This is a genomic window from Pseudomonas sp. MAG733B, assembly GCF_036884845.1.
Lineage (GTDB): Bacteria > Pseudomonadota > Gammaproteobacteria > Pseudomonadales > Pseudomonadaceae > Aquipseudomonas.
On the sequence record NZ_CP145732.1, the window covers coordinates 1,780,661 to 1,893,747 of the forward strand.

113 protein-coding genes (2 of these 113 running past the window's edge) are annotated in these 113,087 nt (G+C 59.0%); 81 read left to right on the top strand and 32 right to left on the bottom strand.

Annotation, left to right across the window (positions count from 1 at the left end; translation table 11 throughout):
* The 8 genes from V6Z53_RS07990 to V6Z53_RS08025 all read left to right on the top strand — a co-directional run.
* On the top strand, positions 1-251 hold the final stretch of the coding sequence (locus tag V6Z53_RS07990) for a PleD family two-component system response regulator (RefSeq protein WP_338584993.1). It extends 751 nt beyond the left edge of the window; 251 of the gene's 1,002 nt are visible here — the last part of the coding sequence; its start codon lies beyond the left edge, outside the window; it ends in the stop codon at positions 249-251.
* 245 nt (positions 252-496) lie between these two features.
* A protein-coding gene (gene prfB / locus V6Z53_RS07995; protein ID WP_338584994.1) for a peptide chain release factor 2 occupies positions 497-1,592 on the top strand; the annotation gives its coding sequence in 2 pieces (ribosomal slippage) (positions 497-568 and positions 570-1,592; 1,095 coding nt in all).
* Between the two features lie 114 nt (positions 1,593-1,706).
* Entirely contained in the window at positions 1,707-3,209 is a 1,503-nt protein-coding gene (lysS, locus tag V6Z53_RS08000; RefSeq protein ID WP_008051377.1) for a lysine--tRNA ligase, read from the top strand.
* A gap of 111 nt (positions 3,210-3,320) precedes the next feature.
* On the top strand, positions 3,321-4,025 hold the full coding sequence (locus V6Z53_RS08005) for a TetR family transcriptional regulator (protein ID WP_338584995.1): 705 nt from the start codon (positions 3,321-3,323) through the stop codon (positions 4,023-4,025).
* A 43-nt stretch (positions 4,026-4,068) separates the two neighbouring features.
* Positions 4,069-4,623 carry a hypothetical protein gene (locus V6Z53_RS08010; RefSeq protein ID WP_338584996.1) on the top strand — a complete coding sequence of 185 codons (555 nt, stop codon included), beginning with the start codon at positions 4,069-4,071 and terminating at the stop codon, positions 4,621-4,623.
* Positions 4,624-4,657: 34 nt separating this feature from the next.
* Positions 4,658-5,935: a flavohemoglobin expression-modulating QEGLA motif protein gene (locus V6Z53_RS08015; protein ID WP_338584997.1), complete on the top strand. Its 1,278-nt coding sequence runs from the start codon at positions 4,658-4,660 to the stop codon at positions 5,933-5,935.
* 146 nt (positions 5,936-6,081) lie between these two features.
* The gene (locus V6Z53_RS08020; RefSeq protein WP_338584998.1) at positions 6,082-6,993 is read left to right on the top strand and encodes an alpha/beta hydrolase; all 912 of its coding nucleotides are present in this window, start codon (positions 6,082-6,084) and stop codon (positions 6,991-6,993) included.
* Positions 6,990-7,319, top strand: coding sequence for a hypothetical protein (locus V6Z53_RS08025; RefSeq protein WP_338584999.1), 330 nt, complete (start codon positions 6,990-6,992; stop codon positions 7,317-7,319). Before V6Z53_RS08020 ends, V6Z53_RS08025 begins: the two co-directional genes overlap by 4 nt.
* Before the next feature lie 140 nt (positions 7,320-7,459).
* On the opposite strand, the gene V6Z53_RS08030 is transcribed toward V6Z53_RS08025, so the two are convergent.
* The 3 genes from V6Z53_RS08030 to V6Z53_RS08040 form a co-directional block, all read right to left on the bottom strand.
* The gene (locus V6Z53_RS08030; protein ID WP_338585000.1) at positions 7,460-8,257 is read right to left on the bottom strand and encodes an OmpA family protein; all 798 of its coding nucleotides are present in this window, start codon (positions 8,255-8,257) and stop codon (positions 7,460-7,462) included.
* Between the two features lie 46 nt (positions 8,258-8,303).
* Positions 8,304-8,717 (bottom strand): DUF4398 domain-containing protein, encoded by a 414-nt coding sequence (locus V6Z53_RS08035; protein WP_338585001.1) that lies wholly within the window; start codon positions 8,715-8,717, stop codon positions 8,304-8,306.
* A 371-nt stretch (positions 8,718-9,088) separates the two neighbouring features.
* Positions 9,089-9,433 (bottom strand): hypothetical protein, encoded by a 345-nt coding sequence (locus V6Z53_RS08040; RefSeq protein WP_056856277.1) that lies wholly within the window; start codon positions 9,431-9,433, stop codon positions 9,089-9,091.
* Positions 9,434-9,635: 202 nt separating this feature from the next.
* On the opposite strand from V6Z53_RS08040, the gene ppc reads away from it, so the two are divergent.
* The 7 genes from ppc (at position 9,636) to V6Z53_RS08075 (ending at position 16,962) form a co-directional block, all read left to right on the top strand.
* Positions 9,636-12,266, top strand: a complete 2,631-nt coding sequence (ppc, locus tag V6Z53_RS08045) for a phosphoenolpyruvate carboxylase (RefSeq protein WP_338585002.1) — start codon at positions 9,636-9,638, stop codon at positions 12,264-12,266.
* Between the two features lie 288 nt (positions 12,267-12,554).
* Positions 12,555-13,202 carry an adenylate kinase gene (gene adk / locus V6Z53_RS08050; RefSeq protein ID WP_338585003.1) on the top strand — a complete coding sequence of 216 codons (648 nt, stop codon included), beginning with the start codon at positions 12,555-12,557 and terminating at the stop codon, positions 13,200-13,202.
* Between the two features lie 88 nt (positions 13,203-13,290).
* A complete protein-coding gene (tsaB, locus tag V6Z53_RS08055) occupies positions 13,291-13,965 on the top strand; it encodes a tRNA (adenosine(37)-N6)-threonylcarbamoyltransferase complex dimerization subunit type 1 TsaB (RefSeq protein ID WP_338585004.1) in 675 nt (224 codons plus the stop codon).
* 277 nt (positions 13,966-14,242) lie between these two features.
* Positions 14,243-14,548: a hypothetical protein gene (locus V6Z53_RS08060; protein WP_338585005.1), complete on the top strand. Its 306-nt coding sequence runs from the start codon at positions 14,243-14,245 to the stop codon at positions 14,546-14,548.
* The gene (locus tag V6Z53_RS08065; RefSeq protein ID WP_338585006.1) at positions 14,548-15,408 is read left to right on the top strand and encodes a DUF72 domain-containing protein; all 861 of its coding nucleotides are present in this window, start codon (positions 14,548-14,550) and stop codon (positions 15,406-15,408) included. Before V6Z53_RS08060 ends, V6Z53_RS08065 begins: the two co-directional genes overlap by 1 nt.
* Positions 15,409-15,442: 34 nt before the next feature.
* Positions 15,443-16,264, top strand: a complete 822-nt coding sequence (locus V6Z53_RS08070; protein WP_338585007.1) for an isocitrate lyase/phosphoenolpyruvate mutase family protein — start codon at positions 15,443-15,445, stop codon at positions 16,262-16,264.
* A gap of 2 nt (positions 16,265-16,266) precedes the next feature.
* Positions 16,267-16,962 (top strand): extensin family protein, encoded by a 696-nt coding sequence (locus V6Z53_RS08075; RefSeq protein ID WP_338585008.1) that lies wholly within the window; start codon positions 16,267-16,269, stop codon positions 16,960-16,962.
* 15 nt (positions 16,963-16,977) lie between these two features.
* Here the strand turns inward: V6Z53_RS08075 and V6Z53_RS08080 are convergent, their stop codons facing one another.
* On the bottom strand, positions 16,978-17,598 hold the full coding sequence (locus V6Z53_RS08080) for an energy transducer TonB (protein ID WP_338585009.1): 621 nt from the start codon (positions 17,596-17,598) through the stop codon (positions 16,978-16,980).
* Between the two features lie 96 nt (positions 17,599-17,694).
* Between V6Z53_RS08080 and V6Z53_RS08085 the strand changes: the two genes are divergently transcribed.
* A complete protein-coding gene (locus tag V6Z53_RS08085) occupies positions 17,695-18,474 on the top strand; it encodes a class I SAM-dependent methyltransferase (RefSeq protein WP_338586463.1) in 780 nt (259 codons plus the stop codon).
* Between the two features lie 139 nt (positions 18,475-18,613).
* On the opposite strand, the gene V6Z53_RS08090 is transcribed toward V6Z53_RS08085, so the two are convergent.
* A complete protein-coding gene (locus V6Z53_RS08090; RefSeq protein ID WP_338585010.1) occupies positions 18,614-19,249 on the bottom strand; it encodes a TetR/AcrR family transcriptional regulator in 636 nt (211 codons plus the stop codon).
* Between the two features lie 93 nt (positions 19,250-19,342).
* Between V6Z53_RS08090 and V6Z53_RS08095 the strand changes: the two genes are divergently transcribed.
* The 4 genes from V6Z53_RS08095 (at position 19,343) to V6Z53_RS08110 (ending at position 26,010) form a co-directional block, all read left to right on the top strand.
* Positions 19,343-20,443: an efflux RND transporter periplasmic adaptor subunit gene (locus tag V6Z53_RS08095; RefSeq protein ID WP_338585011.1), complete on the top strand. Its 1,101-nt coding sequence runs from the start codon at positions 19,343-19,345 to the stop codon at positions 20,441-20,443.
* A gap of 6 nt (positions 20,444-20,449) precedes the next feature.
* A complete protein-coding gene (locus tag V6Z53_RS08100; RefSeq protein WP_338585012.1) occupies positions 20,450-23,515 on the top strand; it encodes an efflux RND transporter permease subunit in 3,066 nt (1,021 codons plus the stop codon).
* A 723-nt stretch (positions 23,516-24,238) separates the two neighbouring features.
* The gene (locus V6Z53_RS08105; RefSeq protein WP_338585013.1) at positions 24,239-24,520 is read left to right on the top strand and encodes a DUF6124 family protein; all 282 of its coding nucleotides are present in this window, start codon (positions 24,239-24,241) and stop codon (positions 24,518-24,520) included.
* 143 nt (positions 24,521-24,663) lie between these two features.
* Positions 24,664-26,010, top strand: coding sequence for a Fic family protein (locus V6Z53_RS08110; protein WP_338585014.1), 1,347 nt, complete (start codon positions 24,664-24,666; stop codon positions 26,008-26,010).
* 110 nt (positions 26,011-26,120) lie between these two features.
* Here V6Z53_RS08110 and V6Z53_RS08115 read toward each other — a convergent pair whose 3' ends face one another.
* From V6Z53_RS08115 to plsB, 4 genes are all read right to left on the bottom strand, one after another.
* Positions 26,121-26,810, bottom strand: coding sequence for a DUF4197 domain-containing protein (locus V6Z53_RS08115; protein ID WP_338585015.1), 690 nt, complete (start codon positions 26,808-26,810; stop codon positions 26,121-26,123).
* Positions 26,811-26,836: 26 nt separating this feature from the next.
* Complete coding sequence (locus V6Z53_RS08120) at positions 26,837-27,235, bottom strand: YbaY family lipoprotein (RefSeq protein ID WP_338585016.1); 399 nt, start codon at positions 27,233-27,235, stop codon at positions 26,837-26,839.
* A gap of 94 nt (positions 27,236-27,329) precedes the next feature.
* The gene (locus V6Z53_RS08125) at positions 27,330-27,710 is read right to left on the bottom strand and encodes a YbaY family lipoprotein (protein WP_338585017.1); all 381 of its coding nucleotides are present in this window, start codon (positions 27,708-27,710) and stop codon (positions 27,330-27,332) included.
* A gap of 169 nt (positions 27,711-27,879) precedes the next feature.
* Positions 27,880-30,372 carry a glycerol-3-phosphate 1-O-acyltransferase PlsB gene (gene plsB, locus V6Z53_RS08130; RefSeq protein ID WP_338585018.1) on the bottom strand — a complete coding sequence of 831 codons (2,493 nt, stop codon included), beginning with the start codon at positions 30,370-30,372 and terminating at the stop codon, positions 27,880-27,882.
* A 234-nt stretch (positions 30,373-30,606) separates the two neighbouring features.
* On the opposite strand from plsB, the gene V6Z53_RS08135 reads away from it, so the two are divergent.
* Positions 30,607-30,816 (top strand): cold-shock protein, encoded by a 210-nt coding sequence (locus tag V6Z53_RS08135; protein ID WP_007964248.1) that lies wholly within the window; start codon positions 30,607-30,609, stop codon positions 30,814-30,816.
* 138 nt (positions 30,817-30,954) lie between these two features.
* Here V6Z53_RS08135 and V6Z53_RS08140 read toward each other — a convergent pair whose 3' ends face one another.
* The 4 genes from V6Z53_RS08140 to V6Z53_RS08155 all read right to left on the bottom strand — a co-directional run bounded on the left by V6Z53_RS08140 (position 30,955) and on the right by V6Z53_RS08155 (position 36,180).
* A complete protein-coding gene (locus tag V6Z53_RS08140) occupies positions 30,955-31,332 on the bottom strand; it encodes a hypothetical protein (protein WP_046041100.1) in 378 nt (125 codons plus the stop codon).
* Between the two features lie 75 nt (positions 31,333-31,407).
* Positions 31,408-32,217 (bottom strand): putative RNA methyltransferase, encoded by an 810-nt coding sequence (locus V6Z53_RS08145; protein WP_338585019.1) that lies wholly within the window; start codon positions 32,215-32,217, stop codon positions 31,408-31,410.
* Entirely contained in the window at positions 32,217-33,368 is a 1,152-nt protein-coding gene (gene dapE, locus V6Z53_RS08150) for a succinyl-diaminopimelate desuccinylase (RefSeq protein WP_338585020.1), read from the bottom strand. Before dapE ends, V6Z53_RS08145 begins: the two co-directional genes overlap by 1 nt.
* Positions 33,369-33,588: 220 nt before the next feature.
* Complete coding sequence (locus tag V6Z53_RS08155; protein ID WP_338585021.1) at positions 33,589-36,180, bottom strand: glycosyltransferase; 2,592 nt, start codon at positions 36,178-36,180, stop codon at positions 33,589-33,591.
* A gap of 264 nt (positions 36,181-36,444) precedes the next feature.
* On the opposite strand from V6Z53_RS08155, the gene tcdA reads away from it, so the two are divergent.
* Positions 36,445-37,263, top strand: coding sequence for a tRNA cyclic N6-threonylcarbamoyladenosine(37) synthase TcdA (gene tcdA, locus V6Z53_RS08160; RefSeq protein WP_338585022.1), 819 nt, complete (start codon positions 36,445-36,447; stop codon positions 37,261-37,263).
* 87 nt (positions 37,264-37,350) lie between these two features.
* Here tcdA and V6Z53_RS08165 read toward each other — a convergent pair whose 3' ends face one another.
* From V6Z53_RS08165 to V6Z53_RS08180, 4 genes are all read right to left on the bottom strand, one after another.
* Positions 37,351-37,761: a SufE family protein gene (locus V6Z53_RS08165; RefSeq protein ID WP_338585023.1), complete on the bottom strand. Its 411-nt coding sequence runs from the start codon at positions 37,759-37,761 to the stop codon at positions 37,351-37,353.
* Complete coding sequence (locus V6Z53_RS08170; protein ID WP_338585024.1) at positions 37,758-38,963, bottom strand: cysteine desulfurase; 1,206 nt, start codon at positions 38,961-38,963, stop codon at positions 37,758-37,760. Before V6Z53_RS08170 ends, V6Z53_RS08165 begins: the two co-directional genes overlap by 4 nt.
* A gap of 136 nt (positions 38,964-39,099) precedes the next feature.
* Complete coding sequence (gene dapD / locus V6Z53_RS08175; RefSeq protein WP_338585025.1) at positions 39,100-40,134, bottom strand: 2,3,4,5-tetrahydropyridine-2,6-dicarboxylate N-succinyltransferase; 1,035 nt, start codon at positions 40,132-40,134, stop codon at positions 39,100-39,102.
* Positions 40,135-40,166: 32 nt separating this feature from the next.
* Entirely contained in the window at positions 40,167-40,475 is a 309-nt protein-coding gene (locus V6Z53_RS08180) for an arsenate reductase (protein WP_020799871.1), read from the bottom strand.
* 326 nt (positions 40,476-40,801) lie between these two features.
* Between V6Z53_RS08180 and V6Z53_RS08185 the strand changes: the two genes are divergently transcribed.
* The gene (locus tag V6Z53_RS08185) at positions 40,802-42,433 is read left to right on the top strand and encodes a Na+/H+ antiporter (protein WP_338585026.1); all 1,632 of its coding nucleotides are present in this window, start codon (positions 40,802-40,804) and stop codon (positions 42,431-42,433) included.
* 19 nt (positions 42,434-42,452) lie between these two features.
* On the opposite strand, the gene V6Z53_RS08190 is transcribed toward V6Z53_RS08185, so the two are convergent.
* The 5 genes from V6Z53_RS08190 to map form a co-directional block, all read right to left on the bottom strand.
* Positions 42,453-43,202 (bottom strand): peptidase M12, encoded by a 750-nt coding sequence (locus V6Z53_RS08190; RefSeq protein ID WP_338585027.1) that lies wholly within the window; start codon positions 43,200-43,202, stop codon positions 42,453-42,455.
* Between the two features lie 86 nt (positions 43,203-43,288).
* A complete protein-coding gene (locus V6Z53_RS08195; protein ID WP_338585028.1) occupies positions 43,289-44,014 on the bottom strand; it encodes a M12 family metallopeptidase in 726 nt (241 codons plus the stop codon).
* 157 nt (positions 44,015-44,171) lie between these two features.
* Positions 44,172-45,368 (bottom strand): succinyldiaminopimelate transaminase, encoded by a 1,197-nt coding sequence (dapC, locus tag V6Z53_RS08200; protein ID WP_338585029.1) that lies wholly within the window; start codon positions 45,366-45,368, stop codon positions 44,172-44,174.
* Positions 45,369-45,456: 88 nt separating this feature from the next.
* Entirely contained in the window at positions 45,457-48,159 is a 2,703-nt protein-coding gene (locus V6Z53_RS08205) for a [protein-PII] uridylyltransferase (RefSeq protein WP_338585030.1), read from the bottom strand.
* A 44-nt stretch (positions 48,160-48,203) separates the two neighbouring features.
* A complete protein-coding gene (gene map / locus V6Z53_RS08210) occupies positions 48,204-48,986 on the bottom strand; it encodes a type I methionyl aminopeptidase (protein WP_338585031.1) in 783 nt (260 codons plus the stop codon).
* A gap of 373 nt (positions 48,987-49,359) precedes the next feature.
* On the opposite strand from map, the gene rpsB reads away from it, so the two are divergent.
* From rpsB to ispD, 23 genes are all read left to right on the top strand, one after another.
* Positions 49,360-50,097: a 30S ribosomal protein S2 gene (gene rpsB / locus V6Z53_RS08215; protein ID WP_150704235.1), complete on the top strand. Its 738-nt coding sequence runs from the start codon at positions 49,360-49,362 to the stop codon at positions 50,095-50,097.
* 192 nt (positions 50,098-50,289) lie between these two features.
* The gene (gene tsf, locus V6Z53_RS08220) at positions 50,290-51,153 is read left to right on the top strand and encodes a translation elongation factor Ts (RefSeq protein WP_338585032.1); all 864 of its coding nucleotides are present in this window, start codon (positions 50,290-50,292) and stop codon (positions 51,151-51,153) included.
* Between the two features lie 210 nt (positions 51,154-51,363).
* Positions 51,364-52,107, top strand: a complete 744-nt coding sequence (gene pyrH, locus V6Z53_RS08225) for a UMP kinase (RefSeq protein ID WP_003172271.1) — start codon at positions 51,364-51,366, stop codon at positions 52,105-52,107.
* A complete protein-coding gene (frr, locus tag V6Z53_RS08230; protein WP_338585033.1) occupies positions 52,104-52,661 on the top strand; it encodes a ribosome recycling factor in 558 nt (185 codons plus the stop codon). Before pyrH ends, frr begins: the two co-directional genes overlap by 4 nt.
* Positions 52,662-52,674: 13 nt before the next feature.
* Positions 52,675-53,430 (top strand): polyprenyl diphosphate synthase, encoded by a 756-nt coding sequence (gene uppS, locus V6Z53_RS08235; RefSeq protein ID WP_338585034.1) that lies wholly within the window; start codon positions 52,675-52,677, stop codon positions 53,428-53,430.
* Positions 53,430-54,236 (top strand): phosphatidate cytidylyltransferase, encoded by an 807-nt coding sequence (locus V6Z53_RS08240; RefSeq protein WP_338585035.1) that lies wholly within the window; start codon positions 53,430-53,432, stop codon positions 54,234-54,236. The genes uppS and V6Z53_RS08240 overlap by 1 nt, the downstream gene beginning before the upstream one ends.
* Complete coding sequence (gene ispC, locus V6Z53_RS08245) at positions 54,233-55,423, top strand: 1-deoxy-D-xylulose-5-phosphate reductoisomerase (RefSeq protein ID WP_338585036.1); 1,191 nt, start codon at positions 54,233-54,235, stop codon at positions 55,421-55,423. The genes V6Z53_RS08240 and ispC overlap by 4 nt, the downstream gene beginning before the upstream one ends.
* A 53-nt stretch (positions 55,424-55,476) precedes the next feature.
* On the top strand, positions 55,477-56,829 hold the full coding sequence (rseP, locus tag V6Z53_RS08250) for a sigma E protease regulator RseP (RefSeq protein ID WP_338585037.1): 1,353 nt from the start codon (positions 55,477-55,479) through the stop codon (positions 56,827-56,829).
* A 74-nt stretch (positions 56,830-56,903) separates the two neighbouring features.
* Positions 56,904-59,279, top strand: a complete 2,376-nt coding sequence (gene bamA / locus V6Z53_RS08255; protein WP_338585038.1) for an outer membrane protein assembly factor BamA — start codon at positions 56,904-56,906, stop codon at positions 59,277-59,279.
* Positions 59,280-59,323: 44 nt separating this feature from the next.
* Complete coding sequence (locus V6Z53_RS08260) at positions 59,324-59,827, top strand: OmpH family outer membrane protein (protein WP_007990260.1); 504 nt, start codon at positions 59,324-59,326, stop codon at positions 59,825-59,827.
* Between the two features lie 3 nt (positions 59,828-59,830).
* On the top strand, positions 59,831-60,886 hold the full coding sequence (lpxD, locus tag V6Z53_RS08265) for a UDP-3-O-(3-hydroxymyristoyl)glucosamine N-acyltransferase (RefSeq protein ID WP_338585039.1): 1,056 nt from the start codon (positions 59,831-59,833) through the stop codon (positions 60,884-60,886).
* Between the two features lie 106 nt (positions 60,887-60,992).
* A complete protein-coding gene (gene fabZ / locus V6Z53_RS08270; protein WP_007907157.1) occupies positions 60,993-61,433 on the top strand; it encodes a 3-hydroxyacyl-ACP dehydratase FabZ in 441 nt (146 codons plus the stop codon).
* Complete coding sequence (gene lpxA / locus V6Z53_RS08275) at positions 61,430-62,206, top strand: acyl-ACP--UDP-N-acetylglucosamine O-acyltransferase (RefSeq protein WP_338585040.1); 777 nt, start codon at positions 61,430-61,432, stop codon at positions 62,204-62,206. The genes fabZ and lpxA overlap by 4 nt, the downstream gene beginning before the upstream one ends.
* A 2-nt stretch (positions 62,207-62,208) precedes the next feature.
* Positions 62,209-63,339 (top strand): lipid-A-disaccharide synthase, encoded by a 1,131-nt coding sequence (lpxB, locus tag V6Z53_RS08280; RefSeq protein ID WP_338585041.1) that lies wholly within the window; start codon positions 62,209-62,211, stop codon positions 63,337-63,339.
* Between the two features lie 11 nt (positions 63,340-63,350).
* The gene (rnhB, locus tag V6Z53_RS08285) at positions 63,351-63,977 is read left to right on the top strand and encodes a ribonuclease HII (RefSeq protein WP_338586464.1); all 627 of its coding nucleotides are present in this window, start codon (positions 63,351-63,353) and stop codon (positions 63,975-63,977) included.
* A 77-nt stretch (positions 63,978-64,054) separates the two neighbouring features.
* Positions 64,055-67,576: a DNA polymerase III subunit alpha gene (gene dnaE, locus V6Z53_RS08290; RefSeq protein ID WP_338585042.1), complete on the top strand. Its 3,522-nt coding sequence runs from the start codon at positions 64,055-64,057 to the stop codon at positions 67,574-67,576.
* 140 nt (positions 67,577-67,716) lie between these two features.
* A complete protein-coding gene (locus V6Z53_RS08295) occupies positions 67,717-68,664 on the top strand; it encodes an acetyl-CoA carboxylase carboxyltransferase subunit alpha (RefSeq protein WP_338585043.1) in 948 nt (315 codons plus the stop codon).
* 133 nt (positions 68,665-68,797) lie between these two features.
* Positions 68,798-70,126, top strand: coding sequence for a tRNA lysidine(34) synthetase TilS (gene tilS / locus V6Z53_RS08300; protein WP_338585044.1), 1,329 nt, complete (start codon positions 68,798-68,800; stop codon positions 70,124-70,126).
* Positions 70,127-70,400: 274 nt separating this feature from the next.
* Positions 70,401-72,032 (top strand): CTP synthase, encoded by a 1,632-nt coding sequence (locus V6Z53_RS08305; RefSeq protein ID WP_338585045.1) that lies wholly within the window; start codon positions 70,401-70,403, stop codon positions 72,030-72,032.
* Between the two features lie 5 nt (positions 72,033-72,037).
* Positions 72,038-72,883, top strand: coding sequence for a 3-deoxy-8-phosphooctulonate synthase (kdsA, locus tag V6Z53_RS08310; protein WP_084322286.1), 846 nt, complete (start codon positions 72,038-72,040; stop codon positions 72,881-72,883).
* A gap of 156 nt (positions 72,884-73,039) precedes the next feature.
* Complete coding sequence (gene eno, locus V6Z53_RS08315) at positions 73,040-74,329, top strand: phosphopyruvate hydratase (RefSeq protein ID WP_338585046.1); 1,290 nt, start codon at positions 73,040-73,042, stop codon at positions 74,327-74,329.
* A 172-nt stretch (positions 74,330-74,501) separates the two neighbouring features.
* Entirely contained in the window at positions 74,502-74,780 is a 279-nt protein-coding gene (gene ftsB / locus V6Z53_RS08320; RefSeq protein WP_338585047.1) for a cell division protein FtsB, read from the top strand.
* Positions 74,777-75,484: a 2-C-methyl-D-erythritol 4-phosphate cytidylyltransferase gene (ispD, locus tag V6Z53_RS08325; RefSeq protein ID WP_338585048.1), complete on the top strand. Its 708-nt coding sequence runs from the start codon at positions 74,777-74,779 to the stop codon at positions 75,482-75,484. The genes ftsB and ispD overlap by 4 nt, the downstream gene beginning before the upstream one ends.
* A 96-nt stretch (positions 75,485-75,580) precedes the next feature.
* Here the strand turns inward: ispD and V6Z53_RS08330 are convergent, their stop codons facing one another.
* Positions 75,581-76,477 carry a LysR substrate-binding domain-containing protein gene (locus tag V6Z53_RS08330; RefSeq protein ID WP_338585049.1) on the bottom strand — a complete coding sequence of 299 codons (897 nt, stop codon included), beginning with the start codon at positions 76,475-76,477 and terminating at the stop codon, positions 75,581-75,583.
* 107 nt (positions 76,478-76,584) lie between these two features.
* Between V6Z53_RS08330 and V6Z53_RS08335 the strand changes: the two genes are divergently transcribed.
* The 8 genes from V6Z53_RS08335 to rpoS all read left to right on the top strand — a co-directional run bounded on the left by V6Z53_RS08335 (position 76,585) and on the right by rpoS (position 83,799).
* The gene (locus tag V6Z53_RS08335) at positions 76,585-77,697 is read left to right on the top strand and encodes an S-(hydroxymethyl)glutathione dehydrogenase/class III alcohol dehydrogenase (RefSeq protein ID WP_008054058.1); all 1,113 of its coding nucleotides are present in this window, start codon (positions 76,585-76,587) and stop codon (positions 77,695-77,697) included.
* Between the two features lie 88 nt (positions 77,698-77,785).
* Entirely contained in the window at positions 77,786-78,634 is an 849-nt protein-coding gene (fghA, locus tag V6Z53_RS08340; protein WP_338585050.1) for an S-formylglutathione hydrolase, read from the top strand.
* Between the two features lie 41 nt (positions 78,635-78,675).
* The gene (gene ispF, locus V6Z53_RS08345; protein ID WP_034149878.1) at positions 78,676-79,149 is read left to right on the top strand and encodes a 2-C-methyl-D-erythritol 2,4-cyclodiphosphate synthase; all 474 of its coding nucleotides are present in this window, start codon (positions 78,676-78,678) and stop codon (positions 79,147-79,149) included.
* Positions 79,146-80,204, top strand: a complete 1,059-nt coding sequence (gene truD, locus V6Z53_RS08350) for a tRNA pseudouridine(13) synthase TruD (RefSeq protein ID WP_338585051.1) — start codon at positions 79,146-79,148, stop codon at positions 80,202-80,204. Before ispF ends, truD begins: the two co-directional genes overlap by 4 nt.
* On the top strand, positions 80,192-80,941 hold the full coding sequence (gene surE, locus V6Z53_RS08355) for a 5'/3'-nucleotidase SurE (protein ID WP_338585052.1): 750 nt from the start codon (positions 80,192-80,194) through the stop codon (positions 80,939-80,941). Before truD ends, surE begins: the two co-directional genes overlap by 13 nt.
* 41 nt (positions 80,942-80,982) lie before the next feature.
* Positions 80,983-81,618 (top strand): protein-L-isoaspartate(D-aspartate) O-methyltransferase, encoded by a 636-nt coding sequence (locus tag V6Z53_RS08360; RefSeq protein WP_338586465.1) that lies wholly within the window; start codon positions 80,983-80,985, stop codon positions 81,616-81,618.
* 211 nt (positions 81,619-81,829) lie between these two features.
* Positions 81,830-82,687 carry a peptidoglycan DD-metalloendopeptidase family protein gene (locus tag V6Z53_RS08365; RefSeq protein WP_338585053.1) on the top strand — a complete coding sequence of 286 codons (858 nt, stop codon included), beginning with the start codon at positions 81,830-81,832 and terminating at the stop codon, positions 82,685-82,687.
* A gap of 104 nt (positions 82,688-82,791) precedes the next feature.
* Positions 82,792-83,799, top strand: coding sequence for an RNA polymerase sigma factor RpoS (gene rpoS / locus V6Z53_RS08370; protein ID WP_059407844.1), 1,008 nt, complete (start codon positions 82,792-82,794; stop codon positions 83,797-83,799).
* Positions 83,800-84,285: 486 nt separating this feature from the next.
* On the opposite strand, the gene fdxA is transcribed toward rpoS, so the two are convergent.
* Together fdxA and mutS are read right to left on the bottom strand one after the other, a co-directional pair.
* The gene (gene fdxA / locus V6Z53_RS08375) at positions 84,286-84,627 is read right to left on the bottom strand and encodes a ferredoxin FdxA (protein WP_338585054.1); all 342 of its coding nucleotides are present in this window, start codon (positions 84,625-84,627) and stop codon (positions 84,286-84,288) included.
* Positions 84,628-84,768: 141 nt separating this feature from the next.
* Positions 84,769-87,336, bottom strand: a complete 2,568-nt coding sequence (mutS, locus tag V6Z53_RS08380) for a DNA mismatch repair protein MutS (RefSeq protein WP_338586466.1) — start codon at positions 87,334-87,336, stop codon at positions 84,769-84,771.
* Between the two features lie 211 nt (positions 87,337-87,547).
* Between mutS and V6Z53_RS08385 the strand changes: the two genes are divergently transcribed.
* The 22 genes from V6Z53_RS08385 (at position 87,548) to recX (ending at position 104,157) form a co-directional block, all read left to right on the top strand.
* Positions 87,548-88,282, top strand: a complete 735-nt coding sequence (locus V6Z53_RS08385) for a S24 family peptidase (RefSeq protein ID WP_338586467.1) — start codon at positions 87,548-87,550, stop codon at positions 88,280-88,282.
* Positions 88,283-88,787: 505 nt separating this feature from the next.
* Positions 88,788-89,138, top strand: coding sequence for a phage holin family protein (locus tag V6Z53_RS08390; RefSeq protein ID WP_338586468.1), 351 nt, complete (start codon positions 88,788-88,790; stop codon positions 89,136-89,138).
* Between the two features lie 29 nt (positions 89,139-89,167).
* Positions 89,168-89,692: a hypothetical protein gene (locus tag V6Z53_RS08395; protein WP_338585055.1), complete on the top strand. Its 525-nt coding sequence runs from the start codon at positions 89,168-89,170 to the stop codon at positions 89,690-89,692.
* A gap of 3 nt (positions 89,693-89,695) precedes the next feature.
* A complete protein-coding gene (locus V6Z53_RS08400) occupies positions 89,696-90,307 on the top strand; it encodes a phage baseplate assembly protein V (RefSeq protein ID WP_338585056.1) in 612 nt (203 codons plus the stop codon).
* An 11-nt stretch (positions 90,308-90,318) separates the two neighbouring features.
* Complete coding sequence (locus tag V6Z53_RS08405; protein ID WP_338585057.1) at positions 90,319-90,651, top strand: phage baseplate protein; 333 nt, start codon at positions 90,319-90,321, stop codon at positions 90,649-90,651.
* Entirely contained in the window at positions 90,648-91,643 is a 996-nt protein-coding gene (locus V6Z53_RS08410; protein ID WP_338585058.1) for a baseplate J/gp47 family protein, read from the top strand. The genes V6Z53_RS08405 and V6Z53_RS08410 overlap by 4 nt, the downstream gene beginning before the upstream one ends.
* Positions 91,640-92,275, top strand: coding sequence for a phage tail protein I (locus V6Z53_RS08415; protein WP_338585059.1), 636 nt, complete (start codon positions 91,640-91,642; stop codon positions 92,273-92,275). Before V6Z53_RS08410 ends, V6Z53_RS08415 begins: the two co-directional genes overlap by 4 nt.
* The gene (locus tag V6Z53_RS08420) at positions 92,276-93,832 is read left to right on the top strand and encodes a phage tail protein (RefSeq protein WP_338585060.1); all 1,557 of its coding nucleotides are present in this window, start codon (positions 92,276-92,278) and stop codon (positions 93,830-93,832) included.
* 8 nt (positions 93,833-93,840) lie between these two features.
* On the top strand, positions 93,841-94,266 hold the full coding sequence (locus V6Z53_RS08425; RefSeq protein WP_338585061.1) for a phage tail assembly chaperone: 426 nt from the start codon (positions 93,841-93,843) through the stop codon (positions 94,264-94,266).
* Between the two features lie 99 nt (positions 94,267-94,365).
* Entirely contained in the window at positions 94,366-94,575 is a 210-nt protein-coding gene (locus V6Z53_RS08430; protein WP_338585062.1) for a hypothetical protein, read from the top strand.
* 2 nt (positions 94,576-94,577) lie between these two features.
* On the top strand, positions 94,578-95,744 hold the full coding sequence (locus V6Z53_RS08435; RefSeq protein WP_338585063.1) for a phage tail protein: 1,167 nt from the start codon (positions 94,578-94,580) through the stop codon (positions 95,742-95,744).
* The gene (locus tag V6Z53_RS08440; RefSeq protein WP_338585064.1) at positions 95,744-96,250 is read left to right on the top strand and encodes a phage major tail tube protein; all 507 of its coding nucleotides are present in this window, start codon (positions 95,744-95,746) and stop codon (positions 96,248-96,250) included. The genes V6Z53_RS08435 and V6Z53_RS08440 overlap by 1 nt, the downstream gene beginning before the upstream one ends.
* A gap of 164 nt (positions 96,251-96,414) precedes the next feature.
* Positions 96,415-96,999: a phage tail assembly protein gene (locus tag V6Z53_RS08445; protein WP_338585065.1), complete on the top strand. Its 585-nt coding sequence runs from the start codon at positions 96,415-96,417 to the stop codon at positions 96,997-96,999.
* Positions 97,000-97,127: 128 nt separating this feature from the next.
* Positions 97,128-99,260 carry a phage tail tape measure protein gene (locus tag V6Z53_RS08450; protein WP_338585066.1) on the top strand — a complete coding sequence of 711 codons (2,133 nt, stop codon included), beginning with the start codon at positions 97,128-97,130 and terminating at the stop codon, positions 99,258-99,260.
* Complete coding sequence (locus V6Z53_RS08455; RefSeq protein ID WP_338585067.1) at positions 99,260-99,643, top strand: phage tail protein; 384 nt, start codon at positions 99,260-99,262, stop codon at positions 99,641-99,643. The genes V6Z53_RS08450 and V6Z53_RS08455 overlap by 1 nt, the downstream gene beginning before the upstream one ends.
* The gene (locus V6Z53_RS08460) at positions 99,636-99,848 is read left to right on the top strand and encodes a tail protein X (RefSeq protein ID WP_338585068.1); all 213 of its coding nucleotides are present in this window, start codon (positions 99,636-99,638) and stop codon (positions 99,846-99,848) included. The genes V6Z53_RS08455 and V6Z53_RS08460 overlap by 8 nt, the downstream gene beginning before the upstream one ends.
* A gap of 9 nt (positions 99,849-99,857) precedes the next feature.
* Positions 99,858-100,874: a phage late control D family protein gene (locus V6Z53_RS08465; protein WP_338585069.1), complete on the top strand. Its 1,017-nt coding sequence runs from the start codon at positions 99,858-99,860 to the stop codon at positions 100,872-100,874.
* Positions 100,875-100,894: 20 nt separating this feature from the next.
* A complete protein-coding gene (locus V6Z53_RS08470; RefSeq protein ID WP_338585070.1) occupies positions 100,895-101,458 on the top strand; it encodes a glycoside hydrolase family 19 protein in 564 nt (187 codons plus the stop codon).
* Positions 101,440-101,958: a lysis system i-spanin subunit Rz gene (locus tag V6Z53_RS08475; RefSeq protein WP_338585071.1), complete on the top strand. Its 519-nt coding sequence runs from the start codon at positions 101,440-101,442 to the stop codon at positions 101,956-101,958. The genes V6Z53_RS08470 and V6Z53_RS08475 overlap by 19 nt, the downstream gene beginning before the upstream one ends.
* A gap of 80 nt (positions 101,959-102,038) precedes the next feature.
* Positions 102,039-102,539 (top strand): CinA family protein, encoded by a 501-nt coding sequence (locus V6Z53_RS08480; protein ID WP_338585072.1) that lies wholly within the window; start codon positions 102,039-102,041, stop codon positions 102,537-102,539.
* 83 nt (positions 102,540-102,622) lie between these two features.
* Positions 102,623-103,681 carry a recombinase RecA gene (recA, locus tag V6Z53_RS08485; RefSeq protein WP_060541059.1) on the top strand — a complete coding sequence of 353 codons (1,059 nt, stop codon included), beginning with the start codon at positions 102,623-102,625 and terminating at the stop codon, positions 103,679-103,681.
* 8 nt (positions 103,682-103,689) lie between these two features.
* Positions 103,690-104,157 carry a recombination regulator RecX gene (gene recX, locus V6Z53_RS08490; RefSeq protein ID WP_338585073.1) on the top strand — a complete coding sequence of 156 codons (468 nt, stop codon included), beginning with the start codon at positions 103,690-103,692 and terminating at the stop codon, positions 104,155-104,157.
* A 44-nt stretch (positions 104,158-104,201) separates the two neighbouring features.
* Here recX and V6Z53_RS08495 read toward each other — a convergent pair whose 3' ends face one another.
* Positions 104,202-105,320, bottom strand: a complete 1,119-nt coding sequence (locus V6Z53_RS08495) for an LOG family protein (RefSeq protein ID WP_338585074.1) — start codon at positions 105,318-105,320, stop codon at positions 104,202-104,204.
* Between the two features lie 485 nt (positions 105,321-105,805).
* On the opposite strand from V6Z53_RS08495, the gene V6Z53_RS08500 reads away from it, so the two are divergent.
* Complete coding sequence (locus V6Z53_RS08500; RefSeq protein WP_338585075.1) at positions 105,806-106,000, top strand: hypothetical protein; 195 nt, start codon at positions 105,806-105,808, stop codon at positions 105,998-106,000.
* Here V6Z53_RS08500 and V6Z53_RS08505 read toward each other — a convergent pair whose 3' ends face one another.
* The gene (locus V6Z53_RS08505) at positions 106,001-106,423 is read right to left on the bottom strand and encodes a PA3611 family quorum-sensing-regulated virulence factor (RefSeq protein WP_338585076.1); all 423 of its coding nucleotides are present in this window, start codon (positions 106,421-106,423) and stop codon (positions 106,001-106,003) included.
* Positions 106,424-106,612: 189 nt separating this feature from the next.
* Here V6Z53_RS08505 and V6Z53_RS08510 point away from each other — a divergent pair, with 189 nt between their 5' ends.
* The 3 genes from V6Z53_RS08510 to V6Z53_RS08520 all read left to right on the top strand — a co-directional run bounded on the left by V6Z53_RS08510 (position 106,613) and on the right by V6Z53_RS08520 (position 108,665).
* Positions 106,613-107,356, top strand: coding sequence for a tRNA-uridine aminocarboxypropyltransferase (locus V6Z53_RS08510; protein ID WP_338585077.1), 744 nt, complete (start codon positions 106,613-106,615; stop codon positions 107,354-107,356).
* Between the two features lie 219 nt (positions 107,357-107,575).
* The gene (gene erdR / locus V6Z53_RS08515) at positions 107,576-108,226 is read left to right on the top strand and encodes a response regulator transcription factor ErdR (RefSeq protein WP_175389034.1); all 651 of its coding nucleotides are present in this window, start codon (positions 107,576-107,578) and stop codon (positions 108,224-108,226) included.
* A gap of 76 nt (positions 108,227-108,302) precedes the next feature.
* Positions 108,303-108,665: a diacylglycerol kinase gene (locus V6Z53_RS08520; protein WP_338585078.1), complete on the top strand. Its 363-nt coding sequence runs from the start codon at positions 108,303-108,305 to the stop codon at positions 108,663-108,665.
* Here V6Z53_RS08520 and V6Z53_RS08525 read toward each other — a convergent pair.
* Positions 108,662-109,588, bottom strand: a complete 927-nt coding sequence (locus V6Z53_RS08525) for a LysR family transcriptional regulator (RefSeq protein WP_033047456.1) — start codon at positions 109,586-109,588, stop codon at positions 108,662-108,664. The genes V6Z53_RS08520 and V6Z53_RS08525 overlap by 4 nt on opposite strands.
* A gap of 133 nt (positions 109,589-109,721) precedes the next feature.
* Here V6Z53_RS08525 and fpr point away from each other — a divergent pair, with 133 nt between their 5' ends.
* Positions 109,722-110,501: a ferredoxin-NADP reductase gene (fpr, locus tag V6Z53_RS08530; RefSeq protein ID WP_008054100.1), complete on the top strand. Its 780-nt coding sequence runs from the start codon at positions 109,722-109,724 to the stop codon at positions 110,499-110,501.
* Between the two features lie 132 nt (positions 110,502-110,633).
* Here the strand turns inward: fpr and tsaA are convergent, their stop codons facing one another.
* From tsaA to V6Z53_RS08550, 4 genes are all read right to left on the bottom strand, one after another.
* Positions 110,634-111,335, bottom strand: coding sequence for a tRNA (N6-threonylcarbamoyladenosine(37)-N6)-methyltransferase TrmO (gene tsaA / locus V6Z53_RS08535; RefSeq protein ID WP_338585079.1), 702 nt, complete (start codon positions 111,333-111,335; stop codon positions 110,634-110,636).
* A gap of 183 nt (positions 111,336-111,518) precedes the next feature.
* The gene (locus V6Z53_RS08540; protein WP_338585080.1) at positions 111,519-112,289 is read right to left on the bottom strand and encodes an SDR family oxidoreductase; all 771 of its coding nucleotides are present in this window, start codon (positions 112,287-112,289) and stop codon (positions 111,519-111,521) included.
* A 137-nt stretch (positions 112,290-112,426) separates the two neighbouring features.
* Positions 112,427-112,897, bottom strand: coding sequence for a DUF1456 family protein (locus V6Z53_RS08545; protein WP_338585081.1), 471 nt, complete (start codon positions 112,895-112,897; stop codon positions 112,427-112,429).
* A 75-nt stretch (positions 112,898-112,972) separates the two neighbouring features.
* A protein-coding gene (locus V6Z53_RS08550; RefSeq protein ID WP_338585082.1) for an rRNA pseudouridine synthase crosses the window boundary here: on the bottom strand, positions 112,973-113,087 show its final stretch. 596 nt of this gene lie beyond the right edge of the window; only the last 115 of its 711 coding nucleotides appear in the window; its start codon lies beyond the right edge, outside the window; its stop codon occupies positions 112,973-112,975.

Genomic DNA, 113,087 nt, shown 5'->3' on the forward strand with positions numbered 1-113,087 from the left:
AATTCGCCCTGGTACTGCCCAACACCTCCCAGGGCGGTGCGCGACTGATGGCCGAAAAACTGCGCATGACCGTGGAAGCCTTGAAGATCCCGCACATTTCCCCGGCGGAGGGCGCGAGCCTGACCATCAGCATCGGCCTGTCGACCATCACCCCGCAAACGGGCAGCAATTGCCGCGAACTGATCTCGGCGGCGGACAAGGGGCTGTATCTGGCGAAGAACAATGGGCGAAATCAGGTGGGTATTGGCTGATCTGCAATTTCTACCAGGCGACGCAGAACCTGTGGGAGCCGAGCTTGCTCGCGATGAGGGCCTGACAAGCGATACTTTCATCGACTGACATACCGTCATCGCGGGCAAGCCCGGCTCCCACAGGTTTCGCATCGTTGCAAAGATCGCCTGCAAACCTGCCTTTTCAGCCAAGCGGACTGCCGTTTCAAGCTGTTTGCCGTTATACTCGCCGGCTTTCAAAAGTTCGCCAACGAGTGCTGCCCGCCATGGAAATCAACCCGATCCTTAACACCATCAAGGACCTGTCCGAGCGCTCCGAAACTATTCGGGGGTATCTTTGACTACGATCAAAAGCATGAGCGTCTGACTGAAGTCAATCGCGAGCTTGAAGATCCGAGTGTCTGGAACAAACCTGAATACGCCCAGGAGCTGGGCCGCGAGCGCTCTGCGCTGGCGCAGATCGTCGATACCCTCGATGAGCTGAATACCGGTCTGGCCGATTGCCGCGACCTGCTGGACATGGCCGTCGAAGAAAACGACGAAGGCGCAGTGAGCGATGTCGTCGCTGAGCTGGCCCGTCTCGAGGAAAATCTGGCCAAGCTGGAATTCCGTCGCATGTTCAGCCACGAAATGGACCCGAACAACGCGTACCTGGACATCCAGGCCGGTTCCGGCGGCACCGAAGCCCAGGACTGGGCCAACATCCTGTTGCGCATGTACCTGCGCTGGGCTGACAAACGCGGTTTCGACGCGACCATCATGGAACTGTCGGCCGGTGAAGTCGCCGGGATCAAGGGCGCCACCGTGCACATCAAGGGCGAATACGCCTTTGGCTGGCTGCGTACCGAGATCGGCGTGCACCGTCTGGTGCGCAAGAGCCCGTTCGACTCCGGCAACCGTCGCCACACCTCTTTCTCGGCGGTGTTCGTTTCCCCCGAGATCGATGACAAGGTGGAGATCGAGATCAACCCGGCAGACCTGCGGATCGACACCTATCGTTCCTCCGGTGCCGGTGGTCAGCACGTAAACACCACCGACTCGGCCGTACGTATCACCCACGTACCGACCAACACCGTGGTCAGCTGCCAGAACGAACGTTCCCAGCACGCCAACAAGGACACCGCCATGAAAATGCTGCGGGCCAAGTTGTACGAGCAGGAAATGCAGAAACGCAACGCCGCGTCCCAGGCGCTGGAAGACACCAAGTCCGATATCGGCTGGGGTCACCAGATCCGTTCCTACGTACTCGATGCCTCGCGCATCAAGGACCTGCGGACCAACATCGAACGCAGCGACTGCGACAAGGTGCTCGACGGCGATATCGACGAATACCTGGAAGCCAGCCTGAAGTCCGGGCTGTAAAAGACGCAATACAGGATCGGCTGATTCAGCTCGATCCCTGTAGGAGCCAGCCATGCTGGCGATCCCCGGGCCGCAGGGCCCGGGGGCAACGAACCTGATGGAATATTTAAAGACATGAGCGACCTAGAACTCGACCCGCAAGCCCTGCAACAGGAAGAAAACTCCCTGATCGCCCTGCGCAAGGAAAAGCTTGCTGCCGAGCGCGCCAAGGGCAATGCCTTCCCGAACGACTTCCGCCGCGAAAACTACTGCGAGCAACTGCAGAAACAGTACGCGGACAAGACCAAGGAAGAGCTGGCAGAGGCTGCGATCCCGGTCAAGGTTGCCGGTCGCATCATGCTCAACCGTGGCTCGTTCATGGTGATCCAGGACATGACCGGTCGCATCCAGGTCTACGTCAACCGCAAGACCCTGTCCGAAGAAACCCTGGCCGCGGTGAAAACCTGGGACATGGGCGACATCATTGCCGCCGAAGGCACCCTGGCCCGTTCCGGCAAGGGCGACCTGTACGTCGAAATGACCAACGTGCGCCTGCTGACCAAATCCCTGCGCCCGCTGCCGGACAAGCACCACGGCCTGACCGACACCGAACAGCGCTACCGTCAGCGCTACGTTGACCTGATCGTCAACGAAGACGTGCGCCAGACGTTCCGCGTGCGTTCGCAAGTCATCGCCCACATCCGCAGCTTCCTGATGAAGCGTGACTTCCTGGAAGTGGAAACGCCGATGCTGCAAACCATCCCGGGCGGCGCGGCAGCCAAGCCGTTCGAAACCCACCACAACGCATTGGACATGGGCATGTTCCTGCGTATCGCGCCGGAGCTGTACCTCAAGCGCCTTGTTGTTGGCGGGTTCGAGAAAGTGTTCGAGATCAACCGCAACTTCCGTAACGAAGGCGTTTCGACTCGTCACAACCCTGAATTCACCATGTTGGAGTTCTACCAGGCTTACGCCGACTACGAAGACAACATGGACCTGACCGAAGAACTGTTCCGCGAACTGGCTCAGCTGGTTCTGGGCAGCACCGACGTGCCGTACGGCGACAAGGTGTTCCACTTCGGCGAGCCGTTCGTGCGTCTGTCGGTGTTCGACTCGATCCTCAAGTACAACCCTGAGTTGACCGCTGACGATCTGAACGACATCGACAAGGCTCGCGCCATCGCCAAGAAGGCCGGCGCCAAAGTGCTGGGCTTCGAAGGCCTGGGCAAGCTGCAAGTGATGATTTTCGAAGAGCTGGTCGAGCACAAGCTGGAGCAGCCGCACTTCATCACCCAGTACCCGTTCGAAGTGTCGCCGCTGGCCCGTCGAAACGACGACAACCCGAACGTCACCGACCGCTTCGAGCTGTTCATCGGTGGTCGTGAAATCGCCAACGCCTACTCCGAGTTGAACGACGCGGAAGACCAGGCCGAACGTTTCATGGCGCAGGTGGCCGACAAGGACGCCGGCGACGACGAAGCCATGCACTACGACGCCGACTTCGTTCGCGCGCTGGAGTACGGCATGCCGCCAACGGCGGGTGAAGGCATCGGCATCGACCGTCTGGTGATGTTGCTGACCAACTCACCGTCGATCCGCGACGTGATTCTGTTCCCGCACATGCGGCCGCAAGCGTAAGTGTTTCAACTAAAAAGCCGCCTGAAATGGGCGGCTTTTTATTGCCTGTCTGGTACAAACGTATCAAATAGTTACTTTTGAAGTGAGAGGATTCCTGTCGTGAAGGGTGCAATGGCTCAAGAAGGTGCAGCGGGTATCGCCACTGCGGTCGCTGAAAGTGTTCAGTACCAGGGCCGCAAGGCCAGCCGACAGGGCAGCGAGCAGCGCCGACAGGACATTCTCGATGCCGCGATGCGCATTGTCGTGCGTGATGGCGTGCGGGCCGTCAGGCACCGCGCGGTGGCTGCCGAGGCGCAAGTGCCGTTGTCGGCGACCACTTACTATTTCAAGGATATCGATGACCTGCTCACCGATACTTTCGCCCAATACGTCGAACGCAGCGCGGCCTACATGGCCAAGTTGTGGGTGAACAATGAAGGCCTGCTGCGCGACATGATCGCCAGTGGCGACGGCAGCCCGCAGGCGCGTTCGAAGCTGGCGGACGACATTGCGCGGCTGATGACGGACTATGTTCATCGGCAACTGATCACCCGCCGTGAACATTTGATGGCCGAACAGGCGTTCCGTCAGGAAGCGCTGCTCAACCCGCGCCTGGCCGGGTTGGTGCGCTCGCATCAGCAAATTCTGCTGCGGGGCTCCTGCCAGCTTTTCCAGGTATTGGGTTCTCGCGAGCCGCAACAGGATGCCAAAGTGTTGACGGCTATAATCGGACGGATGGAATATCAGGGCCTGCTCAACGACGCCGAGCCGGTCGCCGAAGAGGAAATGCTCGGCATACTTACGCGTTATATGCATTTGGTGCTGGCGTCGGTATAACGCGATCCCTGTAGGTCGGTGATGTGTTCAAAGGGAGTATTGAATGAAAGCCTGGCGTGTCGTCGTGATCGCCTTGTCGTTCCTGCTGCTCAGTGGTTGCCTGGTGACCTTCAAGGAACCGCTGCCCACCAGCGAGCCCGCGCCTAAAGGGTTGATCGGCAAATGGACCAGCACCAACGCCTGGGGTGAGCCGGTCAACCTGGAACTGACCCGCGTCGGCGACAATCGCTATCAGGCGGTCAGCTACTTCCGCGCCAAACCCAAGGAGCGCGAAGCCTATCCGTTCACCGTGGCGCGCCACGGCAGTCGCTGGTATTTCTCGGCGAAGGTGCCGGCGCAGTTCGGTGGGAACTTCACCATCGGCGGGTTTGAACTCACCGACAAGCATGAGCTGGTGGTGTACAACCTCGACCTTGAACAAATCAAACAGGCGCTGGGACAAAAAGTCCTCGGCGGCCAAAATTTTCAAACCGACGACGGCGATGGCGTGTTGATCGAGAGCAGCATGGACCAGGTGTCCGCGTACCTCGACGACCCGGCCAATTCCGACGTGTTCGTCGAAGTGGTGCGTTACCAGCGCCAGGCCAAAGCCAAATAAATCCAGCGCATAACGGTTTCAACAGGAGTTTCGGGTGGACGATTACCAGCAGTCGATACGCATTTTGTCCGATCGCATTGTGCTGGCGCAGACGCCGATCCGCGTGCTCGATGCGGTCAAGTGGGACGACAACATTCGCAAGGGTTTCCTCAAGGCCAAGGGCAAGGAAATGCCGGCGGTGGACCGCGACTATTACCTCAACCGGCCACTGGCGTTCGACTCCAGCAAAGTGAAGCTGGAGTTCCAGAACATCGAGCGCGACATCACCCGCCAGCTCGGCCAGTTCAACCCGGTCGGCCAGATCATGCGGCGCATGTGCAAGGAATACCGCATGGTGGTGCGCATGCTCGAAGCGCGCGGCACCGAAGATTTCGGCCTGATTTCCCAGGAGTTGTACGGCGCTGCGTCCGATGCGTTCCACGCCGGTGACCCGACCTTGTCCGACCTGGGCCTGATGCTCTCCGATTACCTGAACAACATCGATGGCCGTGGCGATCTCAAGGACGAACCGAAAACCCTGACCGCCAAGGACGCCGTCCACTTGCTGCAAACCCGTTTGAACAAGGTGTTCGGCGAGGCCGAGGAGACCATTCGGGTGTTCGAGTCCGACGGGATTGTGGCCGACGCGGCAGCGGGTGCCGACTACATCAAGATCCGCGCCGACGCGATGTTCAACGACCGCGACGTGCGGGCCCTGGAAGTTCATGAAGGGCTGGTGCACGTCGGCACCACCCTCAACGGTCTGAATCAACCGATCTGCACCTTCCTCGCCAAAGGTCCGCCCTCGTCGACGGTGACCCAGGAAGGGCTGGCGATCCTGATGGAAATCATCACCTTCGCCTCCTACCCGAGTCGCCTGCGCAAACTGACCAACCGCACCCGTGCCATTCATATGGTGGAGGAGGGCGCCGATTTCCTGCAGGTGTTCGAGTTCTTCCGCGAACAAGGCTTCGAGATGCCCGAGAGCTACAGCAACACCAGTCGCGTTTTCCGCGGTTCGGTGCCGACAGGTCTGCCATTTACCAAAGACTTGTCCTACCTCAAGGGCTTCATCATGATTTACAACTACATTCAACTGGCCGTGCGCAAAGGCAAGCTGGAGCAGATCCCGCTACTGTTTTGCGGCAAGACCACGCTGGAAGACATGCGCACATTGCGTCAGTTGGTGGATGAAGGTCTGGTGGTGCCGCCCAAGTACCTGCCGGAACAGTTCCGCGACTTGAACGCGCTGTCGGCGTGGATGTGCTTCTCGAACTTCCTCAACCATTTGAGCCTGGACCGGATTGAGGCGGATTACTCGAATATTTTGTGAATAAAAATCCCCTTGTGGGAGCGGGCTTGCTCGCGAATACGGTTTAACATTCAACATTTCTGTTGGTTGACATACCGCTTTCGCGAGCAAGCCCGCTCCCACATTTGAACCGTGTTTCAACCCCATATTCCGCGAGGTTTCACCGGATGAGAATCCTCGGCACCCTCTGCCTTCTGCTGGCCCTGAGCGGTTGCAGCTCCTTGCTGTTCTACCCCGAACCCGGCCAGTTGTTCACCCCGGAAAAAGCCAAGCTCGAATACCGCGACGTGACACTGATCACGGCCGATGGTGTCCGGCTACACGGCTGGTGGCTGCCGGCGAAAAAAGGTGTCGAGGTCAAAGGCACGGTGCTGCACCTGCACGGCAACGGCGGCAATTTGCCGATGCATCTGGGCGGAAGTTGGTGGTTGCCGAAAGAAGGTTATCAAGTGTTGCTGGTGGATTATCGCGGCTACGGTTTGTCCGAAGGCGAACCGAGTTTGCCGGCGATCTACCAGGACATCGACGCCGCATTCAAATGGCTCGACGAGGCGCCCGAGGTCAAGGGCAAGCCGCTGATCCTGCTCGGGCAGAGCCTTGGCGGGTCGATGGCCGTTCACTACCTCGTGCAACATCCCGAACGACAAAAGCAGCTCAAGGCATTTGTCATGGATGGCGTGCCCGCCAGCTACCGCAGCGTCGGTCAGTTTGCATTGAGTAATTCATGGGTATTCTGGACGTTCCAGGTGCCGTTGTCCTGGTTGGTGCCGGACGGCGACAGCGCCATCAACTCCATGGCGCAGCTCAACGGCGTGCCGAAATTGATCTACCACAGCATCGACGATCCGATCGTGCCTCTTTCCAACGGCATCCGTCTGTATCAAGCTGCGCCGCCGCCGCGAGTCCTGCAACTGACGCGGGGCGGGCATGTGCAGACATTCGCTGACCCGGTCTGGCGCAAAGTCATGCTGCGCTATCTCGAAGACCCGCAGCATTTCGATGGTCTGCGCCGCCTGGGTGAAATTCCCAATTACCCGGCACCCCAGAATTCAGAAAATGAACCAGAGAGTCCGCAATGAGTGAAGAACGTAACGCCATCCCGCTGATCATCACCGGTATCTGCAGCATCCTCGGCACCGTTGCTGCCCTGTGGTGGTACGGCTACCTGCACTTCGCCAAGCCTGAGGATGCATTGCGGCTCAACGAATTCACCATGCTCAAGACCGTGCCGGGCGAAGACTACAAAGTCTCCCTGGAACCGGCCGCGCAAGTGGCGCAGTGCATCGATGGCGTGCTGGTGTTATTCGACACCGAACAGAAAGGCCTGACCGGCGTGTTGATCAACGACCGCAAAAAAGCCGTGCGCTGCATGGGCCAGGAAACGCCGCAGAAGCTGGAGCAATAAGCCAATTTTCACAGGCGACACAAAAACCAATGTGGGAGCCAGCCTGCTGGCGATAACGATTGAACATTCAACATTGATGTTGACTGATACACCGCTATCGCCAGCAGGCTGGCTCCCACAGGTTTTTGTGTTGTAGCTGATTACTGAGTGTAAGAGCTAACCGCCGAACGCGGAATCACTGGCTGGTTGTCATTGGAAATCGTCACTTCAACCCGACGATTCTGTGCCCGCCCCGACGTGCTGGTGTTATCCGCCACCGGGTATTCCTTGCCGTAACCCTGAGCGACGATGCGGGTCGGATCGACGCCCATCTTCACCAGCGCCATGCGCACGGAGCTGGCGCGGCGTTCCGACAGCGACTGGTTGTGCGACGCCGTACCGGTGCTGTCGGTGTAGCCTTCGACGATCACTTTGCGATCGGGATTTTCCTGAAGGTACTGCGCCAGTTTGTTGATGTTCATCAGACCATTGGATTTCAGCTCGGCCTTGTCGGTGGCAAATAACACGTCACCGAACGTCACCAACGTACCGCGATCGGTCTGCTTGGCGTTGAGGCTGTCCTGCAACTGTTTGATCTGCTGGTCGCGAGCATCGAGGCGCGCCTGGGCCCGTTGCGCGGAAGCGTTTTTCAGATTGGCTTCAGCGGTGCGCAGGGCGATGGTTTGCTTCGCCACTTCAACGCGCTGGTTGGTCAGATAGGCCAGTTGATCCACTTTGGCCTGATCTTCCTTGTCCAGATAAGCCTTGTCGGCCTTGTCCAGATAATCGCTCGCTTCCTTGGTTTCCAGCGCCGCGACTTTGCTCGCCTGCGGGTTGGCTTGCAGGCCGGAATAGTTGGTGCGGGCCTGTTCAAGGTTGGCATTGGGTGGTGTGGAACATGCCGCCAAGGCAACACTTGCGGCCAGCAGGGCAGGGATCATCAATTGTTTGGAATTCATGGTTTCGTCCTTTTAGTCGATTAAGAAAAACGTCAGGCCGCGCCCGTTACTGAACGGTGCGCTGGCTTTCCTGACGCAGTTCCTGAACGCCTTTCTGAGAGTCCTTCACAGACTGTTCTGCCTTCATTGCCTGGGCCTTGCGCTCTGCCACGCGAGCGTCCCACTCGGCCTGTTCGGCGAGCATGCGGGCCTGGTCGTATTTTTTGTCGTGCATGGCGATTTCGGCTTGTTTGAGCTTGTCCTGCGCCGCCTTCATTTCCACGGCGGAGAACTCGGTGCCGCCGGCGCTGACGGCGTCATTGACCGCAGACTCGGTGACAGCGAATTGCTCGGTGGGCGGGTTGCCGGCGCAACCGGCCAGCACGAGGCTGCCACCGATGGCCAGGGCAGCCATTTTCAGGCCATGCAGCGGGGTGAACGAGGATTTGCCAGTTCGGGTTTTCATGGTCTTCAACTCCATTGGACTAACTCCTGAGCAACGTGAACATCCATCCTGGGCAAGGAGCCGCAACCGTCATTTTCGGGTCGTTTTGAAACGGCCGTCCCAGGCGTGGTTACTTGGGTTGACCCGAGGCTTTTTTTGAAAGTTCAGAGAAATTAGCCGGCTATCGAAAAAACCGTGATCGAATCGACAGGGCTCTAACTAGAAGGATTACGTCACGCAATGGACGATGCCTGACCTTTTACAGGCCCCTGCGCGACGTGATTCTTGAAGTAAAATACAGGCCAATGTGGGAGCGGGCTCGCGAAAGCGGTTTAATATTTAACATCTACGTTGACTGAAACACCGCTTTCGCGAGCAAGCCCGCTCCCACAGGGGGCAATGCAAACTCAATGTTTCTGCTTGTCGTTGCCAGCGGACAAATCGTGCAGATGACGCCGCGACAACGCGAGAAAACGCGGGGTCGGGCCGATGTCTTCGTACAGCGGATCGCCTTCTTCGTCAGTGGCGACCACCGTCGAACCCTTCACATACGGGAAGCTCTTTTCGAGTTCTTCCAGTGCGGCGCCGATCAGCTCGCCGAGTAGCTCTTCGGGATGCCGTTTGGGGTACATCTCGGTAATCGCCGCCAGGCGTGCGGCGGCCTCTACATCCAGATGAATCGTGTAACCAGTCTTGGTCAGGCGACCCTTGGCGTTTTCTTCCCAATGTTGGGCGAGTTCACGGATTTTCATAATGACCTCATGACGCGCCTGCTCGTGGCAGGTCGGGAGAGTGTCCGGCGTTGGCCGGCGACAGCCGTGGTACGGCTTACTCTTCAGACTAGCTTCAACACACAAGGTTTACAGGCACTTCGTCGACTGGCTTGTAAGTAGCCGTCTGGAGCGGCACTCTTGAGGTTCTAGGCCGCCCGGATTCTTTGCTGGAGAACTGCTGATGACCGATATTGATGCACGCTTGCGCGAGGACGTTCACCTGTTGGGTGAACTGCTGGGCAACACCATTCGTGAACAGTACGGGGACGACTTCCTCGACAAGATCGAGCAGATCCGCAAGGGTGCCAAGGCAGACCGTCGCGGTTCCATGGATGCCGAGCTCAGCGCCAGCCTCAACCAGTTGACCGAAGACGAATTGCTGCCGGTGGCGCGGGCGTTCAACCAGTTTCTCAACCTGGCCAACATCGCCGAGCAATACCAGCTGATTCATCGTCGCGAAGAGTCCCAAGAGGCACCGTTCGAGTCTCGGGTGCTGCCGGAACTGCTTGCGCGCCTGCGTGCTGAAGGGCATGGCGCCGAGTCGCTGGCCCGGCAATTGGGGCGACTGGAAATCGAACTGGTGCTGACCGCGCACCCGACCGAAGTCGCGCGCCGCACGCTGATCCAGAAATACGACGCCATCGCCGCACAACTGGCTGCCCAGGATCACCGCGACCTGACCAGCGCCGAGCGCGAGCAGATCAAGTCGACGTTGCAACGCTTGATCGCCGAAGCCTGGCACACCGAGGAAATCCGCCGCACGCGCCCGACGCCGGTCGATGAAGCCAAATGGGGTTTCGCGGTGATCGAGCATTCGCTGTGGCAGGCGATTCCCAATTATCTGCGCAAGGCTGATCAGGCCCTGCATGCCGCCACCGGCCTGCGTTTGCCGCTGGAGGCCGCGCCGATCCGCTTTGCTTCGTGGATGGGCGGCGACCGCGATGGCAATCCCAACGTGACGGCATCTGTAACCCGTGAAGTGCTGCTGTTGGCGCGCTGGATGGCGGCCGATTTGTACCTGCGCGATGTCGATCACCTGGCCGCCGAACTGTCGATGCAGCAGGCCAGCGACGAACTGAAAGCCAAGGCCGGCGACAGCGCCGAACCCTATCGGGCCGTGCTCAAACAACTGCGCGAACGCCTGCGTGCCACGCGTAATTGGGCGCACACCGCGCTGTCGGGGCCGACGCCTGCACCTTCCGACGTACTGCAAAACAACCGCGAGCTGCTTGATCCGCTGGAGCTGTGCTACCACTCGTTGCACGAGTGCGGCATGGGCGTGATTGCTGACGGTCCGTTGCTCGATTGCCTGCGTCGGGCGGTGACGTTCGGCCTGTTCCTGGTGCGACTCGATGTACGCCAGGACTCGTCGCGGCATAGCGCAGCGATGACTGAAATCACCGATTACCTCGGCTTGGGCCGTTACGAGGATTGGAGCGAAGAAGAACGCATCATTTTCCTGACACGCGAACTGAACAACCGTCGGCCATTGCTGCCAGCTCATTACAAACCGTCCGCCGACACCGCTGAAGTGCTGGCAACTTGCAGGGAAGTCGCCGCTGCGCCGGGAGCATCCCTCGGTTCGTACGTGATCTCCATGGCCGGTGCCGCTTCCGATGTGCTGGCGGTGCAACTGCTGCTCAAGGAGTCCGGCGTGTTGCGGCCCATGCGCGTGGTGCCGCTGTTCGAAACCCTGGCCGACCTCGACAACGCCGGCCCGGTGATCGAAAAACTGCTGCTGCTGCCGGGTTATCGCTCGCGCCTGCAAGGGCCGCAGGAAGTGATGATCGGTTATTCCGACTCGGCCAAGGACGCTGGCACCACCGCAGCGGCGTGGGCGCAGTACCGGGCGCAGGAGCGTCTGGTGGACATTTGCCGTGAGCAACAAGTTGAACTGCTGTTGTTCCACGGTCGCGGCGGCACCGTGGGCCGTGGCGGCGGTCCGGCGCATGCGGCAATTCTGTCGCAGCCACCGGGTTCGGTGGCGGGGCGTTTCCGCACCACCGAGCAGGGGGAAATGATTCGTTTCAAATTCGGCCTGCCGGACATCGCCGAGCAAAACCTCAATCTGTACTTGGCTGCGGTACTCGAAGCGACCTTGTTGCCACCGCCACCGCCTACGCCGGAATGGCGCCACTTGATGGACGAATTGGCCGCTGATGGGGTCAGCGCCTACCGCGCCGTGGTGCGGGAAAATCCGCAGTTCGTCGAGTACTTCCGCCAGTCGACCCCGGAACAGGAATTGGGCCGCTTGCCGTTGGGCAGTCGTCCGGCCAAGCGCCGCGCCGGCGGAATCGAGAGCCTGCGGGCGATCCCGTGGATCTTCGGTTGGACCCAGACGCGCCTGATGCTGCCGGCCTGGCTGGGCTGGGAAGCGGCGCTGAGCAAGGCGCTGGAACGCGGCGAGGGCGAGTTGTTGGGGCAGATGCGCGAGCAGTGGCCGTTCTTCCGCACCCGCATCGATATGCTGGAAATGGTCCTGGCCAAGGCTGACGCGGACATCGCGCGGTCCTACGATGAGCGTCTGGTCGAACCGGATCTGTTGCCATTGGGCGCGCACTTACGCGACCTATTGTCGCAGGCGTGCTCCATCGTCCTGGGGATGACCGGTCAGTCGCAGCTACTGGCACATAGCCCCGCGACCCTGGAATTCATCCGTTTGCGCAACACCTACCTTGACCCGCTTCATCTATTGCAGGCCGAGTTGCTGGCGCGTTCGCGGCAGCAGGAAGTGGCGCAGGGCAGCCCGGTGGAACAGGCGTTGCTGGTGTCTGTAGCGGGGATTGCCGCCGGTTTGCGTAATACCGGCTAAGGTTTTTGCCGTGGGGTCAGGCATCCGGCGCAGGCGTCGGATGCCGTTGGGTGGCGAGTGCAAAAGTGTTGCCAGGCGACAGTTAATGATGGGGTTGCGACTTGGGTCACTCCGTCGCGGGGTCACGTGAGGCGCAGGTTTCTCCGACTTTTGGCGGCTTGTGTGGTCCGGGCCCGCTGTGTATCTTGATCAGCCTTTGGCCGTTTGGGCGGCCACGACCCTATTTTTGAGATTGGCCCCACGAGGCGAATCTGACGTTATCTATATAAAAAATTGAGGAGCACATCGATGCGCGTCATTCTGCTGGGAGCTCCCGGGGCCGGTAAAGGTACTCAGGCTAAGTTCATCACCGAGAAATTCGGCATTCCGCAAATCTCCACCGGCGACATGCTGCGTGCCGCTGTCAAGGCCGGCACCGAGCTGGGCATCAAGGCCAAGGGCATCATGGATGCCGGCGGTCTGGTCTCCGACGACCTGATCATTGCACTGGTCAAGGACCGTATCGCTCAGGCCGACTGCGCCAACGGTTTCCTGTTCGACGGTTTCCCGCGCACCATTCCTCAGGCTGAAGCCCTGGTGACTGCTGGTGTCGAGCTGGACCACGTGGTCGAAATCGCCGTCGATGACGAAGAAATCGTTCAGCGTATCGCCGGTCGCCGCGTTCACGAGGCCAGCGGCCGCGTGTACCACACCGTGTACAACCCGCCGAAAATCGCCGGCAAAGACGACATCACCGGTGAAGAGCTGGTACAGCGCAAGGACGACACTGAAGAAACCGTGCGTCATCGCCTGTCGGTCTACCATTCGCAGACCAAGCCGCTGGTGGATTTCTACCAGAAGCTGTCCGCTGCCCAAGGCAAGCCGAAGTACAGCCACATTGCTGGCGTTGGCTCTGTTGAAGCGATCACTGGCAAGGTGCTTGAAGCGCTGAGCTGAAAACCGCTTCATCTTCTACGGCCCGCTTGCGGGCCGTAGTTGTTTATACTGACGCACTTTTTTCTGACCTCTTGTTACGGAAACATCGATGAGCACCTTGCTGGCCCTGGACACCGCGACCGAAGCTTGCTCCGTTGCCTTGCTGCATGACGGCAAAGTCACGAGCCATTACGAGGTGATCCCGCGCCTGCATGCGCAGAAGCTGCTGCCGATGATCCAGCAATTGCTCGCCGATGCCGGGACGACGCTGCAAGCGGTCGACGCCGTCGCGTTCGGTCGCGGGCCAGGCGCGTTTACGGGTGTGCGGATTGCCATCGGCGTCGTTCAGGGCTTGGCCTTCGCCTTGGATCGCCCGGTGTTGCCGGTGTCGAACCTGGCCGTATTGGCCCAGCGCGCGTACCGCGAACATGGCGCCAGCCAGGTTGCAGCCGCCATCGATGCACGCATGGACGAGGTGTATTGGGGCTGCTACCGCGAGACGGCGGGGGAGATGCGACTGGTCGGCGCTGAAGCGGTATTGCCGCCCGAGTCGGCCGCACTGCCGGCTGATGCCAGCGGCGAATGGTTCGGCGCCGGCACCGGTTGGGGCTATGCCGAGCGCATCGCTGTCAGCCTGAGCGGCCAGGATGCGGGCATGTTGCCGCATGCTGAAGACTTGCTGACTCTGGCGCGGTTTGCCTGGGCGCGTGGCGAGGGGATCGTGGCGGATGAAGCGCAGCCGGTTTATCTGCGGGACAAGGTGGCCACCCCGAAAGCACGGTAATCCGCACGATCTTTGTGGCGAGGGAGCTTGCTCCCGCTGGGCTGCGAAGCGGCCCCCAATTTCATCAGGCCCAACTCGCTGTCAGGTTTGCGACGGCTTCGCCGCCGAACGGGAGCAAGCTCCCTCGCCACAAAATAATCCACCCCTCAGCCAATCGTCGATTTCTAACCCCAGCTTTTAAACCTTTTGTCTTTTATGTGTTCTAGTTATCACTCGGCGGTTTGCGAAGTGGGTTATGCGCCACTAAACTGCCATCACTGATACCGAGCATGCACTTATGCGTATAGACGGCATTTCCTCTCAGTCCTACCCCATCAAGCGCAAGCCTCGCAAAGGCCCTGTGGTGGAAGACGAGTCCGTCGATATCGACGGCGATGCGGAATTTCCGTCCGAAGAGCAACTGGCCGCCCGTGCCGCTAAAGCTGCTGCGCAAAAAATCAGTAATCTCCCTGCCCGTCAGCAAGACATGCTCTACCACCGCGCGATGAGCAAAAGCGTGGCGATGGCCCTGGCCAGCTACCTCAGCACCGCCGGTTTCGTCGATTGGGATGCGGAAGTGCTGGGTCTCGACCTGTACATCTGATGTTGCTGCCTTACTACCTCGGCTGCCCGTCCTGGAGTGAAAACGCCTGGCGCGATTATCTGTATCCGCCGGACGCCAAACCCGCTGATTTTCTCAATCTCTATTCCCAAGTATTCAATGCCGTAGAAGGCAACACGACTTTCTACGCGAGTCCGGCTGCCAGCACCGTGCAGCGCTGGGCGGAAACCATGCCCGAGCATTTTCGCTTCACCGCCAAATTCCCCGGCGACATCAGCCACGGCGGTGACCTGCGCGACCAACTGACGGCCGCCGAAACCTTCACCCGTTTGCTCAGCCCTCTGGGTGAACGGGTCTCGCCGCTGTGGTTGCAGCTGTCGAAAAGCTTCACGCCACAACGCTTGCCTGAACTCGCCGCATTCATCGATGCACTGGAGCGGCCATTGGCGGTGGAAGTGCGGCATGACGATTTCTTCGCCAAGGGTGATAGCGAGCGAATGCTCAATCGCCTGTTGCTGGACCGTGGCGTCGAGCGCATCTGTCTCGACCCGCGCGCGCTGTTCAGCTGCACCTCGACCGATCCCTCGGTACTCCACGCCCAATCGAAGAAACCCCGAGTGCCGCCTCGTCCGGCCGCATTCACCCAATTCCCGCAGGTGCGTTTCATCGGCCATCCACAACTTGAGGCCAATGACCCGTTTCTGCTGCCGTGGGTGGAGAAAATTGCGGTCTGGATCGAAGAGGGCCGCACGCCGTATATCTTCCTGCACACCGCCGACAACCTGCTGGCGGCGAAATTGGCGCAACGTTTTCATGCCCGATTGATGCTGCGTTTACCTGGCTTGCCGGCGCTGCCTGAGCTATACAGAGAACCCGCCGCCGAGCAACTTGGCTTACTCTGAAGGCGGATTCGTTCGCCTTTTCAGGAGCCTGCCAATGGATGCGCAAACCCTTCGAGCCCAAGCCTTCAAAGCCCTGCACGAACGTAGCGGGGCTTTTGTGATTCCCAATCCGTGGGACGCCGGCTCGGCAAAAATGCTCGCCAGCCTGGGCTTCGAGGCGCTGGCAACCACGAGTGCCGGATATGCCTTTTCCCAGGCACGTCCCGATGGCGGGCTGACCTTGGACGATACTCTGGCAAACGTCCGGGCGATTGTCGCCGCGACAGATCTGCCGGTGGCGGTGGACCTTGAAAACGGTTTTGCCGACAACCCCGCCGATTGCGCGAAAAGTATTCTGCGCGCGGCAGAGGCGGGCGCCGTCGGTGGTTCCATCGAAGACGCGACGGGTCGTGAGGGCGCTCCGATCTATTGCTTCGAACACGCCGTGACGCGCATCGAAGCTGCCGTCGCTGCCGCTCGCAGCTTGCCGTTCCCTTTCACGCTGACGGCGCGGGCCGAGAATTTCCTGCATGGCAATCCGGATCTCGACGATACGATTCGCCGCTTGCAGGCTTTCGCCGAAGCCGGGGCCGACGTGTTGTATGCGCCAGGCTTGCGCAGCGCTGAAGACGTATTGTCGGTGGTCCGCGCCGTGGCGCCGAAGCCGGTGAACATCTTGATGTCCGGTGGCTTGAAGCTGACCGTGCAGGAGTTGAGCGAAATGGGCGTCAAACGCATCAGCGTCGGTTCGGCGCTGGCCTTGGCGGCGTTGGGCGAGTTCTACCGCGCCGCTGAAGAGATCAAAACGTCGGGCACCTTCGGCTTCACCTCGCGCTCCATGCCGTACGTCCAGGCCAATCAATTGTTCAAAGGCTGACGATGCGGTTCCGCTGGTGGCTGTTGCTGGTGCTGTTGATCATCGCTGCGACGGGTGTGAGCGCGTGGCGCGGTTGGCTGCAAGTGCCGCCGCAGTGGAACCCTTGGGCACCGCTGGACGTGAAGGCCACGCCGAACCTGCTGACCCGCTACAAACTGATGCGCCTGCGCGATGATCCACAACTGTGTGAGCAGGCTTTGGGCAGCTCCGGGTTGCGCGTGACCCGTCAGGCCGACAGCCCTGACGCCAAATGCCCGCTGACCGATGCCCTGCGTGTGCAGGGCGGTGATGTGGCGTTGAACAGCAGCTTTCTCGCCAGTTGCCGTCTGGCTGTATCGTTTGCACTGTTCGAGCATCATGCCCTGCAACCGGCGGCGCAGTTGGTTTACGGGCAAGCGGTGGCGCGGGTCGACCACCTCGGCAGTTTTGCCTGCCGCAATGTCTACGGCCGCGAGAATGGCCGACTCAGTCAGCACGCGTCAGCCAATGCGCTGGATATCGCCGGTTTTCGCCTGGCTGACGGTCGAACCATCAGCGTGCTCAAGGATTGGCCCAAGGGTAATCAGGACGCGCAGTTTCTGAGGCTGGTTCGCGATGGCGCCTGCGGTTTGTTCAGTGTGGTGTTGAGCCCGGATTACAACGCCGCCCATCGCAATCACTTTCATGTGGATGTCGGGCCGTGGTGGGTGTGTCGCTGAGGAGGTCGTTGAAACTTATGCGGCGAGGCGCAGGTTCTGCAGGATGATTGGGCGTGCCCAGCCGTTATCGAAATCGAGTTGTTTCTGTTGCGCCACCAATTCTTCCGGCGAGAACGGCGGGAACGGCTTATCGAGCAAGTCGAGTTCGAACTCGGCGATCGGCAGGTGCAGCGGGCGCGGTTGCGGTGCCGGGCCGGCCTCTGGCAGCGGTTGACCGGCGGTCAACACGATCGGACGGACCCAGCCGCTTTCGAAGTTCTGCTGTTGTTGCTGAGCAACGATCTCTTCTGCCGGGAACGGTGGGAAAGGCTTGTCGGCCAGGTCCATTTCGAATTCGGCAATCGGCAGGAACAGCGGCTCGGGCGGGCGAATTTCGTTGTCCTTCACGTCGCATTCGCGCTGGGAAACGATGTGCGCCAGCAGGTCGCTGCCGACGGTGGGTTCAACCGGGCTTTCGAGATCGACCGGTGGAAAGTTCAGCGATTCAGGCAGCACTTCACCCGACTGTTCGGCCAGCGCTCGGGCAAAGAAATCCTGCCAGATGTGGCTGACGCCGCTCAGTGCCTGGGTGTTTCGCAGGTTGTAGTCGCCGTAGGGCGAGATAAAACCTGTGAATGTGGGTTGAATGTCTGACATTTCTCTCGGTCGACGCTCAGCTCTGGCAAAATGCTCGATAGTTTTGTTATCGGCAGTTTTTGCCGATCATTAATTTTTTGAGCGTGTTTTCTGATGATTGATCAACCCGCGGCCTGCCGCATCCATGTCGAGGCTCTGAGCACGAACTTTCAGCCACAGGCCGAGCAATGGGCCGAGCGCCTGGGCCTGCCGCTGCAGGTGGCTGACGGCGAGTTTGCGTTGCAGGTGGGTGACCAGGGTTTGCAGCTGCAACAGCTGGGGCCGGACGCACCGGGCCCGGTGCGGGTGGACTTCGTCGAAGGTGGCGCGGCGCATCGACGGTTGTACGGTGGTGGCAGCGGGCAGATGATCGCCAAGGCCGTTGGCGTCGCCCAGGGCGTGCGCCCTCGTGTGCTGGACGCTACGGCGGGGTTGGGCAAGGATGCGTTCGTCCTGGCGAGCCTGGGTTGCGAAATGAGCCTGATCGAGCGTCAGCCGCTGATTGGCGCTTTGCTGGAGGATGGTCTGGCCCGTGGCGCGGAAGATTTCGACGTGGCGCCCATCGTGGCGCGCATGCGCTTGCTCAAGGGCAACTCGATCGAAGTGATGCGCAACTGGGAAGGCGAACCGCCGCAGGTGATCTACCTCGATCCGATGTTCCCGCATCGTGAGAAAACTGCGCTGGTGAAGAAGGAAATGCGTCTGTTCCGGCCGTTGGTGGGGGATGATCCGGATGCGCCGGCGCTGCTTGAAGCGGCACTTGCGCTGGCCAGCCACCGGGTGGTGGTCAAGCGGCCGCGCAAGGCGCCGTGTATTGAAGGGCCGAAGCCGAGCCATGCGCTGGATGGCAAATCCAGTCGGTATGACATTTACCCGAAGAAAGCGCTGAAGCCCTGAGACCGAGTTGCCCCCATCGCGAGCAAGCTTTGCTCCTACAGTTTGATGTCGTTTACATATCTTGTGATCGCCCCAAATCTGTAGGAGCAAGGCTTGCCCGCGATGGCGTCGGCACCGGCGCTGAAAATCCAAAGGTCGGCTAAGGCCGATACGCCCGCATAAACAACCCCACCACTTCCAGCACATGGCTCTCGGCGGCCTCGTCATCCAACGGCTCACCACAACCAAACAGCAACCGGAAATTCGCCGCGCCCTTGAGCAGGCAGAAGAAGTGTTCCGCTGCATTGCGCGGTTTATCGATGCTCAGCACGCCGCTTTCGTTGACCTTGCTCAGCAAGCGTTCCATACCGTCCAGCATGCGCTGAGGCCCGGCCTCGAAGAAGATCAGTGAGAGGTTCGGGTCCTGACTGCCCAGCGCCATGATCAAACGGTGCAGGTTCAGCGATTCGTCACTGTTGATCAGATGATGAAAACCGCGTGCGATGTTCAACAGCACGGTTTCCACCGCCACACCTTCCGGCAGTTCGAAAAACAGCGGCGGCAATTGCTCTTCGCACTTCGCCACCACGGCAGCGGAGAACAGCGTCTCCTTGTCGTTGAAATGACTGTAGACGGTCAGCTTTGACACGCCGGCCTCGGCTGCGACGGCATCCATGCTGGTATTGGCATAACCCTTGGTCAAAAACAGCGTCTTCGCTGCATCGAGGATCGCCTGGCGCTTGACCAAATCCTTGGGTCTGCCTGGGCCATTGGGTGCTGAAAGATTGTTCGGCATATTCGCTTTTATTACTGGACTGGTGAGTTTGCTATTAATAACATACTCGCCAGTATAATTATTCCAAGCACCATTAGCGAAAGGTCCTTCACCATGTTCCGCTATGCCTTGCCCCTCGCATTGCCAGTCAGCCTGGCGTTTTTATTGACTGCGTGTGGTCATGAAGAGGCGCCGCAAGTCAGCGTTCGCCCGGCCATGGTGGTTCAGCCAGAGCCTTCGGCGCAGGCGACCGAAAGCTATCCCGGTGAAGTCCGTGCCCGTTTTGAACCGGATCTCGCGTTCCGCATCGGCGGCAAAGTCAGCCGACGACTGGTCGACGAAGGGCAGCGAGTCAAGGCCGACCAACCGTTGGCCGAGCTCGATCCCCAGGACGTGCGCCTGCAACTGGAAGCCACCCGCGCCCAAGTCGCCGCCGCCGAGGCCAATCTGAACATGGTGCGCTCCGAGCGTGATCGCTACAAAACGCTGATGGAGCGTCAACTGGTCAGCCGCTCGCAGTACGACAATCACGAAAACCTTTACCGCTCCGGTGAAGCGCGTCTCAAACAAATCAAAGCCGAATTCAACGTCTCGACCAATCAGGCCAGTTACGCGGTGCTGCGTGCGCCGCAGGACGGCGTGGTGGCCAAGCGCGCGGTGGAAGTCGGGCAAGTGGTGGCCGCGGGGCAAACCGTGTTCACGCTCGCCACCGATGGCGAGCGTGAAGTGTTGATCAGCCTGCCGGAGCAGAGCTTCGGTCGCTTCAAGGTTGGCCAACCGGTGTCGGTGGAACTGTGGACGCAACCGGATCAGCGCTTCGCCGGGCATATCCGCGAACTGTCGCCAGCCGCCGATCCGAAGTCCCGTACTTTTGCCGCGCGCATCGCGTTCAATGCCGGCAAAGTCCCGGCCGAGCTGGGGCAGAGCGCCCGGGTGTTTGTGCAGACTGCCGAAGTCATCCCGTTGTCGGTTCCGCTTTCGGCTCTGACCGCAGAGGGCGGCGTGACCTACGTCTGGGTGGTCAGCGCCAACAACACCTTGAAGAAGACCCCGGTGCGGGTCGGTGCCTTCGGCGAGAAAACCGTCCCGGTGTTCGAAGGCCTCAACGCCAGCGACTGGGTGGTGGCCGCCGGCGTCCATGTGCTGCTCGACGGGCAACAAGTGCGCCCGGTGGATCGCTCCAACCGCGTGGTCAATCTGGCGGACAAGGAGTAATCCCCGATGGGTTTCAATCTTTCCGCCTGGGCGCTGCGCAATCGCCAGATCGTACTGTTCCTGATGCTCTTGCTGGCCATCGTCGGCGCATTGTCCTACACCAAACTCGGCCAGAGCGAAGACCCGCCGTTCACCTTCAAAGCCATGGTCATCCGCACCAACTGGCCGGGGGCGACTGCGCAGGAAGTCTCGCGCCAAGTCACCGAGCGTATTGAAAAGAAGCTGATGGAAACCGGCGAGTACGAGCGCATCGTCTCGTTCTCCCGACCGGGCGAGTCCCAGGTGACGTTCATTGCCCGCGATTCCATGCACTCGGTGGACATCCCGGAGCTTTGGTATCAGGTGCGCAAGAAGGTCAGCGACATCCGCCATACCTTGCCGCCGGGGATTCAGGGGCCGTTCTTCAACGATGAATTCGGCACCACCTTCGGCAACATCTACGCATTGACCGGCGACGGCTTCGACTACGCGGTGCTCAAGGATTACGCCGACCGCATCCAGATCCAGCTACAACGGGTCAAGGACGTGGGCAAGGTCGATCTGCTCGGCTTGCAGGACGAAAAGATCTGGATCGAACTCTCCAACGTCAAACTCGCCACCCTGGGCTTGCCGTTGGCGGCGGTGCAACAGGCGCTTGAAGAACAGAATGCGGTCTCCACCGCCGGCTTCTTCGAAACCACCAGCGAGCGATTGCAGCTACGGGTCTCGGGGAATTTTCAGACGGTCGATGAGATCAAGAACTTCCCGATTCGCGTCGGCGATCGTACGTTCCGCATTTCCGATGTAGCCAACGTACGACGTGGCTTCAACGATCCACCGGCACCGCGTATGCGCTTCATGGCGGAGGATGCGATCGGTCTGGCCGTGGCCATGAAGGATGGTGGCGACATCCTGGTGCTGGGCAAAGCGCTGGAAGTCGAATTCGCCCGCATCCAGAAAAACCTTCCGGCCGGCATGCAACTGCGCAAGGTTTCCGATCAGCCCGCGGCAGTGAAAACCGGCGTTGGCGAGTTCGTCCAGGTGCTGGTGGAAGCATTGGCGATTGTGTTGCTGGTGAGCTTCTTCTCCCTCGGCGTGCGCACCGGCATGGTGGTGGCGCTGGCGATTCCGTTGGTGTTGGCGATGACCTTCGCCTGCATGTATTACCTGGGCATCGGTCTGCACAAGATTTCCCTCGGCGCATTGGTATTGGCCCTGGGCTTGCTGGTGGACGACGCGATCATCGCCGTGGAAATGATGGCGATCAAAATGGAGCAAGGCTTCGACCGGATCAAAGCCGCGAGCTATGCCTGGACCAGTACCGCGTTCCCGATGCTCACCGGCACGCTGATCACTGCTGCCGGGTTCCTGCCAATCGCCACGGCGCAATCCGGTACTGGCGAATACACCCGCTCAATCTTCGAGGTCGTCACTATCGCGCTGTTGGCGTCGTGGGTGGTGGCCGTGGTTTTTGTACCGTTCCTCGGTGAAAAACTCCTGCCGGACCTTGCGAAAATTCATGCAGCCAAACATGGCACGGGCCAACCTGATCCTTACGGCACACCGTTCTATCAGCGCGTCAGACGACTGGTGGAGTGGTGCGTGCATTGGCGCAAAACCGTGATTCTGGCGACCGTGGTGTTGTTCATTGCCTCCATCGTGCTGTTCCGCTTCGTGCCGCAGCAATTCTTCCCGGCTTCGGGTCGACTGGAATTGATGGTCGACCTGAAACTGGCCGAAGGCGCTTCCTTGAGCAACACCGCCGATGAGGTCAAACGCCTCGAAGCGCTGCTCAAGGACAAGGCGGGAATCGACAACTACGTGGCCTACGTCGGCACGGGTTCGCCGCGGTTTTATCTGCCACTGGATCAGCAATTGCCTGCGGCGAGTTTTGCCCAGTTTGTCGTCCTGGCGAAAACCATCGAAGAGCGTGAAAGCCTGCGCACCTGGTTGATCGCGACTCTCAACGAACAATTCCCGGCCCTGCGCTCGCGGGTCACTCGTCTGGAGAACGGCCCGCCGGTTGGTTATCCAGTGCAGTTCCGCGTCACCGGTGAACACATCGAGGAAGTCCGCGCACTGGCCCGCAAAGTCGCGGCCAAGGTTCGCGAAAATCCGCACGTGGCCAATGTTCACCTGGACTGGGAAGAGCCGAGCAAAGTCGTGTACCTGAACATCGATCAGGACCGTGCCCGGGCACTTGGCGTGAGCACGGCGAACCTGTCGAAGTTCTTGCAGAGCTCGCTGACCGGTTCCAGTGTCAGCCAGTATCGCGAAGACAACGAGTTGATCGAGATCCTGCTACGCGGCACCGCGCATGAGCGTACCGAGCTGTCGTTGCTGCCAAGCCTGGCGGTGCCGACCGACAACGGTCGCAGCGTGGCCCTGTCGCAGATCGCGACCCTGGAATACGGCTTTGAAGAGGGCGTGATCTGGCACCGCAATCGCCTGCCCAACGTGACTGTTCGTGCGGACATTTATGGCAAGGAACAACCGGCGACGTTGGTGAAGCAGATCATGCCGACCCTCGATCCGATTCGTGCTGAACTGCCGGACGGCTATTTGCTGGATGTCGGTGGCACGGTGGAAGATTCGGAGCGTGGGCAGAAGTCGGTCAACGCCGGTGTGCCGATGTTCATCGTCGTGGTGCTGACGTTGCTGATGCTGCAACTGCGCAGTTTCTCACGCACGGCGATGGTGTTTCTGACGGCGCCATTGGGGTTGATCGGGGTGACGCTGTTCCTGATGGTGTTCCGTCAGCCGTTTGGTTTTGTCGCCATGCTCGGGACCATCGCCTTGTCGGGGATGATCATGCGTAACTCGGTGATTCTGGTGGATCAGATCGAGCAGGATATCAAGGCAGGGTTGAAGCCTTGGCAGGCGATTATCGAGGCGACGGTGCGGCGGTTCCGGCCGATTGTGTTGACGGCGCTGGCGGCGGTGTTGGCGATGATTCCGTTGTCGCGCAGTGTGTTTTTCGGGCCGATGGCGGTGGCGATCATGGGGGGGTTGATTGTGGCTACGGCGTTGACGCTGCTGTTTTTGCCGGCCCTCTATGCTGCTTGGTTCCGCGTCAAGAAAGAGCCCGTTTGACTTGGCGGCCTTCGGGCCGACCAGGTTCATGGTTGACGGTGTACATATCCATTCCTGCGGTAATGGCGGCTTATGGTTTCGCCCTTACGGCGACTCACTTTTTTGACAAACGCCTCAAAAAAGTAAGCAAAAAAACGCTCGCCCCGAACGTACCGCCCCTCGCTGGGGCTCGGGGTTCCTTCGCTACGGTATCCATCCGGGGACACTGCCCTCCGGTCTGCTACGCGACGACCTACATGCAGCGTGTTCGACTGCGTCGAACGGCGCTGCGCGCCACTCCCCGGATGAACACCTCCACTCAGCGTCCCGAGGGGGCGGGTGAATCAAGATCAAAAGCGGCAGGCGAGCTAACGCTCGACCTGTTGAGTGGTGAAGAGCTTGGGTGTACGCCGATCCATTGTAGGAGTGAGCCTGCTCGCGATGGCGCCCTGACAGCCGACCAATCCCTTCCGGATATACGCAGCCCAACTGTAGGAGCAAGGCTTGCCCGCGATGACGCCCTGCCAGCCAACCAATCTCTTCCAGACATACCCAATCCAAACTGTGGGAGCCAGCCTGCTGGCGATGGCGACCTGCCAGCCAAACATTCAGACCTTTCCCACAAGACTTTCAGGTTGTCCGTCGGAAGCGCGATCTCTAGCCTTTGACCGTCGCTGCCAATTCAGCGACCGGGACTGCAAGCCCGCCAATAGTTTGTTAGGTGCCTACTATGGGAGCTTCGCAATGATCAAAGACACTCCAAATTCTTCCGCCACGGAATCGGAAAAACCAACGAGAGTTTCCCACCGTCCCTGCCCAATCTTCACCATCCGTCCAGGCATCAACTCCGAAACCCTACTCGTCCACGCCTACGAAACCCTCGCCTCGGCCAATGTGATGGCCACAGAGTTGTCATCCACCCTGACCGGTCCAACCTGCAATCTGGTGTTGGGTATTCAGCAGATGATTGTCCTGGCGCAATTATCGGTGAACGGCGTGCTGGACCAACTCGACCCACAGCACTAGCACAACAAAAAGCCAGCTGAGTCCGTACAGGTCGGCGGGCAAACATCGTTCCTACACAAATCTCAGACTCGTCTGATATTGAGACTCAAAGATCCAGGTGTTGTACTCGAGAGTCCGGTTTACGAGCGTTTGAGTCATCACCCATGAAAAATCCGCCCAGGTTGAGGGGAAGGTCTGATCCGGTGTTCGATCGGCTTGGTCAATCACCGCACAAGGAGCGCCTTTGCGACTACCTCGCGTTGCTCAAGCCTCTGGATGATCGGGGGCGTTACCTGCCATTCGATGCATTGCGCTATCGCTGGGCGCCGGGGCTGGATTCGAATCTGTGCTGGGCCTTGGTCATGAAAGCCCGGGCTGCACAATATTCGCGCCTTATGTCCTTGGGTGAACCTTCCCGGTGGCTGCAATTCGTGATGACGCCGTTGGCGCAAAAAGGCATTTCTGCGGTGGACCGGCAAACGACAACCGCGGTGTTGGAGTACATGACCAGCCAGATCGGCGAGCGTGCGCATTTCACTTATCTGCTCAATGATCTGATCGAAGACGAAGCCATCAGCAGCAGCCAGCTCGAAGGTGCGGCTACCACGACACGCGTGGCCAAGGACATGCTCAAGCGTCATCGCCTGCCGCGCACGCCGGATGAGCGAATGGTCATCGGTAACTTCAAGATGATGAACTTTGCCTGGGAGCAGCGTTACGAGCCTCTGAGCGTTGAGTTGATCGCGGCGATGCATCGCGTAGGTGTCGAGGGTATCGATGATCCGCGGTATTCGCCGGGAGTCTTCAGAAGCAACGATGACGTCGTGGTGCAAGATGGCGAGGGCAACACCGTTCATACGCCGCCACCGGCAGCAGGTCTCGCGTCACGTTTGCAGGTGTTGGTGGCGTGGATCAACCATTCCCAAAACAACCCCCTTCAAGCGAATTACCTTCATCCGTTGATCAAAGGCATCGCGCTGCATTTTTCACTCGGTTACGAGCATCCCTTTCGCGACGGCAACGGTCGGGTCGCAAGGGCGCTGTTCTACTGGTTCATGTTCAAGAATGATTTCTCGGCGTTCCGTTACATCGCGATCAGCGTTTTGTTGCGCAGTGCGCCGGTCAAGTATGGGCGCTCGTATCTGGATACCGAGGCGGACGACCTGGATCTGACGTATTTCATCGACTTCCAGTGTTCGGTGGTATTGCGAGCTGTAGGCAGTTTTACCGAGGCATATCGGAAGAGTCTGATCGATGCGCAGCAGTTCGATTGCTGGTTGCAGGAGAGCGGTTTTCTCGAGCAGCTCACGGAGAAACAGCGGGCATTGTTCCAAGTGGCCAAGAGCGGAATGGCCAAGGAGTTTACGGCGGGCAATGTGAAGGAAAATCTGGGTTGCTCTTACAACTCGGCATCGGCCACGTTGAATGGGCTGGTTGAGTTGAAGTTTTTTGAGAAACGCAGGATGGGGCGGGAGTGGGTGTACTTTTTGCGGTCGGTTTCCGTGTCTTGAACCATTGTGGGAGCCAGCCTGCTGGCGATGAGGCCATGTCAGTCGACTTCAACGTTGACTGACACACCGCAATCGCGAGCAGGCTCACTCCTACAGTTTTGGTGCTGCGATTAGAGCGTACCAAACACCTTCTTCGCCAAACTGGTCGCCGCAGCCGCCGGGTTCTGGCGGATGGTTTCTTCCTGTTTACCAATCATTTCGAACAAGCCGTTCAGTGCCTGTTCGGTGACGTAGCTTTCGATGTTGGCATTCTTGGTGTCGATCACGCCCATGGTCGCGGCTTGGCCGGCGAATGAGTTGTATTGCTGGGCCAGGCCGACCTTGTCGGTGGCTTGCTTGACGATCGGCAGGAACTTGGCGCGAATCTGTTCGCGGCTGGTTTTGTTCAGGTACTGGGTAGCCGAATCGTTGCCACCGCTGAGGATGCCCTTGGCGTCTTCCACGGACATTTTCTTCACTGCATCCACGAGGATCGGCTGGGCCTGGGTCACGGCGGTTTCCGCCGCTTTGTTCATGCTGGTTTCCAGTTGATCGACCTGATCGCCCATGCCGAACTGTTTCATTTTGCTGGCGACTTTACCCAGTTTGCCCGGCAGTTCGATTTTTACGTCGGGATTGTTGCTGAAGCCACCCGGAGTGCCGAGTTGTTTTACGGCCAGTTGCGCGCCTTGGGTCAAGGCATCCTTGAGTCCGCCGGTGGCGTCTTTCTGCGACAGGTCGCTGAGGGACAGCGCCATCGCGCTGGCACTGATCATCAAACCTACGCACAGGCCGGCGAAGCGAAGGGTAGGGCGGAACATGGTGGCTTTCTTGTACAAAAAGAGAGTTAGCGGACGGCGTCGACGCGTATTTTCAGCGGTTGCGGGTCTTTGCCATCGAGCTGCACGGCATGGTTTTCGGTGGTGATGAACATCAGCTTACCGTCGACTTCGATGCGCGCGCTGACCGAGTAGCGATGCCCAGGTTTAACCTGCGCCGGATCGTAACTCAGATGAAACGGCAGCGGCACCTGTCCTTTGACCTGACCTTTCTGTTCGTCGAGGACTACCGCCGGAGCGTCGGCCAGGGAAATGTCCTGCAGGCTGACGCTCAACATCGCGCTCGGTGGCAAGGCACTGCGTTGCAGATAGAAGACTTCGCCATCGAGGCTGGCTTTCGGAGCAGGTTGCATGGATTGGCAGGCGCCGAGCAAAACGGTAAGTCCAAGCAGAAAGATTTTTTTCATGATGAGGGTCCTTGTCATTGGCGCCCGAAGTAGACAGGCGCCAACGATAATCTAGCGGGTTTTCCCGGCAATATCGCCCGGCGACTCGTCGTGCTTATGGGCGATCCGGATTACGGGTACCGCGTGGGCGTTCGTCGTAGGCATGGACCAGTACTTCCTGAGGTGCCAGGTAGGCAGCGTCCAGTATTACCGGGTGATGTTGGGTGGTTACAAAAATCAGCTTATCGTCGTGTTTGATTTGGGCACTGATTGCATACCGGTGACCAGGCACGACATCAGCTACACGATACGTCAGGTTAAAGTTCAATCCTGCCGTTCCTGCATCAGGGATAACTTGCTGGTCGAGTAATTTTCCGGGTACGTCGGATACAGAGACATCCTGCAAACTGACGTAAAGTTTTGAGTTCGGCGCCAGTGCAATCCTTTCCAGGTAATGCACTTTGCCACTGATGGTCCTGACGGGTTCGTTGCTCATATTGATTTCCTTATCAATGAATCGCCGGAATTGGCGAGCGCCCAGCATAGGGTCGATACCACGATTTCTATGTAGGGAAAATCCTGCGATTGGCGACGAAGGGGGAGTGGTATGAGTCAGAAGCATCCTTGCTTCAGCCATAAAACGACGTGCAGTGATCCGAATGAAATCAGATCGGCGTTACCAATTCCGCTGCATCTTCACTGCGATGCACCGCCACCTGACGGATCGACAGACGAATATCCGCCGGCAACACCCGTTTGGCCGCGCCTTCGGCCAGTTCGCCGAGCAGTTCGTGGTAGCTCAACTTGCCCGCTTCATCTCGCTTGAGCACGTCGAGGTCGAGCAGGGTCTGGATGAAGTGGCGGAACAGGCTCTTGTCGAAGAATTCCGGGGCGTTGAGGCCGTGGAGGATCGACAGGCGCTGGGCCATCACCGTGCACAGGTCTTCCAGTTCTTCGGCGCTGATGCTGTTCTGGCCGCTGTTGAGCAGCAAGGAAACCGTCATGTAGAAGCGCTGCAGAGTCTGGGCGATGCTCTTCGACAGCAGCGTCAGCAACACGAAATGCCGCGAGCTTGGTGCCGGACGCAGGTACACGTTGTTTTCGAAGCGCAGCAGGCCTTGTTCGACGAAGGCTTCCAGCCATTGATCGATCACCGCATCCAATTCATTCAGCGACCAGCGAATGAACAGCTCGGCTTGCAGGTACGGGTACAGCGCGCGGGTGTAGCGCAGGATCTGTTCGCGACTCATGCGCGACGCGCTCTGGAAGAAACTCGCCAGCAGCGCAGGTAACGCGAAGATGTGCAAAACGTTGTTGCGGTAGTAGGTCATCAGGACGGCGTTCTGTTCGTCCAGATAGAGAATCTTGCCCAAGGCATCGCTCTGCTCGGACAGCAGATCCATGTCCTTCACATGTTCGATCAACGCGCGGCCGTCACCTTCCGGCAAGGTGGTGTGCGGTGAGTACGGGACTTTGCGCAACAGCGCCAGATACAGGTCGAGCACCCGCGCCATGGCGCGGTCGTCCAGGGCCAGGCGGCTGGTGGACAGTAGTGCCAGTGCAACGAGGTTGACCGGGTTGATTGCCGCCGCTTCGTTCAGGTGCTGGGCGACTTTCTCGCCGAGGCGATTGGTGGTTTCGTTGAGCCAGGCCGGTTTGAACTGCGGGCCGAGTTCCTGTTGGCGCCAGTCAGGCTGTTCGCTGTCGAGGAATTCCGCCAGTTTGATCGGCTCGCCGAAGTTCACCGCCACCTGACCGAAGCGCTGCTTGAGCGCGCCGATGACTTTGAAAATATCGAAGATCGACTCTTTCTTCTTGGCCGCGCCGCGCAACTCGCCAAGATAGGTTCGCCCTTCCAGTACGCGCTCGTAGCCGATGTACACCGGCACGAACACGATGGGCATCCGCGACGAACGCAGGAAGCTGCGCAGGGTGATCGCCAGCATCCCGGTTTTCGGTTGCAGCATGCGCCCGGTGCGCGAACGGCCGCCCTCGACGAAGTATTCGACAGGGAAGCCTTTGGTGAACAGGGTGTGCAGGTATTCGTTGAACACTGAGGTGTACAGCGGATTGCCCTTGAACGTGCGGCGCATGAAGAACGCGCCGCCGCGACGCAGCAGGCTGCCGATAACCGGCATGTTCAGGTTGATGCCGGCGGCGATGTGCGGCGGGGTCAGGCCGTTGCGGAACAGCAGATAGGAGAGCAGCAGGTAGTCGATGTGGCTGCGGTGGCACGGCACGTAGATCACTTCGTGACCCTGGGCGACCTTCTGCACGCCTTCGATGTGGTTGACCTTGATGCCGTCGTAGATCTTGTTCCAGAACCAGCTCAACACCACTTCCATGAAACGGATCGCTGTGTAGGTGTAGTCCGAGGCGATTTCGTTGCCATAGCGCAGCGCTTGAGCTTTGGCTTTCTCCGGTGAAATGTTCTCGCGTTCGGCTTCGTCGAGGATCGCTTGCTTGACCATCGGCTGGTTGAGCAGACCTTTGACCAGATTGCGCCGGTGGGAAATGTCCGGACCGATTACTGCAGCCTTCAGATTGCGGAAGTGCACCCGCAGGATGCGCTGGGCCATGCGCACGGTGCGTTCGTGCCCCTTGTTGTGCTCGATCAGCTCGCGCAGGTGAATCGGTGCGGAAAACTGCACGCGGGTCTTGCGCCCCAGCACGATGATGCTGAGCAAGCGACGCAGGCGCCCGGTGACAGCCCAACTGTCGGCGAACAGCAGTTTCCATGGGCTGTTTTCGCTGTCTGGCGATTGGCCCCAGAACACGCTGACCGGAATGATCTGCGCATCTTCGGCGGCGTTCTGGCTCAGGGCACTGACCAGGCGGGTCAAGGTTGGCGGCGCGCCGCGCTTGTCCTGGCGACCGAGCCAGTCCGGGTCTGGGGTCAGATAGAAGAACGCGGCCGGTTCCAGCAGGTTACCCACCGAGACCGGCAGCACCGGACGCGGCAGTCCAGCCTTGCTGCATTCGGTGTCGACCACGGCAAGGTCGGTCAGCGAAGGGTTTTGCAGGACGTAGAACACCGGACGACTGCGGTCGAGGTTGAGGGTGAACGACGACTGGTTGATCGTCTCCGAGCGAACCCAGAGGTAAAGCAGTCGGCGCAGGGTGCCAAACACAAGACGGCGGAACGGGGAACGGGTCATACGGCATCTGCGTGAGTGAATAAAACCGAGCGTTTGCTCGGGCGGTCGATAGTGTGCCGGATTCGCTGAAAATCGGCAAAAAAGCGCGGAAGTAAACTCTATTGAGAGTTTAACGACTGTCATATACTCGGCGGTCTGTCGCCGCTGCCTTCATTGGGCCAGCATGTGCAGGCTGACGTTCCCGAGGCTTTCCTGCGAAGAGCCCGATCAATAATAAAAAAGGGGTATGAACAAATGGCAACACGTGAAACCGGCAACGTGAAGTGGTTCAACGACGCCAAGGGCTACGGCTTCATTCAGCGCGAAGACGGGGTGGACGTGTTCGTGCACTACCGCGCGATTCGCGGTGAAGGCCACCGTTCACTGACTGAAGGCCAGCAGGTTGAGTATGCGGTGGTGACCGGAGAGAAAGGCTTGCAGGCTGAGGATGTGGTGGGGCTGTAATCCACTCTTCAGATCACGCAAAACTACTGTGGGAGCGGGCTTGCTCGCGAAAGCGGTGTGTCAGTCAAAGCTGATGTCGACTGATGTACCGCTTTCGCGAGCAAGCCCGCTCCCACATTTGGTCGGTGTCGTCGGCTGTTATGCGGTTTTCCAGGTGATCTCTTCTTCACCATCGGCGCTGATGCGAATCCAGCGATCCGCCGTCTCTTCGCCTTCTTCCTCGACCCACGTTCCCGGTGCGCAACGCACTTCAACGTTCAGCGCGGCAAACGCAGCGCGGGCGCAGGCGATGTCGTCGTCCCACGGCGTCTGGTCGCTTTCCAGATACAGGCTATTCCACTTTCCTACGGCTTTCGGTAACCAGGTCACCGGCACATTGCCGGCCTTGCACTTGTAGGTCTGGCCTTTCTGGACCCAGTCGGTGCACGGACCCAATGCCGCACCGAGCCACGCGGAAATGGCTTTGTGGTCGACGTCGGCGTCTTTCAGGTAAATCTCGATATCGGGTTGGCGCATGGATGTCCTCACTGCGTGTCTGAAAAATCCATTCGCGGATTTAGCCGGCCCCGGGCACTCGCCCGGAACCAAAAGTTATTGAAGAACGAAATAATCGTAGCGCATTGATACGGTGGTCTCGAACGGCTCGGCCTGATCGATGACTGCCGCACGACGCTCGGCACTCGCGCGCCAGCCGTGAGGCGTCATCGCCAGCAGGTTGGCGCGGTCTTGCGGCTTGTCCAGCGTCAGCTTGAAAGTCAGCGTTTCGCTGTGCGCCAGCACCATGCCTTCCGGCACCAGATCCAGATGCTTGTCGTCAATGTACTCGCGGACTTCGTCGTACAGCCGCTCGCGCAATTCCATCAGGTGGCCGCTGGTCGGCCCGACTTTCATCAGGCCGCCGCCGACGCTGAGCAGGCGTTTGGCTTCATCCCAATCCAGCGGACTGAAGACACTGGCCAGGAACTGGCAACTGCCGGAAGCCAATGGCACGCGGGCCATGCTGGCGATCAACCAGGTGAGCTTCGGGTTGCGTTTGCAGGCGCGTTTGACCGCTTCCCGGGAAATGTCCAGGGCGTAGCCGTCAGCGTGCGGCAAGGCATCGGCGATTTGCGCGGTGTAGTAACCCTCGCCACAACCGATGTCGAGCCAGCGCTGCGGCGCATAACTCGCGGCCAACTCCGCCAGACGCTTGGCCACCGGCGCGTAATGCCCGGCGTTCAAGAAGTCTCGGCGGGCTTCGACCATCGCCTGGTTATCCCCAGGGTCGCGGCTGTTTTTGTGCTGCACCGGCAACAGGTTCAGGTAACCCTGGCGCGCACGGTCGAAACGATGCCCGGCGGGGCAAGCCACGCCGTTGTCCACCGCACTTAGCGGTTCGCTACAGATCGGACACGCAAGCATCAGGCGAGCAACTTGATCATGGTCTGGTAGTAGATTTCGGTCAGCACATCGAGATCGGCTGCCAGCACGCGTTCGTTGACCTGGTGGATGGTCGCGTTGACCGGCCCCAGCTCAACCACTTGCGTGCCCATGGTCGCAATGAAACGGCCGTCGGAGGTGCCACCGCTGGTGGACGCCTTGGTTTCGCGACCGGTGATGTCCTTGATGCTCGACGATACGGCGTCCAGCAGCGCGCCGGGCTCGGTCAGGAACGGCAGGCCGGACAGCGCCCAGTCGATGTGCCAGTCCAGGCCGTGCCTGTCGAGGATGTCGGCAACGCGCTTCTGCAGGCCTTCAACGGTCGACTCAGTGGAGAACCGGAAATTGAACACCGCCACCAGGTCACCCGGAATGACGTTGGTCGCGCCGGTGCCGGAGTTGACGTTGGAAATCTGGAAACTGGTCGGCGGGAAGAAATCGTTGCCGTGGTCCCAATGCTCGGCGGCCAGTTCGGCCAGTGCCGGGGCGGCGAGGTGGATCGGGTTCTTCGCCAGGTGCGGATAGGCCACGTGGCCCTGGATGCCACGTACGGTCAGCTTGGCGCCGAGGGAGCCGCGACGGCCGTTCTTGACCACGTCACCCACCAGCGTGGTGCTCGACGGCTCGCCGACGATGCACCAGTCCAGACGCTCTTTGCGTGCGGCCAGACGCTCGACCACAGCCTTGGTGCCGTGGTGCGCCGGGCCTTCTTCGTCGCTGGTGATCAGGAACGCGACTTTGCCTTTGTGATCCGGGTAGTCGGCGACGAAACGCTCGGCGGCCACGGTCATCGACGCCAGGCTGCCTTTCATGTCCGCCGCGCCGCGGCCGCAGAGCATGCCATGTTCGTCGATCAGCGCGTTGAACGGGTCGATCTGCCAGGCGGTCACAGGGCCGGTCGGCACCACATCGGTGTGGCCGGCGAAGCACAGCACCGGGCCGTCGTGTTTACCGTGAGTGGCCCAGAAGTTATCCACATCTTCGATGCGCATCGGCTCCAGCGCAAAACCGGCATCGCCCAGGCGCTGCATCATCTGCTTCTGGCAATCGGCGTCGACCGGCGTGACGGACGGACGGCGGATCAGGTCGATGGCGAGTTGAAGGGTCGGCGAAAGGTCGGCTTGGGCCGTCATGGAAAACTCCGAAAATCATGAATGTGGGCGCGGACTAAATGTGGGAGCCAGCCTGCTGGCGATGGCGGTGTGGCAGTCAACATAAACTGTGATTGTTACATTGCCATCGCCAGCAGGCTGGCTCCCACAGGGATGGATATCACGCCAAGCCCCGCAAAATGGCGGTTATCTTAAAGCAAAACGGCGACCATTGGCCGCCGTTTAGTGCATCCGCAGAGATTTAGACGGCAGGTGCCGTTTGCGCCTCCGGTGCCGGTTTTGGCAGCGACGACAGGAAGGCCATGATCAACGCCGCCAAGTACGGCAGCGATTGCACCAGCAACATGGTCACCCAGAAGCGCATGTCGTTGCTCGGCATGCCGTTGACCAGGAAGATTCCCAAGGCCGCGCCCCACAACAGCAGCATGATGAACACCTCTTCCCGGGCTTCCGAAATGGCCACCCAGAAGCCGTGGTTATCGGCGTTTTTCGGCGTGCGGAAGAACGGAATGCTGCTGGTGAAGAAGCCGTACAACACCGCTTTGGCGATGGTGTGCGACAACGCCAGCCCGGCCAGCGCCGCGCAGAATGCATCCTTCAGGTTCACGCCGACAGCACGACGGTAGAGGAAGATGATCTTGCCGACCTTGAACACGAACAGCGCCAACGGCGGGATCGCGAAAATCAGCAGCGGCGGATCGACCCGTTGCGGAACGATGATCATCGCCGCCGACCACAGCAGTGCGCCGATGGTGAAGAAGATGTTCATGCCGTCCGCCACCCACGGCAACCAGCCCGCGAGGAAGTGGTAGCGCTGGCCGCGAGTCAGTTCGGTGTCCTTGCCGCGCAGCAGGCTGGCGGTGTGGCGCTTGATGATCTGAATCGCACCGTAGGCCCAGCGGAAACGCTGTTTCTTGAAGTCGATGAAGGTATCGGGCATCAGGCCTTTGCCGTAGCTGTCGTGGTAATACGCCGCCGACAGGCCTTTTTCGAATACGCGCAGACCGAGTTCGGCGTCTTCACAGATGCACCAGTCGGCCCAGCCCAGCTCTTCAAGTACCGAGCGCCGGGTCATGGTCATGGTGCCGTGCTGGATGATCGCGTCACGGTCGTTGCGGGTGACCATGCCGATGTGGAAGAAACCTTTGTATTCCGCGTAGCAGAGCTTCTTGAAGGTGCTTTCGTTCTGGTCGCGGTAGTCCTGCGGCGACTGCACCACAGCGATTTTCGGGTCGGCGAAGTGCGGCACCATGTGCTTGAGCCAGTTTGGGTGCACGCAGTAATCGGAGTCGATCACCGCGATCACTTCGGCGTCCTTGGCGGTGTGCGGAATCAGGTAGTTCAGCGCGCCGCCCTTGAAACCGGCCAGTGGCGCGACGTGGAAAAACTTGAAGCGCGGGCCGAGGGTTTCGCAGTAGTCGCGCACCGGCTCCCAGACCGCCGGGTCCTTGGTGTTGTTGTCGATGATCAGGACTTCGAAGTCCGGATAGTCGAGGTTGGCCAGGGCGTTGAGGGTCTGTTTGACCATCTCTGGCGGCTCGTTGTAGCAGGGCACGTGGATCGAGACTTTCGGCCGGTAACTGGAATCACCGACCACCGGCAGGAATTCGCGGCGTCGTTTGTGAATCCACACTGCCTCGGCCAGTTCGTGGGCCTCGGTCAGCAACACGATAAACACCCCGAGCGCGCCGAGGGCCAGCAAGAAACCGACCGTCAGGCTGAACCAGGTGCTGTATTGCTGGCTGTAGTCGTAACCGATCCACACCAGCACCGAACCGCAAAGGAACGCGATAAAGGTCAGGAAGGTACGGCCACGTTGGCGCAGGGCCGAGCCGTCGATCATCAACAGGGTCAGCGACAGCAAGGCCAGGACGACCGAGCCGATGGCCAGGACGCGCCACTGAGGAATCGCCACGACCGGGCCTTCGAAGTTGAATTTCTGCTGGCGCGCGGCGTTGAACACGCCCCAATAGGCGCCCACCGAACCTTCGTCGCTGGCCTTCCACGGCTGGTCAAACGCTTCGATCACGAAGTAGTTGAAGCCTTGGCGATTGAGCTTGTTGACCAGTGTGCGCAGGTAAATCGCCTGATCCGCCGGCGATGCATCGGCGCCACCGCGCATGCGGCCGTTGCTCGGCCAGCCCACTTCGGACAGCAGCAGCGGTTTTTTCGGGAACATCTTTTTCAGGTCGCGGGCGCGGTCGAGGACGAACTGACCGGCCTTGTCCATCGGGATGAATTCCCAGTAAGGCAGGACGTGCGCGGCGATCAGGTCGACGTGCTTGGCCAGCTCCGGATGTTCTTCCCAGACGTGCCACTGCTCGGACGTGGTCACCGGCACCTTCACGGCGGCGCGAACGCGGTCCAGCAGGACGCTGAGTTCCTGGGCCGTGATTTCCTTACGGAAAATCGCCTCGTTACCGACCACCACGCGAACCACGCTGCGCGAGGAATTGGCGATTTCGATGGCGCGGGTGATTTCCCGCTCGTTGCGTTCCTGGTCAGGGCTGATCCAGATCCCGAGGGTTACGCGCAGGCCGAACTCTTCCGCCAGTTTCGGGATGTTCTCCAGCGTGCCGTCGACCGAGTAAGTACGGATGTTGTCCGTCAACTTGCTCATGATCTCCAGGTCGCGACGCATTTGATCGTCGGTCGGATACTGCTCTTTCTGTGGGAATTGACCTTGCTGGAACGGCGAATACGAGAAGCCGGAGATCTGTTCAGGCCAGTTGGGGGCGGTGACCGGGCGGTTGATCAGCGCCCAGAAGCCGGTAAACAAGGCAGCGATGGCAAGCACCACCACCAGGTTGAGTCCAAATTTACGCGATGACATAGCTATTTCGGGTTCCAAAGGCTGTGGAACAGGAAGAACATTGGCGGTCGCCAAGGGGCGCGCATCCTACACTGGCACTTCTCTAAACGTATAGCGGACAGGGAAATGCCGGACGTTGGGCAATCCAAGTCGACTTAAGTTCTTTCGTTAGAGCTTGTAGGGCAAATCTTCGTTCGATGCAGTTTGAATGGAAGATGCCCGTTCATAGCTCGATGATGCTCTTGGCCGCCGACGGCCCTATAATGCGCGCCGGTTTTTGAGGTGATGGTCATGAGTACAGAAGATCCGCGGTTTGCAGGCATCGCCCGTTTGTATGGCGTCGAAGGGCTTGAACGCCTGCGTGCGGCCCATGTGGCGATCGTCGGCGTCGGTGGCGTCGGCTCCTGGGCGGCGGAAGCCATGGCCCGTTGCGGCGTGGGCGAGATTTCGCTGTTCGACCTCGACGACGTCTGCGTCAGCAACGCCAATCGTCAGTTGCACGCGCTGGACAGCACCGTCGGCAAACCCAAGGTCGAAGTGATGGCCGAGCGCCTGCGCGGGATCAATCCGGACTGCAACGTGCATGCGGTGCCGGATTTCGTCACCCGCGACACCATGGCCGAGTACATCACGCCGAACATCGACTGCGTGATCGACTGCATCGACAGCGTCAACGCGAAAGCGGCGCTGATCGCCTGGTGCAAGCGCCGCAAGATCCAGATCATCACCACCGGCGGCGCGGGCGGGCAGATCGACCCGACGCTGATTCAGGTCTGCGACCTCAACCGTACCTTCAATGACCCGTTGGCCTCAAAAGTGCGCTCGACCCTGCGACGCGACTACGGCTTTTCGCGCACCGTGACCCGCCATTACAGCGTGCCGTGCGTGTTTTCGACCGAGCAGCTGCGCTACCCGAAACCGGACGGCAGCATTTGCTTGCAGAAAAGTTTTGTCGGCGATGGCGTGAAGCTCGACTGCGCCGGTGGCTTTGGCGCGGTGATGATGGTGACGGCGACGTTCGGCATGGTCGCGGCGACCAAGGCTGTGGACAAGATTGTGGCCGGGGTTCGGCGGCCGGCGGAGCGGGTCAAGCCCAACGTATAAACCTGTAGGAGCAAAGCTTGCTCGCGATGCAGGCGACGCGGTCATCCATCCAGACCGTGTTGATGCCATCGCGAGCAAGCTTTGCTCCTACAAAGGTGCGGACAACTCCCGCATCCGCTGAAGTACCGCATTCAACCCATTACTACGTGACTGCGACAACTGCCGCCCCAATCCCAATTGATTGAACCAGTCGTGTAAATCCACCTGCTTCAACTCAACCGCGGACAACCCATTGACCCGCGCCAGCAACAACGCCACCAACCCGCGAATCAACCGTGCATCGCTGTTGGCGTTAAATTGCCAATGGCCATCGCGCAACTCGCCCACCAGCCATACCTGACTTTCGCAGCCATGCACCCGGTTGGCGTCGCACATCTGCTCATCGCTCAATGCGGGCAAACGCTCGCCCCACTGCATCAGCAATCGCGCGCGTTGTTCCCAGCCAGCGGCTGCCTCAAAAGTTTCGAGCGCCGTGACGGCATCGGCAGGCAAGTTCATCGCAATAACTCCAGCGCCTGATCCAGCGCCTCGAAAAACCGTTCAAGATCCTCGGAATCGTTATACAACGCTAACGACACCCGAATCGCCCCGGCCAGTTGGAAGCTTTTGAGCAATGGCATGGCGCAGTGATGGCCGGCGCGTACCGCGATCCCTTGCTCGGTCAGCAGATGTGCCAGATCCGAGTTATGCACACCCTCGACGGTAAAACTGGCCAATGCCAGTTGCGGCTTGCCCAGCAAGCGAATGCCGTTGCGTGCCGCCAGACCTTTGAGCAAATAGTCGTGCAGTGCGGCTTCGTGATCGTTCACGGCGTCCTGATCGAGACCGGCGAGATAGTCCAGCGTTGCTCCAAGACCAATGACACTGGCGATCGGCGGTGTTCCCGCCTCGAAACCCAGCGGTGCCGGGCGAAAGCGTGCGTCGTGGTAATTGGCGTCCAGCACCATCTCGCCGCCGAACTGCCACGGCCGCAGCTGCTGTAGCGCTTCGTTGCGCCCGAACAATACGCCCAGCCCATCGGGACCGTAGAGCTTGTGGCTGGAAAATGCATAGAAGTCGCAACCCAGCGCCTGCACGTCATGACGGCCATGGACCACGCCTTGCGCACCGTCAATCACGGTCAAAGCGTTGTGTGCCTTGGCCATCGCCAGCAGCGCGGGCAACGGCTGCCAGGCGCCGATCACGTTGGACAACTGGCTGACGGCCAACAGGCGCGTGCGTGGTCCGATCAAACCTGCAGCAACTTCAAGGTCGATCACGCCGTCCGCATCCAGTGGCAGGATCACCAGCTTCAAGTCGCGACGGTGCGCCAGTTGCTGCCACGGCAGCAGGTTGGCGTGATGCTCCAGGGCGCTGATGACAATCTCATCGCCCGGGTGGAATAGGTGTTCCAGGCCATAGGCCAGGAGGTTCAGCGCAGATGTCGCGCCGTGGGTAAAGATGATCTGCCCGCTGTCACCGGCATTGAGCCATTGCGCGACTTTGCGGCGGCTGTCCTCGAATGCCTGGGTGGCGTGGGCGCCGGGCAGGTGTTGCGCCCGATGCACGTTGGCCGCGCCATTGGCGTAGTAATGCGCCAGGGCATCCAGCAGGGCTTGAGGTTTTTGCGTGGTGGCGGCGTTGTCCAGATAGGTCTGGTCTTGCCGTTGCAGAGCGGCGATGGCCGGAAAATCGGCGCGCCAGGGAGAGGGAATCATCATGCTATCGGGCCCTGGTGAACATGGGCGGGTATGCCGCACTTCTGTAGGAGCAAAGCTTGCTCGCGATGGGGCCCTTTAGGTCGCCAAAAGCATCGCGGGCAAGCCATGCTCCTACAGATGATCGATGATGCTCTGCTTAATTGTGAGCGTGCAGCGCTTCGTTCAGTTCGATTGCCGATTTGTGGGTTTTGCATTCCACAGCGCCGGTTTCCGAATTGCGACGGAACAACAGATCAGCCTGGCCGGCCAGTTCACGGGCCTTCACCACTTTGACCAGTTTGTTGTTCTCGTCCAGCAACGCCACTTTGGTACCAGCGGTCACGTACAGGCCCGACTCAACAGTGTTGCGGTCGCCCAACGGAATACCGATACCGGCGTTGGCGCCGATCAGGCAGCCTTCGCCAACCTTGATCACGATGTTGCCGCCGCCCGACAGGGTGCCCATGGTCGAGCAACCGCCACCCAGGTCCGAACCTTTGCCGACGAACACGCCAGCGGAAACGCGGCCTTCGATCATGCCCGGGCCTTCGGTGCCGGCGTTGAAGTTGATGAAGCCTTCGTGCATCACGGTGGTGCCTTCGCCCACGTAGGCACCCAGGCGCAGACGCGCCGCGTCAGCGATACGCACGCCGGCCGGAACCACGTAGTCGGTCATTTTCGGGAACTTGTCCACCGAGAACACTTCCAGCAGTTCGCCACGCAGGCGCGCTTCCAGTTGCATTTCCGCCAGTTCGCTCAGGTCAACAGCACCTTGGCTGGTCCACGCCACGTTTGGCAGCAGCGGGAAGATGCCGGCCAGGCTCACGCCGTGCGGCTTGACCAGACGGTGGGACAACAGGTGCAGCTTGAGGTACGCCTCAGGGGTGGACGACAGTTGAGCGTCTTCGGCCAACAGGGTCGCGACCAGCGGCTTGTGGCTTTCGGCCAAGCGGGTCAGCAGCTTGCCTTGCACGGCGTCGATGCCTTTCACGGCTTCAGCCAGTTGTGCAGCCTGGGCGGTGGTGAAAGTGATGGCCTGGTTGCCTTCGCTGTAACCGAGGATTGGTGCAACGGCAGCGACCAGTTCGGCCGACGGGTTGAGCAATGGCTGTGCGTAGAACACTTCCAGCCATGCGCCTTGACGGTTTTGAGTGCCGACACCAAAGGCCAGGCTGAACAGGGTAGTGGACATGTTGATACCTCTAACAAATTGAAACGGGCTGCTTACTTGAGTGCGGCCGCGTAGATATCTGGCTTGAAGCCAATCAGGGTTCGGTCACCGAGATCGAGCACCGGGCGCTTGATCATCGAAGGTTGTGCGAGCATCAGTTCGATGGCTTTCGACTGGTCGAGATCGGCTTTGCGTTCGTCGTCGAGCTTGCGAAAGGTCGTGCCTGCACGGTTCAACACCACTTCCCAGCCGTGCTCGTTGCACCATTGGGTCAGGTGTTCACGGTCGATACCGACCGCTTTGTAATCATGGAAGTCATAGCTGACAGCGTGTTCATCGAGCCAGGTGCGCGCCTTTTTCATGGTGTCGCAGGCTTTGATGCCGAAAAGGTGCAACGTTTTGCTTGAAACGGTCAAGGAATTGCCCCCTTTACAGGTGCTGGAGAAAAAGGTGACGGATTATGCCATGACCGGACGGTTTCGCGGCGGCTATGGCGTAAAACCTGTAGGAGCCGAGCTTGCTCGCGATGGCGGTGGATCAGTCTACGGTGATGTTGGCTGTTATGCCGCCATCGCGAGCAAGCTCGGCTCCTACAGGGGGCGGGTGCGACATAGGTGCAAGGGCCACCTGAAGTCTAAGCGGCTAATATGGCACTTCAATGCTGTCGATTGTCCGGGAACCACGCTTTATGCAAACCGCCTACACCGTCCTGATCCTGTTGATGCTGGTCGGCGTCTCGCGCCTGATCGGACGGATGGTTCCGCTGCCGTTGCCGCTGGTGCAGATTACCGCCGGGGCCTTGCTCGCTTGGCCGACGCTGGGATTGCATGTGGCCCTCGATCCCGAGTTGTTCCTGTTTCTGTTCCTGCCACCGCTATTGTTCTCCGACGGCTGGCGCATGCCCAAGCGCGAGTTCTGGCATCTGCGCGGGCCGATCCTGACGTTGGCGGTAGGGTTGGTGTTGTTCACTGTGGTCGGCGCCGGCTATTTCATTCACTGGTTGTTGCCCGCTGTGCCGTTGCCGGTGGCGTTTGCCCTGGCTGCCGTACTGTCGCCGACGGATGCGGTGGCAGTCTCGGCGATTGCCCGTAATCGCCTGCCGACTCCGTTGATGCACATCTTGCAGGGCGAGGCGTTGATGAATGATGCCTCGGGCCTGGTGACATTCAAGTTTGCCTTGGTAGCAGCGGTGACCGGTGTGTTCTCGCTGGCCAATGCCAGTCTGACGTTCGTGCTGGTGGCGGTCGGCGGCCTGGCTGTCGGGGTGGCGTTGAGCTGGCTGGTCGGGCGCCTGCGGGCATGGATGATCGCTCGCGGCTGGGATGATCCGGCCACTCACGTCGTGTTCATGTTGTTGCTTCCGTTTGCCGCTTACGTACTGGCCGAACGGGTCGGCGTGTCGGGCATTCTCTCGGCGGTGGCGGCTGGGATGATGCAGAGCTGGCTCGATCTGCTGCCGCGCCAGACCAATACGCGTTTGCTCAATCGCAGTGTCTGGTCACTGCTGGAGTTCGCTTTTAACGGCTTGATCTTTCTACTGCTCGGTTTGCAGCTGCCGGACATCGTCAAAGCGGTGGCCAGCCACGAAACTTCATTGTGGCCGACGTTGCTCTACCGCTGCCTCGATGTCGTGGCCATTTTCCTGGTGCTGCTGGTGTTGCGGTTCGTCTGGGTGCAGAGCATTTGGCGATTGTCCATCCTGATAAGGCGCTGGCGTGGAAAGGATGAGATCACTCAAGTGCCGAGTGCACGCTCCTGTGGGTTGCTGACGGTCGGCGGCGTGCGCGGCGCGGTGACGCTGGCGGGTGTGATGTCGGTGCCGATGCTGATGGGCGGGCAAGTGTTCCCCGAACGTGATCTGCTGATCTTCATCGCCGCCGGGGTGATCCTGTTGTCGCTGATCGCTGCCTGCATCGCGTTACCGATGATGCTGCGGGGCATCGAGACCAGTCCGGACGACAATCGACGCAACGAGGTGCGCGACGCTTGGCGCAAAACTGCCGAAGCGGCCATTCATGCGCTCGAAACAGAAGAGGTCAACCCGCAGGACGCCGCCCAGTCCGCGCTCGCCGTCGAGCTCAAGGCGCGGCTCATGTCCGAGTATCGCCATCAGTTGGAGGTGTTCAATGATTCGGCGGAAGCCCAGGCACTGGCCTTTCAAATGGACTTGCTGGAACGGCGTTTGCGTTTGAAGGCGCTGCGGGCGCAACGCCTGGAGTTGTACAGTCTCAGTCGTCATCACCAGATTGGTGATGACGTTCTGCGAGAGGTGTTGGGGGAACTGGATTTGAGTGAGGCCAAGTTGGGGGTGGTGAAGTAACGAGTTGCTTTAGTCGCCCTTAGTTTTTTGGGTAGGCTGCACGCATCATGGCAATGTCGCCGTCACTGATTGCCTGCGTCTCTGACTGACCCCAACCCCCGAAAGTCCACTCGGGTAAAACCGCGTAATGCATTACAGAATCCCCGTCGTAAGGCCTGTAGGTGTATTGATCGCTACGAGGCAGGGGCAGGATGTTGGTGTCGACGGCTTCCTTGCTCCAGCCAAATTGGCGAGCACAGTGCTCATAGGTGCCTTGTACATTCCAGGGTATTGCCGAGTCAGGATGTTGATGAGCGTGTTGAGCACCAAGGGCATGCCCAAACTCATGCATGACGAGGTATTCGAAGCGGCTATCGCCAGGTATCCAGTTCAAGAACATGCTCGGGCCTCGCCTTTCCTCGTCGGTGCCTCCGATGTCGTCAACCAATGCGTCGGTGCCGACAGCGGAAGAATGTATCCCCGTTGGGGAATTCAGAAAAATCCGGATGTCGCCTATTTCACCTCTGACAAATTCAAACTTCAGATTTACGTAAGGTAGCCATTTACTGGCCGCGGCTTTTACCGCTTCGATCGCTTCATCGCTGGCATTGTACATACCGATTTTTAGAGTTTTTCCATTTTTCCAGTATTTAGTGTGAGATCCGACGTTTCTCTTTTTTCGACCTGATGAACTAATAAAGCCGTTGTGAGACCGCTCCTGAATGGCTGCTTGATAGGAGGCCAGGTCATTTATAGGTTGTATCATTTGGCAAGGTGCAAAGGTCTTCATGGTATTACGTCCGTGTAATTTGATTTATTTTGATGGGGTGATTGGCTGGCTGGAAAATTTGCCGTTAAGTTTGCGTGCGCTTGGTTTTATTTTGGGTATATCTTGCGCATCAGTCGTCGATCATTCTGACTCACTGAAATATTCTTTTGTACCGACCAATCTCCGATTGTCAGTTCATTGGGGACCGGGTAATGCATGATAGAAGCGGGGTCATAAGAGGTGGTTCGAACGGTTGAAGTTTTCAATAACCGGAACAGGTTGTGATCAACCTCTTCCTTACTCCATTGAAAGGCAGTCCAGTAGTGGGCATATACCGCAGGTTTGTTCCACGGTATGTTGGCTTTTGGATGTTGATGCTCATGCTCCATGCCGAGTGCATGACCGAATTCGTGCAATACGGCAGCTTCAAACCAGGGATGATCAGGGCTGGTGCCGATATTCATGGTGTTTTCGTCAGGGGCGCGCAGGGTGGCATCGGTGCCGATGGCAGAGTAATTCAGTGGTGCCTCCATTGTTATCCGAATGTCACCCTCTGAGCCGCTGACAAACTCCAGTTTTAAGTTAATGGACGGTTGCCATAATTTGATTGCTTTTATGGCGGTCTCACGATGGGTGTCCGACGGTGGGTTGAGAAATGCTACTTTCAGTGTTCTGTTGCTGGCCCAGAATTTGGAGTGAGTTGAAACACCTCTCTTTTGCCGACCGCCAACGGTCAGCGTGTTGCCGTTGTCGGGGTTTTCATTGGTGGCGGCTTCATAGGAAGTTTGTATGTCTGACGGTTCCATGATTTTACAGGGGTTTGGATGAGGCATTGACTATCTCCTTGTCATTTTTGTAGTTTGATTTTTTTGAATCGACTTGGAGATTAGTTGTGGTTTTATGTTGGGTAAAGTTGCTGTCTATTAGAGTTTGTTGCGATAACCAAATAATGCCTGCACTGCGTTGCACAGTGCAGGCATGGGAAACTTACTAGTTCTTTGTAATGAACGCACGGATCCGTTCAGCCGCCTCAACACATTCTGCCAACGGCGCAACCAACGCCATGCGCACACGCCCGGCGCCGGGATTGACGCCATCGACATCCCGCGACAAGTAAGAGCCCGGCACGACGGTCACGTGTTCCTGTTCGAACAGATCGCGACAGAACGCAGCATCATCTCCCGCCACGCTCGGCCACAGATAAAAACCACCATCCGGACGTTGCACATCCATCACCGGGCCAAGAATTTCCAGCACCGCGTCATACTTTTCGCGATACAGCGCACGGTTGGCGCGCACGTGCACTTCGTCGTTCCAGGCAGCAACGCTGGCCAGTTGAGTCTGAACCGGCATCGCGCAGCCGTGGTAGGTGCGATAGAGCAGGAAGCCTTTGAGAATGTCGGCATCACCGGCCACGAATCCTGAACGCAAACCCGGCAGATTGGAGCGCTTGGACAGGCTGTGGAACACCACGCAGCGCTTGAAGTCCTTGCGACCGAGTTCCACGCAGGCACTGAGCAGGCCCGGCGGCGGGGTTTGTTCGTCGAAGTACAGTTCGCTGTAGCACTCGTCCGCGGCAATCACGAAATCGTATTCGTCGGCCAGGGCGATCAGCTTCTTCAGCGTGTCGACCGGAATCAACGCACCGGTCGGGTTGCCCGGCGAGCACAGGAACAGGATCTGGCAGCGTTTCCAGATGTCCGGCGAAACAGCATCGAAATCCGGGTTGAAGCCGTTTTCATCCAGGCATGGCAGGTAATGCGGCTTGGCGCCGGCGAGGAACGCCGCGCCTTCGTAGATCTGGTAGAACGGGTTTGGGCTGACAACCAGGGCGTCGTCGCCACGGTTGACCACGGTCTGGGTAAAGGCGAACAGCGCTTCGCGGGTGCCGTTGACCGGCAATACGTTGCGCGCCGGGTCGATCCAGCCGTTCGGCACGCTGAAACGACGCTCGCACCAGGCGGCAATGGCTTCACGCAGCTCCGGGATGCCGAGGGTGGTCGGGTACACGGCCATCTTTTCCAGATTGCTGGCCAGGGCCTCGGCGACAAAACTTGGCGAACGGTGTTTCGGCTCGCCGATGGACAGTGCGATAGGACGCTTGTCCGGGTTCGGTGTGACACTGCCGAGCAGGGCGCGAAGTTTCTCGAACGGGTAGGGCTGGAGCTGGGACAGAGCGTTGTTCATCGGGGGCCTCGTTCAATGTGGGAGCTGTGTGTTGACTGACACAGCGCTTTCGCGAGCAAGCCCGCTCCCACAGGGGAAAATTGTTAATTCAGATACTGATGCGCGACAGTTTGATATCGGGTTCCTGATTGACGCTCAACTGCTCGACGATTGCATCTTGTAACCGGCTGCACAGCAGCGGGTCGGACAGCGGCTGATTGTTCGCGTCGGTGATGAAGAACACGTCTTCCACGCGCTCGCCGAGGGTGGCGATCTTGGCGTTCTGCAGCGACAGGTCGAACTCCAGGAAGATCGTGCCGACGCGGGCCAGCAGGCCGGGGCGGTCGGGTGCGGTCAGTTCCAGTACGGTCACCGGACGCTGGGCATCGTTGTGGATCGTCACCTGCGGTGCAAAGGCAAAATGTTTGAGCTGGCGTGGTACCCGGCGCTGGATGATCGTCGGGTAGTCGTCCGGGTTGCGCAGGGCTTCGGTCAGGCCGTCGCGGATCTGTTTGACCCGTGCCGGGTTATCGCCGATCGAGTCGCCATCGGTGTCGAGCACGATGTAGGTGTCGAGGGTGAACTGGCTGCTGGACGTGATGACCCGGGCGTCATGGATGTTCAGGTTGAGCTGGTCCATCGCGGCCACGGTCACGGCGAAGAAATCGTGCTGGTCCGGTGCGTAGATGAAGATCTGCGTGCCGCCCTCGAATTCCCTTTGCGTAGTTTCCTTGATCAGCACCAGCGGCCCGCCGTCGGACGGCTGCTGGAGGATTGCATCAGTGTGCCAGGCAACGTCGCCGGCGGTGTGACGCAGGAAATAGTCATCGCCCAATTGCGCCCACAACTGCTCGACATCGTCCGGATCGTTGCCGCCGCGAACGAGGATGTCCAGGGCTGCGCTTTGGGTCTGGCGGATTTGCTCTTCGCGGTCCACCGGGTTTTCCAGGCCGCGACGCAGTGCGCGTTTGGTCTCGGTATAGAGCTGACGCAACAGGCTGGCGCGCCAGGAATTCCATAGCGTCGGGTTGGTGGCGTTGATGTCGGCGACGGTCAGCACATACAGGTAATCGAGGTGGGTTTCGTCACCGACGATCTGCGCGAAATCATGGATCACCTGCGGGTCGGATAAGTCCTTGCGCTGGGCGGTGGTCGACATCACCAGGTGATTCTGCACCAGCCAGACGATCAGGCGGCTGTCCCACACGGGCAGCTGATGGCGCTGGCAGAACGCCTCGGCGTCCACTGCGCCAATTTCCGAGTGGTCGCCATGCCGGCCCTTGCCGATGTCGTGGTACAGGCCTGCCAGGTAGATCAGCTCAGGCTTGGGCAACTTGCCCATGAGCTTGCTGGCCAGCGGGAATTTTTCCGACACCTGGGTGTACTGCAACTTACGCAGGTGTTTGATCAGGTTCAGCGTGTGGGCGTCGACCGTGTAAATGTGGAACAGGTCATGCTGCATCTGCCCGACGATAAAGCCGAACTCCGGCAGATAACGCCCGAGAATGCCGTAGCGGTTCATCCGCCGCAGGTTGCGATGAATGCCGATCTTGCACTTGAACAGCTCGATGAACAGGCTGGTGTTGCGGATGTCGTTGCGGAAATCGTCGTCGATCATGTGGCGATTTTCGCGCAGCAGGCGAATGGTGTCGGCACGCACGCCTTTGATTTCCGGCTGCTGGGCCATCAGCACGAAGATTTCCAGCATGGCAAACGGGGTACGGCGGAACACGTTGTCGTTGCGCGCCTCGATGTAGCCGTCGTGCAGCTGGAATCGCGAGTTGATCGGCTGCGGCGGCGCCTCGTCTTCCGGCGCGAGGATGACTTCCTCGAAGTGCTGGATGATCAAATCGCTGAGCTGGGCAATGCTCATCACCACCCGGTAATACTGCTGCATGAAGTTTTCGACGGCCTGTTTGGCGTCGTCACCTTCGAACCCAAGTAGTTTGGCAATGGCGCGCTGGTGGTCGAACAGCAGACGGTCTTCGGAGCGACCGGCAAGCATGTGCAGCGCATAGCGGACCTTCCACAGGAACTCCTGGGAAGAGGCCAGCAGGGCGTTTTCGCTCTCGACCAGGAAGCCTTCGCCCGCCAGTGCCCGCAGGTTCAGGGTGCCGTACTCGCGACGGGCCACCCAGAGGATCGTCTGGATATCCCGCAGGCCGCCAGGCGAGCCTTTGACGTTGGGTTCCAGGTTGTATTCGGTGTCGTTGTACTTGTGGTGTCGGGCTTTTTGCTCGGCCCGTTTGGCCAGGAAGAAGTCCTTGCTCGGCCACATGTGCGCGGTGCTGGTGACATCCAGCATGCGCTGGCGCAGATGCTCGGGGCCGGTAATGGTCCGGCTTTCCATCAGGTTGGTTACTACCGTCAGGTCGGCGCGGGCTTCTACGGCGCATTCGTCGACCGAGCGAACGCTCTGACCGACTTCGAGGCCGATGTCCCACAGCAGCGTCAGAAAACGTTCGATGGAATCGCGGAAAACTTCATGATCGGCGCTGTCCAGCAGGATCAGCAGATCAATGTCGGAGTAAGGGTGCAGTTCGCCGCGACCATAGCCGCCGACCGCGACCAGCGCGATGTCGGCGTCTTCACTCCAGTTGAACTGCTCCCAGGCCTTTTGCAGGATGTTATCGACGAACCAGGCGCGATCCTCGATCAGCCGACGGATGTCGCGGCCGCTGCGAAAGCGTGCATCGAGCACCTCGCGGGCCTGGCGGATCGCCTTCTTAAAGGCCGCGATAGGGCTTGCCTTCAGGGCCAGTTCAGCCTGGAACTGGCCGCGGTCGAAGAGTTCGGGATCCACCTGCGGCATCGATTGGCTTTCCTATCTGTAAGGCTGGGAACGAGCGGGTCGGATCAGGCCGAAACGCGTGCGATGGTGTCATCGCTGCGCAGGGTGAAGATCTCGTAGCCGGTATCGGTCACCAGCAGGGTGTGCTCCCACTGCGCGGACAGCTTGCGGTCCTTGGTGATCGCGGTCCAGCCGTCGCCCAGCACTTTGGTGTCGGCGCGGCCCTGGTTGATCATCGGCTCAATGGTGAAGGTCATGCCGGCCTTCAGTTCCATGCCGGTGCCGGCTCGGCCGTAGTGTAGGATCTGCGGTTCTTCGTGGAAGACTTTACCGATACCGTGGCCGCAGAACTCGCGAACCACTGAGAAACCGTTCTTCTCGGCGTGCTTCTGGATCACTTCGCCGATGTCGCCCAGGCGGCAGCCGGGTTTGACCAGTTCGATGGCCTTGTACATGCATTCCTGGGTGACCTGCGACAGGCGCTCGGCCCAGACCGGCACGCTGCCGACGTGGAACATGCGGCTGGTGTCGCCGTGGTAACCGTCCTTGATGACGGTGACGTCGATGTTCAGGGTGTCGCCATCCTTCAGCGCTTTTTCGTTCGGGATCCCGTGGCAGACCACGTGGTTGATCGAGGTGCAGATGGACTTGGGGAAGCCTTTGTAGTTGAGCGGGGCAGGGATGGCCTTCTGCTCGTTGACGATGTAGTCGTGGCAGATGCGATCAAGTTCTTCGGTAGTGATACCCGGTTTGACATGTTCGGCAATCATTTCCAGCACATCGGCGGCCAGTTTGCCGGCGATGCGCATTTTTGCGATGTCCTCGGGGGTTTTGAGGGTGACGGTCATACAGGCTCTCTCTGCGCTCAACGGCGCTTCACAAACGGAATGGGCAATGCGCGATCGAAGTTCGCAGCCCTGAAAAACGCGATTCTACCAGACGATCAGCGCAAATCCGCGCCTCTGTACATCGCTTCTCTCTATAGAATGGTGCATTCTGGGCGGATTCCAAGGGAGGGAGTACGCTGGTCGCCAGGATTTCAGAATCCGGGTTCCGTTTTTCCCTTCCCTGTGGTATAAAATGCGCCGCTTTCCGGGGATGCCCCGAAAAGCCTAAATCCACACACGTGTCGACACGATGACCTGGGTGCCGCAAGCGTAATTGCTGGTGGTTGGTCATTGGGATACGTGGAGGCCAAACCCGACTTATTAAGGAACTATCATGTCCCAAGTCAACATGCGCGATATGCTGAAGGCCGGTGTGCACTTCGGTCACCAGACCCGTTACTGGAACCCGAAAATGGGTAAATACATTTTCGGCGCGCGTAACAAGATCCACATCATCAACCTTGAAAAAACCCTGCCAATGTTCAACGAAGCTCTGACTTTCGTAGAGCGTCTGGCCCAGGGCAAAAACAAGATTCTGTTCGTCGGCACCAAGCGTTCCGCTGGCAAGATCGTTGCTGAAGAAGCAGCACGTTGCGGTTCGCCGTACGTCGATCACCGCTGGTTGGGCGGCATGCTGACCAACTTCAAAACCATCCGTGCTTCCATCAAGCGTCTGCGTGACCTTGAAGTACAAGCCGAAGACGGTACGTTCGCCAAGCTGACCAAGAAAGAAGCGCTGATGCGCTCCCGTGACCTGGAAAAGCTGGATCGTTCCCTGGGTGGTATCAAGGACATGGGCGGTCTGCCAGACGCTCTGTTCGTTATCGACGTTGATCACGAGCGCATCGCGATCACCGAAGCCAACAAGCTGGGCATCCCGGTTATCGGCGTAGTCGATACCAACAGCAGCCCGGAAGGCGTTGACTACATCATCCCAGGCAACGATGACGCAATCCGCGCTATCCAGCTGTACATGGGTTCGATGGCTGACGCTGTTATCCGTGGTCGCAACAACACTGCTGGCGGCACCGAAGTTTTCGTTGAAGAAGCTCCGGCAGCTGCAGCTGAGTAATTGACGCCCTGGCGTTGACTCAGTAAGCAAAAAGGGGGCTTGGCCCCCTTTTTGCCACCTCGAAAACCATTTGTCGGCAGCGCAGCTACAGCATCTGTAACGTGCAGCAGCTTACAAAGGTGGTTCGGGAAGAATTGAACGCCCGTTCGATCGGGTGGAATGGTTGATAACCTATCCAAGAGGAATTTTGAAATGGCAGAGATTACTGCAGCGTTGGTCAAAGAACTGCGCGAGCGTACTGGCGAAGGCATGATGGACTGCAAAAAGGCCTTGACCAAGGCTGGCGGCGACATCGAAAAAGCCATTGATGACATGCGTGCTTCGGGCGCCATCAAGGCTGCCAAGAAAGCTGGCAACGTTGCCGCTGAAGGCGCAATCGCCATCAAGGCCGACGACAAGGCAGCCGTGCTGCTGGAAGTCAACTCGCAGACCGACTTCCTGGCCCTGCAAGACGACTTCAAAAACTTCGTTGCTGCCAGCGTAGAAAAAGCCTTCGCTGAAAAACTGACCGACGCAGCTCCGCTGATCGCCGCTCAGGAATCGGCTCGTGAAGCCCTGGTGGCCAAAGTTGGCGAAAACGTCAACATCCGTCGCCTGGTTCGCGTTGAAGGTGACGTGGTCGGTACTTACCTGCACGGTAACAAGATCGGTGTTGCTGTTGTTCTCAAGGGCGGCGATGTTCAGCTGGCCAAAGAGATCGCCATGCACGTGGCGGCAAGCAACCCTGAGTTCCTGCTGCCATCGCAGGTTTCGCCAGAAGCCATCGAGCGTGAGAAAGCCGTATTCCTGTCTCTGAACGAAGACAAGATGAAAGGCAAGCCAGCTGAAATCGTCGAGAAGATGATCGCTGGCCGTATCACCAAGTTCTTGGCCGAAGCCAGCCTGGTTGAGCAAGCTTTCGTCATGAATCCAGAAGTCACCGTTGGTGCTCTGGCCAAGAAAGCCGGCGCTGAAATCGTTTCCTTCACCTACTTCAAAGTAGGCGAAGGCATCGAGAAGCCAGTTGACAACTTCGCTGAAGAAGTTGCCGCACAACTGGCTGCCGCCAAGCAATAAGACGGTTTTTTAACTGTCGCCCTGAAGAGGCTGCCCGCTCACGCGCGCAGCCTCTTTTCAGATGGGTTACCAATTTTTGATTGGTTTCCATTTGGAACTGGCTTACAAAGCCATGTTCCGATGGCGCTGAAGCAGCGCCAAGCTAGAGTGAACGCCAGCTGAAAACAGCTCGCAAAGAATTTTTAAAATACGCCGCAGGAGAGATTCGCAATGGCTCAGCAGGGCAGTGGTTATCAGGCTCGCTATAAACGCATTCTACTCAAACTTAGCGGCGAGGCCCTGATGGGCTCGGAAGAGTTCGGGATCGATCCGAAGGTTCTGGATCGCATGGCACTGGAAGTCGGCCAGCTGGTTGGCATCGGTGTTCAGGTCGGTCTGGTGATCGGCGGTGGTAACCTGTTCCGCGGTGCAGCGCTGAGCGCGGCCGGTATGGATCGGGTAACGGGTGACCACATGGGCATGCTGGCCACTGTGATGAACGCCCTGGCCATGCGCGATGCGCTCGAACGTGCCAATATCTCCGCCATCGTGATGTCGGCCATTTCCATGGTGGGTGTGACCGATCACTACGATCGCCGCAAAGCCATGCGCCACCTGAACGCCAAGGAAGTCGTGATTTTCGCGGCCGGTACTGGTAACCCGTTCTTCACTACGGACTCGGCTGCCTGCCTGCGTGCGATCGAAATCGATGCCGATGTCGTGCTCAAGGCAACCAAGGTCGATGGCGTTTACACCGCTGACCCATTCAAAGACCCGCATGCCGAGAAGTTCGATCATCTGACCTACGATGAAGTGCTGGATCGCAAGCTGGGTGTTATGGATCTGACGGCCATTTGCCTGTGCCGCGACCACAAGATGCCGCTGCGCGTATTTAACATGAACAAGCCCGGCGCCCTGCTGAACATCGTGCACGGCGGCGCTGAAGGGACCCTGATCGAGGAAGGCCAACAATGATCAACGAAATCAAGAAAGACGCTCAAGAGCGCATGAAGAAGTCCGTGGAATCGCTGACGCACAACTTCGGCCGTATTCGTACCGGCCAGGCGCACCCAAGCATTCTGGAGGGCGTGATGGTGCCGTACTACGGTTCCGACACCCCGATCAAGCAGGTGGCGAACATCACCGTCAAAGACGCCCGTACCCTGCAAGTCGTCGCTTTCGAGCGCAACATGCTGGGTGCCGTCGATAAAGCCATCGGTAGCGCCGGTCTGAACCTGAATCCGACCAACCTGGGTGAACTGCTGCTGATCTCCATGCCAGCCCTGACTGAAGAGACCCGCAAGGGCTTTACCAAGCAGGCTCGCGATGTTGCTGAAGACGCTCGTGTAGCGGTGCGCAACATCCGGCGTGACGCCAACAGCTCGCTGAAGGATCTGGTCAAGGAAAAGGAAATCAGCGAAGACGAAGAGCGTCGCGCCACTGGCGAGATTGACGATCTGACCAAAAAGTATGTCGCTGAAATCGATGCGAATTTGGCGCAGAAAGAAAAAGACCTGATGGCCGTATAAGGGTCGCGTTTTCATGGAAAAGACCAAGCAGATCGCGCCGTCCGCGGTGCCGCGCCATGTCGCGATCATCATGGATGGTAATAATCGCTGGGCGAAAAAACGCTTTATGCCGGGTGTCGCCGGGCATAAAGCGGGTGTCGATGCGGTTCGTGCGGTCATCGAGGTGTGTGCTGAATCGGGGGTCGAAGTACTGACCCTGTTCGCGTTCTCCAGCGAAAACTGGCAGCGCCCGGCCGATGAGGTCAGTGCCTTGATGGACCTGTTCTTCAAGGCGTTGCGTCGCGAGGCCAAGCGCCTGAATGACAACAACATCAGCTTGCGCATCATTGGCGACCGCTCGCGCTTTCATCCCGAGCTTCAGGCTGCCATGCGTGAAGCCGAGGCCATGACGGCCGGCTCCAATCGCTTCATCCTGCAGATCGCCGCCAATTACGGCGGTCAGTGGGATATCGCGCAAGCCGCTCAGCGCCTGGCGCGGGAAGTTCAGGCCGGTCATTTGCGTCCGGAAGACATCACCCCGGACTTGCTGCAAACCTGCCTTGCCACCGGTGACTTGCCGTTGCCGGACTTGTGCATCCGTACCGGCGGCGAGCACCGCATCAGCAACTTCCTGCTGTGGCAACTGGCTTATGCCGAGTTGTACTTCTCCGACCTGTTCTGGCCGGACTTCAAACACGACGCCATGCGAAACGCGCTGGCCGATTTCGCATCTCGCCAGCGTCGCTTCGGTAAAACGAGCGAGCAGGTCGAGGCTGGAGCCCGGGTTTAATGCTTAAACAACGAATCATCACTGCGCTGATCCTGCTGCCGATTGCCCTGTGCGGGTTTTTCCTGCTCGAGGGGACCGGTTTTGCGTTGTTCATCGGGTTGGTCGTGACGCTCGGTGCGTGGGAGTGGGCGCGTCTGGCGGGCTTCGATGCCCAGCCAATGCGCATCGCCTATGCCGCTGTCGTGGCGTTGATGTTGCTGATCATGCATATCCTTCCCGGCCTTGCGCCATGGGTGCTGGGGGCTTCGGTCATCTGGTGGGGGATTGCGACCTATCTGGTGCTGACGTATCCACGCTCCAGCGAGCATTGGGCGAGTGCGGCCTGCAAGCTGGTGATCGGCCTGCTGATTCTGTTGCCAGCCTGGCAAGGCCTGGTAGAGATCAAGAAATATCCGCTGGGTAACTGGCTGATCATGGCGGTGATGGTGCTGGTCTGGGGCGCCGATATCGGTGCGTATTTTTCCGGTCGGGCCTTCGGCAAGCGCAAGCTGGCGCCGCTGGTCAGTCCCGGCAAGAGCTGGGAAGGCGTTTACGGTGGTCTGGCCTTGAGTCTGGTTATCACCGTGCTTGTCGGGTTTTTCCGTGACTGGACGGTTGCCGAGCTGTTCAAGGGTTTGATCTGCGCCGCTGTGATTGTGTTTATCTCGGTCGTGGGCGATCTCACTGAAAGCATGTTCAAGCGCCAGTCCGGGATCAAGGACAGCAGCAATCTGCTGCCGGGTCACGGCGGCGTGCTGGATCGCATCGATAGTCTGACCGCCGCCATCCCGGTATTTGCCGTACTGCTGTGGATGGCAGCACCGTGAGCCGCCCTCAGCAGATTACCGTTCTGGGCGCGACCGGCTCGATAGGTCTGAGTACCCTCGATGTCATCGCTCGTCATCCGGATAGATATCAAGTCTTTGCCTTGAGCGGTTTTACCCGTTTGAGTGAGTTGCTGGCCCTTTGTGTGCGCCACGTTCCGCGGTTCGCTGTCGTGCCTGAAGCCGGCGCCGCCCGTGCCTTGCAGGATGACTTGAGTGCCGCAGGGCTTTCGACCCGTGTGCTGGTGGGTGAGGAAGGTCTGTGCCAGGTCGCCGCCGACCCTGAAGTCGATGCAGTGATGGCGGCCATTGTCGGCGCGGCGGGTTTGCGCCCGACCCTGGCGGCCGTGGAGGCGGGCAAGAAGATCCTCCTGGCCAACAAGGAAGCGCTGGTCATGTCCGGCGCATTATTCATGCAGGCCGTGCGCAAGAGCGGTTCGGTGTTGCTGCCGATCGACAGCGAGCACAACGCGATCTTCCAGTGCATGCCACGGGATTTCGCCCGAGGTCTCGGCGCAGTCGGTGTGCGTCGGATTTTGCTGACAGCCTCCGGCGGACCGTTCCGACAGACGCCGATGGCGGAGTTGGCGCATGTTTCACCTGAGCAGGCCTGTGCTCATCCGAATTGGTCCATGGGACGCAAGATTTCGGTCGACTCCGCCAGCATGATGAACAAGGGCCTCGAATTAATTGAAGCCTGCTGGCTGTTTGATGCCAAGCCTTCCCAGGTTGAAGTGGTGATTCACCCACAAAGTGTGATTCATTCGCTGGTTGATTACATCGATGGTTCGGTCCTGGCTCAATTGGGCAATCCGGACATGCGCACGCCTATTGCCAACGCGCTGGCGTGGCCTGAGCGAATTGATTCGGGGGTACCGCCGCTGGATCTTTTCGCCGTCGCGCGTCTGGACTTCCAGGCGCCGGACGAAGAGCGTTTCCCTTGTCTGCGTCTGGCCCGTCAGGCTGCCGAGGCGGGCAACAGTGCTCCAGCGATGTTGAATGCGGCGAATGAGGTCGCTGTGGCGGCGTTTCTCGACGGACGGGTTCGTTACCCGGAAATCGCGAGTATCATCGAGGAAACATTGAATCTTGAGCCTGTGGTAGCAGTGGATGATCTTGAGGCAGTGTTCACGGCGGACGCGAAGGCGCGTGTGCTGGCCGAGCAATGGTTGAGTCGTCACGGGCGGTAAGTGCTGCAATGTGTTGGCCCATGCAGCACCGGATCGGAATGCGGAGAAAGTAGATGAGCGCGCTCTATATGATTGTCGGCACCCTGGTGGCTTTGGGTGTGCTGGTTACCTTCCACGAGTTCGGCCACTTCTGGGTCGCGCGTCGCTGTGGGGTCAAGGTGCTGCGTTTCTCCGTAGGCTTCGGCATGCCGCTGCTGCGCTGGCACGACAAGCAAGGCACCGAGTTCGTCCTGGCCGCCATTCCGCTGGGCGGCTATGTAAAAATGCTCGATGAGCGCGAAGGCGAAGTGCCCGCCGATCAGCTCGATCAATCCTTCAATCGCAAATCCGTTCGTCAGCGCATAGCCATCGTCGCGGCCGGGCCGATTGCCAACTTTTTGTTGGCACTGGGTTTTTTCTGGGTGGTGGCCATGCTCGGCAGCGAGCAGGTACGCCCGGTTATCGGCGCAGTAGAGTCCGGTAGTATCGCCGCCAAGGCGGGTTTGAGCGCGGGCCAGGAAATCATCTCCATCGATGGCGAGCCGACTTCCGGTTGGGCGGCGGTGAACTTGCAGTTGGTGCGTCGCCTTGGGGAGAGTGGTTCCCTGCAGGTATCGGTCCGCGAGCAGGGCTCCACGATCGATTCGCCCCGTGAGCTGGCGCTGGATAAATGGCTCAAGGGTGCTGACGAGCCGGATCCGATTCGCTCGCTCGGGATTCGTCCTTGGCGCCCGGCACTGCCGCCGGTCCTGGCTGAGCTTGATCCGAAAGGTCCGGCGCAGGCTGCCGGCCTGAAGACCGGTGATCGCCTGTTGGCGCTTGATGGCAAGTCGCTGGATGACTGGCAACAAGTGGTCGATACCGTACGTATGCATCCTGATACCAAGATCATGCTGCGGATCGAGCGCGACGGTGCTCAAATCGACGTCCCGGTCATGTTGGCTGCTCGCGGCGAGAAGAAGTCGCCAAGCGGTTATCTGGGGGCGGGAGTAAAAGCGGTCGACTGGCCGCCAGAGATGATTCGCGAGGTCAGTTACGGTCCTTTGGCCGCGATTGGTGAGGGGGCTCGACGCACCTGGACCATGAGCGTGCTGACCCTCGATTCACTCAAGAAAATGTTGTTCGGCGAGCTCTCGGTAAAAAACTTGAGTGGACCGATAACCATTGCTAAAGTGGCGGGCGCTTCGGCCCAGTCGGGTGTCGCTGATTTCCTGAATTTCCTTGCTTATCTGAGTATTAGCCTGGGGGTTCTGAATTTGCTGCCCATTCCTGTGCTGGATGGGGGGCATTTGTTGTTTTATCTGATTGAGTGGGCGCGTGGTCGTCCCTTGTCGGATCGGGTGCAGGGTTGGGGGATACAGATCGGTATCAGTTTGGTGGTCGGAGTGATGTTGCTTGCTCTGGTCAACGATCTGGGTCGTCTGTAACACTTCGCTGAATTGCGAATCTGCCGCATTTTGCGGCAGTTTGTTTATTGCCAGTTGGAATAAGAAAGGACTTCATGAAACGTCTGCTGCTAACTGCGGTTCTCACCGTATTGATGATCGCCGAAGTTCACGCCGAGTCCTTCACTATCTCTGATATTCGCGTCAATGGCCTCCAGCGGGTCTCCGCGGGTAGCGTCTTTGGTGCTTTGCCGTTGAACGTCGGCGAACAGGCGGATGATCGTCGTCTGGTGGAATCCACTCGTGCGCTGTTCAAAACCGGGTTCTTTCAAGATATCCAGCTGGGCCGCGACGGCAACGTCCTGGTTATTACAGTAGTCGAGCGTCCGTCGGTTGCCAGTATCGAGATCGAAGGCAACAAGGCGATCTCCACTGAAGACCTGATGAAAGGCCTCAAACAGTCCGGTCTGGCCGAAGGTGAAATCTTCCAGCGCGCCACCCTCGAAGGTGTACGTAACGAGCTGCAGCGCCAGTACGTCGCCCAGGGTCGCTACTCGGCTACCGTCGACACCGAAGTGGTGCCGCAGCCGCGTAACCGCGTTGGCTTGAAGGTCAACATCAACGAAGGCACTGTTGCCGCTATCCAGCACATCAACGTGGTGGGCAACACCGTCTTCCCGGATGAAGACCTGATCGATCTGTTCGAACTCAAGACCACCAACTGGCTGTCGTTCTTCAAGAACGATGACAAGTACGCTCGTGAAAAACTCTCCGGTGACCTGGAGCGTCTGCGCTCCTACTACCTGGACCGTGGCTATATCAACATGGATATCGCTTCGACCCAGGTGTCGATCACGCCGGACAAGAAACACGTCTATATCACCGTCAACATCAACGAAGGCGACAAGTACACCGTTCGTGATGTGAAGCTGAGCGGCGACCTGAAAGTGCCTGAAGACCAGGTCAAGTCACTGCTCCTCGTGCAAAAAGGCCAGGTGTTCTCGCGCAAGCTGATGACCACCACTTCCGAGCTGATCACCCGTCGTCTGGGTAACGAGGGTTATACCTTCGCCAACGTCAACGGCGTGCCACAGCCGCACGATGATGATCACACTGTAGACATCACCTTCGCTGTCGATCCGGGCAAACGTGCTTACGTGAACCGCATCAACTTCCGTGGCAACACCAAGTCCGAAGACGAAGTGCTGCGTCGTGAAATGCGTCAGATGGAAGGCGGCTGGGCTTCGACCTACCTGATCGACCAATCCAAGACCCGTCTGGAGCGTCTGGGCTTCTTCAAGGAAGTCAACGTTGAAACGCCCGCGGTGCCAGGCGTTGATGACCAGGTCGATGTGAACTACAGCGTAGAAGAGCAAGCCTCCGGTTCGATTACCGCCAGCGTCGGTTTCGCCCAGAGCGCGGGTCTGATCCTCGGTGGTTCGATCACCCAGAACAACTTCCTCGGTACCGGTAACAAGGTCAGCATCGGCTTGACCCGAAGCGAATACCAGAGCCGCTATAACTTCGGTTATGTCGACCCCTACTGGACTGCTGACGGCGTGAGCCTGGGTTACAACGCCTTCTACCGCACCACCGACTACGATGACCTCGACGTCGACGTAGCAAGCTACTCCGTAGACAGCCTGGGTGCGGGCGTTAGCGTTGGTTATCCGATCAGCGAGACTTCGCGTCTGACCTTCGGCCTGACGGCTCAGCAGGACGAGATCAAGACCGGTGTCTACACCGTTGACGAGATCTTCGACTTCGTTGACAAGGAAGGCGACAAGTACCTGAACTTCAAGGCTTCGGCCGGTTGGTCCGAGTCCACCTTGAACAAAGGCGTGCTCGCGACGCGTGGTCACTCCCAGAGCCTCGTGCTGGAAACCACGACGCCGGGCAGCGACCTGTCGTTCTTCAAGCTCGATTACCGTGGCCAGTTGTTCCAGCCGTTGAGCGACAACTACACCATGCGCCTGCATACCGAATTGGGTTACGGCGATGGCTACGGCTCGACCGATGGCTTGCCATTTTATGAAAACTACTATGCTGGTGGTTTCAACTCGGTTCGCGGCTTCAAGGACAGCACCCTGGGTCCTCGCAGTACGCCAAGTACCGGCAAGAACCCTGGCACTGCGGTCGATCCGGACCAGGATCCGCTGCCGTTCGGTGGTAACGTCCTGATCCAGGGTGGTGTGGAAGTTCTGTTCCCACTGCCGTTCGTGAAGGATCAGCGTTCCCTGCGTACCTCGGTATTCTGGGATGTGGGTAACGTGTTCGACTCGTCGTGCTCGGATACCACAAACGCCGATGGCACGAAGTCCAACACCAAGTGCAACGATATCAGCTTGAGCAATATGGCCAGTTCCGTCGGTGTGGGTGTGACCTGGGTCACCGCACTGGGTCCTCTGAGTTTCGCACTGGCCATGCCGGTCAAGAAACCGGATGACGCTGAAACTCAAGTGTTCCAATTCTCCCTCGGCCAGACGTTCTAAGCGTCTGACCCAAGATAACGACAATGGATTTTTAGGGGTGCATCGTGCGTAAGTTGACTCAATTGGTTCTCCTGGCTTCCGTACTGGTAGCAGGTCCGGCATTTGCCGACATGAAAATCGCCGTTCTGAACTATCAGATGGCTCTGCTGGAATCCGATGCGGCCAAGAAATACGCCGTGGATGCCGAGAAGAAGTTCGGTCCTCAACTGACCAAGCTCAAGACTCTGGAAAGCAGCGCCAAGGGTATTCAGGATCGTCTGATGGCCGGTGGCGACAAAATGCAACAAGGCGAGCGTGAGCGTCTGGAGCTTGAATTCAAGCAAAAGGCGCGTGACTTCCAGTTTCAGTCCAAGGAACTGAACGAAGCCAAAGCCGTTGCCGACCGTGAAATGCTCAAGCAGCTCAAGCCGAAACTGGATAGCGCTGTGGAAGAAGTCATCAAGAAAGGTGCTTTTGACCTGGTCTTCGAGCGTGGCGCAGTGATCGATGTCAAACCTCAGTACGACATCACGCGCCAGGTTATCGAGCGCATGAATCAGCTGAAGTAATCCATGACAGCGACCATTAAGCTCGGCCAATTGGCCGAGTTCCTCGGCGCCACCCTGCGTGGCGACCCGGAGAAAGCAATTACTGGGCTAGCCACCTTGCAGGAGGCTGGCCCAGCTCAGTTGAGCTTTCTGGCAAACCCCCAATACCGCAAGTTCCTGGCAGGCAGCCAGGCGGCAGCCTTGTTGCTCAAGGCCGCTGACGCTGAAGGTTTTGCCGGCAATGCACTGGTAGTACCTGATCCGTACGCCGCCTACGCTCGTGTTTCTCACCTGTTCGATCCCAAGCCCAAAGCGGCCGCCGGTGTTCATCCGACGGCGGTAATTGCGGCGGACGCCGTGGTTGATCCAGCTGCGAGTATCGGTGCCTTTGTGGTTATCGAAAGCGGGGCGCATATTGCTGCAGGTGCCACCATTGGTGCGCATTGCTTCATCGGTGCCCGTAGCGTCATCGGCGAAGGTGGCTGGCTCGCACCGCGCGTTACCCTGTATCACGACGTTCGCGTCGGCAAACGGGTGGTGATTCAGTCCGGTGCCGTGCTCGGTGGCGAAGGCTTCGGTTTTGCCAACGAGAAAGGTATCTGGCAGAAAATCGCCCAGATCGGTGGTGTACTGGTAGGTGACGACGTGGAGATCGGCGTGAATACCGCTATCGACCGTGGTGCGCTGGCCGATACCATCATCGGTAATGGCGTGAAGCTCGACAACCAGATTCAGATTGCCCACAACGTTCAAGTGGGCGATCACACGGCCATGGCCGCGTGCGTGGGTATTTCCGGCAGCACCAAGATCGGCAAGCATTGCATGCTCGCCGGTGGCGTAGGGCTGGTGGGGCATATCGATATTTGCGACAACGTTTTCATCACCGGGATGACCATGGTGACCCACTCGATCACCGAGCCGGGCGCGTATTCTTCCGGTACGGCGATGCAGCCGGCAGCCGAGTGGCGCAAAAGCGCGGCACGTATTCGTCAGCTCGATGACATCGCGCGGCGTTTGCGACAGCTGGAAAAGCAAGCAGGGGAAGTGACCCCTGGCGGTAATGCTTCATCAGATGGCTGATACCATTTCCATATCAAGTGTGCACAGTCGCTAAACTGCGCCCTTGATTTGCTAGAGGAGTGCACGTCAGTCGCGCTCCCAATCTTTACATAGGCTTCCCCCCGAAATGATGGACATCAACGAGATTCGCGAATACCTGCCTCACCGTTACCCGTTCCTGCTGGTGGACCGGGTCGTGGATCTGGATGTGGAAGGCAAGCGCATTCGCGCCTACAAGAATGTCAGCATCAACGAACCGTTCTTCAATGGTCACTTCCCCGCGCATCCAATCATGCCGGGCGTACTGATCATCGAGGCGATGGCTCAGGCTGCCGGGATCCTTGGTTTCAAAATGCTCGACGTGAAGCCGGCCGACGGCACGCTTTACTACTTCGTTGGCTCCGACAAGCTGCGCTTCCGCCAGCCGGTGCTGCCGGGCGACCAGTTGATCCTCGAAGCCAAGTTCCTCAGCTGCAAGCGTCAGATCTGGAAGTTCGAGTGCCAGGCTTCGGTCGATGGCAAGCCAGTCTGCTCCGCTGAGATCATCTGCGCGGAACGCAAACTATGAGTTTGATTGACCCTCGCGCAATCATCGATCCGTCGGCCGTACTGGCCGACGGTGTCGAGGTAGGGCCGTGGTCGATCATCGGTGCAGGTGTGGAAATCGGCGAAGGAACCGTCATCGGGCCTCACGTGATCCTCAAGGGCCCGACCCGAATCGGTAAGCATAACCGCATCTACCAGTTCTCCTCGGTAGGTGAGGACACGCCGGATCTGAAATACAAAGGCGAAGAAACGCGCCTGGTGATCGGTGACCACAACGTCATTCGCGAAGGCGTGACGATTCACCGTGGGACGATTCAGGATCGTTCGGAAACGACCCTGGGCGATCACAACCTGATCATGGCCTACGCGCACATTGGTCACGACAGCGTTATCGGCAACCACTGCATCCTGGTCAACAACACCGCGTTGGCTGGTCACGTGCACGTAGAAGACTGGGCGATCCTCTCCGGATTTACCCTGGTCCACCAGTATTGCCACATCGGTGCCCACAGCTTTTCCGGCATGGGGACCGCCATCGGCAAGGACGTTCCTGCCTACGTCACGGTGTTCGGCAACCCTGCCGAGGCTCGCAGCATGAACTTCGAAGGCATGCGCCGTCGCGGTTTCAGCGAAGATGCCATCCACGCGCTGCGTCGCGCCTATAAGGTGGTCTACCGTCAGGGCCTGACAGTCGAGCAGGCACTCACCGAATTGGCCGAACCGTCGATCCAGTTCCCGGAAGTCGCCGTATTCCGCGACTCCATCCAGTCTTCGACCCGCGGCATCACCCGCTAATCATGGCCAATCTGCGTATTGCGCTGGTAGCGGGTGAGGCTTCCGGCGACATTCTTGGCGCGGGTCTCATGCGTGCGCTCAAGGCTCGCCATCCGGCGGTCGAATTCATCGGCGTCGGTGGTCCGCTGATGCAGGCCGAGGGCCTGACCTCGTATTTTCCCATGGAACGCCTGTCAGTCATGGGCCTGGTGGAAGTGCTGGGTCGGTTGCGTGAATTGCTGGCGCGTCGCAAGAAGCTGGTCGCCGACCTGATCGCTGCGAAGCCGGACGTGTTCATCGGTATCGATGCCCCGGACTTCAACCTCAATATCGAACTCAAGCTGCGTCAGGCCGGGATCAAGACCGTGCACTACGTCAGCCCGTCGGTCTGGGCCTGGCGACAGAAGCGGGTGCTGAAGATTCGCGAAGGCTGCGACCTGATGCTGACGCTGTTTCCGTTCGAAGCCAAATTCTATGAAGAGAAGGGCGTGCCGGTGCGGTTTGTCGGGCACACCTTGGCTGATGCCATTCCGCTCGAAGCCGACCGAGCTGCTGCGCGGGCCGAACTGGGACTGCCTGACGGGCCATTGGTTGCGCTGATGCCCGGCAGTCGTGGCGGCGAAGTGGGCCGTCTCGGCGCATTGTTTCTCGATACGGCCCAACGCCTGCGGGCATTGCGCCCCAGTGTGCGGTTTGTAGTGCCTTGCGCCAACCCACAGCGTCGGGCGCAACTTGAAGAGCTGTTGGCCGGTCGCGATTTGCCGCTGACCTTGCTCGACGGCAAGTCCCATCTGGCATTGGCGGCATGTAACGCCGTGCTGATTGCCTCCGGTACCGCAACGCTTGAAGCCTTGTTGTACAAGCGGCCGATGGTGGTTGCCTATCGCCTGGCGCCGCTGACGTTCTGGATTCTCAAGCGCATGGTGAAAAGCCCCTACGTCTCCTTGCCGAACCTGTTGGCCCAGCGCCTGCTGGTGCCCGAGTTGCTGCAGGACAATGCGACGGTCGAAGCCCTGGCCCAGACCTTGTCGCCGCTCATCGAGGGTGGCGAAGAGCAGACCCGTGGCTTCGATGAAATTCACCGCACCCTTCGTCTGGATGCCTCTAATCAGGCCGCGGATGCAGTGCTCAACCTGATCGGCCAAGTACAATGAGTAAGACAAGCATGCAGATGGGACTGGATTTCACCTTGGTCGCTGAAGTTGAAGATTTGGTTGCCGGCGTCGATGAAGTCGGGCGTGGTCCGCTCTGCGGTGCCGTGGTGACGGCGGCGGTGATCCTCGATCCTGACCGTCCGATTCTGGGCCTGAACGATTCGAAGAAACTCACCGAAGCCCGGCGCGAAAAGCTGTACGACGAGATCTGCGAAAAAGCCTTGAGCTGGTGCATTGCCCGCGCCGAAGTCGAAGAAATCGACGAGCTGAATATTCTGCACGCCACCATGCTGGCCATGCAGCGAGCCGTTGCCGGGCTGCACATACAACCGAAACTGGCGATGATCGACGGCAATCGTTGCCCGAAACTGCCGATGCGCGCCGAAGCGGTAGTGCAGGGCGATGGCAAGGTTCCGGCCATTGCGGCGGCATCGATTCTGGCGAAGGTCAGCCGCGATCGCGAAATGGCCGCCTTCGAATTGATTTATCCGGGTTACGGCATCGGCGGTCATAAAGGCTACCCGACCCCCGTTCATCTGGAAGCGCTCGCACGTCTTGGCCCGACCCCGATTCACCGGCGTTCGTTTGCCCCGGTGCGTCAGGCGTATGAGGCGCGGGAAAGCCTCATAGAGAGTTAGTCGCGAGGCTGATTTTTTCTGCCAAGGCCCGGTACAATCCGGGCCTTGTTGTTTTCACGTTTACAGACAGGATCACTATGCCGGCTTCATTCGTTCACCTACGCCTGCACACTGAGTACTCCCTGGTCGACGGTCTGGTGCGGATCAAACCGCTGGTCAAGACCCTCGTCGGCATGAACATGCCTGCCGTAGCGGTCACCGATCAGAACAACATGTGTTCTCTGGTCAAATTCTATAAAAACGCCATGGGCGCCGGGATCAAGCCGATCTGCGGCGCCGACCTGTGGCTGTCCAACAAGGATCCGGATAACCCGCTGAGCCGCATCAGCTTGCTGGTGATGAACGCCGCGGGTTATCGCAACCTCACTGAGTTGATCTCCCGCGGCTTCATCGATGGCCAGCGCAATGGCGCGGTCATCATCGAGCGTGAGTGGGTGGCTGAAGCCAACGCTGGCTTGATCATGCTGTCGGCGGCAAAAGAAGGCGAGATCGGCCAGGCCATGCTCAGTGGCAATCCGGACGAAGCCGAAACCCTGGCGCGCGAGTGGATGGCGGTGTTCCCTGACCGTTTCTATCTGGAGATCCAGCGCACCAATCGCCCCAACGATGAAGAACAACTGCACGGCGCCGTGGCCTTGGCCGAGAAGATCGGCGCGCCGCTGGTGGCGACCAACGATGTGCGCTTCATCAAGCAGGAAGACTTCGCTGCCCACGAAACCCGCGTATGCATTGGCGAGGGCCGTGCGCTCGACGATCCGCGGCGTTCGAAGAATTACAGCGATCAGCAATACCTCAAAAGCGCCGAGGAAATGGCCGAGCTGTTCAGCGATATTCCCGAAGCGCTGGAAAACACCGTCGAGATTGCCAAGCGTTGCAACATCGATGTGAAGCTGGGCACGCACTTCCTGCCCAACTTCCCGATTCCCGATGGCATGACCATCGACGAGTATTTCCGCAAGGTGTCGTTCGACGGTCTGGAAGAGCGGCTTAGCGTTCTGCTGCCTAAGGACACCACCGAAGACTACGAGGCCAAGCGTCAGGTCTACGTCGACCGGCTGAATTTCGAGCTGGATATCATCATCCAGATGGGCTTCCCCGGTTACTTCCTGATCGTGATGGACTTTATCCAGTGGGCCAAGAGCAATGGCGTGCCGGTAGGTCCAGGCCGGGGGTCGGGCGCCGGGTCGCTGGTGGCCTATGTGCAGAAGATCACCGACCTCGATCCGCTGGAATACGACCTGCTGTTCGAACGTTTCCTCAACCCGGAACGGGTCTCCATGCCCGACTTTGACGTCGACTTCTGCATGGATGGTCGCGACCGCGTGATCGACTACGTGGCCGAAAAATATGGCCGCAACGCGGTAAGCCAGATCATCACCTTCGGTTCCATGGCGGCAAAAGCTGTGGTCCGCGACGTGGCGCGGGTGCAGGGCAAGTCCTATGGCTTGGCGGATCGTCTGTCGAAGATGATTCCGTTCGAAGTCGGCATGACCCTGGAAAAGGCTTACGAACAGGAAGAGATCCTGCGTGACTTCATCAAGGTCGATGAAGAGGCTGCGGAAATCTGGGAGATGGCGCGCAAGCTTGAGGGTGTTGTGCGTAACGTCGGCAAGCACGCCGGTGGTGTGGTGATCGCACCGACCAAGCTGACCGACTTCTCGCCGATCTATTGCGACGAGGCCGGTGACGGCCTGGTAACCCAGTTCGACAAGGACGACGTGGAAGCTGCCGGTCTGGTGAAGTTCGACTTCCTGGGTCTGCGGACCCTGACGATCATCGACTGGGCGCTGAAAACCATCAACCGCGACCGCGCCAAGGTCAACGAGCCGCCGCTGGATATCGCGTTCATCCCGCTGGACGACAAACCGACTTACACGCTGCTGCAGAAAGCCGAAACCACGGCCGTGTTCCAGCTTGAATCGCGCGGTATGAAAGAGCTGATCAAAAAGCTCAAGCCCGACTGCCTGGAAGACTTGATCGCACTGGTGGCACTGTTCCGTCCCGGCCCGCTGCAATCGGGCATGGTGGACGACTTCATCAACCGTAAGCACGGTCGCGCCGAGCTGGCGTATCCGCACTCGGACTACCAGTACGAAGGCCTCAAGCCAGTATTGGCGCCGACTTACGGCATCATCCTGTATCAGGAACAGGTGATGCAGATTGCCCAGGTCATGGCCGGTTACACCCTCGGCGGTGCGGACATGCTGCGTCGAGCCATGGGTAAGAAAAAGCCCGAAGAGATGGCCAAGCAGCGTGGCGGCTTCATTGAAGGTTGCGCCACCAACAATATCGACGCTGACCTGGCCGGTAACATTTTCGACCTGGTAGAAAAATTCGCTGGTTACGGCTTCAACAAATCCCACTCCGCCGCCTACGGCCTGGTGTCGTACCAGACCGCATGGCTGAAAACGCATTACCCGGCACCGTTCATGGCAGCGGTACTGTCGGCGGACATGCACAACACCGACAAGGTCGTGACCTTGATCGAAGAAGTGCGGACCATGAAGCTGCGCCTCGACGCGCCGGACGTGAACACCTCGGAGTTCAAGTTCACAGTGAACGACGAAGGCCGGATCATTTATGGTCTGGGCGCGATCAAGGGTGTCGGTGAAGGCCCGGTGGAGGCGATCACCGAAGCACGTCAGCACGGTCCGTTCAAGGACCTGTTCGACTTCTGCGCCCGGGTCGACCTCAAGCGCATCAACAAGCGAACCCTCGACGGCTTGATTCGAAGCGGTGCGCTCGATCGCCTCGGGCCGTATTTTCACGATGAGCAGAAGGCCTACCAGGCCAATATCGACCGCAATCGCGCGGTGTTGCTGACCGCCATGGAAGAAGCGATCAAGGCCGCCGAACAGACTGCGCGTACCCAGGACAGCGGTCACTCCGACTTGTTTGGCGGTCTGTTTGTCGAAGAAGACGCCGACGTCTACGCCAATCACCGCAAGGCCAAGGAACTGACCCTCAAGGAACGCCTGAAAGGCGAGAAAGACACCCTGGGCCTGTACCTGACCGGTCACCCGATCGACGAATACGAAGGAGAAATCCGTCGTTTTGCCCGCCAGCGCATCATCGATCTGAAACCGGCACGCGATACCCAGACGGTCGCCGGCATGATCATCGCCTTGCGGGTTATGAAGAACAAAAAGGGCGACAAGATGGGGTTCATCACCCTTGACGACCGCTCTGGACGGATCGAGGCTTCGCTGTTTTCCGAGTCGTTCCATGCCGCGCAGTCACTGTTGCAGACCGACGCGATGGTGGTGGTCGAAGGTGAGGTCAGCAACGATGACTTCTCCGGTGGCCTGAAATTGCGGGTCAAGCGGGTGATGAGCATGGAAGATGCGCGCACCAACCTGGCGGAAAGCCTGCGTTTGAAACTGCATGCCAAGGACCTCAAGGGCGATCAGCTACGCTGGCTGGGCGAGTTGTTGAAGCGTCACCGCGGTGCGTGTCCGATCACCATGGACTACACCAGCCCTGACGCGAAGGCCTTGCTGCAGTTCGGCGAAGGCTGGCGAATCGATCCGGCGGATGCATTGATTCAAGCCCTGCGTGACCAGTTCGGGCGAGACAACGTCTTCCTCCAATACCGTTAACGGTCAGGGTGCCATCACGCATCCTGAACTTGACCAGAATTTTTAATCTCGACCTGAACGCGCCTCTCCCTTAAGGTAGGGCGCGAATAGACAACCGGCCGGCCCAAGATCACTTGGGACTCGACCCAAGACGGACGCCTATGAACCCGAATTTTCTAGATTTCGAACAGCCGATCGCCGACCTGCAAGCCAAGATCGAAGAGTTGCGCTTGGTCGGTAATGACAATTCGCTGAATATCGGCGATGAGATCTCCCGCCTGCAGGACAAGAGCAAAACGCTGACCGAAGACATCTTCGGCAAGCTGACCAGCTGGCAGATCGCACGTCTGGCGCGTCACCCGAAGCGTCCGTACACCCTGGACTACATCGAACACATCTTCACCGAGTTCGACGAATTGCACGGTGACCGTCACTTCTCCGACGACGCTGCCATTGTCGGCGGTATCGCCCGCCTGGACGACCAGCCGGTGATGATCATCGGTCATCAGAAGGGCCGTGAAGTGCGCGAGAAGGTTCGCCGCAACTTCGGCATGCCGCGTCCGGAAGGCTACCGCAAAGCTTGCCGCCTGATGGAAATGGCCGAACGCTTCAAGATGCCGATCCTGACCTTCATCGACACCCCGGGTGCCTACCCTGGCATCGACGCTGAAGAGCGCAACCAGAGCGAAGCGATCGCCTGGAACCTGCGCGTCATGGCTCGCCTGAAAACCCCAATCATCGCCACCGTGATCGGTGAAGGTGGTTCCGGTGGTGCACTGGCGATTGGCGTTTGCGATCAGCTGAACATGCTGCAGTACTCGACCTACGCGGTGATCTCGCCGGAAGGTTGCGCTTCGATCCTGTGGAAAACCGCCGAGAAAGCACCGGACGCCGCTGAAGCCATGGGCATCACCGCTGAGCGCCTCAAAGGCCTGGGCATCGTCGACAAAGTGATCGGCGAGCCACTGGGTGGCGCGCACCGTGATCCAGCCACTGCGGCGGCTTCGATCCGTGCCGAGCTGAGCTCGCAACTGGCGATGCTCAAGAAGTTCGACAACAAGGCGCTGCTGGACCGTCGTTACGAGCGCCTGATGAGCTACGGTCTCTAAGGCGACCGCGTAACACCCATGTAGGAGTGAGCCTGCTCGCGATAAGGGCGTAACATTCAACTGATGTGTTGGCTGTTACACCGTTATCGCGAGCAGGCTCACTCCTACATTTGTTTGGGGCAAAGAGATAGATATGGGGCAGTCCATGATTGATTTGCCTTCTCGGCTTCTGCTGAATCTGAAGCCTTGGCGCAACGCCTCCGCTTGGCACATCGCCTTCTCCGGCGGCCTCGACTCCACCGTCCTGCTGCACCTTCTTGCTCACCTCGCAAAAAACCAATCCCTGGCGGCGCTGAGCGCCATTCATGTCCATCACGGTCTTCAGACTGTGGCTGACGCGTGGCCAGACCATTGTCGATCGCAATGTGAGGCGCTGGGCATTCCGCTACGGGTGGTTCGCGTGCAGGTCCAGCCCGGCGCAAGCCTTGAGCGTGCGGCCCGGGAGGCGCGCTATGCCGCCTTCAATCAGGTCACTCAAACCAATGAAGTGCTGCTGACCGCGCAACACCGCGATGATCAGGCGGAAACGCTGTTGTTTCGTCTGTTGCGCGGGGCCGGAGTGAGAGGACTGTCGGGAATGCCGCGTCAGCGGCCGTTGGGCGGAGGGTATCTGCTGCGGCCTTTGCTCGATGCTACCCGCGCCGAACTGGAGGCCTATGCGGCAGAGCATCAGCTGAGCTGGATCGAGGACCCTTCGAATCAGGATCGACAGTACTCGCGCAACTACCTGCGTCATCAGGTGTTCCCGGTGCTGTCCGAGCGCTGGCCACAGGCGATGGCGACCATGGCGCGCAGCGCCGGGCATCTGAGCGAAGCGCAGGGATTGCTCGATGATCTTGCGCAAATCGACTTGAACCAGGCGAGCACGCCAAGTGATTTCGATTGGCTGGGCTTGCGGTCCCTGGAACTGGCAGCGCTGGAGAAGCTTTCCGCGGCACGCCAGCGTAATGCGCTCAGCCACTGGCTTGAGGCGAGAACTCGACTACCGGACACTGACCACTGGTCGGGTTGGGAAGATTTGCGCGATGCCACCGGCGATGCGCGACCGATCTGGCGCTTGGCGGATGGCGAATTGCATCGGGCGGGTGGGCGAATCTGGTGGTTGTCCGGTGGCTGGTTGAAGCCCTTGCCCATCGCAGGAACATGGCCCGACCCCGCGCTGCCTCTGGCGTTGCCCGATAACGGCGTCCTCACGCTGACCGGGGAAATCCCCGATGGTCCCTTGCAGATCCGCTATCGTGAAGGAGGCGAGGCGATGGAATTGCCGGGCCGTGGTCATCGTGACTTGAAGCGTTTGCTCAACGAACGTGGTGTGCCGCCATTCGTGCGCGGCAGATTGCCGCTGCTGTTCAAAGGCGAGCAATTACTGGCGGTGCCGAACCTTCAGGGGCTGGATGGCGGTGCAGCGAGTGACTGGAATCTGCATTGGCAGCCACTGAACGAAGATCAAGGTTTGAGCTGAAAGGGGCTTTCCGGTAGACTACGCTCCCTTCTTGATACAACTTCTGTGGATTCGCCTGAATTGCAGGAGTTGCCGATTACCAAGCAGTCTTTGCTGGGCGATTCCAAAAAATGTGTAGCGAGCAACGTACCGGTGTTTCATCTTCCGGTCTGTCCCAACGCGGCGGTTTTTTTGAAAGGTGCACTGTGATTAATGCAGGTGATCGGGGGCTTCGGCCTTCCTTCGCTTTCCCCGGCGGCTCGGACCGCTTTAACGCAGACTTCTAGGGTTTTTCATGACGCGCTACATATTCGTCACGGGCGGTGTTGTTTCTTCATTGGGGAAAGGCATTGCATCGGCATCATTGGCGGCCATCCTGGAGGCGCGGGGACTTAAGGTCACCATGCTGAAGCTGGACCCGTACATCAACGTCGACCCGGGTACCATGAGCCCGTTCCAGCACGGTGAAGTGTTCGTCACCCACGACGGCGCCGAGACCGACCTGGACCTGGGCCACTACGAGCGGTTCATCCGCACGACCATGACCCAGAACAACAACTTCACCACCGGCCGTGTCTACGAGCACGTGCTGCGCAAAGAGCGCCGTGGTGATTACCTGGGCGCAACCATCCAGGTGATTCCGCACATCACCGACGAAATCAAGCGCCGCATCATCAAGGGTGCAGGCGATGCCGACGTGGCCATGGTCGAGATCGGTGGCACCGTGGGTGACATCGAATCCCAACCGTTCCTCGAAGCCATCCGCCAGTTGCGTTTCGAAGTCGGCGCCAAGCGCGCGATGCTGATGCACCTGACACTGGTGCCGTACATCGCCACTGCCGGCGAAACCAAAACCAAGCCAACCCAGCACTCGGTCAAGGAACTGCGTTCCATCGGCCTGCAGCCAGACGTGCTGGTCTGCCGCTCCGATCACCCGATCGATGTGTCTTCGCGTCGCAAGATCGCGCAGTTCACCAACGTTGAAGAACGTGCGGTGATCGCGTTGGAAGACGCCGACACCATCTACAAGATCCCGGGCATCCTGCACTCCCAGGGCCTGGACGATTTCGTTGTCGAGCGTTTCGGCCTGCAATGCGGCGGTGCCGATCTGTCCGAGTGGGAAGCCGTGGTCGACGCCAAGCTCAACCCTGAGCACGAAGTCACCATCGCCATGGTCGGCAAGTACATGGAGCTGCTGGACGCCTACAAGTCGCTGATCGAAGCGATGAGTCACGCCGGCATCAGCAACCGCACCAAGGTCAACCTGCGCTACATCGATTCCGAAGACATCGAGAACCAGGGCACTGCGCTGCTCGAAGGCGTCGACGCGATTCTGGTGCCGGGCGGCTTCGGTCTGCGTGGCGTGGAAGGCAAGATCACCGCCGTCCAATACGCTCGCGAAAACAAGGTTCCATACCTGGGCATCTGCCTGGGCATGCAAGTGGCCGTGATCGAGTTCGCTCGTAACGTCATGGGCTGGAAAGACGCCAACTCCACCGAGTTCGATCGTGCAAGCGGTCACCCGGTCGTGGGTCTGATCACCGAGTGGGAAGATGCCACCGGCGCCGTCGAAACCCGTACCGAAACCTCCGACCTGGGCGGCACCATGCGCCTCGGCGCACAGGATTGCCTGTTGGAGCCGGGTTCCCTGGTTCACGATTGCTACGGCAAGGACGTGATCGTCGAGCGTCACCGTCACCGCTACGAAGTGAACAACAACCTGCTGCCGCAAATCATCGAAGCCGGCCTGAAAATCTCCGGTCGTTCCGGTGATGGCGCGCTGGTTGAAGTGGTTGAAGCACCGGATCATCCATGGTTCGTCGCTTGCCAGTTCCACCCGGAGTTCACTTCGACGCCACGCGACGGTCACCCGTTGTTCAGCGGTTTCGTTAAAGCTGCTTTGGCTCAACACCAGAAGAAGGCGTAAACCTGATGGCGCAGAAGATCATCCGCGTAGGCGATATCGAGATTGCCAACGACAAGCCAATGGTGCTTTTTGGTGGCATGAACGTGCTGGAAAGCCGCGACATGGCGATGCAGGTCTGCGAAGAGTACGTAAAGGTTACCGAGAAACTGGGTATCCCTTACGTGTTCAAGGCCAGCTTCGACAAGGCCAACCGTTCCTCCGTGACCTCTTACCGTGGCCCCGGCCTGGAAGAGGGCATGCGGATTTTCCAGGACATCAAGCAAGCTTTCGGCGTGCCGATCATCACCGACGTTCACGAGCCTGAGCAGGCCGCGGTCGTCGCTGAAGTCTGCGACATTATCCAGTTGCCGGCCTTCCTGTCGCGCCAGACCGACCTCGTGGTCGCGATGGCCAAGACCGGTGCCGTGATCAACATCAAGAAAGCCCAGTTCCTCGCGCCTCAGGAAATGAAACACATCCTGAACAAGTGCGTGGAAGCGGGTAACGATCAGTTGATCCTCTGCGAACGCGGTTCGAGCTTCGGCTACAACAACCTGGTCGTCGACATGCTCGGCTTCGGCATCATGAAGCAGTTCGAATACCCGGTGTTCTTCGACGTAACCCACGCGCTGCAAATGCCTGGCGGTCGTTCCGACTCCGCGGGCGGCCGTCGTGCCCAGGTTCTCGATCTGGCGAAAGCCGGCATGAGCCAATCTCTGGCCGGCCTGTTCCTGGAAGCCCACCCGGACCCGGACAACGCCAAATGCGACGGCCCTTGTGCCTTGCGTCTGGACAAACTGGAGCCATTCCTGGCCCAGCTCAAAGCTTTGGACGAACTGGTGAAGAGTTTTCCGACGGTAGAAACCGCGTAATCCTCATTTCTCCGGTAAAGTACCGCACGATTTAACGCTCAGGCCCTCGGGCCTGAGCCTTGTCGTCTGCAAGACTGCCCGCTGCACCTCGCTTGCCGACGATTGAAGATTTCCTACAGCTGCGTCGTTTTCGTCAACTTTGGAGTGTTTACAACAATGGCTAAAATCGTCGACATCAAAGGTCGTGAAGTTCTCGACTCCCGTGGCAACCCCACCGTGGAAGCGGATGTGCTTCTCGATAACGGCATCATCGGCAGCGCTTGCGCGCCGTCCGGTGCTTCCACTGGCTCGCGTGAAGCGCTCGAGCTGCGTGATGGCGACAAGAGCCGTTACCTGGGCAAGGGCGTACTCAAAGCCGTAGGCAACATCAACGGTCCGATCCGCGACCTGTTGAAAGGTATGGACCCAAGCGACCAGAAAGCCCTCGATCTGGCGATGATCAAGCTCGACGGTACTGAAAACAAAGGCTCCCTGGGCGCCAACGCGATCCTCGCCGTTTCCCTGGCCGCGGCCAAGGCAGCAGCACAGGACCAGGACCTGCCGCTGTACGCTCACATCGCCAACCTGAACGGCACTCCGGGTGTTTACTCGATGCCGGTTCCGATGATGAACATCATCAACGGTGGCGAGCACGCCGACAACAACGTCGATATCCAGGAATTCATGGTTCAGCCGGTTGGCGCCAAGTCTTTCTCGGAAGGCCTGCGCATGGGCACCGAAATTTTCCACCACCTCAAAGCTGTGCTGAAGGCCCGTGGCCTGAGCACCGCCGTCGGTGACGAAGGTGGTTTCGCGCCGAACCTGGCGTCCAACGAAGACGCACTGAAAGTGATCTCCGAAGCCGTGGCCAACGCTGGCTACAAACTCGGCACCGACGTGACCCTGGCTCTGGACTGCGCGGCCAGCGAATTCTACGAAGACGGCAAGTACAACCTGTCCGGCGAAGGCCAGGTGTTCACCGCTGAAGGTTTCGCTGATTACCTGAAAGGCCTGACCGAGCGTTACCCGATCATCTCTATCGAAGATGGCCTGGACGAGTCCGACTGGGCTGGCTGGAAGATCCTCACCGACAAGATCGGCGAGAAAGTCCAACTGGTAGGCGACGACCTGTTCGTGACCAACACCAAGATCCTGAAAGAAGGCATCGACAAAAAGATCGCCAACTCGATCCTGATCAAGTTCAACCAGATCGGCACCCTGACCGAAACCCTGGAAGCCATCCAGATGGCCAAGGCTGCCGGTTACACCGCCGTGATCTCGCACCGCTCGGGCGAAACCGAAGATTCGACCATTGCCGACCTGGCTGTGGGCACTTCGGCCGGCCAGATCAAGACCGGTTCCCTGTGCCGTTCCGATCGCGTCTCCAAGTACAACCAACTGCTGCGTATCGAAGAGCAGTTGAACGGTAAAGCCAAGTACAACGGCCGCAGCGAATTCCGCGGTTAATTGAGTACAAGGTAAAAAAGTCAGCGGATTGTGTCGGAAAAATCGCTACAGCGACGTTTTTGCCACTAATCTGATGCCTTATCAGCACAAGCCTGGTTCTTCCAGGCTTCGTGCTATCAGTAGCTTCATGTTTTGGTATGGCTGTCTTTTTTCACTGGATACCTGATATTCGATGCGCAGTCCCAATTGGTTGTTCCTCGTCCTGCTCCTGCTGCTGGCTGGCCTGCAATACCGCCTGTGGGTGGGTAATGGCAGTCTGGCGCAAGTGGCCGAGCTGAAGCAACAGATCGCGGATCAAGAAGCTGAGAACCAAGTGTTGCTTGAGCGCAATCGGGTGATGGACGCTGAAGTCAGCGAGTTGAAAAAGGGCATGGAGACCGTTGAAGAGCGAGCTCGCCATGAGTTGGGCATGGTCAAGGACGGTGAAACCCTTTACCAGTTGGCGCAATGAGCCAGACGTTACCCGCCTTCTGGGCCGTGATTCCTGCCGCGGGCGTCGGTGCCCGTATGGCCGCGGACCGTCCCAAGCAATACTTGCAACTGGGTGGTCGCACTATTCTCGAACACAGCCTCGGCTGTTTCCTTGATCATCCTTCCCTGAAGGGGCTGGTGGTCAGTCTTGCTGTTGATGATCCTTATTGGCCGAACCTGGCCTGTGCCGGCGATGCGCGCATTACGCGGGTCGAGGGCGGCTCGGAGCGTTCCGGGTCGGTGCTCAATGCCTTGCTGCATTTGCATGCTCACGGCGCCGATGATGAGGATTGGGTGTTGGTTCACGATGCAGCACGACCGAATCTCAGTCGTGATGATCTGGACAAACTGCTGGCCGAACTGGCTGACGATCCTGTCGGCGGGCTGCTGGCGGTTCCCGCGCGGGATACCCTCAAACGCGTCGATAAACACGGTCGAGTTGTCGAGACCGTGGACCGCAGTGTGATCTGGCAGGCGTACACGCCGCAGATGTTTCGCCTTGGCGCGTTGCACCGGGCGTTGGCCGACAGCCTGGTCGCTGACGCTGTTATTACCGACGAGGCGTCGGCCATGGAGTGGTCTGGTTTATCGCCGCGCCTGATCGAAGGGCGAGCGGATAATCTCAAGGTAACCCGGCCTGAAGATCTGGAGTGGTTGAGACAGCGTTGGGCTAACCGTCGCTAAAAGATCGCAGCCTGCGGCGGCTCCTACAGGGGGATCCGCAAATGAATGTCATACCCCAATCCCGTAGGAGCTGCCGAAGGCTGCGATCTTTTGATCTTAAATCCTGTACTCCGGCCGTTCGGCCAATCCTTCCTTCAAGTAATCCACTAGCTTTCGCACCTTCGGCGACAGATGCCGTTGCTGCGGATACAGCGCCCAAACCGCTGTGTTCGGCGGTTGATGCGCTTCCAGTAGCGAAATCAAGGCACCGCTTTTCAGATGTTCGAGCACGTAATAGTCCGGCAACTGACACAACCCGACTCCCTGTAACGCGGCGTCCAATACGGCTTGCCCACTGTTGCAGCGCCAGTTTCCCTGCACGCGTTGCGAAAACTCCCGCCCGTTCTGTTCCAGTTGCCATAGATCCGAGCTGCCGATGAGGCAATTGTGACGGCTCAGTTCCGACAAACTGTGTGGCCGACCATACCGTTCAACGTAGGAAGGTGACGCACAGAGAAACATGCGTCGCGGAGCGAGGCGGGTCGCGACTAACCGTGAGTCTTGCAGACGCCCGAGGCGGATCGCCAGATCGAGGCCTTCGTGCACCAGGTCGAGTTGGCGGTTGCTCAGCTCAATGTCTATCCGCAGTTGTGGATAGAGCCCCATGAAACGCGTCACTAGCGGCACGATGAAGCGTTCGCCGTAAGCCACTGCGCAAGTCATGCGCAACATGCCTTTGGGTTCACTGGTCAAATCGCCCACCGCTCGTAGTGCTTCTTCGCGCCCATCCTGCAAGCGTTGGCAATGTTGCAGAAACGTTTGCCCAGCCTCGGTCAGCGTGACCCGGCGGGTGCTGCGATAGAGCAAACGGGTTTGCAATCGCTCTTCAAGGCGTACGATTTGTCGACTGACATGGGAAGAAGAAACCCCAAGACGTTCCGCGGCAGCAGTGAATTGGCTGCATTCGGCGACAGCGACGAATTCGTCGATCCCTTCCCAGCGATTTTCAGACATCGATGATTATCCCTGTGCAGCAATAATATTTTGCATTTGCCCAGATTATTCATCGTAAGGCCATGTATTACACTCCCTGTCTCGTTTTTATTCACTGGAGCATCACCATGATCAAGTCACGCGCCGCCGTTGCCTTCGAGGCCAAGAAACCTCTGGAGATCGTTGAAGTCGATGTCGCCATGCCCAAGGCCGGTGAAGTGTTGCTGCGCGTGGTGGCTTCCGGTGTCTGCCATACCGATGCCTACACACTGTCGGGCGCTGACCCGGAAGGCATCTTCCCGTCGATCCTCGGTCATGAAGGTGGGGCAATCGTTGAAGCGATCGGCGAGGGCGTAACTTCCGTCGCCGTCGGCGATCATGTCATTCCGCTGTACACCCCGGAATGCCGTCAGTGCAAATTCTGTCTGTCGGGCAAAACCAACCTCTGCCAAGCCATTCGTGCGACCCAGGGCAAAGGCCTGATGCCTGACGGTACTTCGCGCTTTTCCTACAAGGGGCAGCCGATTTTCCACTACATGGGGACGTCCACATTCTCCGAGTACACCGTGCTGCCGGAAATCTCCGTCGCCAAGATCGCTAAAGAAGCGCCACTGGAAAAAGTCTGCCTGCTGGGTTGCGGTGTCACCACCGGGATCGGCGCAGTGCTCAACACTGCCAAGGTGAAACCAGGTGATACCGTGGCCATTTTCGGCCTTGGCGGCATCGGTCTGTCGGCGGTCATCGGCGCGGTCAAAGCCAAGGCTGCCCGTATCATCGCGATCGACATCAACCCGGCGAAATTCGAGATCGCCAAACAGCTGGGTGCAACCGATTGTGTGAACCCGAAAGACTTCGATCGTCCGATCCAGGAAGTCATCGTCGACATGACCGATGGCGGCGTCGATTTCTCGTTCGAGTGCATTGGCAACGTGCAATTGATGCGCGCCGCCCTTGAGTGCTGCCACAAGGGTTGGGGCGAATCGGTCATCATCGGTGTCGCCGGTGCCGGCCAGGAAATCTCTACTCGTCCATTCCAGTTGGTCACCGGTCGCGTCTGGCGCGGTTCGGCGTTTGGTGGTGTTCGTGGCCGTACCGAGTTGCCAAGCTATGTGGAAATGGCCGAAACCGGCGAAATCCCGTTGGACACTTTCATCACCCACACCATGGGCCTGGAAGACATCAACAAGGCATTCGACCTGATGCATGAAGGAAAAAGCATCCGCTCTGTCATCCATTTCTGAGAAGCAGCTGCAAGCCACAAGCTTCAAGCGGCAAGCAGACCGTATTGGCCTGGCGCTTGAGGTTTTGGTTTTCAGTAAGGAGTTTGCAATGAGCCTGGAAAACATCTCCTGCCAGAAAAGTTTTGGCGGCTGGCACAAACGTTATCGCCATCGTTCGGAAGTACTCGGCTGCGACATGGTGTTTGCCGTGTACCTGCCACCGCAAGCGGAGCAGGGCGGCAAGCTGCCGGTGTTGTATTGGCTGTCCGGCCTGACCTGCACCGACGAGAACTTCATGCAGAAGGCCGGCGCCATGCGCATGGCCGCCGAGCTGGGGCTGATCATCGTCGCACCGGACACCAGTCCGCGTGGCGCCGATGTGCCGGGTGATCCGGACGGTGCCTGGGACTTCGGTCTCGGTGCCGGCTTCTATTTGAATGCCACGCAAGAACCCTGGTCGCGGCACTATCGGATGCATGACTACGTCGTGCAGGAATTACCGGCACTGGTCGAAGCCCATTTCCCGGCGTCGGACAAGCGCGGCATCAGCGGTCACTCCATGGGTGGTCACGGTGCGCTGGTCTGTGCGTTGCGCAATCCGGGGCGTTATCTGTCGGTGTCGGCGTTCTCGCCAATCAACAATCCGATGGATTGCCCGTGGGGACAGAAGGCGTTCTCTCGGTACCTGGGCGAAGACCGTTCGAAATGGCGCGAGTGGGACGCCTGTGCGTTGATTGCCGAGGCGGACGAAAAACTGCCGCTGCTGGTTGATCAAGGCGACCGGGACGACTTCCTCTCCACCCAGCTCAAGCCTGAAGCTTTGCAACAGGCGACCAAACTGGCCGGTCATCCGCTGACGTTGCGCCTGCAACCCGGCTACGACCACAGCTATTTCTTCATTGCCAGTTTCATCGAAGATCACTTGCAACATCACGCGCATGCTCTAGGCACTCAATAGCAGGTAGAATCACGCCCTGACAAAAATCGGGGCGTTTTTTTATGCGTATTGGCCACGGCTATGATGTGCACCGTTTCGCTGAAGGCGATTTCATTACTCTGGGCGGCGTGCGGATCGCACACAGCTTCGGGCTGCTCGCTCATTCCGACGGTGACGTCCTGCTGCACGCCTTGAGCGATGCCTTGCTCGGCGCTGCTGCGCTGGGTGACATCGGCAAGCATTTCCCGGATACCGACCCGCAATTCAAAGGCGCCGACAGCCGTGCGCTGTTGCGTCATGTCGTCGCACTGATCCACGCCAAAGGCTGGAAGGTCGGCAACGTCGATAACACCATCGTTGCCCAGGCGCCGAAAATGGCACCGCATATCGAATCGATGCGTGCGCTGATTGCCGCGGATCTTCAAGTTGAGTTGGATCAAGTGAACGTAAAAGCTACCACCACCGAAAAGCTTGGCTTTGTCGGTCGCGAAGAAGGCATTGCCGTGCATTCCGTTGCCTTGTTGCTGCGCGCATGAACGAACTGCAACTACTCGGCCCGCGTGCCTATGGCGAAGCCCTCGGCACAGCGGTACTGAAGGCGATCGCGGAAGATTTCCAGGTCGATGAAGTCCTTGATATTCCCCTGAGCGGCGACGGCGAACACCTGTGGATCTGGGTGGAGAAGCGCGGCCTGAATACTGAAGAGGCGGCACGGCGGATCGCTAAAGCTGCTGGCGTGCCGCTGCGCACCGTCAGCTATGCCGGGCTCAAGGACCGTCAGGCGCTGACGCGCCAGTGGTTCAGCGTGCAACTGCCGGGCAAGGCCGACCCGGATTTGTCCGCGGCAGAAAACGACACGCTGAAAATCCTCAAGACCAGCCGACACAAGCGCAAGTTGCAACGCGGTGCGCACTCGGCCAACGGTTTCACTTTGCGCCTGACTCAGTTCGCCGGTTACAAGGCTGCCATCGAAGAGCGCCTGCAACTGATCGTCAAACACGGCATCCCCAACTATTTCGGCGCCCAGCGCTTCGGGCATGACGGCGGTAACGTGGTCGACGCCCGTGCCTGGGCTGCGCGCAAGGCCTTGCCGGAGCAGCGTAACGTGCGTTCGCGTCTGCTCTCGACCGCCCGCAGTTTTCTGTTCAATCAGGTGTTGGCCGCGCGTGTCGCCGACGGCACCTGGCAGCGCGCCCAGGTCGGTGACCTGCTGGCGTTCACTGATAGCCGCAGCTTCTTTCCGGCCGGAGAGGCCGAGTGCAGCGACCCGCGTCTGGCGATTCTCGATCTGCATCCGACCGGCCCGCAGTGGGGCGAAGGTGACTCGCCGGCCACGGGCGCTGTCCATGAACTGGAGCAGGCGATTGCCGCGCGCGAAGCAGACCTTCGCGATTGGTTGATCAACGCCGGTATGAGCCACGAACGTCGCATCCTGCGGCTGCCCATTGGTGGGTTGACGTGGCATTATCCCGAGCCTGACATTCTGCAACTGGAATTCGTCCTTCCGGCCGGATGCTTCGCCACCGTATTGGTGCGCGAGCTCGTTGATCTGGTGCCGGTGGGGCAGACGGACAGCCCATGCGTATTCTGATTTCTAACGACGATGGGGTAACCGCACCCGGTCTCGCCGCGCTTTATGCTGCGCTGGCGGATTACACCGAATGCGTGGTTATCGCCCCGGACCAGGACAAAAGCGGCGCCAGCAGTTCGCTGACGCTCGACCGTCCGTTGCACCCGCAGACGCTGGGCAACGGCTTTATCAGCGTCAACGGCACTCCCACCGATTGCGTGCACCTGGGCCTTAACGGCTTGCTGGAGCGCGAAGCGGACATGGTGGTTTCCGGGATCAACCTGGGCGCCAACCTGGGGGACGATGTGCTGTATTCCGGCACGGTGGCGGCAGCTTTAGAAGGGCGTTTCCTCGAGCGTCCTGCGTTCGCCTTTTCGTTGGTCTCACGACAAGTCGAGAACCTTCCTACAGCGGCGTACTTTGCGCGGAAACTGGTCGAGGCCCATGCTGATCTCGACTTGCCACCGCGCACGGTACTGAACGTGAACATTCCCAACTTGCCGCTGGAACACATCCGCGGCATTCAGTTGACTCGCCTCGGGCATCGCGCGCGCGCCGCAGCGCCGATCAAAGTGGTCGACCCGCGGGGCAAGGCAGGCTACTGGATCGCCGCAGCAGGGGACGCCGAAGACGGCGGGCCAGGCACCGATTTCCATGCGGTCATGCAGGGCTATGTTTCGATCACTCCATTGCAACTGGATCGCACCTTCAACGATGCCTTCAGAAGTCTTGATGGCTGGCTGGAGGGGCTGCGCTGATGACTCGTGGACAAGACGATATGCTGCATCGCGGCATCGGCATGACCTCGCAGCGGACCCGCGAGCGGTTGATTCAGCGTCTGTACGAGGAAGGAGTCTCCAACGCCAAGGTGCTGGAAGTCATCCGTCGTACACCGCGCCACCTGTTCGTCGACGAGGCACTGGCGCACCGGGCCTACGAGGATACCGCGCTGCCGATTGGCCATAACCAGACCATCTCCCAGCCTTATATGGTCGCTCGCATGAGCGAGTTGCTGCTGGAAGCCGGTCCGCTGGACAAGGTCATGGAAATCGGCACGGGTTCGGGTTATCAGACGGCGGTGTTGTCGCAACTGGTCGAGCGGGTGTTTTCCGTGGAGCGCATCAAGGTGCTGCAAGACCGGGCCAAGGAACGCCTGATCGAGTTGAACCTGCGCAACGTGGTTTTCCGCTGGGGCGATGGCTGGGAAGGGTGGCCGGCGTTGGCACCGTACAACGGCATCATCGTGACTGCTGTGGCCACCGATGTGCCTCAGGCCTTGCTCGATCAATTGGCGCCCGGGGGGCGTCTGGTGATCCCGGTCGGCTCCGGTGAGGTGCAACAATTGCTGCTGATCATTCGAGAAGAACAGGGTTTTTCCAGACGGGTTCTGGGGAACGTTCGCTTCGTTCCATTGCTCAACGGGCCACTGGCCTGAGCATTTATTTCAGCGTGCTGAATTCTCTTCGATGGCCTTTGTCTTACAGCGGCGTCGATTGGTTAAACGGGTTGTTTTGTCAGACAGCAAACGTGTGCGCGATGCCATTTCGCTTCATTAAGGGTAAAGCTTGCACGGCCCGTTATACTTGCGACATTTCGTGCCGGAACACGGCAAATCACATTTTCAGCCACCACAAAGGGAGCGGCGGGTGAGTCTCACAGTCATAGCGCAGCGTATGGGTAAAACGAGCTTTCAGCGCCTGGTGACTGGCCTTGTCATGAGCACCTTGCTGGTCGGTTGTTCCAGCAACAAATCCAGCGACGTGCGCGTCGTCGACCGCAACAATGCCGCCGCCCAGCGTCCGGCAGTGACGACGGGGCAGTACGTCGTTCGACCGAAAGACACTTTGTTCTCGATCGCTTTCCGCTACGGCTGGGACTACAAGGCCCTGGCTGCACGCAACAACATCCCGGCGCCTTACACGATCCATCCGGGTCAGACGATTCGCTTCGATGGCCGCACCGGTTCAACGCCGACAACTGTGGTCAGTTCCTCGAATTCAACACCTTCCTCCTCGAGTAAAACCACGGTCATTCGTCGTCCGGTCGACGGTGGCACTCCCACCACGGCGGTGGTTGTACCGTCCGTCGCCAACAAGCCGGCACCCGCTCCATTGCCTCCTCCGGGCCCGGCCCCGACCGGCTGGGGATGGCCATCTAATGGCATTTTGATTGGAAAATTCTCTTCAAACGGTAGTTTGAATAAAGGAATTGATATCGCCGGAGATTTGGGACAGCCTGTTTTAGCTGCGTCTGATGGGACGGTGGTATACGCCGGGAGTGGCTTAAGGGGCTACGGCGAATTAGTCATCATCAAACACAGCGAAACCTACGTCAGTGCCTACGGACATAACCGCAGGCTGTTGGTTCGGGAGGGGCAGCAGGTCAAGGTCGGACAGACAATTGCCGAAATGGGGTCAACGGGTACAGACCGGGTGAAACTGCATTTTGAGATTCGCCGCCAAGGTAAACCTGTAGATCCACTGCAATTCCTGCCGCGTCGTTGATCGCTTCCAGCCTGTTCCGTCACGTAGAGGGGACAGGCTCCAGCGTTGCCAAGGATAAAGGCGCCGCTTGAGCTTGAGGTCGAACTCACCAAAGGACTATAACAATGGCTCTCAGTAAAGAAGTGCCGGAGTTTGACATCGACGATGAGGTTCTCCTGATGGAGACCGGCATCGGTACGGATTCGATGTCGAATGATGAAGGGGCGGCTCCACCTTCCGTTCGTGCCAAATCCAAACACTCCGCGTCGTTGAAGCAACACAAGTACATTGACTACACGCGGGCACTTGATGCCACGCAGCTGTACCTCAATGAAATCGGCTTTTCCCCTCTGTTGTCCCCCGAAGAAGAAGTTCATTTTGCGCGACTTTCGCAAAGTGGCGATCCGGCCGGGCGCAAACGCATGATTGAAAGTAACCTTCGGCTGGTGGTGAAAATCGCCCGGCGTTACGTCAATCGTGGCTTGTCGCTGCTCGATCTGATCGAAGAGGGCAACCTCGGCTTGATCCGGGCGGTGGAGAAGTTCGACCCTGAGCGCGGCTTCCGCTTTTCGACCTACGCAACCTGGTGGATTCGTCAGACCATCGAGCGCGCGATCATGAATCAGACCCGGACGATCCGGTTGCCGATCCATGTGGTCAAAGAGCTTAACGTGTACCTGCGGGCTGCACGGGAGCTGACGCAAAAACTCGACCATGAACCCTCACCCGAAGAAATCGCCAACCTGCTGGAAAAACCGGTGGGAGAGGTCAAGCGCATGCTGGGCCTGAACGAGCGGGTTTCTTCGGTCGACGTCTCGCTGGGTCCGGATTCGGATAAAACCCTGCTGGACACCCTTACCGACGATCGCCCAACCGATCCATGCGAACTGTTGCAGGATGACGACCTGTCCCAGAGCATCGATCAATGGCTCTCGGAGCTGACCGACAAGCAGCGCGAAGTGGTTGTACGCCGCTTCGGCCTGCGCGGTCACGAGAGCAGTACCCTTGAAGACGTAGGCCTGGAAATTGGCCTGACCCGGGAACGGGTCAGACAGATTCAGGTTGAAGGCCTGAAGCGTCTTCGGGAGATCCTGGAGAAAAACGGCCTGTCGAGCGAGTCGCTGTTTCAGTAACCGACTCGTGTAACAGGTAACAAAAAGCCCCGACTGGTTCGGGGCTTTTTGTTGCCCGAACGAAGTCGGTCGCACGACTGTGCAATCAGCGCAGGTTTGTAGTCTTGCGTTGTAAGCCTTTGCTTACTGTTTCGTAAGTGTTCGTTATTTTTACACTGTGGTAGTCGGCAGGGCTTTCTTTTGAATTGAGACATGCCATTGAAAAATAACGGTATTTATAAAGATTAACGGCGTGTGACAGCGTGCCACGGTACTTGAGAGCGGTTGCTCTGATCCGGGATCGCTTTAGTATCTGGGTTGTGTCGACGGACAGGCACGCCCTTCAAGGATGAGGGGAACGGAAATCGCAGGACGCGATTCATCAGGACGATGAAAAGGAACACAGGGAATAAGGAAAAAATGTGGGCGGGTCAAACCGCCCCTTTTTTTCGCCCGCAGAAAAGCAAAAAGGCCCTTGTGGGGCCTTTTTCGGGAACGCGGGGGTAATCAGCGTTCGAGGTGTTCCAGCTTGCTGCTACCTATAGATTTGTTGATGACGCGATCGAACTCTTCGGCATCAGGCAACGAATCTTTCTTCTCGGTGATGTTCGGCCAGATTTCAGCCAGCTCAACGTTCAGCTGAATGAAGTTTTCCATGCCGGCAGGGATTTCATCTTCGGAGAAGATGGCCACAGCAGGGCATTCAGGTTCGCACAGTGCGCAGTCGATGCACTCATCCGGGTGAATCACCAGGAAATTCGGGCCTTCGTAAAAGCAGTCCACCGGACAGACTTCTACGCAGTCGGTGTACTTGCACTTGATGCAGTTGTCGGTGACGACGAAGGTCATTTCTAATTTTCTCCTCAGGCGCGGCTTGCTGCGCCCCTTCACGTGGGGGTCGCATGGTTCGGGAGCGATAGTCTGCAGGCCAGGCTAAAGCCAGCAGCATCCCAAACCGCGCGAGATTCTAACAGCTTGCAAGGCTATGCGTTAGATCCGTGTCTTTAGTGTATAGAGCATTTCGAGTGCACGACGCGGCGTCATGTCGTCCAGGTCGAGCTTGGCCAGTTCATCCAGCACCGGATGCGGCAGGCTGGCGAACATATCGCTTTGCTGCGGCGCGGCCGGTTTGCCTTTGACTGGCTTGGGCACTTCATGGGGCAGGGCGGTGTCTTCCAGGCGGCTCAAATGCTCGCGTGCGCGCACGATCACTTCGCTTGGCACACCGGCCAACTGCGCCACCGCCAGGCCGTAGCTCTGGCTGGCAGGCCCCGGCAGCACGTGGTGCAGGAACACGATGCGCTCGTTGTGCTCGGTGGCGTTGAGGTGCACGTTGGCCACCAGCGGCTGGGCTTCCGGCAGGACCGTCAGCTCAAAGTAGTGGGTGGCGAACAGCGTGTAGGCGCGCAGGTGCGCCAGTCGTTCCGCCGCCGCCCAAGCCAGGGACAAGCCGTCGAAAGTACTGGTGCCGCGGCCAACTTCGTCCATCAGCACGAGGCTGCGTTCGGTGGCGTTGTGCAGGATGTTCGCGGTTTCGCTCATTTCGACCATGAAGGTCGAACGCCCGCCGGCCAGGTCATCGCTGGAACCGATTCGGGTGAAGATGCGGTCGACCAGCGACAACTCACAACTGGCCGCCGGCACGAAGCTGCCGATGTGCGCCAGCAGCACGATCAAAGCGGTCTGGCGCATGTAGGTGGATTTACCGCCCATGTTCGGACCGGTGATCACCAGCATGCGCGTGTTGTCGTCGAGGCTCAGGTCGTTGGCCACGAACGGCGTGGTCAAAACCTGTTCGACCACTGGGTGACGACCCTGGGTAATGCGCATGCACGGCTCGCTGACGAAGCGCGGGCAGTTCAGGTCGAGGTTCAGTGCACGCTCGGCCAGGTTGCTCAAAACGTCCAGCTCAGCGAGAGCGCCGGCGGTGTCCTGCAACGGCGGCAATTGCGAGATCAGGTCTTCAAGCAAGGCTTCATAGAGCATTTTCTCACGAGCCAGCGCACGGCTCCTGGCCGACAGCGCCTTGTCTTCGAAGGCCTTTAGTTCCGGCGTGATGAAACGTTCGGCGCCTTTGAGCGTTTGGCGACGGATGTAATCGGCCGGCGCCGATTCAGCTTGCTTGCTCGGCAGTTCGATGAAGTAACCGTGGATGCGGTTATAGCCGACCTTCAGGTGCGACAGGCCGGTACGGGCCTTTTCGCGGGCTTCGAGGTCGATCAGGAATTGCCCGGCGTTCTCGCTCAACGATTGCAGTTCATCGAGTTCGCTGTCGTAGCCGGTCTTCAACACGCCACCGTCGCGGATCACCGCCGGCGGGTTGTCGATGATGGCTTTTTCCAGCAGCGCCGCCAGTTCCGGGTAGGTGCTGGTGGTCGTCGCCAGTTGTTGCAGGTGCGGGGCTTCCAGTTCAGTCATCGCCACTTGCAGCGCTGGCAGTGCGCCGAGGGCATCACGCAGACGTGCGAGGTCACGCGGGCGGGCATTGCGCAGGCCGATTCGCGCGAGAATCCGCTCGATGTCACCAATTTCCTTGAGCTGCGGTTGCAGCTTCTCGAAACGGTACGCGTCGAGCAGGCAAGTGATCGACGTCTGGCGTGCCAGCAAAACGGTCAGATCGCGCAGCGGACGGTTCAGCCAACGGGTCAGCAGACGGCTGCCCATGGCGGTCTGGCAACGGTCGACCACCGATTGCAACGTGTTGTCACGACCGCCGGAGAGGTTGGTGTCCAGCTCCAGGTTGCGACGGCTTGCGCCGTCCAGCACCACGGTGTCGTCCAGGCGCTCATGGCGCAGGCTGCGCAAGTGCGGCAGGGCGGTGCGTTGGGTTTCTTTGGCATAGGCCAACAGGCAACCGGCGGCGCCGATGGCGAGCGTCAGGTTCTCGCAACCGAAACCCTTGAGGTCTTGGGTGGAAAATTGCTGGCAAAGGCTTTTCAGTGCCGAATCACGCTCGAAATCCCACGGCGCACGGCGACGAACCCCACGACGCTTTTCTGCGGGCAGATCTTTCGGCCAGTCATCCGGGATCAACAGCTCCACCGGATTGACCCGCTCCAGTTCCGCCAGCAGGTTTTCCCAGCCCTTGATTTCCAACACGCTGAAGTTGCCACTGGTGATATCCAGCACGGCCAGGCCGAACAGGCGTTCATCACCCAGCACGGCAGCGATCAGGTTGTCGCGACGTTCATCCAGCAGCGCCTCGTCACTCACCGTCCCCGGCGTAATGATCCGTACCACCTGACGATCCACCGGCCCTTTGCTGGTGGCCGGGTCGCCGACCTGTTCGCAGATCACCACCGACTCGCCGAGCTTCACCAGTTTCGCCAGGTAACCTTCGGCGGCGTGGTAAGGAATCCCGCACATCGGAATCGCCTGCCCGGCCGACTGCCCGCGAGCGGTCAGTGTGATGTCCAGCAACTTAGCGGCCTTCTTCGCGTCTTCGTAGAAGATCTCGTAGAAGTCACCCATGCGGTAGAACATCAACTGGTCGGGGTGCTGATTCTTCAGGCGCCAGTATTGCTGCATCATTGGGGTGTGGGAGGACAGGTCGGACAGGGCTTTATTCATCGGGGATCGGAAAACTCGTCGAAAGGTGTGGGGCAAAAGTGGGTCATCGGCCCGGCTTTTCCGCAATGAGCGCAAGATTAACATGGGCGGTCTGTCGGACGCAGGCACGAACGCCACGCGGTTGGTTTCTGCCGGGTTATGCGCCTTTAATGCAATTCTGCATTTGCCTCCCGCGAAAAGAACAAGCAATATGCGCGTTATGCAAAAACGCAATGTTTCTACCGTCTTAAGAGCGCTGCTCGATCAGCACGGGATCTCCCCCACGGAGCTTCACCGTCGCACCGGCGTGCCTCAATCCACACTCTCGCGGATTCTCAGCGGGAAGATCGTCGATCCTTCGGATAAACACATTTCGAAGATCGCCGAGTACTTCGCCGTGAGCACCGACCAATTGCGCGGCCGCGCGGAAGTCACGCCAGCTGGCATTGGCGCGCGCGAAGAACTGCATTCGGAACTCAAGGACATAAGTCTGTGGGACGACGATACCCCCGTCGATGACGACGAGGTGTCGGTGCCCTTTCTTCGTGAGGTTGAATTGGCTGCGGGATCAGGAAGATTCGTCATCGAAGAGAGCGAGCGCTCTAGCCTGCGCTTTGGCAAGCGCAGCTTGCGCCATAACGGTGTGCAGTTCGACCAGGCCAAATGCGTGACCGTGCGTGGCAACAGCATGTTGCCGGTGCTGCGCGACGGTGCCACGGTCGGGGTCAATGCCGCCAAATGCGGGATTGGCGACATCATTGATGGCGACCTTTATGCAATCAACCATAACGGCCAGTTGCGGGTAAAACAGCTTTATCGCCTGCCGACCGGGATTCGTCTGCGCAGCTTCAACCGCGATGAACATCCGGATGAGGACTACAGCTTCCAGGAAATGCAGGAGGAGCAAATTGTCATCCTCGGTCACGTCTTCTGGTGGGGCATGTACGCCCGTTAACCTCACCGCTGTCAGATAAAACCCGCCATCGAGCGGGTTTTTTTTCGTCTGCCAAAAGCCGCCAGCGCCTTTGTCTATGGGTCTTCCATGCATTTGTGCATTTGATGCGCATAAATAAATGCATTTATGCATTGACTGTATATGCATCCATGCATATTCTTTGTCTCAAGCCGCTCAACAAAGCGGCTCGAAACGAAGCTCTTTAGTTCCACCAAAAAAGGCAGCGATGAACCGGCCTCAACGGTTCAGAGGGTTGGCAACTGACCCGGGTGTGCAGCGTAAAGCACCAGAAGCAGTTATCCGGCGGGCAGGGACCGCGGTCGGAAAAACATTTTGAATGGACCCGTACCGCGCCAGTAGCGCCGAAAGGTCGACGCGAAGGACCGCATTACTGAAAAGCCCGACGCGAGTCGGGCTTTTTGGAATGCCTACCTGATGTCAGGCGCACAAGAGACAGCGATTGAACCCAACATCTATCACTCATCAATCACCCGGGAGGCGTGAAATGACAAACGAGCAACAAGCGTTGCTGGACATGCCGATCTGGCTCGTCATCGTCCTCGCCCTGGTGGGCGGGGTGTCCGGCGAAATGTGGCGCGCCGACAAGGACGGCGCCCGCGGCTGGTCACTACTGCGGCGGCTGGCCTTGCGCTCCGGCGCCTGCATGGTCTGCGGGGTCTCGGCCATCCTGCTGCTGTACGCCGCCGGCGTGTCGATCTGGGCCGCGGGCGCCTTTGGTTGCCTGACGGCGATGGCCGGGGCGGATGTAGCCATCGGGCTATATGAGCGCTGGGCGGCCAAACGGATCGGGGTGTGTGAAGTGCCGCCCCGTGATTCTCGCTCCGACCCACCGTGAACCCTTCGACGCATGAACAGGAAGTTTTTATGCCCTCAGTCATCGAAAAACCTTCGCAGCTTTTTACTGCGATTGTTACAGCACTACGCAATTCAGGCCTCGGTATCAACGTCGGCAGTCGTGAAGATTTCACCGATGTCGGCGATCAGCCCTGGGTGTTGATGTCCATCGAGCGTGATGCAGCAGACTCCCGTGCCAGTGATGGGCGTATCGCTCATGTGTTGACGGTTTCATTGCAAGTCGTGATGCCTCCCGCATCCGGGAGCCCGAGGCTTGCTGCTTGCGACCTGACCAGTGCGCTCAAGGATCTGGTCACGGATAACCGATGGGGATTGCCGGGCGAGCAATGTGATCTGCCGACAAATCTGGACGCCATCCCTTCGGTGTTGATCGGCGGCACACAGGAGGTCTGCGCGTGGACCCTGTCCTTCACCCAGACGTTGTTCCTCGGCGCGCAATTGCTGGACGACCCGCTGGGTATCCCCAAATTCGCCCGTACTTGGGAAGTCTCGAATATCGACGACCCGGACCAATACACAGAACTCGAGGGCTGAGCCATGTTCGATGAGCTTTTACGCCTGCAGCTTGGTCCGATCATTGAGCGCCTGGCCGAGATGGATGCCGAGCTCGAAGACCTGCACCGACGCACTGACAGTGTCTGTCGCATTGGCGTTTGCCAGGAGGTCAATGCAGCCGGCAACACCTGCCGTGTCCGACACGGTGAATTGCTGACACCCGCCATCCGTTTTTTCAACCCCAGCGCCGGGGCGCAAAGCGAGTCACGAATTCCCTCTGTGGGTGAGCAATGCTTGTTGTTGAACCATGGCGCAGGGGAAAGCAGCGCTCAATCCGTTGCGTTGTTCGGACTTAACGGCAATCAGTTTCCCCTAGCCTCGACCCAGGCTTCGCTGACGCGTCGCTTCTATGGGGACGGTACGGAAAGCGGCTACGACGACGCCAGTCATGCGCTGCACTGGATCAACGGGCCGGCGGCCTTCAACGGTAATCGCGAAACGCTTGAGTTGAGCATCGGCCCGGCGCGACTGGTAATGAATCCCGAAGCCATTGAACTGCAACTGGGCGCGGTCGGCTTGCGACTCGACGCATCCGGTGTGCACCTGAGCGGCCCGCTGGTGGATCACCAGGGCCGCGTGATCAGCACCGCTTAAGAGTATTTCCAATGATTGGAATCGATAGAAACACCGGCGCGACGGTCGACGACTGGCCGCAGTTTGTGCAGCGCGCGACCCAGGCGCTGACCACGTCTTTGGGCACACGCCAGAAGCGTCCGTTGTATGGCTCTGCCATTCCGGACCTGTTGGGGCAGAACCTTGGCGACGACTTGCTGATCCTCGCCCAGAGCCATGCCGCACAAGCGTTCTACAACAGCCAGAACGGCATCGGCGACTTTCTGCCGCAAGTCATCGTCGCCAGCCGACACGGCGCCGGATTGCTCCTGCGCTTCGCCGGCACCTGGCAAAACCGTAATCAGACGTTCGAGGTGGTGACATGAGCATGTTGATACCGGGTCAGAATCAGTTGGCCGAGCCGGCAATCGTTACGGTCGACGCATTCGAGGATCTGCTGGCCGAATTCAAAACCTTTGTCGTCGAGTACGTCGGTGCCCGTGCACCGCAGAGCGCAGCAAAACTCAAGGTCAGCCTGGAAAACGAAAGTGAACTGCTGACCTTGGCCCTCGAAGCCTTTTGTGTGCGCCTGCAATTGCACGAACGCAAATACAACGCCCGCATCAAGCAGATGCTGGCGTGGTGGGCGACCGGCAGCAATCTTGACGCGCGTTTGGCCGACATGGGGCTGGAGCGACAGTTGCTCGATCCCGGCGATCCGGCGGCGTTCCCGCCCGTTGCGCCGGTCTACGAAAGTGACGACGACGCACGATTGCGCTACTACCTGGCGCCCCACGCTCCGGCTGCCGGATCGCGCATGCAGTATCGCCGCGAGGTGTTCACTCTAGGCGAACGTCCGGTAGTGAACGTGGAATCCGCTGCGGCGGGCGAGGTGACGGTCACGTATTCCTTCGATCCCGATGGCTATGCCGCACAGGTCAAGGATGGCAACGGACGGCGCACGGCGCCTGGCGAAGTGATGGTCACAGTACTGTCGCGGGAGGGTGATGGCGAAGCCTCCGGGGCGTTGCTCGACCGAGTGCGTCAACACTTCGAGCGACCCGATGTACGACCGGAAACGGATCGGGTCACGGTGCAGAGTGCTCACATCAAGTCCTACAAGATCCGGGTTGTCGCCAGGATCAACGCCGGCCCGGATTCGGGATTGACGAAGGTCGCCGCACAACAGCAGTTGCAAGACTATGCCGATAGCTGTCATCGCTTGGAAGGGCGGGTCGACCCGAGCTGGATCGACTACACGTTGCACAGCGCTGGAGCGGTTCAACTGGAGATTCTCGAACCTCTGGCGCCAATTGTAGCGACGGCGTTCGAGGCGCCTTACTGCACCGATGTCGAGGTGGAGGTGCTCACGCTATGAGTGATCAGAACTCTCGTCCGAGTCTGTTGCCCGCCAACAGCTCCGCGCTGGAAAGAGCTCTCGATGTCGGATTCGGCACCTTGCTTGACCGCATTGCGCCGCCGTTTCCCGAATTGATGAATCCAGCTGCGACGCCTTTGGCGTTTCTGCCTTATCTCGCGGCGGACCGTGGTGTCAGGGAGTGGAGTTCCGAAGCGGCCGAAACGGAAAAGCGTTTGACCGTTGAACTCGCCTGGCCCACTGCACGCGGGGCTGGTACTCGTCAGGCACTGGAAAACGCGGCCAAGGGGTTGCGCCTGATGCCTGAGGTCCGGGCCTGGTATGAGCAGACACCCGCAGGCGCGCCTTACAGTTTTTCCGTCAGGGCGTTCACCGAGCAGCCCTACAGCGAAGAAATCGATGCACGTCTCGATCGACGCCTGGCCGACGCTAAAAGCGAACGCGACACCTTGTCGGTCTCGGTCGGCTTGAGCGCTTTCGGCAGTCACGTCATCGGCGCGGCAACCGTGTGCGGCGAGCTGACCACGGTTTATCCCGTTGTCATTGAAGGACTGGAAGCGTCAGGCCAGGCCTTCATGGCCGCCGGACTCTACAGCGTCGAAACATCTACTATTTATCCTCAGGGGGCCTGAATGGCTGACTATTACACCCTGCTCACCAATGCAGGGATTGCCTACGAAACCGCCTGCAAGGCAGCGGGCGTTCCAATCAAGCTGTCGCAGATTTCCGTGGGTGACGGCGGCGGCACGGTCTACAACCCGGCGGCCACTGCCACCGCGCTCAAGCGCGAAGTCTGGCGCGGGCCGCTCAACGCCCTGTTCCAGGATGAGAAGAACCCGAGTTGGCTGCTGGCCGAAGTGACCATCCCGCCAGAGGAGGGCGGCTGGTATGTGCGTGAAGCCGGCCTCTGGACTGACACCGGCATCCTGTACGCCATCGTCAAATACCCGGAGTCGTTCAAACCGGTGCTGGCGACTTCCGGCTCAGGGAAGGAGTTCTACATTCGCTCGATTTTCGAGACCAGTAATGCGTCGCTGGTGACGTTGTTGATTGATGACACAGTGGTGAAGGCGACTCGGGCGTGGGTAACTGACTATGTCGCGGCGGAGTTGAGCAAACTCGACGCGAAACAATCGGTGCGAGTTGCTACCACGGCAAACATCATTCTGAGCGCGGCTCAAACTATCGATGGTGTAGCCGTTGTGGCGGGTGATCGAGTTCTGGTCAAAAACCAGACGCAGGCCAAGGACAATGGTTTGTATGTCGCTACCAATGGTGCGTGGTCGCGGACAGAGGATGCTGACATCAATGCTGAAGTGACTTCGGCTTTGCAGGTTTCCGTTGAGCAGGGAACAACCCAGGCAGACACACGGTGGCAATTAGTGACCGATGGCTTGATCGTAATCGGCACTACGGCTTTGGTTTTTCAAAACGTCACCTATGGTTATGCACCGTTGGCTTCACCTGTATTTACGGGAACTCCAACGGCTCCGACTGTACCGCGCTTTGATACGAGTCTTAAATTGATGAACGGGGCGGCAGTCGCAGGTCGTGGTCACCAATTCTCGACGTTCAGTTCGTTTTCAGGCCCGCTGATCGGTATTGTGGGACATGTCGGAGGCGTAGTGCACTGCTCCGGAGCAACTGCCAATTCCTATTCCTTGCCCGACTCAACTGCTAATTCTATTCCGCCTGGCGCGACCGTTCGTGTGCAAAACTGGGGAGTAACTTCCCTCGCACTCGCCATTCAGGGCGCAGACAAAATGCAGGAAAATATCGACGGTTCGTGGACCACTGTGACTCGCTCAATTCCACCCGACACCTATGTTGATTGCCTGTATATCGGCACCGGGCTTTGGTTGCTGACGGGGCCTGGGGTGGTGGGGAGAACACGTCCATTCGGAGCGCTGTTGGCACCGTCAGGTTATCAACGGCTACCGTCCGGCTTGATCATGCAATGGTTTACCGCGAGTTTTGCTGGGCCCTACAAGGCAGTGGCTTTCAACCTGCCCATTGCCTTTTCGAGTCAGTTTTTGGGATGCAATGTCAGCATGACCGAGAGCGCCATTTATGACAGCACGGGTCAGCCCTTTGTAGCGGGCATGTCCAATGGGCTTGGCCAGGTTCTTTTGCAGTCCAATTACACTGCCAGCCCATCGTCGGTACGCGTCCTTGCGTTTGGCGTTTAAGGAGAAACATGGTGATTTATTCCAGCAAGACCACGAGCCAGTTTCACGAGTCGGACTATGGCCAAGTACCCGCAGATGCGATTGAAATTTCCGCTGAGCTACACCAATACCTGCTGGGTGGGCAGACAACGCAACAGATGATCAACTTTAGTACTGAGCCACCCTCCCTGATGGACCGCCCGCCGGTGTCGGTCGAACATTTGACCGAAGCCGAGCGGGCTTGGCGTGACGCCCAACTCACTGCAACTGACGGCGTTGTGACCCGGCACCGTGATGAATTGGAAGAAGGCATTGCGACCACGCTCACAGCCGAGCGATACCGTGCATTGCAGACGTATCGCCAACAACTGCGTGATTGGCCGCAAGGGGGAGGGTTCCCGCAAATGGACCTCCGTCCGACAGCCCCCTCCTGGCTATTAGAGCAAGAACAATAAACGCCCCGCACCGCCGGGGCGTTTTCTTTTCCGCCAAACCTACACGCAACCCCAACAGCCCCTACCTTGAGGGGCTTTTTCGTTTATGGAGAAACGCAAATGGCAGAACGCCAAACCTACACCGTGCTCGTCCCATTCCCTACCGGTGGGGGGCACTGGTCGAGCATCGGCCAGCAACTGCAATTGCTCGATGTGGAGGCCAGTGCGTTGCGCAGTGCCGGTCGCCTGGAGCTGAAGAAAACCGAGGCTGCCGAGTCGGCCTCTCCATCCATCGCGGCGAAAAAAGCCGCTGCCAAGAAGGCTGAATAACCATGGCTGAGGTTTTGAATTTCGAGCACAACGGCATCACCGTCAATGCCACTGAATCCCCCGAGGCCATGGGTGGCCTGGGTGACAACGTCATCGGTCTGATCGGCACCGCGCCGAAGGCCGACCCGTTGATTCCACGCAATGCGCCATTCCGCATCAACAGCTTCACCACCCAGGCGCTGCTCGATCCGACCGGCACCGAAGAAGGCACGCTGTATCACGCTGTCTTCCAGATCCTGAAAGTGGTCAAGGTGCCGGTCTACGTAGTCATCGTCGAAGAGGGCGCGACCCCGGCTGACACGCTGAACAACGTCATCGGTGGCATCGATCCGCTGACCGGTCGCAAGCTCGGCCTCGCGGCATTGAGCGGTGTGCCTGAGGACCTGACCATCATCGGCGCGCCGGGCTTTACCGGCACTAAAGCCGTGGCCGGCGAGTTTGCCTCCTTCGGCAAACGCATCAAGGCCCGTGTGGTGCTCGACGGCAAGGACGCCGCAGTCGCCGACCAGGTGACCTACAGCCAGGAACTGGGCGGCGCGGAGCTGGGTTTCGACCGTTGCCTGCTGGTGCACAACATGCCGTCGGTGTACTCCAAGGCTGCGAAGAAAAACGTGTTCCTGTCGCCGTCGAGCCTGGCCATCGCGGCCCTGGCCAAGGTCAAGCAGTGGGAGAGCCCAGGCAACCAGGTGACCTTCGCCGAAGATGTTTCGCGAGTGGTCGAATACAACATCCTCGACACCTCCACCGAAGGCGATCTGCTGAACCGCTACGGCATCAGCTACTACGCCCGCACCATCCTCGGTGGCTTCTCGCTGCTGGGCAACCGTTCGATCACCGGCAAGTTCATCAGCTATGTGGGTCTTGAAGACGCGATCAGCCGCAAGCTGGTCAAGGCCGGCCAGAAAGCCATGGCCAAGAACCTCACCAAGTCGTTCATGGACCAGGAGGTCAAGCGCATCAATGACTGGCTGCAAACCCTGGTCGCCGACGAAACCATCCCCGGCGGCAGCGTGTACCTGCACCCGGAATTGAACAGCGTCGAGAAGTACAAGAATGGCACCTGGTACGTGGTCATCGACTACGGCCGCTACGCGCCGAACGAACACATGGTTTATCAACTCAATGCCCGCGATGAAATCATCGAGCAGTTCCTGGAGGACGTTCTCTAATGTTTACCAACCGCGTAAGACAGGCCATCGCGGCCACCCTGCAAGGCCTGCCGTTGTCGGCGACGGTGGAGGATTTCACCCCGCCGAAAATCGAATTCGAAATGGAACCAATGACCGGCGGGCGCTTTATCGCCGAAGAGATGGCCAAGAGCGGCAAAGTGCTCGGCGCTACGCTCAAGCTACAAGGTGTGGGTGCGGAAATCATGCTCGCCCTGGGCGTAAATCTGGGTGACGACATCCTGCTGAACGTGCGCGAGGCGGGGCAGGACCAGGACGGCAATACCTGGTTCACCTACCACACCGTTGGCGGCAAGCTGAAATCCCTGGCGCAATCGGTGTTGAACATGAAGGACAAGCCGGTCACCACGTTCGAGCTGTCCTGCCGCACCTACAACCGTCTGGAAAACGGCATTCCGGTGATCGACATCGACGTGCGCACCCAGAAGTTCGTGCTCAACGGCGTCGACATTCTTGGCGACGCCCGTCGTGCGGTGTTGTTGCCTTAACCCACGGGCACATACACATAACTTGTAGGAGCGAGCCTGCTCGCGATGAGGGCGTGCCAGTCGACACTGACATCGCCTGACACACCTTAATCGCCAGCAGGCTGGCTCCCACAAGGATTGTGGCCCTACGCGACATCCCTACACGCATCAAAGGAATTTTCGACATGTCCTGGACACCTCCCACACACGACCTGTTGTCGCCGATTACTGGCGATGACGGCACGCAAATCGAGCAGATCCAGCTCAAGCCTTTGTACTACGCCGCACAGAAAGAAGCCCTGGCCCGCGCCGGCGATGATGAAGACGATCAGTTCTTCGAACTGGCGCTGTTGGCCACCGGTTTGTCGGTCAAGGAACTCGACCAGCTCAAGCGCCCGGACTACGTGAGCATCGCCCATTACGTGCATGAGATGTCGACTCTGCCGACTTCGCACTTTCTTCAGCAAGAGAACATGGGTGACGCATCGTCGACCGATCCCGATGAAGTGACGCTGCTGCAACCGCTCACTGCGGCGGGTCGCACCCAGACTGCGCTGACCCTGGAAATGCCGGTGCTGCGAGCCACCAAAGCGATGAAAAAACTCAAGACCGCCAAGGAACGCGCCGAATTCATCACCGCCCATTGCACGGGGCTGATGCTGCCCGACCTGGCCCTGTTGACCGTGCCCGACTGGACGCAATTGCAGGTGCGCATAGACGATTTTTTAAACCAACCGGCGGCCTTCTTTCGGAGCGCGACATCGAAGTGATCCTCGATGTGGTACCGCTCATTTACCCGGTAAGTGAGGCGGAAATTCTGGAGTGGGACGCCGAAAAGGCATTGCGCCGCTACGACATAGCGATGAGTCGCCTTGGCGTGAAAAAGGAGTAGAGGAGGATGGCTGAGAGTAAGTATTCGCTCGCCGGTGCGGGCATGGACCTGCCGTCATTGAACAGCACATTCCAAACCTTTGAGCTGTCGGCTCTCAGCGACCCTTTGGCGCAACTCGGCCGGGCGCTGAACACCGTCAGCCTGGACATCCGACTGTTAACGGCGGGGCAGGGAAAGTTCGGTGAGGCAGTGTCGGCATTAACGGCAGCGTTGTTGTCGCCGTCAGGAAGGACGAGCGGCACATCCGTCCCGGCCAGTGAGACGAAGTCAACGCTCATGGCTGATGTCGAACAACGTCCACCGCCGCAGAGCTTGAAGTCGGCGATGGCGATGCAGACGGCCATGTTCGACCTCGGCCAGAAGCTTCGATCGGACCCTGATCAACTTCAGGAAATGTCGAACGACAACCAAAGGATTGCGGCTGATAAACGGGTGGCCGCCAGTGGAACAACGGGCGTACAACTGGCACAGGCGCAATTGGCGGCATTCGACTCCGGTCTGGTCAAAGACATCCCGCCGGAGGGCCGTCGTCAAGCGTTGACTGATTTTGCCGGCGATGCCGGCGTCATGGCGTCAGCGTTCAGGATTTCCGTCAAAGAGGCCGGAGAAATCATTACCGGCTGGCGTACTTCGATGGGCCTTGATCGTGCCCAACGGCTCGATCTTGCGGATGCGAGCAACCACCTGGCGACCCTTGACGGATTCAAAGCCAAGGCGGCAGACATCGGTTCGATTGTGCAACGTAGCGGAGCGGCGGGCATGGCCGCTGGCATGACGCCCGAGCAGACAGCGGCAATCGCGGCCGCGCTTCTGAACGCAGGGGTGGGCAAAGACGAGGCTGGTGCGTCGTTGAAAACGCTCAGCGCCACGTTGAGCAAGGGCGATAACGCCACGGTAGATCAGCGAGCGGCCTTGGCTCAGCTTGGATTCGACCCCGCGCAATTGGCCAGTGAGATGCGCAAGAGCGCGCCGCAAACGATCAGTAGTTTGCAGGAGGCGCTGGAGAAAAAAACTGCCGTTGAACAAACCGCATTACTCAAGACCCTGTTTGAGGGTGATGAAGGTATCGGCAAGTTGTTCAAGGCGCCCAAAGATCTTCAGGCGGCATTTGCAGGCGTGTCTGACAAAAGCGCGTTCGCAACGTCGAAACTCGGTGACGAGGGTTCGGTGGCGCAGACAGCCGAAGCACGGGGGAACACCTCGCAAGTGCGCTGGAATGCGATGGATGCAAACCTGACCCGTCTCGATGCGGCGATTGCCAACGCGGTCTCCCCATTTACTGACCTGGCAATGTTGAGTGTCGGTGGTCTGGCGAGTGGTTTGAGTCATGTGGTCGAGTCATTGCCTAAATTCGGCGCCGCATTGACCTTGCTTGGTGCGGGACTCGCGACACCGTTACGCGGTGCCATCCTGAACAAACTGGCATCGGTAACGTCGTCCATCGCCACTGAGCTTCTGAAACCGGATACGGCGATTCAGTCTCCGGGAGGTGAAGCGCCCGGTGGGCAGGACCAGAAAAGCGCCAAAGACAACAAGCCAGGGCCGGAAGGCAGCAAACCTGCGCGTCCCACGATGCGCAGCCGACTGGCCGCGTCTGTGGCGCGAGCCAAGCCCTTCACGGCCAGGTTGGGTGCGCCTCTGGCGGCGGCAAGTGCCGGTTATGACGGACTTAAAGCAGTCCTGGCCGGCGATTACAAAGCCGCTGCTGGCGCGGCGGGATCAGGTATTGGCGGGTTGGCCGGAGGATATGCGGGTGCCGCCACCGGTGCTTTGATCGGCAGTTTCATTCCGGTTCCAATCCTGGGGACAGCGGTCGGGGGGCTCATTGGTGGTCTGGTGGGCAGCTATTTTGGAAGTCAGGGTGGGGAGGTCTTGGGTGAGTCTCTTTATTCCGCACAGGACCGACTTCAGCCGCCGGACCAAGTCAGCAAAGACCTGAGCAGCGCCCAGACGCAAAACCAGCAGATCAACTTCAGCCCGGTCATCCAGATCAGCGGTGCCGATCCCGCCCACTCCGAGCAGTTGGTTGAAAAGGTCATGACGCAATTGCGCATGCAGTTGCATGGCGAGTTTTTACCGTTGATGACCAATCCACTTACCGTGCGCCGTGACGCGGCCTTGACCGATGGAGGTCTGTAATGCGCCAGCAAATGGCCTTGGGCAATTTCATTTTCGGCCTGTCCAGAAATTTCGCTTACAGCACCTTGCAGCGCAAGTCGGACGGTGGCTGGGTGAACGTCGACATCCTCACCAGTAAACCCAAGTCCAGTCAGACCGGCCAAAGCCTGCAAACCCTGATCATTGGCGGCAGGTCGATGTACGCGCTGGCGATGGTTCGACTGGATGAGTTGCGTGCCTTGCAGGTCTTGCGGGTGCCGTTGCCGCTGGTAGATGGCATTGGGCGTAACTGGGGACTGTGGCGAATCAATAACCTGACTGAGAACCAGAGCCAGGTGATCGATGACGGCACAGCGATGGTGATCGACTGGACGATCGAGTTAGCGGAGTACACCAATGCGTAGAGTCAGAAGTATTGCCGGCGACTCGGTGAACCTGCTGCTGTTTCGTGAAACAGGGCGCAGCGATGATGCCGCAGAGGAGGCGCTCTGGCGTTTCAATCCGGCGCTGAGCGAGCAAGCGCCGGTTTTACCGGCCGGTGTGTGGGTGAGCCTGCCGGAACTGGATAATCAGCCCACGGTTGTGGCGACTGTTTCAGCCTGGGACTAAGGAGGTTACATGACACTTGGATTCACCCCGGTCGTGGAAATTTATGGGGCGAACGCGGCCCTGCTCAACGAACGATTGCTCAGCTGGCAGCACATCGATGCGGCAGGCATCGAGTCCGACCAACTGTCTCTTACCCTTGATCTGGAGGGGCTGCCAGGACTGCCGAGTCTGGACGGGAAAATCGGCCTGCGAGTCGGTTATCGTGAGTCGGGACTGGTCGACAAAGGCGAATTTGTCATTACGCGCCGCACTCCGACCTTATTCCCGTTGCGCCTGACACTGGTGGCCACGGCGGCACCTTTCAGCGCCAGAGATGAGACTGGATTCAAGCAGCGCAGATCCGCGAGTCATGGGCCGACGACCCTGGGAGCCCTGTTCCGTCAGTTGACCTCGCGACATGGTTTTTCTCCCCGGGTCGCTCCGGATCTTGCACTGATCAAGATCGAACACGTCGACCAGTCCAATGAAACCGACATGGGCTTTCTTACGCGTCTGGCCTGGATTCACGACGCCGTGGCCAAACCGGTCAACGAGCTGTACGTGTTGGCACGGCGCGGTCAGGCCAAGTCGCTGTCGGGCAAGGTCTTGCCGAATGTTCGACTGTCGGTGACGACAAACAATCGCCCGGACGATCACAGCTTCATCTCCGCGACTCTGGATGAAACCGCACGGGCGAAGTATCAGGGCTGCAAAATGAGTTGGTGGGATGCAGCTTCCGGCAAGGAACTCATCGCGCAAAGCGGTATCGCGCCGTTCAAGACCGTGCGCCGACGTTGCGAGAATGCCGAGGAAGCCCAAGCGGCCTGCGAAGGCGAAGTGCGCCGGATGCTGCGTGAAACGCTCAAGGTGACCATCAATTGTCCCGGCGATCCGAAGTTTTGTGCAGAAGGATTGGTGGTACTGGACGACAGTTGGCCCGACTTCATGCGTGGACGCTGGTCGATTGACAAAGTCACGGGCAGCGGCAGCCGTCAGAACAGCTATCGCTGCACCATTGCGGCGACGTGCCTGGCTTCAACGCAATGACACTAGGACAGGAGCCAGCGATGCATTGCACCGAGCAACAGTTACTCAAGATATACCTCAACGCCCGCACTCAAGCGGGCGTTTTCGTTTCGCCACTCAACAGCGCCATGGCTCACTACCACATCAATACCCCCAAACGCATCGCCGCTTTCCTCGCGCAAGTCGGCCATGAGTCGGGGCAATTGCAGTACGTGCGCGAGTTGGGCAGTGCTCAATACCTGAGCAAGTACGACACCGGCACACTGGCCACGCGTTTGGGCAACACCCCGGAACCTGACGGCGACGGTCAACGCTTTCGGGGTCGTGGCCTGATTCAGATCACCGGCCGTAACAACTACCGTCAATGCAGCGTTGGCCTCTTCGGCGACGAGCGCCTGTTGGCTTCGCCTGAACTGCTTGAGCAGCCACAATGGGCCGCCGAATCCGCCGCGTGGTTCTGGGAGCAGAACGGTCTCAATGAACTGGCCGACCGCGACCAGTTCAACAGCATCACCCGCCGCATCAATGGCGGCTTGAACGGGTTGCAAGATCGCTTGCAGCTCTGGGCGCGGGCGAGGGCGGTGTTATGTCAGCCCTCGATCTGATGTCCTGGCGCTTTATAGGCATTGTTGTGCTGGCCGGTTGTTCTGCGGCACTGGCCTGGCACTTTCAGGATTGGCGCTATGGCCGGCAACTGGCGGAACAGGCTCGTTTGCACAGCGAAACGCTGAACCAAATGACTCAGTCCAACGCCACCCAGCAGCGTTTGGAGCAGGAAAAACGCCTGGTCCTGGAGCAGCAATTGTCAGCCAGCGAACAAAATCATTACCGAGTGTTGAGTGATGCCCAACGTAATCAGGATCGCCTGCGCGATCGTCTTGCCACTGCTGATGTGCGCTTGTCAGTCCTCCTCGATGCCAGTGACGCAGCTGCAATCTATACAGTGCCAGCCGCCGCCGGCCCCGGCAGCGTGGATCATGGCGCCGTACGCGCCCGACTTGACCCGACGCATGCTCAACGAATTATCGCCATCACCGATGCCGGCGACCGCGGACTGATCGCCTTGCAGGCTTGTCAGGCCTACGTCAGTGCGCTCATCCGCTAACATCTTGATCGACCCTGTAACTTGCAAGCGCCATGCGCTCGTGTACGGTAGGTCTCATTCCGCCCGATCAGGAGATGACCGTGAAAGTAATCACCCAACTGGCCGCTGACCTTGGCAGACAATTGCAGCTTCTCAATGCCCACGTATCCACGGCCGAATCTTGTACCGGTGGCGGGATCGCCGAGGCAATCACCCGCATTCCAGGCAGCTCGGCGTGGTTCGAGGCCGGTTATGTCACCTACTCCAACTTGCAGAAAAACCTGCAACTGAATGTTCCGGTGGAGTTGTTCACCACGGTGGGGGCGGTCAGTCGCGAGGTGGTCGAAGCGATGGCCAAAGGCGCGCAGGATAAAAGCCGTGCGTTTTTTTCCGTGGCAGTCAGTGGCGTGGCCGGGCCGGACGGTGGTTCGCCGAGCAAACCGGTGGGCACGGTTTGGCTGGCCTGGGGCGTTGGTGAGCGAGTGTTCAGCGAGCTGCAGCACTTCCCCGGTGACCGCGACGAGGTCCGCCGACAAACGGTTAAGGCCGCGCTAGAGGGGCTGCTGCGCTACACCGCGGAAGAAATCTCAAATCGGGGGTAGGCGATCCGGAATCGCTGTGGAATAATACTGGCTACTTATACAGGTGTTGGCCGTCAGGCCTTATTGATTACGTGAGGACTTTAATGGACGACAACAAGAAGAAAGCCTTGGCTGCGGCCCTGGGTCAGATCGAACGTCAATTCGGCAAGGGTGCCGTAATGCGTATGGGCGATCAGGACCGTCAGGCGATCCCGGCCATCTCCACTGGCTCTCTGGGTCTGGACATCGCTCTCGGCATCGGCGGTCTGCCAAAAGGCCGTATTGTTGAAATCTACGGTCCTGAATCCTCCGGTAAAACCACGCTGACCTTGTCCGTGATTGCCCAGGCTCAAAAAGCCGGCGCGACCTGCGCATTCGTCGATGCCGAACACGCCCTCGACCCTGAGTACGCCGGCAAGCTGGGCGTCAACGTCGATGACCTGCTGGTTTCCCAGCCGGACACCGGCGAACAGGCCCTGGAAATCACCGACATGCTGGTGCGTTCCAACGCGGTTGACGTGATCATCGTCGACTCCGTGGCCGCTCTGGTGCCAAAGGCTGAAATCGAAGGCGAAATGGGTGACATGCACGTGGGCCTGCAAGCCCGTCTGATGTCCCAGGCGCTGCGTAAAATCACCGGTAACATCAAGAACGCCAACTGCCTGGTGATCTTCATCAACCAGATCCGTATGAAAATCGGCGTGATGTTCGGCAGCCCGGAAACCACCACCGGTGGTAACGCGCTGAAGTTCTACGCTTCGGTTCGTCTGGACATCCGTCGTACTGGCGCGGTGAAAGAAGGTGATGAAGTCGTTGGTAGCGAAACCCGCGTCAAGGTTGTGAAGAACAAGGTGGCTTCGCCGTTCCGTCAGGCCGAGTTCCAGATTCTTTACGGCAAGGGCATCTACCTCAATGGCGAGATGATCGACCTGGGTGTTCTGCACGGCTTCGTTGAAAAATCCGGTGCGTGGTATGCCTATGAAGGCACCAAGATCGGTCAGGGCAAGGCTAACTCGGCCAAGTTCCTGGCAGACAATCCGGAAATCGCGGCGAAGCTCGAGAAGCAACTGCGCGACAAGCTGCTGTCGCCTTCGTCGGTAGCAGACGCCAAAGCTTCTGCAGTCAAAGAGACCGAAGACGATCTGGCTGACGCTGATATCTGATTGATCCGATGACCGCCGTACTCGATACACTCGTCGCGGTGCGGCGAACCGCAATGGACCTGCTCGCACGACGCGAGCACGGTCGAGTCGAGCTGACGCGTAAACTGCGTCAGCGCGGCGCTCTTCCTGAAATGATCGAAACAGCACTCGACCGGTTGACGGAAGAGGGCTTGTTGTCCGAATCCCGTTACCTCGAAAGCTTCGTTTCCTATCGCGCCCGTTCCGGTTATGGCCCTTTGCGCATTCGTGAAGAGTTGAGCCAGCGCGGCCTGCAACGCAGCGACATCGAACTCGCCTTGCGCGAGAACGGCATCGACTGGCAGGAGCAACTGATGGATACCTGGCGGCGCAAGTTTTCCGGGCATTTACCGATAGATGCGCGGGAACGTGCCAAACAAGGCAGGTTCCTTGCGTATCGGGGATTTTCCATGGAGATGATCAGCCGCTTGTTCAGCGGCCGAGGGATGGACGATTGACTGAAACGGCTCGCTATTTTGATAGCGGGCCGTTTTTTTGTGCCTCACGTAACCTTTGAAGGTTCCCGTGTGCGCTGTTGTGCCTGAGGCTGGGACTGCGCCCAGTTTTCCGGCAGGTTGATGTAATCCACCAGCTCTCGTAACCGACCATGATCACGGGCGTTGAAGGTGAAGGCCAATCGCGCCAGATGGCTGAACTGCGCTTCGTCGTGCTCTTCGCCACTGTAGGCGTGTTGATGGAATTGATCGCTCAGGCACAGGTCCGCGAATGCTTCCTGCATATGTTCGAGTGCCCGCTCACTGAGCTTGTGATTCATGCGGATCACGAACTGATGCTTGAGCCAGCGGCTGGAGTGGAAGTTGCTGTAGAACTGGTTGATGTGTTCGACAGCTTCCTCGGCGCTGTAGACCAGTCTCACCAGTTTCATGTCGGTGGGCAGGATGTAGCGGTTTTCCTCCAGTTGCTGATGGATAAAGTCCAGCGCGCCTTGCCAGAACTTGCCACCCGGCGCGTCCAGTAGCACCACCGGCACCAGTGGACTTTTGCCGGTCTGAATCAGCGTCAGTACCTCCAGTGCTTCATCCAGAGTGCCGAATCCGCCAGGGCACAGCACCAGCGCATCGGCTTCCTTGACGAAGAACAGCTTGCGCGTGAAGAAGAAGTGGAAGGGCAGCAGGTTGCTCGTTCCGTTGACGGTCGGATTGGCATGCTGCTCGAAGGGCAGGGTGATGTTGAAACCGAGGCTGTGATCCCGACCGGCACCTTCGTGGGCGGCAGCCATGATGCCGCCGCCTGCGCCAGTGATGACCATCAGGTCCGAGCGTGCCAGCGCGGCACCGAGTTCCCGGGCCATTGCATACAGCGGGTGTTCGACGGGTGTGCGTGCCGAGCCGAACACCGTGACTTTGCGGCGCCCCTTGAACTGTTCGAGCACGCGGAAGGCGTGCTCCAGTTCGCGCAGGGCTTGCAGGGTAATCTTGGCATTCCAGCGGTTGTGGTCTTCCTGGGCCATGCGCAGCACGGTCAGGATCATGTCGCGGTAGATAGGGATGTTCGGGCTGTTGGGTGAAACAAGGTTGAGTTGCTCTTCGACCTTGCTGATGAGGTCGTGGCCGCTTTCTTCAAAATGACGGCTCAGGAGGTCATTCGGTTGGTAAGGCATTCAACTTCTCCTTCTGCACAGAACCCTCGGCGCCGACAACGCATTCGTTGACGCCACGACACTTCATGTGTCGCTGTCTGCCCAAGGCCTTGCCTGGGCGATTCACTTGACCCGAATGGTCATCGGGTCATCCAAACAGGCTCTGTTTTTCCCTTGGATGAAAGAAACGTTCGCATAACACAACGCGTAACGGGCGGCCCCTTTCCTGCCCTGAAAAAGTGAACGTGGATACCTGAAATTTAGACCCTTGCGGTGATTTGCGCTGCCTTGATCATTGCGCCACAAAGTCTTTCCTGGCAACCGCTTATTGACGATTTGCAAGGTGGTTTCACCGCTCGTCCGAACGTGCGCCAAGTGTCCTGCACTCTGATTTACTAAGTTACAGGCGTCATGCGACAACTTCGCGTCTACGGCAAGGCGCACGGTATAAGCGGTTTAAGGATTTTATCGCTCAACACGAGTGAGTGCATGGAGGCGGGAAGCCAATGGCCAGAGTCATTCTGGAGATCGATACGCAACTGTATCGATTGCTCAAGTCATCAGCCGAGACCAATCATTTGAGTCTTGAAGAGGAGTGCTGCCGACGTTTGATGGGCGCGGAGCGTCGGTCACGTTACTTGCAGGCACTGCTGGCAGAATTGCGCGCCGAGGATGAACAGCGGCGCGCGAAATCCCACTGATTACTTTTTCTTCGCCGGCGTTTTCGGGCAATCCGATTCCTGATAGCTGGCAGAACCCACCGCACGGTTGGTCTTCACCTCGGTGAAGTCGTAACGCATGATCGCGCCCTTGGCCATCAGCTTGCGGAACGACGGGTTGTTGCAGACCGAGGCACCCAGCTGGAAGTACACGGCTTTCGGGTCGGCGCGCATCTTGTTGGCGTGGCTGCTTTGCACGCTCAAGTGGTTGATCAGCGTTTTGCCTTCGACGGTGTAGCCCTGATCGAGAATGTCTTCATTGATTGCCCGTGGAGTGCCAACGCTGCTTTGTTTGGCGACGTTTTGCAGCTCTTTGTTCAGATTCTGCTCACTCAAGGATGCGGCCTGAGCGTTGAAAGACAACGCCAGCAGAATGGCAGTGGAGGGAACGATAAGGCGCAGCATGAAACTCTCCTGGGGCAGTGATGGGTGGTTTGACCCATCACGTGACTGTGCGTTCAGTGGCCGCGAATTATAGGGGAGGTGGCCTGGACGGTACAGGTTTGCGCCAACCGGTCTGGTAAACTGCCGGGACTTTTTGCCCTGCCGAGTGTTTTTCGTGTCGATTTCCCTGTTTTGTCGGCGTTACCTGCGATGAGCCATGCCCCCAACGCCGTAGCCCGCCTGCGCGATCAGCGCGAAGACGATGGCATCAAGCCGATTCAGGCCCGCGGCTGGCGCGCGCCCCGTTGCCGAAACTGCCGTGTGATCGAGAGCCATTGCCTGTGCGCCTGGCGCCCGCAGGTCGAAACCCGTTCCGGGGTGTGCCTGATCATGACCGGCAAGGAAGTGTTCAAGCCGAGCAACACCGGTTGGCTGATTGCCGATGTGGTGCGCGATAACCATGCGTTCATCTGGTCGCGGACGGAGGTCGATCAACAGCTGCTGGCGTTGTTGTCCGACCCGCAATGGCAGCCTTACCTGGTATTTCCGGGGGAATATGTCGAGCCCGAGCGCGTGACCCACAGTGTGGCGCTGGATAGCGCCAAGCGGCCGCTGTTCATTCTGTTGGACGCGACCTGGACCGAAGCGCGGAAGATTTTCCGCAAAAGCCCTTACTTTGACGGGTTGCCGATCCTCAGTCTGTTACCTGAGAAACTCTCACGCTACCAATTGCGTCGATCTACCCGCAGCGAGCACTTGTGCACCGCGGAAGTCGCGGCGCTGTGTCTCGATCTGGCGGGCGATGTGCAAGCGGCATCGGCACTGGACGCTTATTTCGATGTGTTCAGTCAGCATTACCTCGACGCCAAGCGACAGCTGGAAATGAACGTCGAAACGCCAGCGCACGCCGAGCTGCTGCCGTTTGTGCAGAACCTCGCCCCGGTCATGGGCTGATTGTCGCCCATACTGCAAAAGACTGTACTGGCCATGTAGCTTGACCACCCCGGTTTCGCTGGGCATGCTTGGCGCCGATCAGGGCGCGGCCGAAGTTTGATACGCCGTATTCTTATGCGAATAACTACGTGAATTGCCACGTATTGGCGTTGAACGTGCCCCCAGGTGCAGCTCCGTGGCTGTACCTCGAGTTGTTAGAAGAACAGGATCATTTGAAAAATGGCCACATACGAAATCCTGATTGCCGATGACCATCCACTTTTCCGTTCTGCCTTGCATCAAGCGTTGACCCTGGGCCTTGGCCCGGATGTCCGACTGGTGGAAGTGGCGAGCATTGCCGAACTGGAAACCCGCCTTACCGAAAAATCCGACTGGGATCTGGTACTGCTGGATCTGAACATGCCGGGGGCGTACGGTTTTTCCGGCCTGGTGCTGCTGCGTGGGCAGTACCCGCAGATTCCGGTGGTGATGGTTTCGGCCCAGGAAGAAGCCTCGGTGATGGTCAAGTCCCGTGAATTCGGCGCTAGCGGCTTTATTCCCAAGTCCAGCGACCTCAGCGTGATCCAGAAAGCCGTGCGTGCGGTGCTGGATGGCGATGTGTACTGGCCACCGCAAGCATTCGAAGCGGTCAGTGTTTCCGATGAAGCCAAGGCTGCCAGCGAAGGCCTTGCGAGCCTGACGCCGCAGCAGTTCCGGGTGTTGACGATGGTCTGCGAAGGCTTGCTCAACAAGCAGATTGCTTACGAGCTGAGTGTTTCCGAAGCGACCATCAAGGCTCACGTGACCGCGATTTTCCGTAAACTGAATGTGCGGACCCGGACTCAGGCGGCGTTGTTGCTGCAACAACTTGAGTCAATTTCGAGCCACTAAGGGTTGGCATATTCACGCTTTTTTGACTTTGGTTAATCTAGCTTTCTCACTCCTTTATTGGTCAGTTGCCCACTCTATGTCTCCTTTCAAAGGCCAGACCGGCCTGAAACGTATTCTCAACGCCTCCGGCTATTCCTTTGATGGCCTGCGCGCGGCCTTTACCGGCGAAGCGGCTTTCCGGCAGCTGGTATTGCTTAACGTCATCCTGATTCCGCTGTCGTTCTTCCTGAACGTCAGCCGTGTCGAGCAAGCGCTGCTGATCGCCGTGTGCTTGCTGGCCTTGATCGTCGAATTGCTCAATTCGGCGGTGGAAGCGGCTATCGACCGCATTTCCCTTGAGCGGCATCCGCTGTCGAAGAACGCCAAGGACATGGGCAGCGCCGCGCAATTCGTGGCGTTGACCATGATTGGCCTGGTGTGGGCATTGATTCTGCTTTAAGCGATTGTCGGCAACACGATTTCGTCGCTGCGCTGCACCCCGGCGGTGAACGCGCGGCACAGATCGAGGAACTCACGCATCGCTGAGGTCTGGTATTTCTGTTTGTGCCAGATGAAGTAGAACTGCCGCGCCAGGTCTAGGTCCGGTGTTTCCACCGGCACCAGGCTGCCTCGACGGAATGCGTCCCGCAGCGCCAGGCGCGAAATGCAGCCAATCCCCAGACCCGATTCCACCGCGCGCTTGATCGCTTCGGTGTGCTCAAGCTCCAGGCGGATGTTCAGCGAGCTACGGTGATGACGCATGGCCTGATCAAATGTCAGTCGCGTGCCCGAACCTTGTTCACGCAAAATCCAGGCTTCATGGCTCAGCTCATCCATGGTTGCGGTGCCGCGTTTGGCCAACGGATGCTGCGGTGCGCAAAACACCACCAGCTCATCCTCGACCCAGCTCTGCACTTCGATGTCCGGGTGGCTGCAATCGCCTTCAATCAGACCCAGATCAATTTCGTAGTGGGCAACTTGTTGCACGATGTTGGCAGTGTTCTGCACATGCAGCTTCACCTGGCTTTCCGGGTGGCGCTGCATGAAGCTGCCGATCAACAGGGTGGCCAGATAATTGCCAATGGTCAGGGTCGCGCCCACGGCCAATGAACCAAAACCGGATTTGCCGTTGAGCAGATCTTCGATTTCCTTGGCCTGGTCGAGCAGGGCCACCGCTTGCGGCAACAGTTGTTTGCCGAGGGCGTTGAGGCTCAGCCGTTTACCGGCGCGGTCGAATAACTGGCAGCTGCACTGGCGCTCCAGTTCGGTGATGGAAGTGCTCGCCGCCGATTGCGAGAGGTTGAGCAGGCCCGCAGCACGGGATACGCTTTCCTGCTGGGCGACGGCGACGAATACTTGAAGTTGACGGAGAGTAAATCGCATATCGATATAACCGATAACCCTTATCTTAATAATCCATTTAACAGATATTGTTACTGCTATTAGAATGCGATGCAATTGCGCACCGCATCTTTAGCAGCGCATGCGCAGACCAATCTCCAGGAGTCCCACGTACATGAGCAACATGAACCACGAGCGTGTCCTCAGTGTTCATCACTGGAACGACACTCTGTTCAGCTTCAAGTGCACCCGTGATCCGGGCCTGCGCTTCGAGAACGGTCAGTTCGTGATGATCGGCCTGCAACAGCCCAACGGCCGCCCGCTTATGCGCGCTTACTCGATTGCCAGCCCTAACTGGGAAGAGCATCTCGAGTTCTTCAGCATCAAGGTGCCTGACGGTCCGCTGACTTCCCAGTTGCAGCATCTGAAGGAAGGCGACGAGATCATCATCAGCAAGAAGCCTACCGGCACGCTGGTGCTCGATGACCTGAAGCCTGGCAAACACTTGTACCTGCTCAGCACCGGTACCGGTCTGGCGCCATTCATGAGCGTCATCCAGGACCCGGAAACCTACGAGCGTTTCGAAAAAGTGATCCTGTGCCACGGCGTACGTTACGTCAACGAAGTCGCCTATCGCGAGTTCATCACCGAGCACCTGCCGCAGAACGAGTTCTTCGGTGATGCGCTGCGTGACAAGTTGATCTACTACCCGACCGTGACCCGCGAGCCGTTCGAGAACGAAGGTCGCCTGACCGACCTGATGCGCAGCGGCAAGCTGTTCAGCGACATCGGCCTGCCACCGATCAACCCGCAGGACGACCGTGCGATGCTGTGCGGCAGCCCGAGCATGCTCGACGAGACCAGCGAAGTGTTGAACAGCTTCGGCCTGAAAGTCTCGCCGCGGATGCGCGAGCCGGGTGACTATCTGATCGAGCGTGCGTTCGTCGAGAAGTAAGACTCCCGCATGACTGAAAAGCCCGCATTGCCTGAACAGGCAATGCGGGCTTTTTTGCTGGACGCATCCTGTAGGAGCACGGCTTGCCGGCGATGGCGTCCTTGAAATTGCCATCGCGAGCAAGCTCAGCTCCTACGAATTGGATGCTGGAATGACTTCCAGAACGCGGATCAGCTCCGGCGTAGGGTAGTGCCAGCGCACATCGACATCCCAGAACTGCGCGCCATATTCTCGTTCCGGCGCGGGCGTCTGGTAGGCCGGGCGCGGATCTTGTGCCAGGCATTGCTCGATCAATTCGACCAAGGGCTCTTCCAGGCGCTGAGCGTGCCCGTGAGCCTGTTGCAGTGCGGCATCCGTCCACTGCACGGCAATCAACTGCGGCGCGGCGCTGGCGATGCTGTTGGAGGCGCTGTCGATGATGTCGGCATAAGGCACGTAGGGTTTGATGTCGAGAATCGGCGTGCCGTCCAACAGGTCTATGCCGGATATCCACAGGCGATTGGCTTCGACCTTGTCCAGTTTGACCACTGATTGGCCAATACCATTCGGGCGATGGGTTGCGCGGGTGGCAAACACGCCCATGGATTTGTTGCCGCCCAGGCGAGGCGGGCGGACTTTGAGGCGTGGTTTTTCTTCCAGCGCCTGATGAAACAGGAACAGCAGCCAGACATGGCTGACCTGCTCCAGCCCTTGCACCGCATCACCCTGATCGAATGGCGCCACCAGTTCCAGAACGCCGCGCGCGGCCGGAGCCAGTTGCGGTTGGCGCGGGATGGCGAACTTCTCCTTGAAACAGGAGCGCACGAAGCCGATGGGGGAAACGCTGTAGGTCATGGTTTGAAGTCGAGGCGGGAGCGGGCGGGCATGATAACCCGGCCAGCTTCAAATCTGCTGTTGACTGGAATGACGCTATCGCGGGCAAGCCCGGCTCCCACAGGGATCTCAGGTGAATACAGATTTTGTGTACGCCAAAAACCTGTGGGAGCGTGGCTTGCCCGCGATAGCCGCACCGCCGATCTACAAGCTGAACCCACCATCTAACGGAATGATATTTCCAGTCATGTACGCCCCTGCCGTACTCGCCAGACTGATTGCCAGCGCCGCCATCTCTTCCTCGCGCCCCCAGCGCTTCATCGGGATCAACGCCGTATCCTCGGCCAATGCCTGTTCATCATTGCCGATGTGCTGGGTCATCTTGCTGGGAAAGCGCCCCGGTGCGATGACGTTGACGTTGATGTGCTGGGTCACCAGTTCCCGCGCCAGAATCCGCGACAGTTGATGCAATGCCGCTTTGCTCGGCCCGTAGGCATACGCCTGCTCGCCGAACGATGAAATCCCTGCGACCGAACCGATGTTGATAATCCGCGCCGGATTCGCTTCGGAACCCGCTTTGCGCAGCAACGGCAGGAATTGCTGGATGCAGTTGAATACCGACGTCACATTGAGCTGCATGACCTTTTCCCAGCCCTTGATCGGGTAGCTCTCCAACGGCGCGCCCCACGTGGTGCCGGCGTTGTTCACCAGAATGTCGAGATGGCTGATTTGCTCATCGAGTCGTGTGGCCAATTGCAGCACGCCTTCTTCGGTAGCGAGGTTGGCGGCCACGCCTTGGCAGCGTCCGAACGCACTCAGTTCATCAGCCGTTTGCTGGCAGGCTTCGGCATCGCGGGCGCAGACGTACACGGTGGCGCCGGCTTCGACGTAGGCCTTGGCGATCATTTTGCCGATGCCGCGGGTGCCGCCGGTCACCAGAGCGGTGCGGCCTTGCAGGGAAAAGTAGGGGTGCATGACGAGTCCTGAGAACTGAGGGTCTATACACCCTAGTCGTCAGCCGCCAGAAGCGGAGCCACTATTTTTGAGCGGAATGAGAGGCCATATGGCCTGGACTTGAGCTGCGTGTTTGCAGCCCAAGGAAGGGGCGGGGATTACTGCGGGCGAACGCGCAGGGTCAGGCCCTTGAGGAAGTTGCGCAGCAACTGGTCGCCGCACGGGCGGTAGTTGGTGTGGCCGAACTTGCGGAACAGCGCGCTCAGCTCAGGCTTGGACACCGGGAACTCGGCAGCCTTGAGGATCGCGTGCATGTCGTCCTCCTTGAGTTCGAAGGCCACGCGCAGTTTTTTCAGGATGATGTTGTTGGTCACCGGCACTTCGATCGGCTGCGGCGGACGGCTTTCGTCCTTGCCGCGCTTGAAGATCACCAGGCCGTCGAGGAAATGCGCCATGACTTCGTCCGGGCAGCGCACGAAGCCTTCCTCGTCTTCCTCTTTCTTGTCGAGGTAGGTCAGCAGGTCTTCGAGTTTCACATCCATGCCACCGAGCTTGATGATCTCGATGACTTTCTTGTCGCTGATGTCGAGCATGTAGCGCACGCTGCGCAGTACGTCGTTATGAATCATGTGGGCAGTCCTGATATTCAGCTGTGGGCGTCGCGGCCAAGCGCGACGCCGAAATGTGTGGCGGCGTGAAAAGCCTTAGAACTTTTCTTTGCCGGACATGTAGCGCCATTGCCCCACGGGCACTTTGCCGATGGACACGCCGCCGATGCGGATGCGGCGGATGCCCACGACCTTCAGGCCGACGGCCTGG

Bases quoted from the DNA above. Each gene is read 5' to 3' on its own strand.
- ppc (WP_338585002.1), top strand. From the start codon at position 9,636: ATGACCGATATTGATGCACGCTTGCGCGAGGACGTTCACCTGTTGGGT.
- recX (WP_338585073.1), top strand. From the start codon at position 103,690: ATGACCGCCGTACTCGATACACTCGTCGCGGTGCGGCGAACCGCAATG.
- V6Z53_RS08075 (WP_338585008.1), top strand. From the start codon at position 16,267: ATGCGGTTCCGCTGGTGGCTGTTGCTGGTGCTGTTGATCATCGCTGCG.
- ispF (WP_034149878.1), top strand. From the start codon at position 78,676: ATGCGTATTGGCCACGGCTATGATGTGCACCGTTTCGCTGAAGGCGAT.
- V6Z53_RS08525 (WP_033047456.1), bottom strand. From the start codon at position 109,588: ATGCGATTTACTCTCCGTCAACTTCAAGTATTCGTCGCCGTCGCCCAG.
- V6Z53_RS08105 (WP_338585013.1), top strand. From the start codon at position 24,239: ATGATCAAAGACACTCCAAATTCTTCCGCCACGGAATCGGAAAAACCA.
- V6Z53_RS08135 (WP_007964248.1), top strand. From the start codon at position 30,607: ATGGCAACACGTGAAACCGGCAACGTGAAGTGGTTCAACGACGCCAAG.
- V6Z53_RS08030 (WP_338585000.1), bottom strand. From the start codon at position 8,257: ATGAATTCCAAACAATTGATGATCCCTGCCCTGCTGGCCGCAAGTGTT.
- surE (WP_338585052.1), top strand. From the start codon at position 80,192: ATGCGTATTCTGATTTCTAACGACGATGGGGTAACCGCACCCGGTCTC.
- V6Z53_RS08190 (WP_338585027.1), bottom strand. From the start codon at position 43,202: ATGAAGACCTTTGCACCTTGCCAAATGATACAACCTATAAATGACCTG.
- V6Z53_RS08545 (WP_338585081.1), bottom strand. From the start codon at position 112,897: ATGATTCATAACGACGTACTGCGCAGCGTGCGCTACATGCTCGACATC.
- bamA (WP_338585038.1), top strand. From the start codon at position 56,904: ATGAAACGTCTGCTGCTAACTGCGGTTCTCACCGTATTGATGATCGCC.
- V6Z53_RS08440 (WP_338585064.1), top strand. From the start codon at position 95,744: ATGTTTACCAACCGCGTAAGACAGGCCATCGCGGCCACCCTGCAAGGC.
- dapD (WP_338585025.1), bottom strand. From the start codon at position 40,134: ATGTCCACTACCCTGTTCAGCCTGGCCTTTGGTGTCGGCACTCAAAAC.
- V6Z53_RS08090 (WP_338585010.1), bottom strand. From the start codon at position 19,249: ATGCCGAACAATCTTTCAGCACCCAATGGCCCAGGCAGACCCAAGGAT.
- V6Z53_RS08465 (WP_338585069.1), top strand. From the start codon at position 99,858: ATGACACTTGGATTCACCCCGGTCGTGGAAATTTATGGGGCGAACGCG.
- rpoS (WP_059407844.1), top strand. From the start codon at position 82,792: ATGGCTCTCAGTAAAGAAGTGCCGGAGTTTGACATCGACGATGAGGTT.
- V6Z53_RS08195 (WP_338585028.1), bottom strand. From the start codon at position 44,014: ATGCCTCATCCAAACCCCTGTAAAATCATGGAACCGTCAGACATACAA.
- V6Z53_RS08430 (WP_338585062.1), top strand. From the start codon at position 94,366: ATGGCAGAACGCCAAACCTACACCGTGCTCGTCCCATTCCCTACCGGT.
- rpsB (WP_150704235.1), top strand. From the start codon at position 49,360: ATGTCCCAAGTCAACATGCGCGATATGCTGAAGGCCGGTGTGCACTTC.
- V6Z53_RS08410 (WP_338585058.1), top strand. From the start codon at position 90,648: ATGAGCATGTTGATACCGGGTCAGAATCAGTTGGCCGAGCCGGCAATC.
- V6Z53_RS08540 (WP_338585080.1), bottom strand. From the start codon at position 112,289: ATGCACCCCTACTTTTCCCTGCAAGGCCGCACCGCTCTGGTGACCGGC.
- rseP (WP_338585037.1), top strand. From the start codon at position 55,477: ATGAGCGCGCTCTATATGATTGTCGGCACCCTGGTGGCTTTGGGTGTG.
- V6Z53_RS08060 (WP_338585005.1), top strand. From the start codon at position 14,243: ATGCGTATAGACGGCATTTCCTCTCAGTCCTACCCCATCAAGCGCAAG.
- eno (WP_338585046.1), top strand. From the start codon at position 73,040: ATGGCTAAAATCGTCGACATCAAAGGTCGTGAAGTTCTCGACTCCCGT.
- V6Z53_RS08505 (WP_338585076.1), bottom strand. From the start codon at position 106,423: ATGCTGCGCCTTATCGTTCCCTCCACTGCCATTCTGCTGGCGTTGTCT.
- V6Z53_RS08295 (WP_338585043.1), top strand. From the start codon at position 67,717: ATGAACCCGAATTTTCTAGATTTCGAACAGCCGATCGCCGACCTGCAA.
- V6Z53_RS08095 (WP_338585011.1), top strand. From the start codon at position 19,343: ATGTTCCGCTATGCCTTGCCCCTCGCATTGCCAGTCAGCCTGGCGTTT.
- V6Z53_RS08080 (WP_338585009.1), bottom strand. From the start codon at position 17,598: ATGTCAGACATTCAACCCACATTCACAGGTTTTATCTCGCCCTACGGC.
- V6Z53_RS08110 (WP_338585014.1), top strand. From the start codon at position 24,664: ATGAAAAATCCGCCCAGGTTGAGGGGAAGGTCTGATCCGGTGTTCGAT.
- V6Z53_RS08165 (WP_338585023.1), bottom strand. From the start codon at position 37,761: ATGAACTTGCCTGCCGATGCCGTCACGGCGCTCGAAACTTTTGAGGCA.
- lpxD (WP_338585039.1), top strand. From the start codon at position 59,831: ATGACAGCGACCATTAAGCTCGGCCAATTGGCCGAGTTCCTCGGCGCC.
- V6Z53_RS08475 (WP_338585071.1), top strand. From the start codon at position 101,440: ATGTCAGCCCTCGATCTGATGTCCTGGCGCTTTATAGGCATTGTTGTG.
- V6Z53_RS08405 (WP_338585057.1), top strand. From the start codon at position 90,319: ATGATTGGAATCGATAGAAACACCGGCGCGACGGTCGACGACTGGCCG.
- adk (WP_338585003.1), top strand. From the start codon at position 12,555: ATGCGCGTCATTCTGCTGGGAGCTCCCGGGGCCGGTAAAGGTACTCAG.
- V6Z53_RS08020 (WP_338584998.1), top strand. From the start codon at position 6,082: ATGAGAATCCTCGGCACCCTCTGCCTTCTGCTGGCCCTGAGCGGTTGC.
- V6Z53_RS08005 (WP_338584995.1), top strand. From the start codon at position 3,321: ATGGCTCAAGAAGGTGCAGCGGGTATCGCCACTGCGGTCGCTGAAAGT.
- ftsB (WP_338585047.1), top strand. From the start codon at position 74,502: ATGCGCAGTCCCAATTGGTTGTTCCTCGTCCTGCTCCTGCTGCTGGCT.
- V6Z53_RS08395 (WP_338585055.1), top strand. From the start codon at position 89,168: ATGCCCTCAGTCATCGAAAAACCTTCGCAGCTTTTTACTGCGATTGTT.
- fdxA (WP_338585054.1), bottom strand. From the start codon at position 84,627: ATGACCTTCGTCGTCACCGACAACTGCATCAAGTGCAAGTACACCGAC.
- tcdA (WP_338585022.1), top strand. From the start codon at position 36,445: ATGGTCATGAGTACAGAAGATCCGCGGTTTGCAGGCATCGCCCGTTTG.
- pyrH (WP_003172271.1), top strand. From the start codon at position 51,364: ATGGCTCAGCAGGGCAGTGGTTATCAGGCTCGCTATAAACGCATTCTA.
- V6Z53_RS08120 (WP_338585016.1), bottom strand. From the start codon at position 27,235: ATGAAAAAAATCTTTCTGCTTGGACTTACCGTTTTGCTCGGCGCCTGC.
- tsaB (WP_338585004.1), top strand. From the start codon at position 13,291: ATGAGCACCTTGCTGGCCCTGGACACCGCGACCGAAGCTTGCTCCGTT.
- V6Z53_RS08335 (WP_008054058.1), top strand. From the start codon at position 76,585: ATGATCAAGTCACGCGCCGCCGTTGCCTTCGAGGCCAAGAAACCTCTG.
- tsaA (WP_338585079.1), bottom strand. From the start codon at position 111,335: ATGACCTACAGCGTTTCCCCCATCGGCTTCGTGCGCTCCTGTTTCAAG.
- V6Z53_RS08010 (WP_338584996.1), top strand. From the start codon at position 4,069: ATGAAAGCCTGGCGTGTCGTCGTGATCGCCTTGTCGTTCCTGCTGCTC.
- rnhB (WP_338586464.1), top strand. From the start codon at position 63,351: ATGCAGATGGGACTGGATTTCACCTTGGTCGCTGAAGTTGAAGATTTG.
- V6Z53_RS08240 (WP_338585035.1), top strand. From the start codon at position 53,430: ATGCTTAAACAACGAATCATCACTGCGCTGATCCTGCTGCCGATTGCC.
- lysS (WP_008051377.1), top strand. From the start codon at position 1,707: ATGAGCGACCTAGAACTCGACCCGCAAGCCCTGCAACAGGAAGAAAAC.
- tilS (WP_338585044.1), top strand. From the start codon at position 68,798: ATGGGGCAGTCCATGATTGATTTGCCTTCTCGGCTTCTGCTGAATCTG.
- V6Z53_RS08035 (WP_338585001.1), bottom strand. From the start codon at position 8,717: ATGGAGTTGAAGACCATGAAAACCCGAACTGGCAAATCCTCGTTCACC.
- V6Z53_RS08070 (WP_338585007.1), top strand. From the start codon at position 15,443: ATGGATGCGCAAACCCTTCGAGCCCAAGCCTTCAAAGCCCTGCACGAA.
- V6Z53_RS08025 (WP_338584999.1), top strand. From the start codon at position 6,990: ATGAGTGAAGAACGTAACGCCATCCCGCTGATCATCACCGGTATCTGC.
- V6Z53_RS08500 (WP_338585075.1), top strand. From the start codon at position 105,806: ATGGCCAGAGTCATTCTGGAGATCGATACGCAACTGTATCGATTGCTC.
- V6Z53_RS08510 (WP_338585077.1), top strand. From the start codon at position 106,613: ATGAGCCATGCCCCCAACGCCGTAGCCCGCCTGCGCGATCAGCGCGAA.
- V6Z53_RS08330 (WP_338585049.1), bottom strand. From the start codon at position 76,477: ATGTCTGAAAATCGCTGGGAAGGGATCGACGAATTCGTCGCTGTCGCC.
- fpr (WP_008054100.1), top strand. From the start codon at position 109,722: ATGAGCAACATGAACCACGAGCGTGTCCTCAGTGTTCATCACTGGAAC.
- V6Z53_RS08455 (WP_338585067.1), top strand. From the start codon at position 99,260: ATGCGCCAGCAAATGGCCTTGGGCAATTTCATTTTCGGCCTGTCCAGA.
- V6Z53_RS08040 (WP_056856277.1), bottom strand. From the start codon at position 9,433: ATGAAAATCCGTGAACTCGCCCAACATTGGGAAGAAAACGCCAAGGGT.
- frr (WP_338585033.1), top strand. From the start codon at position 52,104: ATGATCAACGAAATCAAGAAAGACGCTCAAGAGCGCATGAAGAAGTCC.
- V6Z53_RS08360 (WP_338586465.1), top strand. From the start codon at position 80,983: ATGACCTCGCAGCGGACCCGCGAGCGGTTGATTCAGCGTCTGTACGAG.
- V6Z53_RS08420 (WP_338585060.1), top strand. From the start codon at position 92,276: ATGGCTGACTATTACACCCTGCTCACCAATGCAGGGATTGCCTACGAA.
- lpxB (WP_338585041.1), top strand. From the start codon at position 62,209: ATGGCCAATCTGCGTATTGCGCTGGTAGCGGGTGAGGCTTCCGGCGAC.
- V6Z53_RS08415 (WP_338585059.1), top strand. From the start codon at position 91,640: ATGAGTGATCAGAACTCTCGTCCGAGTCTGTTGCCCGCCAACAGCTCC.
- dapE (WP_338585020.1), bottom strand. From the start codon at position 33,368: ATGACGGCCCAAGCCGACCTTTCGCCGACCCTTCAACTCGCCATCGAC.
- V6Z53_RS08305 (WP_338585045.1), top strand. From the start codon at position 70,401: ATGACGCGCTACATATTCGTCACGGGCGGTGTTGTTTCTTCATTGGGG.
- V6Z53_RS08445 (WP_338585065.1), top strand. From the start codon at position 96,415: ATGTCCTGGACACCTCCCACACACGACCTGTTGTCGCCGATTACTGGC.
- V6Z53_RS08400 (WP_338585056.1), top strand. From the start codon at position 89,696: ATGTTCGATGAGCTTTTACGCCTGCAGCTTGGTCCGATCATTGAGCGC.
- V6Z53_RS08205 (WP_338585030.1), bottom strand. From the start codon at position 48,159: ATGCCGCAGGTGGATCCCGAACTCTTCGACCGCGGCCAGTTCCAGGCT.
- dnaE (WP_338585042.1), top strand. From the start codon at position 64,055: ATGCCGGCTTCATTCGTTCACCTACGCCTGCACACTGAGTACTCCCTG.
- V6Z53_RS08125 (WP_338585017.1), bottom strand. From the start codon at position 27,710: ATGAGCAACGAACCCGTCAGGACCATCAGTGGCAAAGTGCATTACCTG.
- recA (WP_060541059.1), top strand. From the start codon at position 102,623: ATGGACGACAACAAGAAGAAAGCCTTGGCTGCGGCCCTGGGTCAGATC.
- truD (WP_338585051.1), top strand. From the start codon at position 79,146: ATGAACGAACTGCAACTACTCGGCCCGCGTGCCTATGGCGAAGCCCTC.
- V6Z53_RS08470 (WP_338585070.1), top strand. From the start codon at position 100,895: ATGCATTGCACCGAGCAACAGTTACTCAAGATATACCTCAACGCCCGC.
- fghA (WP_338585050.1), top strand. From the start codon at position 77,786: ATGAGCCTGGAAAACATCTCCTGCCAGAAAAGTTTTGGCGGCTGGCAC.
- V6Z53_RS08140 (WP_046041100.1), bottom strand. From the start codon at position 31,332: ATGCGCCAACCCGATATCGAGATTTACCTGAAAGACGCCGACGTCGAC.
- V6Z53_RS08155 (WP_338585021.1), bottom strand. From the start codon at position 36,180: ATGTCATCGCGTAAATTTGGACTCAACCTGGTGGTGGTGCTTGCCATC.
- V6Z53_RS08520 (WP_338585078.1), top strand. From the start codon at position 108,303: ATGTCTCCTTTCAAAGGCCAGACCGGCCTGAAACGTATTCTCAACGCC.
- V6Z53_RS08115 (WP_338585015.1), bottom strand. From the start codon at position 26,810: ATGTTCCGCCCTACCCTTCGCTTCGCCGGCCTGTGCGTAGGTTTGATG.
- V6Z53_RS08180 (WP_020799871.1), bottom strand. From the start codon at position 40,475: ATGAAAAAGGCGCGCACCTGGCTCGATGAACACGCTGTCAGCTATGAC.
- tsf (WP_338585032.1), top strand. From the start codon at position 50,290: ATGGCAGAGATTACTGCAGCGTTGGTCAAAGAACTGCGCGAGCGTACT.
- fabZ (WP_007907157.1), top strand. From the start codon at position 60,993: ATGATGGACATCAACGAGATTCGCGAATACCTGCCTCACCGTTACCCG.
- V6Z53_RS08450 (WP_338585066.1), top strand. From the start codon at position 97,128: ATGGCTGAGAGTAAGTATTCGCTCGCCGGTGCGGGCATGGACCTGCCG.
- V6Z53_RS08495 (WP_338585074.1), bottom strand. From the start codon at position 105,320: ATGCCTTACCAACCGAATGACCTCCTGAGCCGTCATTTTGAAGAAAGC.
- V6Z53_RS08460 (WP_338585068.1), top strand. From the start codon at position 99,636: ATGCGTAGAGTCAGAAGTATTGCCGGCGACTCGGTGAACCTGCTGCTG.
- V6Z53_RS08185 (WP_338585026.1), top strand. From the start codon at position 40,802: ATGCAAACCGCCTACACCGTCCTGATCCTGTTGATGCTGGTCGGCGTC.
- V6Z53_RS08170 (WP_338585024.1), bottom strand. From the start codon at position 38,963: ATGATGATTCCCTCTCCCTGGCGCGCCGATTTTCCGGCCATCGCCGCT.
- plsB (WP_338585018.1), bottom strand. From the start codon at position 30,372: ATGACCCGTTCCCCGTTCCGCCGTCTTGTGTTTGGCACCCTGCGCCGA.
- V6Z53_RS08385 (WP_338586467.1), top strand. From the start codon at position 87,548: ATGCAAAAACGCAATGTTTCTACCGTCTTAAGAGCGCTGCTCGATCAG.
- V6Z53_RS08065 (WP_338585006.1), top strand. From the start codon at position 14,548: ATGTTGCTGCCTTACTACCTCGGCTGCCCGTCCTGGAGTGAAAACGCC.
- map (WP_338585031.1), bottom strand. From the start codon at position 48,986: ATGACCGTCACCCTCAAAACCCCCGAGGACATCGCAAAAATGCGCATC.
- V6Z53_RS08425 (WP_338585061.1), top strand. From the start codon at position 93,841: ATGGTGATTTATTCCAGCAAGACCACGAGCCAGTTTCACGAGTCGGAC.
- erdR (WP_175389034.1), top strand. From the start codon at position 107,576: ATGGCCACATACGAAATCCTGATTGCCGATGACCATCCACTTTTCCGT.
- ispD (WP_338585048.1), top strand. From the start codon at position 74,777: ATGAGCCAGACGTTACCCGCCTTCTGGGCCGTGATTCCTGCCGCGGGC.
- uppS (WP_338585034.1), top strand. From the start codon at position 52,675: ATGGAAAAGACCAAGCAGATCGCGCCGTCCGCGGTGCCGCGCCATGTC.
- V6Z53_RS08100 (WP_338585012.1), top strand. From the start codon at position 20,450: ATGGGTTTCAATCTTTCCGCCTGGGCGCTGCGCAATCGCCAGATCGTA.
- kdsA (WP_084322286.1), top strand. From the start codon at position 72,038: ATGGCGCAGAAGATCATCCGCGTAGGCGATATCGAGATTGCCAACGAC.
- V6Z53_RS08390 (WP_338586468.1), top strand. From the start codon at position 88,788: ATGACAAACGAGCAACAAGCGTTGCTGGACATGCCGATCTGGCTCGTC.
- V6Z53_RS08435 (WP_338585063.1), top strand. From the start codon at position 94,578: ATGGCTGAGGTTTTGAATTTCGAGCACAACGGCATCACCGTCAATGCC.
- dapC (WP_338585029.1), bottom strand. From the start codon at position 45,368: ATGAACAACGCTCTGTCCCAGCTCCAGCCCTACCCGTTCGAGAAACTT.
- lpxA (WP_338585040.1), top strand. From the start codon at position 61,430: ATGAGTTTGATTGACCCTCGCGCAATCATCGATCCGTCGGCCGTACTG.
- V6Z53_RS08145 (WP_338585019.1), bottom strand. From the start codon at position 32,217: ATGCTTGCGTGTCCGATCTGTAGCGAACCGCTAAGTGCGGTGGACAAC.